Source organism: Streptomyces sp. NPDC004542 (assembly GCF_040610035.1).
Lineage (GTDB): Bacteria > Actinomycetota > Actinomycetes > Streptomycetales > Streptomycetaceae > Streptomyces.
Map to the genome: position 1 here is coordinate 1 of NZ_JBEXLP010000019.1, position 108761 is coordinate 108761.

Annotated in this window: 105 protein-coding genes, 5 pseudogenes and 1 riboswitch; of the genes and pseudogenes, 66 read left to right on the plus strand and 44 right to left on the minus strand. The window is 70.7% G+C overall.

Features of this window, described 5'->3' with window-relative positions; translation table 11 throughout:
- The first annotated feature begins 94 nt into the window (after nt 1–94).
- Nucleotides 95–391, plus strand: a complete 297-nt coding sequence (locus ABZX30_RS13630) for a helix-turn-helix transcriptional regulator (RefSeq protein WP_355932799.1) — start codon at nt 95–97, stop codon at nt 389–391.
- A gap of 1 nt (nt 392) precedes the next feature.
- The gene (locus tag ABZX30_RS13635) at nt 393–1706 is read left to right on the plus strand and encodes a tyrosine-type recombinase/integrase (RefSeq protein WP_355933023.1); all 1314 of its coding nucleotides are present in this window, start codon (nt 393–395) and stop codon (nt 1704–1706) included.
- A 61-nt stretch (nt 1707–1767) separates the two neighbouring features.
- Here ABZX30_RS13635 and ABZX30_RS13640 read toward each other — a convergent pair whose 3' ends face one another.
- The 3 genes from ABZX30_RS13640 to ABZX30_RS13650 form a co-directional block, all read right to left on the minus strand.
- Entirely contained in the window at nt 1768–2205 is a 438-nt protein-coding gene (locus ABZX30_RS13640; RefSeq protein WP_181800932.1) for a cytidine deaminase, read from the minus strand.
- 21 nt (nt 2206–2226) lie between these two features.
- Nucleotides 2227–3360, minus strand: a complete 1134-nt coding sequence (locus ABZX30_RS13645) for an IS630 family transposase (RefSeq protein ID WP_355932802.1) — start codon at nt 3358–3360, stop codon at nt 2227–2229.
- A 138-nt stretch (nt 3361–3498) separates the two neighbouring features.
- A complete protein-coding gene (locus ABZX30_RS13650) occupies nt 3499–3936 on the minus strand; it encodes a hypothetical protein (protein ID WP_003974483.1) in 438 nt (145 codons plus the stop codon).
- 485 nt (nt 3937–4421) lie between these two features.
- Between ABZX30_RS13650 and hemL the strand changes: the two genes are divergently transcribed.
- The 8 genes from hemL to ABZX30_RS13690 all read left to right on the plus strand — a co-directional run bounded on the left by hemL (nt 4422) and on the right by ABZX30_RS13690 (nt 12798).
- Nucleotides 4422–5741, plus strand: a complete 1320-nt coding sequence (hemL, locus tag ABZX30_RS13655; protein ID WP_355933026.1) for a glutamate-1-semialdehyde 2,1-aminomutase — start codon at nt 4422–4424, stop codon at nt 5739–5741.
- Nucleotides 5738–6442 (plus strand): histidine phosphatase family protein, encoded by a 705-nt coding sequence (locus ABZX30_RS13660; RefSeq protein ID WP_355932805.1) that lies wholly within the window; start codon nt 5738–5740, stop codon nt 6440–6442. Before hemL ends, ABZX30_RS13660 begins: the two co-directional genes overlap by 4 nt.
- A 187-nt stretch (nt 6443–6629) precedes the next feature.
- Complete coding sequence (locus ABZX30_RS13665) at nt 6630–7925, plus strand: hypothetical protein (protein ID WP_355932808.1); 1296 nt, start codon at nt 6630–6632, stop codon at nt 7923–7925.
- A 147-nt stretch (nt 7926–8072) separates the two neighbouring features.
- Nucleotides 8073–8660, plus strand: a complete 588-nt coding sequence (locus ABZX30_RS13670) for a TlpA disulfide reductase family protein (protein WP_355932811.1) — start codon at nt 8073–8075, stop codon at nt 8658–8660.
- A gap of 1 nt (nt 8661) precedes the next feature.
- The gene (locus ABZX30_RS13675) at nt 8662–9435 is read left to right on the plus strand and encodes a cytochrome c biogenesis protein CcdA (RefSeq protein ID WP_355932813.1); all 774 of its coding nucleotides are present in this window, start codon (nt 8662–8664) and stop codon (nt 9433–9435) included.
- Nucleotides 9436–9439: 4 nt separating this feature from the next.
- On the plus strand, nt 9440–11170 hold the full coding sequence (locus tag ABZX30_RS13680; protein WP_355932816.1) for a cytochrome c biogenesis protein ResB: 1731 nt from the start codon (nt 9440–9442) through the stop codon (nt 11168–11170).
- Nucleotides 11167–12246 carry a c-type cytochrome biogenesis protein CcsB gene (gene ccsB / locus ABZX30_RS13685; RefSeq protein WP_355932819.1) on the plus strand — a complete coding sequence of 360 codons (1080 nt, stop codon included), beginning with the start codon at nt 11167–11169 and terminating at the stop codon, nt 12244–12246. The genes ABZX30_RS13680 and ccsB overlap by 4 nt, the downstream gene beginning before the upstream one ends.
- A gap of 108 nt (nt 12247–12354) precedes the next feature.
- Nucleotides 12355–12798: an SRPBCC domain-containing protein gene (locus ABZX30_RS13690; protein WP_355932822.1), complete on the plus strand. Its 444-nt coding sequence runs from the start codon at nt 12355–12357 to the stop codon at nt 12796–12798.
- A 571-nt stretch (nt 12799–13369) separates the two neighbouring features.
- Here the strand turns inward: ABZX30_RS13690 and ABZX30_RS13695 are convergent.
- The 4 genes from ABZX30_RS13695 to ABZX30_RS13710 form a co-directional block, all read right to left on the minus strand.
- Complete coding sequence (locus tag ABZX30_RS13695; RefSeq protein WP_355932824.1) at nt 13370–13846, minus strand: nucleoside deaminase; 477 nt, start codon at nt 13844–13846, stop codon at nt 13370–13372.
- A 102-nt stretch (nt 13847–13948) separates the two neighbouring features.
- The gene (locus ABZX30_RS13700; protein WP_355932825.1) at nt 13949–14299 is read right to left on the minus strand and encodes a hypothetical protein; all 351 of its coding nucleotides are present in this window, start codon (nt 14297–14299) and stop codon (nt 13949–13951) included.
- Nucleotides 14296–14931 carry a DUF6232 family protein gene (locus ABZX30_RS13705; protein ID WP_355932828.1) on the minus strand — a complete coding sequence of 212 codons (636 nt, stop codon included), beginning with the start codon at nt 14929–14931 and terminating at the stop codon, nt 14296–14298. The genes ABZX30_RS13700 and ABZX30_RS13705 overlap by 4 nt, the downstream gene beginning before the upstream one ends.
- A 163-nt stretch (nt 14932–15094) precedes the next feature.
- Nucleotides 15095–15394: a PLD nuclease N-terminal domain-containing protein gene (locus ABZX30_RS13710; protein ID WP_355932829.1), complete on the minus strand. Its 300-nt coding sequence runs from the start codon at nt 15392–15394 to the stop codon at nt 15095–15097.
- Between the two features lie 74 nt (nt 15395–15468).
- On the opposite strand from ABZX30_RS13710, the gene ABZX30_RS13715 reads away from it, so the two are divergent.
- The 9 genes and pseudogenes from ABZX30_RS13715 (at nt 15469) to ABZX30_RS13755 (ending at nt 22401) form a co-directional block, all read left to right on the plus strand.
- Nucleotides 15469–16926: a menaquinone biosynthesis decarboxylase gene (locus ABZX30_RS13715; protein WP_355932831.1), complete on the plus strand. Its 1458-nt coding sequence runs from the start codon at nt 15469–15471 to the stop codon at nt 16924–16926.
- Between the two features lie 79 nt (nt 16927–17005).
- Nucleotides 17006–17908, plus strand: coding sequence for a menaquinone biosynthesis prenyltransferase MqnP (mqnP, locus tag ABZX30_RS13720; protein WP_355932834.1), 903 nt, complete (start codon nt 17006–17008; stop codon nt 17906–17908).
- Nucleotides 17909–18044: 136 nt separating this feature from the next.
- A complete protein-coding gene (locus ABZX30_RS13725; RefSeq protein WP_355932837.1) occupies nt 18045–18701 on the plus strand; it encodes a UbiX family flavin prenyltransferase in 657 nt (218 codons plus the stop codon).
- Nucleotides 18702–18785: 84 nt separating this feature from the next.
- A complete protein-coding gene (locus ABZX30_RS13730) occupies nt 18786–19241 on the plus strand; it encodes an Lrp/AsnC family transcriptional regulator (RefSeq protein ID WP_355932839.1) in 456 nt (151 codons plus the stop codon).
- A gap of 87 nt (nt 19242–19328) precedes the next feature.
- Nucleotides 19329–20492 (plus strand): aminofutalosine synthase MqnE, encoded by a 1164-nt coding sequence (gene mqnE, locus ABZX30_RS13735; protein WP_355932841.1) that lies wholly within the window; start codon nt 19329–19331, stop codon nt 20490–20492.
- A gap of 40 nt (nt 20493–20532) precedes the next feature.
- Nucleotides 20533–20689: pseudogene (locus ABZX30_RS13740) on the plus strand (uracil-DNA glycosylase); the annotation flags it as partial.
- A gap of 59 nt (nt 20690–20748) precedes the next feature.
- Nucleotides 20749–21273 carry a GNAT family N-acetyltransferase gene (locus ABZX30_RS13745; RefSeq protein ID WP_355932844.1) on the plus strand — a complete coding sequence of 175 codons (525 nt, stop codon included), beginning with the start codon at nt 20749–20751 and terminating at the stop codon, nt 21271–21273.
- Nucleotides 21274–21386: 113 nt separating this feature from the next.
- Entirely contained in the window at nt 21387–21689 is a 303-nt protein-coding gene (locus ABZX30_RS13750) for a DUF4229 domain-containing protein (RefSeq protein ID WP_355932846.1), read from the plus strand.
- A gap of 46 nt (nt 21690–21735) precedes the next feature.
- Nucleotides 21736–22401 carry a TetR/AcrR family transcriptional regulator gene (locus ABZX30_RS13755; protein ID WP_355932849.1) on the plus strand — a complete coding sequence of 222 codons (666 nt, stop codon included), beginning with the start codon at nt 21736–21738 and terminating at the stop codon, nt 22399–22401.
- On the opposite strand, the gene ABZX30_RS13760 is transcribed toward ABZX30_RS13755, so the two are convergent.
- Both ABZX30_RS13760 and ABZX30_RS13765 read right to left on the minus strand, forming a co-directional pair.
- Nucleotides 22383–23225, minus strand: coding sequence for a MaoC/PaaZ C-terminal domain-containing protein (locus ABZX30_RS13760; RefSeq protein ID WP_355932851.1), 843 nt, complete (start codon nt 23223–23225; stop codon nt 22383–22385). The two genes, ABZX30_RS13755 and ABZX30_RS13760, sit on opposite strands and share 19 nt — an antisense overlap.
- Nucleotides 23226–23227: 2 nt before the next feature.
- On the minus strand, nt 23228–24529 hold the full coding sequence (locus tag ABZX30_RS13765) for a 3-oxoacyl-ACP reductase (RefSeq protein WP_355932854.1): 1302 nt from the start codon (nt 24527–24529) through the stop codon (nt 23228–23230).
- Nucleotides 24530–24613: 84 nt separating this feature from the next.
- On the opposite strand from ABZX30_RS13765, the gene ABZX30_RS13770 reads away from it, so the two are divergent.
- From ABZX30_RS13770 to ABZX30_RS13785, 4 genes are all read left to right on the plus strand, one after another.
- Nucleotides 24614–25900, plus strand: a complete 1287-nt coding sequence (locus ABZX30_RS13770) for an acetyl-CoA C-acetyltransferase (protein WP_355932856.1) — start codon at nt 24614–24616, stop codon at nt 25898–25900.
- Nucleotides 25901–26106: 206 nt separating this feature from the next.
- Nucleotides 26107–28065, plus strand: coding sequence for a long-chain fatty acid--CoA ligase (locus ABZX30_RS13775; RefSeq protein ID WP_355932858.1), 1959 nt, complete (start codon nt 26107–26109; stop codon nt 28063–28065).
- A gap of 105 nt (nt 28066–28170) precedes the next feature.
- Complete coding sequence (locus ABZX30_RS13780; protein ID WP_355932860.1) at nt 28171–28590, plus strand: DUF1259 domain-containing protein; 420 nt, start codon at nt 28171–28173, stop codon at nt 28588–28590.
- Nucleotides 28590–29795 (plus strand): cytochrome P450, encoded by a 1206-nt coding sequence (locus ABZX30_RS13785; protein WP_355932863.1) that lies wholly within the window; start codon nt 28590–28592, stop codon nt 29793–29795. The genes ABZX30_RS13780 and ABZX30_RS13785 overlap by 1 nt, the downstream gene beginning before the upstream one ends.
- 48 nt (nt 29796–29843) lie before the next feature.
- Here the strand turns inward: ABZX30_RS13785 and ABZX30_RS13790 are convergent.
- The 3 genes and pseudogenes from ABZX30_RS13790 to ABZX30_RS13800 all read right to left on the minus strand — a co-directional run.
- Nucleotides 29844–30032, minus strand: a pseudogene (locus ABZX30_RS13790) (LysR family transcriptional regulator); the annotation flags it as partial.
- A gap of 33 nt (nt 30033–30065) precedes the next feature.
- Complete coding sequence (locus ABZX30_RS13795; RefSeq protein WP_355932865.1) at nt 30066–30380, minus strand: AzlD domain-containing protein; 315 nt, start codon at nt 30378–30380, stop codon at nt 30066–30068.
- Complete coding sequence (locus ABZX30_RS13800; protein WP_355932867.1) at nt 30377–31081, minus strand: AzlC family ABC transporter permease; 705 nt, start codon at nt 31079–31081, stop codon at nt 30377–30379. The genes ABZX30_RS13795 and ABZX30_RS13800 overlap by 4 nt, the downstream gene beginning before the upstream one ends.
- Before the next feature lie 68 nt (nt 31082–31149).
- On the opposite strand from ABZX30_RS13800, the gene ABZX30_RS13805 reads away from it, so the two are divergent.
- A complete protein-coding gene (locus ABZX30_RS13805) occupies nt 31150–31716 on the plus strand; it encodes an XRE family transcriptional regulator (RefSeq protein ID WP_355932869.1) in 567 nt (188 codons plus the stop codon).
- A 104-nt stretch (nt 31717–31820) separates the two neighbouring features.
- Here the strand turns inward: ABZX30_RS13805 and ABZX30_RS13810 are convergent, their stop codons facing one another.
- Entirely contained in the window at nt 31821–32024 is a 204-nt protein-coding gene (locus tag ABZX30_RS13810) for a cold-shock protein (protein WP_004984723.1), read from the minus strand.
- A gap of 287 nt (nt 32025–32311) precedes the next feature.
- Between ABZX30_RS13810 and ABZX30_RS13815 the strand changes: the two genes are divergently transcribed.
- Nucleotides 32312–33160 (plus strand): menaquinone biosynthesis protein, encoded by an 849-nt coding sequence (locus ABZX30_RS13815; RefSeq protein ID WP_355932871.1) that lies wholly within the window; start codon nt 32312–32314, stop codon nt 33158–33160.
- Between the two features lie 62 nt (nt 33161–33222).
- Nucleotides 33223–34953, plus strand: a complete 1731-nt coding sequence (locus ABZX30_RS13820; RefSeq protein WP_355932874.1) for a serine/threonine-protein kinase — start codon at nt 33223–33225, stop codon at nt 34951–34953.
- Here the strand turns inward: ABZX30_RS13820 and ABZX30_RS13825 are convergent.
- Both ABZX30_RS13825 and ABZX30_RS13830 read right to left on the minus strand, forming a co-directional pair.
- Entirely contained in the window at nt 34950–35429 is a 480-nt protein-coding gene (locus tag ABZX30_RS13825; RefSeq protein WP_355932877.1) for a hypothetical protein, read from the minus strand. The genes ABZX30_RS13820 and ABZX30_RS13825 overlap by 4 nt on opposite strands.
- Nucleotides 35430–35555: 126 nt before the next feature.
- Nucleotides 35556–40142, minus strand: a complete 4587-nt coding sequence (locus tag ABZX30_RS13830) for an FtsK/SpoIIIE domain-containing protein (protein WP_355932880.1) — start codon at nt 40140–40142, stop codon at nt 35556–35558.
- 191 nt (nt 40143–40333) lie between these two features.
- Here ABZX30_RS13830 and ABZX30_RS13835 point away from each other — a divergent pair, with 191 nt between their 5' ends.
- The gene (locus ABZX30_RS13835; protein WP_165955698.1) at nt 40334–40636 is read left to right on the plus strand and encodes a WXG100 family type VII secretion target; all 303 of its coding nucleotides are present in this window, start codon (nt 40334–40336) and stop codon (nt 40634–40636) included.
- Nucleotides 40637–40715: 79 nt separating this feature from the next.
- Here ABZX30_RS13835 and ABZX30_RS13840 read toward each other — a convergent pair whose 3' ends face one another.
- From ABZX30_RS13840 to ABZX30_RS13870, 7 genes are all read right to left on the minus strand, one after another.
- Nucleotides 40716–41234 (minus strand): hypothetical protein, encoded by a 519-nt coding sequence (locus ABZX30_RS13840; RefSeq protein ID WP_355932882.1) that lies wholly within the window; start codon nt 41232–41234, stop codon nt 40716–40718.
- 164 nt (nt 41235–41398) lie between these two features.
- Nucleotides 41399–41998, minus strand: a complete 600-nt coding sequence (locus ABZX30_RS13845; protein WP_355932885.1) for a hypothetical protein — start codon at nt 41996–41998, stop codon at nt 41399–41401.
- Nucleotides 41995–42435, minus strand: coding sequence for a hypothetical protein (locus ABZX30_RS13850; RefSeq protein ID WP_355932888.1), 441 nt, complete (start codon nt 42433–42435; stop codon nt 41995–41997). The genes ABZX30_RS13845 and ABZX30_RS13850 overlap by 4 nt, the downstream gene beginning before the upstream one ends.
- A gap of 181 nt (nt 42436–42616) precedes the next feature.
- Nucleotides 42617–43000: a hypothetical protein gene (locus ABZX30_RS13855; RefSeq protein WP_355932890.1), complete on the minus strand. Its 384-nt coding sequence runs from the start codon at nt 42998–43000 to the stop codon at nt 42617–42619.
- Nucleotides 43001–43053: 53 nt separating this feature from the next.
- Nucleotides 43054–44406, minus strand: a complete 1353-nt coding sequence (locus tag ABZX30_RS13860) for a hypothetical protein (protein WP_355932892.1) — start codon at nt 44404–44406, stop codon at nt 43054–43056.
- Nucleotides 44403–44711, minus strand: a complete 309-nt coding sequence (locus tag ABZX30_RS13865; RefSeq protein ID WP_355932895.1) for a hypothetical protein — start codon at nt 44709–44711, stop codon at nt 44403–44405. Before ABZX30_RS13865 ends, ABZX30_RS13860 begins: the two co-directional genes overlap by 4 nt.
- Nucleotides 44712–45007: 296 nt before the next feature.
- Nucleotides 45008–45478, minus strand: coding sequence for a hypothetical protein (locus ABZX30_RS13870; protein WP_355932897.1), 471 nt, complete (start codon nt 45476–45478; stop codon nt 45008–45010).
- 326 nt (nt 45479–45804) lie between these two features.
- Here ABZX30_RS13870 and ABZX30_RS13875 point away from each other — a divergent pair, with 326 nt between their 5' ends.
- Nucleotides 45805–46344, plus strand: a complete 540-nt coding sequence (locus tag ABZX30_RS13875) for a Uma2 family endonuclease (protein WP_355932899.1) — start codon at nt 45805–45807, stop codon at nt 46342–46344.
- Nucleotides 46345–46356: 12 nt separating this feature from the next.
- Here the strand turns inward: ABZX30_RS13875 and ABZX30_RS13880 are convergent, their stop codons facing one another.
- The 3 genes from ABZX30_RS13880 to ABZX30_RS13890 form a co-directional block, all read right to left on the minus strand.
- Complete coding sequence (locus ABZX30_RS13880; RefSeq protein ID WP_355932901.1) at nt 46357–47178, minus strand: hypothetical protein; 822 nt, start codon at nt 47176–47178, stop codon at nt 46357–46359.
- A 212-nt stretch (nt 47179–47390) separates the two neighbouring features.
- On the minus strand, nt 47391–48044 hold the full coding sequence (locus ABZX30_RS13885) for a hypothetical protein (protein ID WP_355932903.1): 654 nt from the start codon (nt 48042–48044) through the stop codon (nt 47391–47393).
- Between the two features lie 304 nt (nt 48045–48348).
- Entirely contained in the window at nt 48349–49317 is a 969-nt protein-coding gene (locus ABZX30_RS13890) for a hypothetical protein (protein WP_355932906.1), read from the minus strand.
- 285 nt (nt 49318–49602) lie between these two features.
- Between ABZX30_RS13890 and ABZX30_RS13895 the strand changes: the two genes are divergently transcribed.
- The 9 genes from ABZX30_RS13895 (at nt 49603) to ABZX30_RS13935 (ending at nt 56247) form a co-directional block, all read left to right on the plus strand.
- The gene (locus ABZX30_RS13895) at nt 49603–50343 is read left to right on the plus strand and encodes a hypothetical protein (RefSeq protein ID WP_355932909.1); all 741 of its coding nucleotides are present in this window, start codon (nt 49603–49605) and stop codon (nt 50341–50343) included.
- Between the two features lie 17 nt (nt 50344–50360).
- Complete coding sequence (locus ABZX30_RS13900) at nt 50361–51200, plus strand: hypothetical protein (RefSeq protein WP_355932911.1); 840 nt, start codon at nt 50361–50363, stop codon at nt 51198–51200.
- On the plus strand, nt 51197–52504 hold the full coding sequence (locus tag ABZX30_RS13905) for an ATPase, T2SS/T4P/T4SS family (protein WP_355932913.1): 1308 nt from the start codon (nt 51197–51199) through the stop codon (nt 52502–52504). The genes ABZX30_RS13900 and ABZX30_RS13905 overlap by 4 nt, the downstream gene beginning before the upstream one ends.
- A gap of 53 nt (nt 52505–52557) precedes the next feature.
- Nucleotides 52558–53565 carry a type II secretion system F family protein gene (locus ABZX30_RS13910; protein WP_355933028.1) on the plus strand — a complete coding sequence of 336 codons (1008 nt, stop codon included), beginning with the start codon at nt 52558–52560 and terminating at the stop codon, nt 53563–53565.
- Nucleotides 53562–54482, plus strand: coding sequence for a type II secretion system F family protein (locus ABZX30_RS13915; RefSeq protein WP_355932915.1), 921 nt, complete (start codon nt 53562–53564; stop codon nt 54480–54482). Before ABZX30_RS13910 ends, ABZX30_RS13915 begins: the two co-directional genes overlap by 4 nt.
- A 61-nt stretch (nt 54483–54543) precedes the next feature.
- Complete coding sequence (locus ABZX30_RS13920) at nt 54544–54795, plus strand: hypothetical protein (RefSeq protein ID WP_355933030.1); 252 nt, start codon at nt 54544–54546, stop codon at nt 54793–54795.
- 130 nt (nt 54796–54925) lie between these two features.
- On the plus strand, nt 54926–55306 hold the full coding sequence (locus ABZX30_RS13925) for a TadE family protein (RefSeq protein ID WP_355932916.1): 381 nt from the start codon (nt 54926–54928) through the stop codon (nt 55304–55306).
- Nucleotides 55307–55765 carry a TadE/TadG family type IV pilus assembly protein gene (locus ABZX30_RS13930; RefSeq protein WP_355932919.1) on the plus strand — a complete coding sequence of 153 codons (459 nt, stop codon included), beginning with the start codon at nt 55307–55309 and terminating at the stop codon, nt 55763–55765.
- Between the two features lie 20 nt (nt 55766–55785).
- Nucleotides 55786–56247: a pilus assembly protein TadG-related protein gene (locus tag ABZX30_RS13935; RefSeq protein WP_355933033.1), complete on the plus strand. Its 462-nt coding sequence runs from the start codon at nt 55786–55788 to the stop codon at nt 56245–56247.
- A 57-nt stretch (nt 56248–56304) separates the two neighbouring features.
- Here ABZX30_RS13935 and ABZX30_RS13940 read toward each other — a convergent pair whose 3' ends face one another.
- The gene (locus ABZX30_RS13940; RefSeq protein ID WP_355932922.1) at nt 56305–56487 is read right to left on the minus strand and encodes a DUF397 domain-containing protein; all 183 of its coding nucleotides are present in this window, start codon (nt 56485–56487) and stop codon (nt 56305–56307) included.
- A gap of 8 nt (nt 56488–56495) precedes the next feature.
- A complete protein-coding gene (locus ABZX30_RS13945) occupies nt 56496–57347 on the minus strand; it encodes a helix-turn-helix transcriptional regulator (RefSeq protein ID WP_355933035.1) in 852 nt (283 codons plus the stop codon).
- A 235-nt stretch (nt 57348–57582) separates the two neighbouring features.
- Between ABZX30_RS13945 and ABZX30_RS13950 the strand changes: the two genes are divergently transcribed.
- The 6 genes from ABZX30_RS13950 (at nt 57583) to ABZX30_RS13975 (ending at nt 64685) form a co-directional block, all read left to right on the plus strand.
- Entirely contained in the window at nt 57583–58002 is a 420-nt protein-coding gene (locus tag ABZX30_RS13950) for an ATP-binding protein (protein WP_355932923.1), read from the plus strand.
- A 284-nt stretch (nt 58003–58286) separates the two neighbouring features.
- Nucleotides 58287–61286, plus strand: coding sequence for a BTAD domain-containing putative transcriptional regulator (locus ABZX30_RS13955; RefSeq protein ID WP_355932925.1), 3000 nt, complete (start codon nt 58287–58289; stop codon nt 61284–61286).
- Between the two features lie 18 nt (nt 61287–61304).
- Nucleotides 61305–62039, plus strand: coding sequence for an A24 family peptidase (locus tag ABZX30_RS13960; protein ID WP_355932928.1), 735 nt, complete (start codon nt 61305–61307; stop codon nt 62037–62039).
- A 78-nt stretch (nt 62040–62117) separates the two neighbouring features.
- Complete coding sequence (gene mqnC, locus ABZX30_RS13965; RefSeq protein ID WP_355932930.1) at nt 62118–63317, plus strand: cyclic dehypoxanthinyl futalosine synthase; 1200 nt, start codon at nt 62118–62120, stop codon at nt 63315–63317.
- Nucleotides 63318–63324: 7 nt separating this feature from the next.
- Nucleotides 63325–63780, plus strand: a complete 456-nt coding sequence (locus ABZX30_RS13970) for a hypothetical protein (protein ID WP_355932933.1) — start codon at nt 63325–63327, stop codon at nt 63778–63780.
- Between the two features lie 209 nt (nt 63781–63989).
- On the plus strand, nt 63990–64685 hold the full coding sequence (locus ABZX30_RS13975) for a demethylmenaquinone methyltransferase (protein WP_355932936.1): 696 nt from the start codon (nt 63990–63992) through the stop codon (nt 64683–64685).
- Here the strand turns inward: ABZX30_RS13975 and ABZX30_RS13980 are convergent.
- Both ABZX30_RS13980 and ABZX30_RS13985 read right to left on the minus strand, forming a co-directional pair.
- The gene (locus ABZX30_RS13980) at nt 64672–64989 is read right to left on the minus strand and encodes a PASTA domain-containing protein (RefSeq protein ID WP_355932938.1); all 318 of its coding nucleotides are present in this window, start codon (nt 64987–64989) and stop codon (nt 64672–64674) included. The genes ABZX30_RS13975 and ABZX30_RS13980 overlap by 14 nt on opposite strands.
- A 155-nt stretch (nt 64990–65144) precedes the next feature.
- On the minus strand, nt 65145–65660 hold the full coding sequence (locus ABZX30_RS13985; protein ID WP_355932941.1) for a GNAT family N-acetyltransferase: 516 nt from the start codon (nt 65658–65660) through the stop codon (nt 65145–65147).
- Nucleotides 65661–65708: 48 nt separating this feature from the next.
- Here ABZX30_RS13985 and ABZX30_RS13990 point away from each other — a divergent pair, with 48 nt between their 5' ends.
- The gene (locus ABZX30_RS13990; protein WP_355932942.1) at nt 65709–67043 is read left to right on the plus strand and encodes a geranylgeranyl reductase family protein; all 1335 of its coding nucleotides are present in this window, start codon (nt 65709–65711) and stop codon (nt 67041–67043) included.
- 289 nt (nt 67044–67332) lie between these two features.
- Here ABZX30_RS13990 and ABZX30_RS13995 read toward each other — a convergent pair whose 3' ends face one another.
- On the minus strand, nt 67333–68154 hold the full coding sequence (locus tag ABZX30_RS13995) for a C40 family peptidase (protein ID WP_355932945.1): 822 nt from the start codon (nt 68152–68154) through the stop codon (nt 67333–67335).
- Nucleotides 68155–68916: 762 nt separating this feature from the next.
- Between ABZX30_RS13995 and ABZX30_RS14000 the strand changes: the two genes are divergently transcribed.
- From ABZX30_RS14000 to nuoN, 14 genes are read left to right on the plus strand one after another with little or no spacing between them, the layout of a single operon-like run.
- The gene (locus tag ABZX30_RS14000; RefSeq protein WP_007383963.1) at nt 68917–69276 is read left to right on the plus strand and encodes an NADH-quinone oxidoreductase subunit A; all 360 of its coding nucleotides are present in this window, start codon (nt 68917–68919) and stop codon (nt 69274–69276) included.
- Nucleotides 69277–69290: 14 nt separating this feature from the next.
- The gene (locus ABZX30_RS14005) at nt 69291–69845 is read left to right on the plus strand and encodes an NADH-quinone oxidoreductase subunit B (RefSeq protein WP_007383964.1); all 555 of its coding nucleotides are present in this window, start codon (nt 69291–69293) and stop codon (nt 69843–69845) included.
- Complete coding sequence (locus ABZX30_RS14010) at nt 69842–70606, plus strand: NADH-quinone oxidoreductase subunit C (protein ID WP_355932948.1); 765 nt, start codon at nt 69842–69844, stop codon at nt 70604–70606. The genes ABZX30_RS14005 and ABZX30_RS14010 overlap by 4 nt, the downstream gene beginning before the upstream one ends.
- Entirely contained in the window at nt 70603–71940 is a 1338-nt protein-coding gene (locus ABZX30_RS14015; protein ID WP_355932951.1) for an NADH-quinone oxidoreductase subunit D, read from the plus strand. Before ABZX30_RS14010 ends, ABZX30_RS14015 begins: the two co-directional genes overlap by 4 nt.
- Nucleotides 71937–72809, plus strand: coding sequence for an NADH-quinone oxidoreductase subunit NuoE (gene nuoE, locus ABZX30_RS14020; RefSeq protein WP_355932954.1), 873 nt, complete (start codon nt 71937–71939; stop codon nt 72807–72809). Before ABZX30_RS14015 ends, nuoE begins: the two co-directional genes overlap by 4 nt.
- The gene (nuoF, locus tag ABZX30_RS14025; RefSeq protein ID WP_355932956.1) at nt 72806–74155 is read left to right on the plus strand and encodes an NADH-quinone oxidoreductase subunit NuoF; all 1350 of its coding nucleotides are present in this window, start codon (nt 72806–72808) and stop codon (nt 74153–74155) included. The genes nuoE and nuoF overlap by 4 nt, the downstream gene beginning before the upstream one ends.
- Nucleotides 74152–76683 carry an NADH-quinone oxidoreductase subunit G gene (locus ABZX30_RS14030; RefSeq protein ID WP_355932959.1) on the plus strand — a complete coding sequence of 844 codons (2532 nt, stop codon included), beginning with the start codon at nt 74152–74154 and terminating at the stop codon, nt 76681–76683. The genes nuoF and ABZX30_RS14030 overlap by 4 nt, the downstream gene beginning before the upstream one ends.
- Nucleotides 76680–78044 carry an NADH-quinone oxidoreductase subunit NuoH gene (gene nuoH, locus ABZX30_RS14035; RefSeq protein ID WP_355932962.1) on the plus strand — a complete coding sequence of 455 codons (1365 nt, stop codon included), beginning with the start codon at nt 76680–76682 and terminating at the stop codon, nt 78042–78044. The genes ABZX30_RS14030 and nuoH overlap by 4 nt, the downstream gene beginning before the upstream one ends.
- Nucleotides 78037–78687, plus strand: coding sequence for an NADH-quinone oxidoreductase subunit NuoI (nuoI, locus tag ABZX30_RS14040; RefSeq protein ID WP_355932965.1), 651 nt, complete (start codon nt 78037–78039; stop codon nt 78685–78687). Before nuoH ends, nuoI begins: the two co-directional genes overlap by 8 nt.
- Nucleotides 78684–79526 (plus strand): NADH-quinone oxidoreductase subunit J, encoded by an 843-nt coding sequence (locus tag ABZX30_RS14045; RefSeq protein WP_355932967.1) that lies wholly within the window; start codon nt 78684–78686, stop codon nt 79524–79526. Before nuoI ends, ABZX30_RS14045 begins: the two co-directional genes overlap by 4 nt.
- Nucleotides 79523–79822 carry an NADH-quinone oxidoreductase subunit NuoK gene (nuoK, locus tag ABZX30_RS14050; protein ID WP_355932970.1) on the plus strand — a complete coding sequence of 100 codons (300 nt, stop codon included), beginning with the start codon at nt 79523–79525 and terminating at the stop codon, nt 79820–79822. Before ABZX30_RS14045 ends, nuoK begins: the two co-directional genes overlap by 4 nt.
- 15 nt (nt 79823–79837) lie before the next feature.
- Nucleotides 79838–81784 carry an NADH-quinone oxidoreductase subunit L gene (nuoL, locus tag ABZX30_RS14055; RefSeq protein WP_355932972.1) on the plus strand — a complete coding sequence of 649 codons (1947 nt, stop codon included), beginning with the start codon at nt 79838–79840 and terminating at the stop codon, nt 81782–81784.
- A 5-nt stretch (nt 81785–81789) separates the two neighbouring features.
- On the plus strand, nt 81790–83361 hold the full coding sequence (locus ABZX30_RS14060) for an NADH-quinone oxidoreductase subunit M (protein WP_355932975.1): 1572 nt from the start codon (nt 81790–81792) through the stop codon (nt 83359–83361).
- The gene (gene nuoN, locus ABZX30_RS14065) at nt 83358–85007 is read left to right on the plus strand and encodes an NADH-quinone oxidoreductase subunit NuoN (protein ID WP_355932977.1); all 1650 of its coding nucleotides are present in this window, start codon (nt 83358–83360) and stop codon (nt 85005–85007) included. Before ABZX30_RS14060 ends, nuoN begins: the two co-directional genes overlap by 4 nt.
- 74 nt (nt 85008–85081) lie before the next feature.
- On the opposite strand, the gene ABZX30_RS14070 is transcribed toward nuoN, so the two are convergent.
- Entirely contained in the window at nt 85082–85684 is a 603-nt protein-coding gene (locus ABZX30_RS14070; RefSeq protein WP_355932980.1) for a Uma2 family endonuclease, read from the minus strand.
- 200 nt (nt 85685–85884) lie between these two features.
- Between ABZX30_RS14070 and recQ the strand changes: the two genes are divergently transcribed.
- Complete coding sequence (gene recQ / locus ABZX30_RS14075; protein WP_355933037.1) at nt 85885–87897, plus strand: DNA helicase RecQ; 2013 nt, start codon at nt 85885–85887, stop codon at nt 87895–87897.
- Between the two features lie 13 nt (nt 87898–87910).
- Here recQ and ABZX30_RS14080 read toward each other — a convergent pair whose 3' ends face one another.
- From ABZX30_RS14080 to fahA, 8 genes and pseudogenes are all read right to left on the minus strand, one after another.
- Entirely contained in the window at nt 87911–90706 is a 2796-nt protein-coding gene (locus ABZX30_RS14080; RefSeq protein WP_355932982.1) for a fumarate reductase/succinate dehydrogenase flavoprotein subunit, read from the minus strand.
- 11 nt (nt 90707–90717) lie between these two features.
- Nucleotides 90718–91485 carry an ABC transporter ATP-binding protein gene (locus ABZX30_RS14085; RefSeq protein ID WP_355932985.1) on the minus strand — a complete coding sequence of 256 codons (768 nt, stop codon included), beginning with the start codon at nt 91483–91485 and terminating at the stop codon, nt 90718–90720.
- Entirely contained in the window at nt 91469–92347 is an 879-nt protein-coding gene (locus tag ABZX30_RS14090; RefSeq protein WP_355932988.1) for an ABC transporter permease, read from the minus strand. The genes ABZX30_RS14085 and ABZX30_RS14090 overlap by 17 nt, the downstream gene beginning before the upstream one ends.
- Nucleotides 92344–93687, minus strand: coding sequence for an ABC transporter substrate-binding protein (locus ABZX30_RS14095; RefSeq protein WP_355932991.1), 1344 nt, complete (start codon nt 93685–93687; stop codon nt 92344–92346). Before ABZX30_RS14095 ends, ABZX30_RS14090 begins: the two co-directional genes overlap by 4 nt.
- Before the next feature lie 27 nt (nt 93688–93714).
- On the minus strand, nt 93715–93942 hold the full coding sequence (locus ABZX30_RS14100) for a ferredoxin family protein (RefSeq protein WP_010986276.1): 228 nt from the start codon (nt 93940–93942) through the stop codon (nt 93715–93717).
- A gap of 42 nt (nt 93943–93984) precedes the next feature.
- Nucleotides 93985–94776: pseudogene (locus ABZX30_RS14105) on the minus strand (GntR family transcriptional regulator).
- Between the two features lie 154 nt (nt 94777–94930).
- Nucleotides 94931–95869: a M56 family metallopeptidase gene (locus tag ABZX30_RS14110; RefSeq protein ID WP_355932993.1), complete on the minus strand. Its 939-nt coding sequence runs from the start codon at nt 95867–95869 to the stop codon at nt 94931–94933.
- Nucleotides 95870–96141: 272 nt separating this feature from the next.
- Nucleotides 96142–97368 carry a fumarylacetoacetase gene (gene fahA, locus ABZX30_RS14115; protein WP_355932996.1) on the minus strand — a complete coding sequence of 409 codons (1227 nt, stop codon included), beginning with the start codon at nt 97366–97368 and terminating at the stop codon, nt 96142–96144.
- A 218-nt stretch (nt 97369–97586) separates the two neighbouring features.
- On the opposite strand from fahA, the gene ABZX30_RS14120 reads away from it, so the two are divergent.
- Nucleotides 97587–98429, plus strand: a complete 843-nt coding sequence (locus tag ABZX30_RS14120; RefSeq protein ID WP_355932998.1) for an HAD family hydrolase — start codon at nt 97587–97589, stop codon at nt 98427–98429.
- A gap of 73 nt (nt 98430–98502) precedes the next feature.
- Here the strand turns inward: ABZX30_RS14120 and ABZX30_RS14125 are convergent, their stop codons facing one another.
- On the minus strand, nt 98503–99003 hold the full coding sequence (locus ABZX30_RS14125) for a transglycosylase SLT domain-containing protein (RefSeq protein WP_355933001.1): 501 nt from the start codon (nt 99001–99003) through the stop codon (nt 98503–98505).
- Nucleotides 99004–99006: 3 nt separating this feature from the next.
- Nucleotides 99007–99191, minus strand: a riboswitch (cyclic di-AMP (ydaO/yuaA leader).
- Nucleotides 99192–99722: 531 nt separating this feature from the next.
- On the opposite strand from ABZX30_RS14125, the gene ABZX30_RS14130 reads away from it, so the two are divergent.
- From ABZX30_RS14130 to ABZX30_RS14150, 5 genes are all read left to right on the plus strand, one after another.
- Entirely contained in the window at nt 99723–100733 is a 1011-nt protein-coding gene (locus ABZX30_RS14130; protein ID WP_355933002.1) for a polyprenyl synthetase family protein, read from the plus strand.
- Nucleotides 100734–100993: 260 nt separating this feature from the next.
- On the plus strand, nt 100994–102211 hold the full coding sequence (locus tag ABZX30_RS14135; RefSeq protein WP_355933005.1) for a DUF2092 domain-containing protein: 1218 nt from the start codon (nt 100994–100996) through the stop codon (nt 102209–102211).
- A 71-nt stretch (nt 102212–102282) separates the two neighbouring features.
- The gene (locus ABZX30_RS14140; protein ID WP_355933007.1) at nt 102283–103257 is read left to right on the plus strand and encodes an ABC transporter ATP-binding protein; all 975 of its coding nucleotides are present in this window, start codon (nt 102283–102285) and stop codon (nt 103255–103257) included.
- Nucleotides 103244–104125 (plus strand): ABC transporter permease, encoded by an 882-nt coding sequence (locus ABZX30_RS14145; protein WP_355933010.1) that lies wholly within the window; start codon nt 103244–103246, stop codon nt 104123–104125. Before ABZX30_RS14140 ends, ABZX30_RS14145 begins: the two co-directional genes overlap by 14 nt.
- A 213-nt stretch (nt 104126–104338) precedes the next feature.
- Nucleotides 104339–105367 (plus strand): hypothetical protein, encoded by a 1029-nt coding sequence (locus tag ABZX30_RS14150; protein ID WP_355933013.1) that lies wholly within the window; start codon nt 104339–104341, stop codon nt 105365–105367.
- Between the two features lie 116 nt (nt 105368–105483).
- Here the strand turns inward: ABZX30_RS14150 and ABZX30_RS14155 are convergent.
- From ABZX30_RS14155 to ABZX30_RS14165, 3 genes and pseudogenes are all read right to left on the minus strand, one after another.
- Nucleotides 105484–105919 (minus strand): annotated as a pseudogene (locus tag ABZX30_RS14155) (VOC family protein); the annotation flags it as partial.
- A gap of 57 nt (nt 105920–105976) precedes the next feature.
- Nucleotides 105977–106975: an EamA family transporter RarD gene (gene rarD, locus ABZX30_RS14160; RefSeq protein ID WP_355933015.1), complete on the minus strand. Its 999-nt coding sequence runs from the start codon at nt 106973–106975 to the stop codon at nt 105977–105979.
- Between the two features lie 151 nt (nt 106976–107126).
- Nucleotides 107127–107981, minus strand: coding sequence for an SDR family oxidoreductase (locus ABZX30_RS14165; protein ID WP_355933018.1), 855 nt, complete (start codon nt 107979–107981; stop codon nt 107127–107129).
- Between the two features lie 95 nt (nt 107982–108076).
- On the opposite strand from ABZX30_RS14165, the gene ABZX30_RS14170 reads away from it, so the two are divergent.
- Complete coding sequence (locus ABZX30_RS14170) at nt 108077–108478, plus strand: helix-turn-helix domain-containing protein (RefSeq protein ID WP_355933020.1); 402 nt, start codon at nt 108077–108079, stop codon at nt 108476–108478.
- A 13-nt stretch (nt 108479–108491) separates the two neighbouring features.
- Here the strand turns inward: ABZX30_RS14170 and ABZX30_RS14175 are convergent.
- Nucleotides 108492–108761: pseudogene (locus tag ABZX30_RS14175) on the minus strand (2-oxoacid:ferredoxin oxidoreductase subunit beta); the annotation flags it as partial.

Consider the following 108761-nt stretch of genomic DNA (forward strand, 5'->3'; position numbering starts at 1 on the left):
CCAGCACGGCAGGACTCCCCGATCAGCCCCGATATGCCTGTGCCACACGTTCCAGCGACAACAAACGCGACACTACGTCACATACCGCCCTCTCATGGCAACTCGACCCGTTGAAATAGGCCCCGCCGGCCTCCACGCCGCCCGCGCCATAGAGCGAATACGCATCGCGCGCGGCCTGACCCAGCACCAGCTGGCTGTCCGATGCACCGCGCTGGGCCGCCCGATGTCCAACACAGCCCTCAGCCGCACCGAGCGCGCCCACCGCCGCTGTGACGTCGACGACCTCGTCGCGATCGCCGCCGCCCTCGGCGTCTCGCACGCAGTCCTGCTGCCTCTGGAGACCTCTCTGCTCCAGACCTGGGAGCGCATCCAGGGGGTCCTTCTTGGCTGACGTGTACGACCGCTGGCACAAGTCCCACCCCAAGCCCACCGAGGACGAGTGCGGTGAACACAAGAGCCGTACGCGGCAGATGGTCCCCACCGCCGATCACGGCGTCGGCAAGCGGTGGCAGGTCCGCTACCGCGATCTGGACGGCCGTCAGCGAAAGGAGAACTTCGACACCAAGGCCGAGGCGGACAACCGGGCCGCCGAGGTCGACGTCGAGATCCGGCGCGGCTCCTACGTCGTACCAGCCGAGACGAAGCAGACGCTCGGCGCCTACGCGCAGAAGTGGCTGGACGCGAACTCCGTCGGTCCGACGACAGCCCTCCGCTACGAGGCGACGGTCCGCAACCACATCGTCGAGCACCTCGGGCGACGCGAGCTGCGTTCCCTCAACCAGCCCTCGGTCATCCAGGGCTGGATCCGCAGGCTCCAGGACGCCCGCCTGGAGGTGTCGACGATCGAGGGCATTTTCGACATCCTCTCCAGCATCCTCGGCGCGGCCGTGGAGGATGGGCTGCTGCCGAAGAACCCCTGCAAGGCGAAGTCGGTCAAGCTGCCGACCGCGACCAAGAAGAAGATCATCCCTTGGCCGCTGGAGCGCGTCCGGGCAGTCCTCGCCGGTCTGCCCAAGCGCTTCCAGGCCGGAGGCAAGCTCGCGTTCGGCTGCGGGCTGCGTCAGGGCGAGGTGTTCGGCTTCGCCGTCGAGGACATCGACTTCAAGGGCGGCTGGATCCACGTCAACCGCCAGGTGCGGCTCGTCGGCACGAAGCCCGTCTTCGCCCTGCCCAAGGGGAACAAGATCCGGTCCGTGCCTCTATCGGCCCAGCTTGCCGCAGCCCTCAAGGCCCACATGAAGGAGTTCCCGCCGGTCGAAGTCGCCCTGCCCTGGGCCAAGCCGGACGGCGAGCCGAAGACCTTCCGTCTCCTCTTCGTCGACGAGAAGGGGCGGGCCTACAACCGCAGTGTCTTCAACATGGGGGACTGGAAGCGCGCTCTGGCTTCCGCCGGCGTGATCCCTCCCCGCGAGCGCGGGGCGAAGTACCTCCAGGCGGCTCCCGAAGACGGGATGCACGCTCTCCGGCACGCCTACGCCTCCGTGCTCCTGGACGCGGGGGAGAGCATCAAAGCGCTCTCCGAGTACCTCGGCCACTCGGACCCGGGCTTCACGCTGCGGACGTACACGCACCTGCTGCCGTCCAGCGAGATCCGCACCCGCAAGGCGATAGACGACGCCTTCGCCGAAGCCGCAGCAGCAGAGGCTCAGGGCGCATCAGTGCCCCCAGAGAAACCCATGTGCCCTCAATGTGCCCTGGCCGCCTGACGGCTTCCCTCGGGCACTAGTGCCGCAACAGGCAACGTTTGCCCTGTAACCGCCTGGGGCGTCAGTTCGTGCTGAGGGGTGCGCTCTCCTCAGCGTCGAGCTGGTGGTCCGCCCAGATGTAGCTTTCGGGAAGCAGGTCGGTGACGGGCACCATCCGGAGGCCGTCGCTTGTCCCGACGATGACCTTCAGGGCTGGGAAGTAGTCAAGTAGGACCTGGCGGCAGCGGCCGCATGGGGGCACGACGCCTCGGTCGCGGTCGCCCACGGCGACGATGGTGTCCAGGTCGTAGGTGCCCTGGGCGGCAGCAGCGCCGATGAGGACCAGCTCCGCGCAGGGGCCTCCGGTGAAGTGGTAGGCGTTCACCGCGGTGATGATCCGGCCGTCACGGGCGCGGGCCGCAGCCGCCATGGTGTGGTTGTCGCCCCGGCAGCGTGTGGCCGCGACGTGCGCTGCTGCCCGGATCAGCTCGTGGTCGACGCGGTCGGTCTGTGTGGTCATCTTCTCTGCTTTCATGCGGTTTCAGGCGACGTTGGCCCTGTCGACGACGGCGCGCAGGCGCCGGTCGTCGGCGTGGCGGTTTCGCCAGATGATGTAGCGGCGGATCATGCTGCCCTGCTCCTTGTGGCTGGCGTGGTCGGTGCCATCGAGGGTGAAGTAGCGCAGGGCCGTGAACTGGGCTTCTATGCGGTTGAGCCAGGAGCTGTTGGTCGGGGTGTAGGCGATCTCGACATTGTTCGCTGCCGCCCAGGTGCCGACCCGCTGGCACTTCTTCGTGGTCAGGTGCGGGGAGTAGTTGTCACAGACGATCGCGATCCGCACTTCTCGGGGGTAGAGGGTGCGGAGGTAGCGGCAGAACTCCAGGAACTGGGTGCGCTTCTTGACCGGCTTGATGTGGCCGTAGAGCTTGTCCTTGGCCAGGTCCAGGGCGGCGAACAGATGCCGCACTCCGCCGTAGCGGTTGTAGGTCGCCCGCCGCCTGCGGCGTGGTTCGCGGTCGGGCTCCTTGTGCTTGCCGGAACGTTCGGCCCACTGCCGGCCCGGGTGGGGCATCAGGTTGAGCGGCCCGAACTCGTCCATGCAGAAGACGACTTCGGGCTCGTCCGCCTCGGGTATGACCTCGCCGTCGGCGATCGCGTAGAGGTGCTCGACGCGGGCTTTCTTGGCCGCGTAGTCGGGGTCGCGGGAGGTCTTCCAGGTCTTTATGCGTTGAAAGGAGACGCCTTCCTCGCGGAGCAGGATGCGCAGGCCCTCGTGGCTGATGTCGTCGACCACCCCCTCGGCGACCAGGAAGTCCGCCAGCTTGGTCAGGCTCCACGTCGAAAAGGGCAGGTCGTGTTCGGTCGGCTTGGACTTCGCGATCTTCTTGATCTCGCGCCGCTCGGGCAGGGTGAATGTCTTGGGCCGGCCGCCCTTGTACTTCGGATACAGGGAATCGAAGCCGTCGGCGTTGAAGTTGTGGATCACATCCCGGACCCGGTCTGCGCTGGTGAACGTCACTTCGGCGATCTTCGCCACTGGCATGCCCTGGGCGGACAGCAGGACCATCTGGGCGCGCCGCCAGGTCACCACCGACCCGGTTCCGCGGCGGATGATCCGAAGCAGCCGCCTGCCTTCGTCATCGTCGACCTCGCGTACACGTACTCGTTCTGCCACCCGGACAGGGTGACGATCACGCGCCACCCGGCACAGCACCGGGACGGCGCGTCACATCACAACAGGGCAAACGTTGCCTGCTACGGCACTAGCGAGGGCGGGGTCCGAAACCCCACCCGAACCCCGCGAAACCCCAGCTCACGGCCACACAAGGCAATAAGGCTGATGCCCCGCCTCATGCAGCCGATGCGAGAAGTCCTGCCACTCGTGCAGCAGTTGGTACACGTTGAACGCGTCCCGGGGTCCGCCCCGGTCCGGCACCGTGGACCAGATGAACGCCGCCGCGCCGACCGCCTCCTCGCCGATGCCCCGCAGGGGGTCGACGACGGTCATCGGGAGTTTCACGACCGCGTAGTCGGGGTGCAGGACGACCAGTTCCAGGGGCGGCACCTTGTGCAGGGGGACACCCTCGATGCCGGTGAGGACCATCGCGGCCATCGTCTCCGGCTTGATCTTGGTGAACATCCCGTTCATGCCGAGCTCGTCGCCGCCGAGCTCCTCGGGGCGCATCGAGATCGGTACGCGGGCCGCGGTCGCGCCGTCCGGCGCGCCGAAGTATTTGTACGTCACCCCCACCCGACCACCATTCCCGCTGTCCGCCCTCAACCGGTCCACTCGACGATCAATACGTCGGTCGAGCCCGTCCGGCTCATCCGGTACGCCCTGTGCTTGACGTGCCTCGTCCGCTTCCTCCGCCTCGCGCCGGTGCCTTCCCCGCCGGGCACGTCGAGGACCAAGGTCATCAGTCCCCTCGCCCAGTCCGCCACCGCGATGCATATCTCCACCCGACTGCTTTTCTAGGACGCGTGGCGCCCGCCGCGCAACCCGATCATCGTGTCAGTGACCTCCCCCACGGCCGCCCGCCGAAACGTGCGGGGAAACAACAGTCGCAGGATCATGTACCAGTCTCGCAGATGGCAGCGGTTCGACCACGTGTTTGCCCTCGGCACCCCCCCGCTTTGTCGGGCCGGTTCCCGCGTCGGCCTACCCTGAGGAGGTCACCCTGTCCGAGAAGGTGGGAGAAGCCGCAGGTCATGAGTGAAGTCAACTCCTCGGGAGCGCTGCCGGCAGCGCCCTATCCCTACGAGGCGCCCGTCTCACAGGCACTGTTCGACCGTGCGGCCGCCGTCACGCCGGGCGGCGTGAACTCCCCGGTGCGCGCCTTCCGCGCCGTGGGCGGCACGCCCCGGTTCATGGTGTCCGGCAACGGCCCGTACCTGACCGACGCCGACGGCCGGGAGTACGTGGACCTGGTGTGCTCCTGGGGGCCGATGATCCTGGGGCACTCCCACCCCGAGGTGATCGCCGCCGTGCAGGAGGCCGTGGCGCGCGGCACGTCCTTCGGTACGCCCGGTGAGGGCGAGGTCGCCCTCGCGGAGGAGATCGTCGCCCGGGTCGAGCCCGTCGAGCAGGTGCGGCTGGTGTCCAGCGGGACCGAGGCCACCATGTCGGCGATCCGGCTCGCCCGCGGGTTCACGCAGCGGTCCAAGGTGATCAAGTTCGCCGGGTGCTACCACGGGCACGTCGACTCGCTGCTCGCCGCCGCGGGCTCCGGCGTCGCCACCTTCGCGCTGCCCGACACCCCCGGCGTCACCGGCGCCCAGGCCGGCGACACGATCGTGCTGCCGTACAACGACCTCGAGGCCGTGCACGCCGCCTTCCACGCCCACCCCGGCGAGATCGCCTGCGTGATCACGGAGGCCTCGCCCGGCAACATGGGCGTCGTACCGCCGCTGCCCGGCTTCAACCAGGGGCTGAAGGACGCCTGCGCGCAGAACGGGGCCCTCTACATCTCCGACGAGGTGATGACCGGCTTCCGCACCAGCCGCGCCGGGTGGTACGGCATCGACGGGGTCAGGCCGGACCTCATGACCTTGGGCAAGGTCATGGGCGGCGGCTTCCCGGCCGCGGCCTTCGGCGGCCGGGCCGACGTCATGGCGCACCTCGCGCCCGCCGGGCCCGTCTACCAGGCCGGCACCCTCTCCGGGAACCCGGTGGCCACCGCCGCGGGCCTCGCCCAGCTGCGGCTGCTCGACGACGCCGCGTACGACAAGGTCGACGCGGTCTCCGGGCAGATCCAGGGCCTGGTCACCGAGGCGCTCAGCAAGGAGGGCGTGGCGCACCGGCTGCAGAGCGCCTCCAACATGTTCTCCGTCTTCTTCACGGACCGTTCCGTGCGGAACTACGAGGACGCCAAGCGGCAGGACTCCTTCCGCTTCACTGCCTTCTTCCACTCGTTGCTGGCGAACGGCGTCTACCTGCCGCCGTCGTCCTTCGAGTCCTGGTTCGTCTCCACGGCCCATGACGAGCGGGCCGTCCAGAAGATCGCCGACGCCCTTCCGGCGGCGGCCCGAGCTGCGGCGGAGGCCACGGCAGCATGAGCGACAGCAGGGACAGCAGGGACGGCAAGGACATCACCGTCGTCCACCTCATGCGGCACGGCGAAGTCGAGAACCCGACCGGCGTCCTCTACGGGCGGCTGCCCGGCTACCGCCTCTCCGCGCTGGGCCGTCAGATGGCCGAGCGGGTCGCCGAGCACCTCGCCCCGCGCGACGTGACGTACGTCGTCGCCTCACCGCTGGAGCGGGCGCAGGAGACCGCGACCCCGATCGCCAAGGCGCACGGCCTGGACCTGGACACCGACGAGCGGCTCATCGAGGCCGAGAACGTCTTCCAGGGCAAGACCTTCGGCGTCGGGGACGGGGCGCTGCGCCGGCCGGAGAACTGGAAGCACCTGGTCAACCCGTTCAAGCCGTCCTGGGGGGAGCCGTACGTCGACCAGGTCGTGCGGATGATGGGCGCGCTGAACGCGGCGAAGGACCGGGCGCGCGGGCACGAGGCGGTGCTGGTGAGCCACCAGCTGCCGATCTGGATCGTGCGGTCGTACGTCGAGCGGCGGCGGCTGTGGCACGACCCGCGCAAGCGGCAGTGCACCCTCGCGTCCCTGACGACTTTCACCTACCAGGGGGACAGGGTCGTCTCCGTCGGCTACTCCGAGCCCGCCCGCGACCTCGTCCCGGCCCATCTGCTGGCCGGTGCGAAGCCGGTGAAGGGGCAGCAGGGGAAGGCGTTCGGGGCCTGAGGCGACCCCGCGGCGGCCCCGTGGCGGTCCTGAGGCGCCACTGAAGCCGTCCTGAGACGTTCGTCACAGGGGCTCGGAACCGTTTGTGGCATGTGTTGTGAATTATCTGAAAAACAGGGGAACCTCCCCGTTCGTCACGCCCTCTGAGTGGGTGACCACCAGCAGGACGTGACGAACAGGGGTTTCCATGCGCACCTTCTCCCGACGAGGGACACTCGGCCTCGGCACGGGAGTCGCGGCCGCCGCCTCCCTCGCGGGCTGCGGAACGCTCGACGCGTCAGACGGCGGCAGGCACGGTTCCGGTTCCGGTCCGGGCTCCGGCAAGGGGCGTTCCGGCGGTCACGGCGGTGGCGCCGGCGCCCGTCCCGCCCGCCCCCTCGGCGACGGCTCCACGTCCTTCACCGGCAAGCAGCCCCACCAGCCCGCCGGGCCCGAGCCGCTGCGGCCCGGTCAGGAGCCGCCGCAGTTCGTCGTCTTCTCCTGGGACGGGGCCGGCGAGGTCGGCAACGGGCTCTTCCCGCGCTTCCTGGACCTCGCCAAGGAGCACGGCGCGAGCATGACGTTCTTCCTCTCCGGGCTGTACCTGCTGCCCGAGTCGAAGAAGCGGCTGTACGAACCGCCGAACAACCCGCGCGGCGCCTCCGACATCGGCTACCTCACCGACGAGCACATCAAGGCGACGCTGGCCAACGTCCACCGCGCCTGGCTCGAGGGCCACGAGATCGGCACCCACTTCAACGGGCACTTCTGCTCCGGCCGCGGCACGGTCGGCAACTGGACCCCGCAGCAGTGGAAGAGCGAGATAAGGCAGGCGAAGTCCTTCGTGAAGGAGTGGCGGACCAACACCGGCTGGAAGGACCTGCCGGCGCTGCCGTTCGACTACGACAAGGAACTCGTCGGCGGCCGTACGCCCTGTCTGCTCGGCCAGGGCAACCTGCTGCCCACCGCCCGCGAGCTCGGGTGGCGCTACGACGCCTCCTCGCCGGGCGGCCGTCAGGTGTGGCCGGGCACGCGCATGGGGATCTGGGACCTGCCCTTGCAGCAGATACCTTTCCCCGGACACTCCTTCGAGGTCCTCTCGATGGACTACAACATCCTCGCCAACCAGTCCGTCAACTCCACCAAGGCCCCGTCCTACAACTACCCGGGCTGGCGGCACCAGGCCGCCCAGGCCTACATATCCGGCTTCAAGCGGGCGTATGAGACGAACCGGGCGCCCTTCTTCGTCGGCAACCACTTCGAGCAGTGGAACGGCGGCATCTACATGGACGCCGTCGAGGAGGCGTTCAAGCACATCGCCCGGGAGAAGGAGAAGGGCGCGGACGTGCGGCTGGTCTCCTTCAAGCAGTTCGTGGACTGGCTGGACGTGCAGCGGCCCGAGGTGCTCGCCGAGCTGCGTACGCTGGATGTCGGGCAGCGGCCGGCGGGCGGCTGGAAGGGCTTCCTGCCGGACACGAAGCCGGCCTCCTCGGACGCCGCCTGAGAGCCCTCCCGAAAGCCTCCCGGGGAGCCTGCCGGAAAGCCCTTCGGAAAGCCCCCCGGGAAGCCCCTGGAAGCCGCCTGAAATGCGGTTTTCCGCCCGCAAGGGGGGTGCCCGCCGGTCCTGGAACGGGCATGCGAAACTTTTCACATGACTTCCCGCAGTCGCCTCCTGCTCGCCGCCTCGGCCGCCGCGGCAGCCGTGACCCTGTCCGCGTGCGGTGCGGGCGGCGTGTCCGGCGGTGGCGGCAACACCAACTTCGTCACCGGCAACAACGGCATCGACACGGCCGCCAAGGGCCACCGGGACGCCGCGCCCGACCTGTCCGGCAAGACCATCGACGGCAAGACCCTCGATGTCGCCGACTACAAGGGCAAGGTGGTCGTCGTCAACATCTGGGGCTCCTGGTGCGGGCCGTGCCGCGCTGAGGGCAAGTACTTCGCCAAGGTCTCCAAGGAGTACCAGGACAAGGGCGTCCAGTTCGTCGGCATCAACACCCGGGACTCCAGCACCACCCCGGCGGTCGCCTTCGAGAAGGACCGGGGGATCACCTACCCGAGCCTGTACGACCCGACCGGCAAGCTGATGCTCCGCTTCAAGAAGGGCACGCTCAACCCGCAGCTGGTCCCCACCACGCTGATCCTCGACCGGGACGGGAAGATCGCCGCGCGGGCGCTCCAGGCGCTCAGCGAGGAGAGCCTGCTGAAGATGATCAAGCCGGTCCTCGCGGAGAAGTGACGTGAGTGCGTTCGTCACGCTCGCCGCGGAGACGGGCCGCAACGAGACCGTCCTGAACGGCGCCCTGCTGCTCGCCCTGCCCATCGCCGTGCTCGGCGGTCTCGTCTCCTTCTTCTCCCCGTGCGTCCTGCCCCTCGTCCCCGGCTACCTCTCCTATGTGACCGGCGTCACCGGCGCCGACCTGGGGGACACCCGCCGGGGCCGGATGGTGGCGGGCGCCTCACTGTTCGTGCTCGGCTTCACGGCGGTGTTCGTCTCCGGCGGGGCGCTGTTCGGTTTCTTCGGGTCCACGCTCCAGGAGTACAAGGACACCCTGACCAAGGTGCTCGGCGGGCTCATGATCCTGCTGGGCGTGTTCTTCATGGGGCTGATGCCCTGGCTGACCCAGCGTGAGTTCCGCTTCCACAAGCGGCCCGCCACCGGTCTGGTGGGCGCGCCCCTCCTCGGTGCCCTGTTCGGCATCGGCTGGACGCCCTGCCTCGGCCCGACCCTGGCCTCCGTCGTCGCCCTGTCGTCCCAGCAGGCGAGCGCCGGCCGCGGCGCCGTACTGACCGTCGCGTACTGTCTGGGACTCGGTGTGCCCTTCGTCCTCACCGCGGTCGCCTTCCGCAAGGCCCTCGGCGCGTTCGGCTGGGTCAAGCGCCACTATGTCTGGGTGATGCGCATCGGCGGCACGATGATGATCGTGACCGGTGTGCTGCTGCTGACCGGCGCGTGGGACCGTCTCGTGCAGGAGATGCAGACCTGGTCCGACGGCTTCACTGTGGGGATCTGACCCGATGAGCACGACTGAGAAGAACAGGCCCGACGACCTTCCGGGCGGCGGCACCGAGGACCAGGACCTGGGGGCGGCCGGCTCCCAGCTGTCCACCGCCCCGCAGGAGGAGGCGGTGAGCCTGCCCTCCCTCGGCGTCATCGGCTGGGTCCGCTGGTTCTGGCGCCAGCTGACCTCCATGCGGGTCGCGCTGCTGCTGCTCCTGCTGCTGTCGCTCGGCGCGATCCCCGGCTCGCTGATCCCGCAGACCGGCGCCGACATCAACAAGGTCGCCGACTTCCGCAAGTCCCACACGACCCTCGCGCCGGTCTACGACAAGCTCGGCCTCTTCCACGTCTACAGCTCGGTGTGGTTCTCCGCGATCTACATCCTGCTGTTCGTCTCCCTCATCGGCTGCATCGTCCCGCGCACCTGGCAGTTCGTCGGCCAGCTGCGCGGCCGCCCGCCCGCCGCGCCCAAGCGGCTGACCCGGCTGCCCGCCTACACCACCTGGCGCACCGGGGCCGACCCCGAGCAGGTCCGCGAGGCCGCGCTCGCCCTGCTGAAGAAGCGCCGCTTCCGCGCCCACGTCACCGGTGACGCCGTCGCCGCCGAGAAGGGTTACGTGCGCGAGCTGGGCAACCTGGTCTTCCACATCGCGCTGATCGTGCTGCTGGTCGCCTTCGCCTCGGGCCAGCTGTTCAAGTCGGACGGCACCAAGCTGGTCGTCGAGGGCGAGGGGTTCGCCAACTCGATCCTCCAGTACGACGACTTCAAGTCCGGCAGCCTCTTCAAGAGCGACGACCTGGTGCCCTTCAGCTTCGACCTGAAGGACTTCCAGGGCACCTACGAGCTCGACGGCCCCAACAAGGGCACCCCGCGCACCTTCCAGGCGAAGATCGATTACACCAGGGGCGCGTACGGCAAGAAGCGGCCGACGACCATCAAGGTCAACGAGCCGCTCAAGATCGACGATGCCAAGGTCTACCTCGTCAGCCACGGCTACGCACCCGTCATCACCGTCCGCGACGGCAAGGGCGAGGTCGTCTACCGCCAGGCCGTACCGCTGCTGCCGCTCGACGGGAACGTCAGCTCGCAGGGCGTCATCAAGGTCATGGACGGCTACCGCAACGCCCGGGGCGTCAGCGAGCAGCTCGGCGTGAAGGCCTTCTTCCTGCCGACCTACGGCGGGGGCGCCTCGGTGCTCTCCCAGTTCCCGGCCCTGCTGAACCCGGTGCTGAACCTGGAGCCGTACCACGGCGACCTCGGCGTCGACTCGGGCCTCCCGCAGAGCGTGTACCAGCTCGACAAGACCCACATGAAGGCGTTCGAGGACGCCAAGGGCGCGCAGCTGAGGGACAACCTCAGGCCCGGCCAGACCATGCAGCTGCCGAACGGCGCCGGCTCGATCACCTTCGAGAAGGACGTCAGGGAATGGGCCGGCTTCGAGATCGTCCAGGAGCCGGGCAGCGGCTGGGCGCTCGGCGGCGCGCTCGCCGCGATCTTCGGCCTCGCCGCCTCCCTGTTCATCCAGCGCCGCCGCGTCTGGGTGCGGGCCGTCCGCGGCGCCGACGGCGTCACGGTCGTCGAGATGGCCGGCCTCGGCCGCAGCGAGTCAGCCAAGGTGCCCGAGGAGCTCGGCGACCTCGCCGGGATCCTCTACGACCAGGCGCCGGGGGCACCCGGCCCCGACGACGACCCCGCAGAATCCCCCGACCCCGAAGTCGTACCTGCCGAAGGGGCTGAGAAGAAGTGAATCTCGCCACCGCCACCAACGAACACCTCGCGAGCCTCAGCAACACGCTGATCTACTCGTCGATGGCCGTCTACACCCTGGCCTTCTTCGCCTACATCGCCGAATGGCTCTTCGGCAGCCGCAGCAAGGTGGCCCGCACGGCCGCCGCGCTCACCGCGGACACCAGGGCCGCGACGGGGCCCGCCGTCACCGTGAAGCAGGCCGGCGGGACCGCCGTGCTGGAGCGGCCCAAGGTCGTCGTCCGGTCCGCGGCCGGCGCCCGGGACGTGCCGGACGGGCCCGGCGCCCACGGCGGTGACGAGCAGGGCGACCTCTACGGCCGGATCGCCGTCTCCCTCACCGTGCTCGCCTTCCTCGTGGAGCTGGCCGGTGTCGTCGCCCGCGCGGCCTCCGTGGAGCGGGCGCCATGGGGCAACATGTACGAGTTCAACATCACCTTCTCCACGGTCGCGGTCGGCGTGTACCTGGCGCTGCTGGCCCTGAAGAAGAACGTCCGCTGGCTCGGCCTGTTCCTGGTCACCACGGTCCTGCTCGACCTGGGCCTCGCGGTCACCGTCCTCTACACGGCGAGCGACCAGCTGGTCCCGGCCCTGCACTCGTACTGGCTGTACATCCACGTCTCCACCGCGATCTTCTGCGGCGCGGTGTTCTACGTCGGCGCGGTCGCCACGATCCTGTACCTGTTCAAGGACGCGTACGAGAACAAGCTGCAGACCGGCGGCAAGCCCGGGACCTTCGCCACCTCGGTGCTGGAGCGGCTGCCCGCCTCCGCCTCGCTCGACAAGTTCGCCTATCGCGTCAACGCGGCCGTCTTCCCGCTGTGGACGTTCACGATCATCGCGGGCGCGATCTGGGCCGGCGACGCCTGGGGCCGTTACTGGAACTGGGACCCCAAGGAGACCTGGTCCTTCATCACCTGGGTCGCCTACGCCTGCTACCTGCACGCCCGCGCCACGGCCGGCTGGAAGGGCCGCAAGGCCGCCTACCTGGCGCTGATCGCCTTCGGCTGCTGGCTGTTCAACTACTACGGCGTCAACATCTTCGTCACCGGCAAGCACTCCTACGCGGGCGTGTGACCGCTGACGGCGGGAGGCCGGTTCCTGTGACGCGGGTCATGGGGACCGGCCTTCGTTCGTCCGGGCAGGCGGGGTGCGCAACCCCGGGCCAAGGGTCAGGCTGGTGTCATGACCGGTTCCATCGAACAGGGCCCCAGCCAGACCCACGGGAACACGCACATCCTGCACTTCCTGGTGCGGCTTCCGCGGCCCGTGGAGAAGGTCTGGCCCGCCCTCGCCACGCCGGAGGGGCTGACGGACTGGTTCGGGGACGTCGACGTGCTGGTGCCCCGGCTCGGCGGGACCGTCGCGCTGCGCGGGCTGGGGGCCGGCGAGGTCACCGCGTGGGACGTGGAACGGGTCGCCGAGTACACCGTCGAGGGCGGCGGACGCCTCCGCTTCCATCTGGAGCGGGACGGGGAGCGGGGGGCCGTGCTGCGGTTCACCCATGAGTTCCGGGGCGAGGGGGAGGTCCGGGACGAGGGGGAGACGGGGCCGGACTGGCGGACTCGATTCGAACACCTGATCGAGAAGCTGGCGGAGGAGCGGGAGGACCCCCCGGGGCCCTCATGACGGAGGCAGGCACTCCTTCCCCGGTGGCTTCCCCCGCGGCCAGGCCGTCTTCACGAAACGCGAGCCGCCCTCGGGGACGAGCTCCACGATCGGCACCGCCTTGTCGTACGGATTGCCGTGCGCGTCCAGGCAGATCCAGTCGCGGGTTGCCGCCGGTCAACCGGTGCGTGGCGTGCGGGAGTCGGGGAGGCACCGGAAGCTCGTCGCAGACCGCGCCGACGACGTGCAGGGTGTCGTCGGGGCTGAGCGGCGGCAGCGACACCAGCAGCGCCCGGGAGGACGGCACGGCCGCGTCCGGGGTCCAGTCGCTGCGCCGGGCCACCTCGGGCAGACCGCGGCGGACGGCGTTGCGCAGTGCCTCCCGCCCGTCGCCGCGCCGGGCGCCGACGAACACCACCCGGTCGGCGAGAGCGAGCCCCGCCGGATCCGTGTCGAACAGGGCCCCACGCCCGTGCAGACGTCTGTGCACCACATTCCCCCTCGAACTTCACTGTAGGAAGGGGCAGTTGCTTCCGACCAGATCGCGTGGTGTCCGTTGGGTCATGAATCGGCCCGGACGGCCGGCCGGGGCTCAGGCGCCACCGCTGTCACCGGCGCCGTCATCGCCGATGTCCTCGTTCCACAGGGCCGGGTTCCGCTCGATGAAGCCGCGCATCAGCGCCGTGCACTCGGGGTCGTCGAGGAGGACCACCTCCACACCGTGCCGGGCGAGCCAGTCGTGCCCGCCGTGGAAGGTGACCGCCTCGCCCACCACCACCCGCGGGATGCCGAACTGCCGGACGAGACCGGAGCAGTACCAGCACGGCGAGAGCGTGGTCACCATCGTCGTGCCCCGGTACGTCCGCTGCCGTCCCGCCGCGCGGAAGGCCGCCGTCTCCGCGTGCGCCGAGGGGTCACCGTCCTGGACCCGGCGGTTGCGGCCGCGGCCGAGGAGGGTGCCGTCGGGGCCGTAGAGCGCGGCCCCGATCGGGATGCCGCCCTCGGCGAGCCCGGCGCGGGCCTCGGCGACGGCGGTGGCGAGCCAGGCGCGGGCCTGTTCCTGTTCCATGCCTCCACTGTCCTCCCACGACAGCCCCGGGGGGCGGGAACGCGGCCGCGCTCCTCCCGCCTGTCCGGTCGTCGCCGCACCGGACGGCGGTCGGTTCCCCTGTTACGAGCCCAGCAGCCCCAGGACCTTGTTGACCGCCTCGACGACCGGCTGGCCCACGGCCCCGACCGTCGCCGCGATGCCGGCGACGGCCATCAGCGCGGCGTGCCGTCGCTGTGCCGGTGCGGCGGGGTCGGCGGTGATCGCGGGCAGCGAGTCGTCGATCGCCTGGGCGCTGGCCGGGGCGACCTGCGTACGCAACTGGCTCACCAGCGCCACCAGTTCCCGGACCGCCGCCTCCAGCTCGGGGGCGACGGGAGCGGCGGGCGCCGACTGGTTCTTGATGATGCCGGTGTTGCCCTGCCCGCCGTGCATGGTCACGCTGTCGCCGAAGTAGTAGTTGTCGCCGCTCATGCGTGCCCCACTCCCACGTTGCCCGTACCGCCGTACATGTTCACGTTGTCTCCGAAGTAGTAGTTCCTGGGGTTGACCATGAGGCGGTCCACCCGGACGTGGAACTCGGTCTCGGGGTGCTCGATCGCGTGCACGATGGAGCCGACCAGCGCGTCCAGCTGACGCGGGTCGGGGCTCGTCACCATCGCGATGGACGGACCGGACGTCTCCACGGCCAGGACGTAATTCGTCGGCGCCGTCAGGACGGAGAACAGCTCGATCAGGCTGAAGACCAGCGCCGCCACCGCCCCCACCCACACGAACGTGACGATCCCACCGGCGGTGTCCCGGCTCAGGATGCCCGTGATGCCGCCGAGGATCGTCAGGGCGAGCGCCACCGACAGGATGATCCCCAGGCGCTTCAGGAAGAGCGCCGTGGCTTCCCGGCGCTTCGGCTTGAGCAGGAAGGTGTAGACCCGCGTCACGTTCTCCAGTGGATACGCCGCCCCGCCGACCCACAGCAGCCGCTTGCCGACCCGCAGGTCGATGTCGGTCACCGACCGCGGCGGCGCGATGGGCGGCGGTGGTACGTCGAACTGGCCCGGCGGTTGCGCGACCGGCGGTGGTGTGGCCGGCGGTTCCGTAGTGCTCATCCGTCCCCCTGAGGCTTGGCCGATGACACGGCCCATCACTGACTGGTGGTCATTAACCACTCCAAGTGGCCTTCGGTGCAAGCCGGTATCCGGGAGCAACGGTGAACTGAGCGTGGAGAGTTGAGCGCCCTCCGGGCGCGTGCGGCCGTCCCGCCCCACCCGGTCAGTCCCGCTTCGGGTCGTCCTTGTCCAGGGACTTCAGGAACTCGGGGTTGTCGTCGGGCGCGACCCAGCGGCCCCCGCGCCCGCCGACCGTACCCGGGCCGCCCGCCCGGGCGCCGCGGGTCCGGCCGGCGATCAGCCAGGCGACCGGGCCGACCAGCACCTCGCCGAAGAGCAGGATGACGATCACCCAGATCACCTTCGGCAGAGCGCGCACCTCCTCCTCGGGGGTGTTCAGACAGTCGACGAAGGCGTAGATCCACAGCGCCAGGACCAGCAGGAGCGGCAGATACCTGAGCATGGGTGTGCGATCTCCTCGAAGTGGGACGGCCCCGGTGACCGGGCCAGGGTAGCGGGTGGCAGATACTGGGACGCATGGCTTACGACGATCTTCGCTCCCTGCTCAGGGCCCTCGAGCGCGAGGGGGACCTCAAACGCGTCAAGGCCGAGGTCGACCCGTACCTGGAGGTCGGGGAGATCGTCGACCGGGTGCAGAAGTCCGGCGGTCCCGCCCTGCTCTTCGAGAACGTGAAGGGCTCCGCGATGCCGCTGGCGATGAACGTCTTCGGCACCGACCGCCGGCTGCTGAAGGCGCTCGGCCTGAAGTCGTACGGCGAGATCAGCGACAGGATCGGCGGGCTGCTGCGGCCCGAGCTGCCGCACGGCTTCGTCGGGGTGCGCGAGGCCTTCGGCAAGCTCGGCGCGATGACGCACGTACCGCCGAAGAAGGTGAAGCCGGACAACGCGCCCGTGCAGGAGGTGGTCCTGCACGGCGACGAGGTGGACCTCGGCCGGCTCCCCGCGCTCTTCACCTGGCCCAAGGACGGCGGCTCCTTCTTCAACCTCGGGCTCACCCACACCAAGGACCCCGAGACGGGCGTCCGCAACCTCGGCCTGTACCGCCTCCAGCGCCACGACAGGCGCACCATCGGCATGCACTGGCAGATCCACAAGGACAGCCGCAACCACTACCAGGTCGCGGCCCGCAGGGGCGAGCGCCTCCCGGTCGCGATCGCCTTCGGCTGCCCCCCCGCCGTCACCTACGCCTCCACCGCGCCCCTGCCCGGCGACATCGACGAGTACCTCTTCGCCGGGTTCCTGGCGGGCAGGCGGATCGAGATGGTCGACTGCCGGACGGTCCCGCTCCAGGTCCCGGCGAACGCCGAGGTCGTCCTGGAGGGCTGGCTGGAGCCGGGCGAGATGCTCCCCGAGGGCCCCTTCGGCGACCACACCGGCTTCTACACCCCGCAGGAGCCCTTCCCCGCGCTGAAGATCGACTGCGTGACGATGCGCCGCCGGCCCCTGCTCCAGTCCATCGTCGTGGGCAGGCCCCCGACCGAGGACGGTCCCCTGGGCCGCGCGACGGAACGCTTCTTCCTGCCCCTGCTGAAGATCATCGTCCCGGACATCGTGGACTACCACCTGCCCGAGGCCGGCGGCTTCCACAACTGCGCGATCGTCTCGATCGACAAGAAGTACCCCAAGCACGCGCAGAAGGTGATGCACGCGATCTGGGGTGCGCACATGATGTCGCTGACCAAGCTGATCGTGGTCGTCGACGCCGACTGCGACGTCCACGACCTCCACGAGGTCGCCTGGCGGGCCCTCGGCAACACCGACTACGCCCGCGACCTGACGGTCGTCGAGGGCCCCGTCGACCACCTCGACCACTCCTCCTACCAGCAGTTCTGGGGCGGCAAGGCGGGCATCGACGCGACGAAGAAGTGGCCCGAGGAGGGGTACACGCGCGACGGCGGGTGGCCGGACATGGTCCTGCCGGACCCGGAGACATCCGAACGGGTGACGCGACGCTGGAAGGAGTACGGGCTGTGACGGCTACGGACATGCTGGAAGCGGGCAGGGCGGAGACGGGGTTTCCCCGCCGACGCGGGGATGATCCGGAGTACGGCCTGTGAGCAGCGCGTCAGCCGCGATCCCCCAGCCGGGACGCACCAAGGCCTTCCTGCGCCTGGTGATGATCGAGCACTCGGTCTTCGCCCTGCCCTTCGCCTACATCGCCTCCCTCACCGCGATGTTCCAGTGGGACAGGAACATCCACTGGGGACGGCTGCTGCTGGTCACGGTCTGCATGGTCGGTCTGCGCACCTTCGCGATGGCCGTCAACCGGATCATCGACCGCGAGATCGACGCGCGGAACCCGCGCACGGCCCACCGCGAGCTGGTGACCGGCGCGGTGTCCGTCAGGCACGCCTGGACGGGCGCCCTGGTCGCCCTGGTCGTCTTCCTCGGCGCGGCGGCCCTGCTGAACCCCCTGTGCCTGGCCCTGGCCCCCATCGCCGTGATCCCGATGGTGGTCTACCCGTACGGCAAACGCTTCACGAACTTCCCCCAGGCCATCCTGGGCCTCGCCCAGGCGATGGGCCCGGTCGGCGGCTGGCTCGCGATCAGCGGCGAGTGGTCCTGGGAAGCGGTGATCCTGGGCGTGGCCGTCGGCGTCTGGATCGGTGGCTTCGACCTGATCTACGCCTGCCAGGACGTCGAGACCGACCGGGAGATCGGCGTGATGTCGGTCCCGGCCCGCTTCGGCGTCCCGGCCGCCGTGTGGGGTGCCCGCGCCTGCCACGCGGTGACGACGGCCCTGTTCGTCTGGTACGGCCTCGCCACCCACGCCGGCGTGTTCTTCTGGCTGGGCCTGCTGATCGTCGCGGGCGCCTTCGGGTACGAGCACCGGATCGTCCGCCCCCATGACCTCTCCCGGCTGAACCGGGCCTTCTTCCAGGTCAACGGCTTCATCGGGATCGCCCTGTTCGTGTGCGCCCTGCTCGATCTGCTGGTGCGTGGCCTGACCGTGTAGCCCGCTCGTAGCCCGTTCGGGTGAGGCCCGTCGCCCGGCGGGCCCGGCCGGGCGCACCGCGCAGCACCCGACCCGCCCTGAACACCGCTCGCCCCGCCGGTACGCTCAAGATGTGAACGCAGGAGAAACGCAGCGCGTGCCTTGGATCGTGGGGGTGTCCGGAGCGTCGGGGACCCCGTACGCGGCTGCCGTGCTGCGGGCGCTGCTGGCGGCGGGGGAACCGGTCGACCTCGTGGTGTCGAGGGCGTCACGCCTGACGCTGCTGGACGAGACGGGGATCTCGTTCCGGGACGCGCACTGGCGGGAGGACCTGCGCGAATGGCTGGCCAGGGGGGCCGACGGCAAGCCGGGCACCTTCGCGGTGGACGTCGAGGGCGTGCGGTACTGGAGCGCCGGGGACCTGGCGGCCGGGCCGTCCTCGGGGTCGTACCCGGTGAAGGGCATGCTGATCGTGCCCGCCTCCACCGCTTGTGTGGCGGGGGTCGCGCTCGGGCTGTCGAAGGACCTGTTGCAGCGGGCCGCGAGCGTCACGCTCAAGGAGCGCCGCAGGCTCGTCGTGGCCGTACGGGAGACCCCGTTGAACGGGCAGACCCTGCGTCACCTGGTCGCCCTGGACGACGCGGGAGCGACCGTGGTCCCCGCCTCGCCGGCCTTCTACGCGGGCGCCACCCACATCCAGGACCTGGTGGACTTCGTCGCCGGACGCGTTCTCGACGCGGCGGGCGTGGAGCACCGCCTCTACCGGCGCTGGCAGGGGGAGCTGGGCGGCGGCGACGCAACCCGCACGACATGAGCGCCGTCTGAGCAAGTCGAGTCACTGGCAGTACGCAGCACCTCTCATCACTCCGAGAACTTTTCACCGGAAGGCTTCGATCGCATGGACGCGGTGGACAGGCAGCTCATCCAGGCCCTGAGGGAGAACGGCCGGGCCTCGTACGCGGAGCTGGGGCGTCTCGTCGGCCTGTCGGGCCCCAGCGTCACCGACCGCATCAACCGGCTGGAGGCGGCCGGTGTCATCACCGGCTACCGGGCCACCGTGAACTCCGCCTCCCTCGGCCTCGGGGTCACCGCCCTGATCGGCATCTCGCTCTCCGACGCCGCCGACCACGAGGACGTGGCCGGCCGGCTGAAGGACCTGACGGAGATCGAGGACTGCTGGTTCATCGCGGGTGACGACTCCTTCATGCTCAAGGTGCGCTCCACGGACGTGGACGGGCTGGAGAAGACCATCCGGCGGCTCAGCGGGACGAAGGGCGTCTCGCGGACCCGTACCACGATCGTGCTGTCCACGAAGTGGGAGAACCGGGTGGGGGAGCTGCCGGAAGAGGTGTAGGCGCGCGGCGCGGTAGCCGTACGGGGGGTCACCCCGTCCGGAGGGCGGGGCGTAACGTTGGGCGAGTTGTCGGAGAAAGGTGTGGGCATGGACGTCGGGCTCAAGCGCGAGCTGGAGGAGAAGGTCCGTTCCGGTGAGCGGCTGACCCGCGAGGACGGCATCGCGCTGTACGAGTCGGACGACCTGGCCTGGCTGGGCGGGCTCGCCCACGAGGTGCGGACGCGGAAGAACGGCGACGTCGTCCACTTCAACGTCAACCGGCACCTCAACATGACCAACGTGTGCACCGCGTCCTGCGCCTACTGCTCCTTCCAGCGCAAGCCGGGCGAGAAGGACGCGTACACGATGCGCATCGAGGAGGCGGTGAAGCTCGCCAAGGCGATGGAGGGGGAGAACCTCACCGAGCTGCACATCGTCAACGGGCTGCACCCCAACCTCCCCTGGCGGTACTACCCGCGCTCCCTGCGCGAGCTGAAGGCCGCCCTGCCGAACGTCTCGCTCAAGGCCTTCACCGCCACCGAGATCCACCACTTCGAGACGATCTCCGGCCTCAGCGCGAGCGAGATCCTCGACGAGCTCATCGACGCGGGCCTGGAGTCCCTCACCGGCGGCGGCGCGGAGATCTTCGACTGGGAGGTCCGGCAGCACATCGTCGACCACCGCACCCACTGGGAGGACTGGTCGCGGATCCACCGCCTGGCGCACGAGAAGGGGCTCAAGACCCCGTGCACCATGCTGTACGGCCACATCGAGGAGCCCCGCCACCGGGTCGACCACGTCCTGCGCCTGCGGGAGCTGCAGGACGAGACGAACGGCTTCCAGGTCTTCATCCCGCTGCGCTACCAGCACGACTTCGTGGACATGAAGGACGGCAAGGTCCGCAACCGCCTCCAGGCACGGACCCAGATGGCGACCGGCGCCGAGGCCCTGAAGACCTTCGCCGTCTCCCGCCTGCTCTTCGACAACGTCCCGCACGTGAAGGTCTTCTGGGTGATGCACGGCGTGCAGACCGCCCAGCTGGCCCTCCAGCACGGCGCCGACGACATGGACGGCTCGGTCGTCGAGTACAAGATCACGCACGACGCGGACAACTACGGCACCCCGAACAAGCTGACCCGCGAGGACCTCCTCGAACTCATCCGGGACGCGGGCTTCCGCCCGGTGGAGCGCAACACCCGGTACGAGATCATCCGCGAGTACGACGGCCCGGACCCCGCGCGCCGGGAGTCCCCGCAGCCGATGCGCGTGTGACGTGACGTGACGGGCGGGGCCGGACGGGTACCCGTCCGGCATGGCCACCACGCAGGCCTCCGAGAAGGCCTGCACCGCAGCGCTCTTCGTACCGGACCGTGCGGCCGACCTGGACGGACTCCGTGCGGCCGCGGCCCACTGCCGGGGCTGCCCCCTGCACCGGAACGCCCACGCGGACCGTCTTCGGGGAGGGTGACGCGCAGCGCTCGGCTGATGGCTGTGCATCCCCGGCGGCGGTAAGGGATAACATCCGTTCGTGCCTCTTACCTTCACGCTCGATCCCGCCGTCACCCCCGCCCTCCGCGACGGCATCCTCGACCTGTGGACCGACGTCACCGACGCGGGCGGAGCCGTCGGCTTCGTGGCCCCCGTGACGCGCGACGAGATACGCCCCGAGCTGGTGAGGCACCTCACCGCGATGGCCGAGGGACGCCACCGGCTGCTGGTCGGGCACGACGAGTCGGGCGGGGTCGCCGCGACCGCCTTCTTCTCCTTCAACACGCACCGGCTGATGACGCACTGGGTGTGGCTGTACACGGTGATGGTCCACCCGAAGCACCAGGGCCAGGGCTACGGCCGCGCGCTGCTGGCCGCCGCCGAGGACGCCGCCCGCGGCTTCGAGGGCATCGACGCGATACGGCTCACCTGCCGGGGCGGACTCGGGCTGGAGCGGTTCTACGGCTCCTGCGGCTACCAGGAGGTCGGCCGGGTGCCCGGCGCGATCCGCGTCGCCCCGGACGACGACCGGGACGACATCATCATGCTCCTGCCGCTGCGGTGACGCGTCCCGCGGTACGCGCCCCGCGGTGATGCGTCCCACCCCCCGCCGGGATCCGTCGCCCGGCGTGCTTCACTGGACGGTGCCCCTTTTCGGAATCGGAAGACTGGATTGAGATGCTCCGCTACACGCTGATGCGCCTCGGAATCTTCGCGGGCTGCCTCGTGGTCGTCTGGGGCGCCGTCTACTCCGGCATCTTCCCGCGCGGCTTCGGCGACTCGAACTTCCTGTGGGTCCTGCTGCTCTCCCTGGTGCTCTCGGCGCCGATCAGCTGGGTGGTGCTGCGCAAGGAGCGGGACCGCGCCTCCGAGCAGATCGTGCGGCGGGTCGACCGTGCGAAGGCCGATCTCGAGGCCAACCGCAGCCAGGAGGACCTCGCCGACGACACCGCGCGGTCGCAGGGCCAGACCACCTCCTGAGCCGTGTCCGGGGGCACGGGCGGCGCCCCCCACTACTCTTGCCCCCATGGGTGCCGTGAAGACCAAGCGGATGCCGCGCGCGGTGCGGGAGCAGCAGATGCTCGACGCCGCCGTACGGACCTTCGGCCAGCGCGGGTACATGGCCGCGTCGATGGACGAGATCGCCGAACTGGCGGGCGTGTCCAAGCCGTTGGTGTACCTGTACCTGAACTCGAAGGAAGACCTCTTCACCGCCTGCATCCGCCGCGAGGCCAAGGCGCTGACGGACGCCGTGCGCGCAGGGGTCGGGCCCGGTCTGCCCGCCGACCGACAACTCTGGGACGGGCTGCTGGCGTTCTTCGCGCACACCGCCGAGCACCCGGACGGCTGGTCCGTGCTGCACCTCCAGGCCCGCACGCACGGCGAGCCCTTCGCCGCCGAGGTCAGGGCGATGCGCGAGGAGCTCGTCGCGTTCGTCACCGAGCTGATCGTCGTCGCCGCCCGGGAGGCCCACCGGGACCCCGACCTGCCCGAGCGGGAAGTCGCCGGCCACGCCGAGGCCCTGGTGGGCGCCGCCGAGTCCCTCGCCGCCTGGGCCAACGCGACCCCGGGGGTCACCGCCCGGCAGGCGGCCGCGACGCTGATGAACTTCGCGTGGGCGGGCCTGGCCAACCTGATGGACGGGCGGCCCTGGTGGCCGCCGGAGCCGACGGCTCAGGGCACCAGCGCGTAGACGTCCCCGGTCAGGTGCGTCCTGTCGCCGTCCCGCAGCTCGAACCGGCCGTCCCGGGCCGCGTACGTCACCGTCCCCGGCAGCAGCACCGGCGCCCGGAACTCCGCCCGCACCAGCACCGCGTCGGGTGTTCCGTGCGCGGCGAGACAGCGGGCCACGGTCCACATGCCGTGCGCGATGGCACGCGGGAAGCCGAAGAGGCGGGCGGTCAGCGGGCTGAGGTGGATCGGGTTGCGGTCGCCGGACACGGCGCCGTACCGCCGCCCCACGTCACCGGCCAGCTGCCACTCCTCGAGCCCGGGCAGCCGCCCCTGCTCCTGGCGTCCGCCGGGGGCCGGTACCGCCGGGCCGTTCGTGCGGTGCCGTGCCAGGTAGGTGCTCCGCGACTCCCACACCGCTTCCCCGTCCGCCCGCAGCTCGGTGACCACGACCGCCTCGGTGCCGCGCCGGTGCGGCACCAGCCCGTCGACGTGCACGGCGAGTTCGTACGTCCCACCGGCCGCCAGCGCGCCGCGCCGGGTCATCTCGATGGAGGTGTGGACGAGTCCGAGCAGCGGCAGCGGGAAGGCGCGCCCGCTCATCAGCCGCATGGCCAGCGGGAACCCCAGCACATGCGGGTACGTCACCGGCAGCGCGTCCTCGCCGGTCGGGAAGCCGCACACCCGCTCGTAGGCGGCCAGCCGCGCGAGGTCCACGCGCAGCCCGGGCACCACGAGCCGGTCGCGGGGGTGGTCCGCGTCCGGACGGGGGTGCTTGAAGGGGGAGAGGAGGGCGCCGCGCAGGAGGAGCGGCGGGAGGGCGGGCAGGCCGGCGAGCTCGGTCACGGCTACGCCCCCAGCAGGCTCTGGCCGCAGACCCGGACGACCTGTCCGTTGACCGCGCCGGAGGCCGGGTGGGCGAGCCAGGCGGTGGTCTCGGCGACGTCGACGGGCAGCCCGCCCTGGGCGAGGGAGTTCATCCGCCGTCCTGCCTCCCGGATGAACAGGGGGATCGAGGCGGTCATCCTGGTCTCGATGAATCCGGGGGCGACCGCGTTGACCGTGACCCCGTGCCCGCTCAGTGCCCGGGGCGCCAGGGACCGCACCAGCCCGACCACCCCCGCCTTGCTCGCCCCGTAGTTCGTCTGCCCCGCGTTCCCCGCCAGACCCGCGATCGACGCGGTGGCCACGATCCGCCCGCCGGGCCGCAGGGTCCCGTGCGCGAGCAGCGCGTCGGTCGTGCGCAGCACACTGGCGAGGTTGACCTCCAGCACGGAAGCCCAGCGCTCGGCCGGCATGTTGACCAGTCGGCGGTCCCGGGTGATGCCCGCGTTGTGGACCAGCACGTCGAGCCCGTCGGGCAGCGCCGCCGCGATCCGGTCACCGGCGTCGGCGGCGGTGATGTCGAGGATGAGGGCGGTGCCGCCGAGCCGTTCGGCGACCCGCCGGGCGTCCGCCTCGGCGGCCGGTACGTCCAGGACGACGACCCGGGCGCCGTCCCTCGCCAGGGTCTGCGCGACGGCCTCCCCGATCCCGCGTGCGGCGCCGGTGACCAGTGCGGTGCGCCCGGCGAGCGGCCGCTCCCAGTCGCCGGGGGCGGTGACCGTCGTCCCGTCCACGCCGATGACCTGGCCGCTGACGTAGGCGGACTTGGGGGAGAGCAGGAAGCGCAGGGTGGACTCGGCGGCCGCCGCGTCGGTGAGCCGGACCAGGTTGACGGTCCTGCCCCGCCCGATCTCCTTGCCCAGGGACCGGGTGAAGCCCTCCAGCGCCTGCTGGGCGGCGGCCTGGTGGTGGTCGGCCGGGTCGAGCGGGGCGCCCAGCACCACCACCCGTCCGCTCGCGGCGACCGACCGCACGACGGGGTGCAGGGCCGCGTGCACCTCGCCCAGCGTCCCGACGTCCCGCACGCCGGTGGCGTCGAGGACGACGGCGGCGGGCGCCTCGGAGCCCGCGTGGAGCCCCGTACGGGCCAGGACGGGGGCCAGGTCGAGGCCGGACGTGCCGGCGGTGAGGTGCAGCAGGGGGCCGGCCGGCGACGCGTCCGGCTCCGAGAAGCGGCGCAGCGGTGCCGGCTGCGGCAGCCCGAGCCGGCGGGTCAGGAAGCGGCCGGGCGCGGTGCCGGTGAAGCTCAGGTAGCGGTCGGCCATCTGACGACTCCCGGGGGCTCAATTGCTTACTCTGGAGTAAGGTTACCGGAGGTAAGCCTACGTCACGGTGAGAAGCAGGTCGAGATGAGCCCCCTTGAACCCCCTCGCGCCCGCCGGGTCGCGGTGATCGGCGGTACGCGCGTCCCCTTCGCTCGCGCCGACGGCCCGTACGCCACCGCCTCCAACCAGGAGATGCTCACGGCCGCACTGGACGGCCTGGTCGAGCGGCACGGCCTCCAGGCCCCCGGCGCGGTCGGCGAGGTCGTGGCCGGAGCGGTGCTCAAGCACAGCCGCGACTTCAACCTCACCCGCGAGACGGTCCTCGGCTCGAGGCTCGACGCAACGACCCCCGCCTACGACATCCAGCAGGCCTGCGGCACCGGCCTCCAGGCGATCATCGCCGCCGCCAACAAGATCGCCCTCGGCCAGACCGAGTCGGCGATCGCGGGCGGCGTCGACACCGCGAGCGACGCGCCCCTCGGCGTCAACGACGACCTGCGCCGCGTCCTGCTCGAGGCCCGCCGGGCCAGGTCCCTCGGCGCCCGTCTCAAGGCCCTCGCCAAGGTCCGCCCCGCCCATCTGGTCCCCGACATCCCCCGCAACGCCGAGCCGCGCACCGGTCTGTCGATGGGCGAGCACGCGGCGGTCACCGCCCGGGCCTGGGGCATCACCCGGGAGGCCCAGGACGAACTGGCGGCGGCCAGCCATCAGCGGCTGGCGGCGGCGTACGAACGCGGCTTCTTCCAGGACCTGGTGGTGCCCTTCCGCGGCCTGGCCCGGGACCAGAACCTCCGCCCGGGCTCCACGGTGGAGAAACTGGCCACGCTGAAGCCGGTGTTCGGCCTGAAGGACCCCGACCCGACCATGACCGCGGGCAATTCCACCCCGCTGACCGACGGCGCGGCCCTGGTCCTGCTGGCCTCCGAGGACTGGGCGGCGGAACGCGGCCTGGAGCCGCTGGCCTACCTCACGGTGTACGAGACGGCCGCGGTGGACTTCGTGCACGGCGATGTGGCCGACGGCGAGGACGGCCTGCTGATGGCTCCCGCGTACGCGGTCCCGCGCATGCTGGAACGGGCGGGTCTGACGATGGCCGACTTCGACCTGGTCGAGGTGCACGAGGCCTTCGCCTCCCAGGTCCTGGCCACCCTCGCGGCCTGGGAGAAGCGCGGCCTGGCCCCGGTGGACCGGGCCCGCCTGAACGTGGCGGGCTCCTCCCTCGCCACCGGCCACCCCTTCGCGGCCACCGGTGCCCGGATCGTCGCGACCCTGGCGAAGCTGCTGGCCGAGCGGGAGGGGCCGGCGCGCGGGCTGATCTCCGTCTGCGCGGCCGGCGGCCAGGGGGTGACGGCGGTCCTGGAACGAACGTGAGCCTCCGTCACGTAATCCACGAGATTGCACACGCCTGGCGCCGGACCATCCCCGAACGCGCACAGACCCACCACAGGAGCCTCGTACGATCACCTGCATAACCGCCGGTAACCCATCTCTGTGGCAGGCCGCCGGTGAACGCCTCGGTGCGCGAGGCGCGTATTCATGCAGCAAGCAGTTCGCGCTGCACGCCCGAGGAGCCGCCCGTGTCCACCCCGTACCCGAACGCCCCCGTCTCCTCCGCTGCCACGGCTTCCGTCGGCCCCTCCATCAACGCCACCGACTACGACGGCCGGCCGATCCTCGTCGAGCCCGAGACGCGGCGCCTGGACGGGGTGGTACGGGAGGCGTCCGTCCCGCCGTTCGCCCCGCCGGTCAACCGCGGGTCCCTGGCCGACCTGCCGTTCGAGAACGCGGAGGCCGACCCCGGCGCGGTGGTCCTCAGCCGCAAGACCGCCGACGGCGGCTGGCAGGACGTGACGGCCCACCAGTTCGCCGACCAGGTACTGGCGGTGGCCAAGGGGCTGATCGCCGAGGGCTTCGCGCCCGGCGACCGGATCGCCGTCATGGCCCGCACCACCTACGAGTGGACGCTGCTGGACTTCGCCGCCTGGGCGGCCGGACTGGTCACCGTCCCCGTCTACCCCACCTCCTCCGTCTTCCAGACCCGCTGGATCCTCCAGGACTCCGGCGCGGTCGCCCTGATCACCGAGACCACCCGCCAGGCCGCCGCGGTCGGCCCCGAACTCGGACACCTCCCCGACCTGCGCCACGTGTGGGTGATGGAGAAGGGCCACGTGGACCGCCTGGCCGAACTCGGCGCCCAGGGGTCGGACGCGGAGGTCGCCGTACGCCGGGGCATGCTCGTCCCCGACACGCTCGCCACCCTCATCTACACCTCGGGCACCACCGGCCGCCCCAAGGGCTGCGCCCTCTCGCACGGCAACTTCTTCGCCCAGGTCGACAACGCCATCGAGCTCCTCCACCCGGTCTTCAAGGCGCGGTCGGGCGAGGAGGCGTCGGTGCTGCTGTTCCTGCCGATGTCCCACGTCTTCGGCCGGATGGTGGCCATCGCGTGCGTCCGGGCCCGGGTCCGGCTCGGGCACGCCCCGAGCCTCAAGGCCGAGCACCTGCTCCCGGACCTGGCCGCGTTCCGGCCGACCTGCCTGCTGGCCATCCCCTACATGCTGGAGAAGGTCTTCAACTCCGCCCGCGCCAAGGCGGAGGCGGACGGACGGGTGTCCACCTTCGACCGCGCCGTCGCCACCGCCGTCCGCTACGGCGAGGCGCTCGAGGCCCGCCAGACCGGCACCGGCAACGGCCCCAGCCGCTCCCTGAGGACCGCCCGCACCTTCTACGACCCCCTGGTCTACCGCCGTATCCGCAACGCCATGGGCGGCAGGGTGCGGCAGGCGATCTGCGGCGGCTCCCCGCTCGGCCGCCGCCTCGCCGCCTTCTACGCGGGCGCGGGCATCGAGATCTACGAGGGCTACGGCCTCACGGAGACCACCGGGGCCTCCACGGCCACCCCGCCCCTCAAGCCCCGCCTCGGTACCGTCGGCTGGCCCCTGCCCGGCACGAAGGTCCGCATCGCGGCCGACGGGGAGATCCTGATCGCGGGCGAACACGTGCTCCGCGGCTACTGGGACCCCCAGGCGGGCGGAGTGGTCTCCGCCACCCGGGACGGCTGGCTCGCCACCGGTGACATCGGTGAGCTGGACGACGAGGGCTACCTCACCATCACCGGCCGCAAGAAGGAACTCCTCATCACGGCCGGCGGAAAGTCCGTCGCCCCCGCCCCCATGGAGAACTGGCTGCGCTCCCACCCCCTGATCTCCCAGTGCATGCTGGTCGGCGACGGCCGCCCCTACATCGGCGCCCTCTTCACCCTCGACCCCGACGGCATCACCCACTGGCGCCAGATGAACGGCAAGCACCCGGTGCCGCCGGAACTCCTCCTCGACGACGTGGAACTGACGGCCGTCCTGCAACGGGTGGTGGACGAGGCCAACAAGATGGTCTCCCGCCCCGAGTCCATCCGGCGGTTCACGGTCCTCCCCGTCGACTTCACCGAGGCGGCCGGTCACCTCACCCCCTCGATGAAACTCCGCCGCGAAGCGATCATGCGGGACTTCGCGAAGCAGGTGGACGGGCTGTACATCTGATCACCCGACCGCCCCAGCCCGCTTCACCCGCCTGGCCCACCGGCGGGTGCGGGTCACGGGTCCGTGCCTCCTGCCGTGTTTCCATCGCGCCAGGAGGCATATGACATGACTGACGACAGACAGCAGCAGCATCCGGAAGTCCCGTTCATCCCGTCCAGGCGCCGCATGCTGGCCACCGCGGCGCTCGCGCCCGTGCTGTCCGGGGCGGTGGCCCAGAACGCGTACGCGGTGGCCCGCACACCCGTCGAGCCCGTGATGACCCAGCCGGCCGACTGGACCGACGTCGGCCGGGCCGCGGTCAGCGGCGACCTCGCGCTGGTCGCCAGGGAGGTCCAGGACGTCCTCGCCGCCCTGCGCCGCGCCGGCGTCGAGCTCGTCGAACTCCACCACCACAACCTCGCCGACGAACCCCGTCTCTTCTTCGTCCACTTCTGGGCCATCGGCGACGCCGTCCAGCTGGCCAGGGCCCTGCGCCCCGCCCTGGAAGCCTCCGATGTCCTGCCGATGCCTGGAGCTGTTGCCTGATGACGACCGACGAAGAACCCCGCACCTGCCCCTTCGACTACAGCCACGCCCTCGACTTCGACCCCGAACTCGCCGCCCTGATGGAACGCGGGTCCCTCACCCGCATCCGCCTCCCCTACGGCGACGCCGACGCCTGGCTGGCCACCGACTTCCACTCGGTCCAGCAGATCACCGTCGACCGCCGCCTCAGCCGCGCGGGGATCATGGGCCACGACTACCCCCGGATGACCCCGGAGCCCATCGTGTCGCCCGAGTCCGTCAACGTCATGGACCCGCCGCAGAGCAGCCGCGTACGGAGCCTGGCGTCCCAGGCGTTCGCCCAGGAACGCGTCGACGGCATGCGGGAGCGGATCGTCCGGCTCGCCGACTCGCTGCTCGACGACATGGCGGAGGAGGGGCCGCCCACCGACCTCGTACGCCACCTGTCCGACCCGTTCCCCCAGCACACCATCCTGGACCTGCTCGGCATCCCCCGGGACGAATGGCCCCGGATGCGGGAACTCGTCCTCAAGCTCCTGGTCACCGGCCGGGACAACAAGGAAGCGGCCGCCCGGGTCAAGACCGACCTGACGTCCTACTTCCTCACCCTCGTCGAGCAGCGCCGCCGCACCCCCGGCAACGACATCATCAGCGCGATGATCGCCGCCCGGGACGGCGAGGACCAGCTCGACGACAGGGAAATGGCCGTCATGACCCTCACCCTGGTCCTCAGCGGCCAGGACACGGCCACCTGCCAGATCAGCAACATCGTGTACCTGCTGCTGACCCGGCCCGAACTGATGGACCACCTGAAGCGGCACCCCGAGACCCTGCCGGAGGTCATCCACGAACTGCTCCGGTACATCCCCTTCCGCAAGGGCGTGGGCATCCCGCGGATCGCCCTGGAGGACGTCGAGCTGGACGGCACGAAGATCCGGGCCGGCGACTTCGTCCACGTGTCCTACCTGACCGCGAACCGCGACCCCGCCCGCTACCCGGACCCCCACGCCATCGACTTCGGCCGCCCCCACGCCCCCCACATGACCTTCGGCTGGGGCGGCCACCGGTGCATCGGCGTGCCCCTGGCCCTGGCCGAGCTGGAGGTGGCCGTGGGGCGGTTGCTGGAGCGCTTCCCGCGGCTGCGGCTGGCGGTGCCGCCGGAGAAGATCCAGTGGGACGCGAAGACCATCCGCCGGTTCCCCGTGGAGCTGCCGGTGACTTGGTGAAGGGAGGGGAAGGCGAGCCGGGCGGTGGGGGAGCGGGCAGGGCCCGGCTCAGGCCGCCGGACCCAGCGCGTCCCAGCGGCGTACGGCCCAGCCGACGGGAAGGGGCCGCAGCCCGGGGAGGGGAACGAGCCGCAGCTCCCCCTCCCCGGGGACGGGCAGCCCGGGCACCGCGGGCACGACGGCCCGCCCGGCCCCCAGTTCGGCGAGGAGCAGGGCGGTGTCCCGGTCGGCGAGGCTGGGCTCAGGGGCGCGCCGCGCCGCACACCGTTCTCACCCCAGCCCCGCCGCCCGCAGCACCCCCGTCACCACGGCCGCTCCCAGCACCACCACCACGAACGGTGCCCGCCGCCAGGCCAGCACGCCCGCCGCCAGTACCCCGGCCGGCCGGGCCCAGCCCGCGAAGCCCCCGCCCTCGGTGAGGGCGCCCGTCGCCAGCAGGGCGACCAGGAGCACGACCGCCCCGGCGGAGGCCAGTTCCCGCACCCGCGCCGGTATCTCCACGCGCCCGTGCAGCACGGGTCCCACCAGCCGGAAGGCGTACGTGCCCACGGCGAGGGCCAGGATCATCGCGGCCGTCGCGTTCACCGGGTCACCTCCCGCCGGGCGGCGCGGTGCGGCAGCAGCCCGCACAGGGCCACCAGTACCGGTACGCCGGCCGGGACGGCGGGCGTCACCGCCAGGGCCAGGGCGGCGCCGAGCAGCGCGGAGCGCCGTACGGCCCGGTCCGCGCGCAGGGTGGGCAGGACCAGGGCCACGAGGACGGCGGGGAAGGCGGCGTCCAGGCCGTACCGGGCGGTGTCGCCGAGGGCGCTCCCGGCGAACGCGCCGGCCAGCACTCCGGTGTTCCAGGTGACGAACAGGCCGAGGCCAAAGACCCAGAACGCCGTGCGCCGCAGTTCCGGGTCGCGCTGGGCGAGGGCGAAGGCCACGGTCTCGTCGGTCACCAGGTGGGCGCCGGCGAGCCGGGCGAGCGGGCCCCGGCCGATGATCTCCGCGACCGCGAGACTGAAGGCGGCCGTACGGGTGTTGAGGAGCAGGCCGGTGGCCGCCGCGGCCAGCGGCCCGCCGCCGGCGAGCAGTACGCCGACCGCGCTGAACTGGGCCGATCCGGCGTACACCACCAGCGACATCACCACCGGTACCCACAGCGGCAGACCGCCGGCCACGGAGACCGCGCCGAAGGAGACGCCCACGACGCCGCTCGCCAGCCAGACCAGCGAGCTGTCGCGGACCAGGGCGGTGCGGGTGCGGTGAGCCGATGTCGGTGTTCGGAAAGGCGAACGCATGTTCTCTACAATGAACAGCAGCCATATCGTTCGTCAAGGCGAACGATCGTACCGATGGAGCGAACGCGATGCCCGACTCAGTCCCCGCCCGGCTCCCTCTCGACTGGATCGCCGCCTCCCTCCGGCGGGAACGCGGCCGCGCCGGGCTGTCCCTGACGGAGCTGGCCAAGCGGGCCGGGATCGCCAAGTCCACGCTGTCGCAGCTGGAAGGGGCGGGCGGGAATCCGAGCATGGAGACGATCTGGGCGCTGGCGGTGGCCCTCGGGGTGCCGTTCAGCGTGCTGGTGGAGCCGCCCGTGCCGGCGGTTCAGGTGATCAGGGCGGGCGAGGGTCCCGTCGTGCACTCCGAGCAGTCCAGCTATCTCGCCACCTTGCTTTCGGCGAGCCCGCCCGGCGCCCGGCGGGACATTTACTACGTATGGCTGGAGCCCGGCACCGTACGGGATTCCGAGCCGCACATTCCGGGGACCGTCGAGCACATCGTGGTCGGCGAGGGCCGCGTGAAGGCGGGTCCGCACGGGGAAGCCGTCGAACTCGGCCCGGGGGACTACGTGTCCTATCGCGGGGATGTGCCGCACACGTACGAGGCGCTCACGGAAGGAACGACGTTCGTACTGGTGATGCAGCACGTGTGAACCGGAAATGAACGATGAAAGCGGAGAAGCGGACTCGCGGAAAAGGCAGGAGCCCCGTCGCCGGACGGCGCGGGGCTCCTTGGGTACTGCTTATCTGACTGCGATCAGACAGGGGTGACGTTCTCCGCCTGCGGACCCTTCGGGCCCTGCGTGACGTCGAAGCTCACCTGCTGGTTCTCCTCGAGGGAGCGGAAGCCGGTGGCGTTGATCGCTGAGTAGTGAACGAAGACGTCGGGGCCGCCGCCTTCCTGGGCGATGAAGCCAAAGCCCTTTTCGGCGTTGAACCACTTAACGGTTCCGGTAGCCATAAGCCCTCCTTGGGCCCAAAGGGTCGCCCTGCTCCAGAACCTGCAAGTGTGAAAAGCAAGCGCCGCACAACTGCATACGTCTGAAAACGACTAGAGCCTGCGGTTACATGCTCCGCAGGCTCTGTACTGCAAGGGAAACCAAACTGCAACTTGCGGCGAGCCTAGCACGTGGGCGGCCCGAAGCAATAGAGGTCAAGATCACGTCACCCGGAAGTTTGACCACCGGTTGGGCCAGTTGACCGAGGGCCGGGCGCGGTGCCGTATCCCGCGGGGTCTAGTCTCGCGATGTGGACAATTCTCGCATCCGGCCGCGCGTCGGTCACATCCAGTTCCTGAACTGCCTGCCCCTGTACTGGGGGCTCGCGAGAACCGGCACCCTCCTCGACTTCGAGCTGACCAAGGACACCCCCGAGAAGCTCAGCGAGCGACTGGTCCGGGGGGACCTCGACATCGGGCCCGTCACCCTCGTGGAGTTCCTGCGCAACGCGGACGACCTGGTCGCCTTCCCCGACATCGCCGTCGGCTGCGACGGCCCGGTGATGTCCTGCGTGATCGTCTCGCAGGTCCCCCTCGAACAGCTGGACGGCGCCCGGGTCGCCCTCGGCTCGACCTCCCGCACCTCCGTCCGCCTGGCCCAGCTGCTGCTCGCCGAGCGCTACGGCGTCCGGCCCGACTACTACACCTGCCCGCCCGACCTCAGCCTGATGATGCAGGAGGCCGAGGCCGCCGTCCTCATCGGCGACGCGGCGCTGCGGGCCAACCTGCACGACGGGCCGCGCTACGGGCTCGACGTGCACGACCTGGGCGCGCTGTGGAAGGAGTGGACGGGACTGCCGTTCGTCTTCGCGGTGTGGGCCGCCCGGCGCGAGTACGCGGAGCGCGAGCCCGACATCACCCGCCAGGTGCACAAGGCGTTCCTCGCCTCCCGCAACCTCTCCCTGGAGGAGGTCGGCAAGGTCGCCGAGCAGGCGGCCCGCTGGGAGGCCTTCGACGAGCGGACCCTCGAGCAGTACTTCACCACCCTGGACTTCAGTTTCGGCGCGCCGCAGCTGAACGCGGTCGCGGAGTTCGCGCGCCGGGTGGGGCCGACGACCGGCTTCCCGGCGGACGTGAAGGTGGAACTGCTCCAGCCGTAATCACTACGCTGCTGCACGGCGTACGCCACGGGGGAGACCGGCGTACGGGGAGAGGGGACGCCATGCAGCCGCTCGCGGCCGACGAACCTGCCGTCATCGGGCCCTACCGGCTGCTCGGCCGGCTCGGCGCGGGCGGGATGGGACGGGTCTACCTGGGCCGCAGCGCCGGCGGCCGGACCGTCGCGGTCAAGATCGTGCACCCGCACTTCGCGCTGGACGAGGAGTTCCGCGCCCGGTTCCGGCGCGAGATCACCGCCGCCCGGCGGGTCGGCGGCGCCTGGACGGCGCCCGTCCTGGACGCCGACCCCGACGCCCCCGTGCCCTGGGTCGCCACGGCCTACGCGGCCGGGCCGACCCTCGCCGCGGCGGTGGAGGCCGACGGACCGCTGCCCACGTCCTCGGTACGAGCCCTGGGCGCCGGCCTCGCCGAGGCGCTGGCGGCCGTCCACGAACTCGGCCTGGTGCACCGGGACGTCAAGCCGTCCAACGTGCTGCTCACCCTCGACGGCCCCCTCCTGATCGACTTCGGGATCGCCCGCGCCACCGCCGGCACCGCGTCCCTGACCTCCTCCGGCGTCTCCGTCGGCTCGCCCGGCTACATGTCCCCCGAGCAGATCGTCGGCAAGGGCGTCACCGGCGCGGCGGACGTCTTCTCCCTCGGCGCGGTCCTGGCGTACGCGGCGACCGGCGAACCGCCCTTCCCCGGGGACTCCTCGGCCGCGCTGCTGTACAAGGTCGTCCACGAGGAGCCGGAGCTCGGCGCGCTCGGCGGAGACCTGCGGGAGGTCGCCGAGGCCTGCCTGGCCAAGGAACCCGGCCACCGCCCCACGCCCGGGGAGGTGGCCCGGCGGCTCGCTCCCGACGGCGCGGCCCGGCTGGTCGCCGGCGGCTGGCTGCCGGGCCCGCTGGTCGAACAGGTCAGCCGCAGCGCCGTACACCTGTTGAACCTGGAGGCCGCGGAGGCGGTGCCGTCCGGTCCGGTGGGGTTCAGCAGCCCTTCGGTGGGCGGGGCTTCGGGGATCGGGGCTTCGGGGAACGGGGCTTCGGTGGGCGGGGCCGCGCCCGGGCCCGGGGAGTTCGGGCCGGCGCCGGTGATGCCGGGGCCGGGGCCGGTCGCCATGCCCGGGCCCCGGGACGCGCCCCCGCACCCCTTCGAGCAGCGGCCCGGCAAGGTGTCCGTCACCATGGCGGCCACCTCCACCCCGGGCGAGCAGGGCCGCGGGCGCCGGGTCAGCTGCACCGTCGCGCTGGCCGTCGCGGGAGCGCTCGCGGGGGTGACCGTGGGGCTCGCCTTCCTGGTGCGGCCGATGACCGGCGGCGGCGACAACGACTCGGCCGGGGGCAGCGCATACTCGCCGGCACCCGCCGACACCGCCACCGGCACTGGCCCCGGCTCCGCGGGCGACTCCACGTCCAGTGCCACCGCCACCCCCGTCCGGCTCCCGGTCCCCGCCCGCTACCTCGGGACCTGGGAGGGCCAGGCCACCGCCCTCGACGGCAACCTGCCCGTCGGCACCTTCCGGCTCACCGTCCACCAGGCCACCGTGGGAAGGGAGCTGGGCCGGCTGACGCAGACCGACCAGCTCGGCGGCGTGTGCACCGACGTACTGACCCTGAAGAAGGTCACGCCGACCCGGATCCTCGCCACCTCGGTGGGCGCCAAGGGCAACCACGACGGCTGCAACCCCGCCGCCCACCAGGTGGAGTTGACGCCGGTCGGCGACGACCTGAAGTACACCTCGGACAGCTCGGCGGAGGGCAACCCGGTCTCGCGGATGTCGAAGGTCGGCTAGGGGATGTTTCCCCCAGCGGGCCGGGACGCGCGGTCGGCGCGCCGGACCAGCCGGACCAGGACGGTGATCAGCAGCGCGGCCGTCACCAGCGTGGCGAGCACGCCCACCGCCCAGATCCACGGATACCGCTCGTGCACCCAGCAGGCGTGGCCCCGGCTGTGGCACTCACTGTCCCAGTTCCGCCGGTGCTTGGGCCGGAAGGCGCCGGAGATCACGACGGTCAGCACCCAGCCCAGGGCGAACCCCGGCGCGCCGACGACCGCCCACCCCACCGAACACCCCTTGCTCCGCTTCCAGTTCATCCGGGACAGCGGCGCCATCAGCGCGGCGAGCGCGAGCGGGACCAGGGCGCCGACGGTGGCGGCGAAGGCATAGGCGCCACCCGGCCAGGCCGGAGCCAGGTCGCCCCACACCTCGTCGCCCCATGCGTGGTCGGCCAGGGCCACCGGCACGACGAGGGCCAGGGAGACGAACACGATCCCGGCGCAGCCCAGACAGGAGAAATCCTGCTTCTTCGCCGGTACCGCCGGCCGGCGCCCGTGCTCGTACCGCAGCGCGGCCGGTGCCGCCTTCCCCCGCTTCGGCTTGGCCGACCCCCCCGCTCACCCGGGGATCACGACCGTGCGCAGCTCCCCGTCGCCGAGGTGCAGCATGCCCTTGCCGGGCACCACCTGCCCGCCGACCAGGCTCCGGTTCAGCCGTACGCCGGCCAGGTCACCGCTGGAGGTGTCCTGCGGGGAGAGCAGGATGCCGCGGCGGCCCTTCTTGGCGTCGACCTGCCAGCCGGAGAAGCCGCTGCACACGTCCTCCTCGTCACCGGCGATGACGAGGGCGAGGCCGCGTTCGGCGCCCCGCGAGACGATCTTCTTCAGATGGCTCTCGGCGTCGCAGTCCTCGAGGATCTCGCCGTCGTCGACGAGCACGGCGATCGGCTCCTCGACCGACGCCGAGTCGATGACCTCCTCGAAGTCGTCCTCGTCGATGTCGTCGCCGGTGAAGACCTTCAGCACGCCCTCGGTGCCGTCCAGCCCGCGCAGCGGGGACTGACGGGGAGCCGCGACGACCAGCCGCACGCCCTGCGCGAGGAAGGACCGGGCGAAGTTCATCAGGACCGTCGAGCGGCCGGACTTGGCCGGGCCCGCGATCACGAAGGCCGGCACGCCCTCGGCCAGGTCCGGCCCGAACCCCACGATCTCGTCGCCGCCGATGCCCGCCAGCGCCCACAGCCGGGACCGCGAGGCCTCCGGGTCGCGCATTTCCCAGGCGTCCGGGAACGAGATCCGGCTGGGCAGGCTGTCGACCCGGAAGGGCCGCCGGGCGCGGGGCACGGACGCGTCCCGGGCCGCCGCCGCCTCGCCGATCGCGGCGACGGCCGCCGCCTGGCCCTGGCCGGAGGTGTCCTCCGTCAGCAGCGCGAACTGCGTCTCCGTACCGGACTCGTTGCGGAACGCACGGCCCGGCGGGATCTCCTCCGGGACCTTGCGGGCCGGGATGCCGAGCGTGGCGAAGTCGCTGCGGTCGGCGAGCCGGAGGCCGTACTTGTCCTCGGTGAGCGTCGCGATGCGGCCGACGAGGAGGGTCCGGTCACCGGTGAGTACCAGGTGCATGCCGACGCTCGCGCCCTCCCGCATCATCGTCGTCAGCTCGTCCGTCAGCGACCCGTGGTCGATCTCGCCCAGCGTGGGCACCCAGCCCTCCCACCGGTCGAGGAGCACGACGATGTGCGGCAGCCGCTGCTCCTCGGCCGCCGCCGCCCGCTGCTCACCGATGTCGGCATACCCCTTCTCCGCCAACAGGTCCTGGCGCCGCGAGAGTTCACCCTTGAGCCGGTTGACCAGGCGGATCACCCGCTCGGTCTGGTTGCGGCCGACGACCGCGCCGCAGTGCGGCAGCCGGGTCAGCGCGTTGAGCGCGCCGTTGCCGCAGTCGATGCCGTACAGGTGGACGTCGGCGCAGGAGTGGGTGCGGGCGAGGGAGCCCGCGATGGTCCGCAGCACCTGGGAGCGGCCGCTGCGGGGCGCGCCGCCGATCATGAGGTGGCCGAAGGTGGAGAAGTCGACCACGACCGGGCGGCGGGCCTGGTCGGCGGGCAGGTCCTCCACACCGTACGGGGCGGGCGGCAGCTTGCCCGGTCCCGCGGCCGCCGCGGCGGCTGGGACGGCCGGGGCCTCGATCTCGTCGAGCAGCAGCGTCTCGGAGAGCGCCGGCAGCCACGGGCTGTGCTGGGCGGGGATGCCGAGCGTCCGGTTGGCCTCGCGGACCGCGTCCACCAGCACCTTCAGATCGGTGATCTCCTCGTCCTCCCGTGCCTCGGCCTTCGGCTTGGCGAGGGCGGCCCGGCCCAGGTCCTCCCAGGTCAGCTCGCCGACCCAGGGCGCGAGGGCCGCCGGGTCCGCCGCGCCGGGACGGCGGCCACCGACGCGGCCCGACTGGAAGGGCACCAGGGAGGCGTGTCCGAGGCGTACGTAGGCCCGGCCCGGCGTGCTCTTGGAGATGTGGCCGGCCTCCGGCGAGTCGATGACGTCCGTCGACTCGCCGCCGTCCGTCACGCGCAGCGCGATCCGCAGGTTGGTGTTGGCCCGGATCTCCGGCGAGACGACACCGCTCGGCCGCTGGGTGGCCAGCAGCAGGTGGATGCCGAGCGAACGGCCCCGCTGGGCGATGTTGACCAGGCCGGTCACGAAGTCGGGCAGGTCGCGCACCATGGACGCGAACTCGTCGATGACGATGAGGAGCCGGGGCACCGGCGCGTGACTCGGATTCCTCCTCACCAGGTCCTGGTAGTCCTCGATGTCCTTGGCGTCGGCGGCGGCCAGGATGTGCTCGCGCCGCTTCAGCTCGGCTCCCAGCGACTCCAGGGCGCGTTCGACCAGGTGGGCGTCGAGATCGGTCACCATACCGACGGTGTGCGGCAGCTTCACACAGTCCTTGAACGCCGAACCGCCTTTGTAGTCGACGAGGACGAACGTCATGTTCTCCGGCGTGTTGACCACGGCCAGCGACGCCACGATCGTCTGCAGCAGCTCCGACTTGCCGGAACCGGTCGTACCGGCGATCAGACCGTGCGGGCCGTCGCGCCGCATGTCGATGCCGAAGGGACCGTCGTACGACTCACCGATCACCGCCGTCGTCGACTGCCCGCCCGTCCGCCAGCGCGCCACGATGGCATCGCTCGTCGGCGGCTCCAGCTGCAGCACGTCCAGCAGCCGGCTGGCACCCGGCAGCGCGGAGTCCTCGGTCTCGCCGCTGATGTCCCGCAGCGGCGACAGGGCACGGGCGAGGCGCAGGCACCAGCCGGGCGAGACGAAGTCGGGCCGTACGTCCGTCAGCCGCTCCGCCCCCGCCTCCTCGACGCGCAACCGCAACTCCTGCGCCTGCTGGGCCTGTTCGGTCTGCGGTTCGGTGTTCTGCCAGGCCTGGTGGAAGGAGGGGAAGCCCCCGGCGGCCTGCTGCCGCACCGGCTGCTGCCCGGCGGGGTCGTACTCCCGCGCCTTGGGCTCGGCGACCACGAACGCCTGGCACTCGCCCGGCAGGAACCGTTCCTCGGCGTCGAGGCAGACGGCGTACAGGGACACGGCGGGCCCCTCCCGCAGCAACCGCACCACGCCCGGCAGGGACCGCAGCCGCCGCGACCCGTCCCACACGACGACGATGTCCGGCTCGCTGAAGGAGGTGCCCTGGCCGCGGTTCTGCTCGGCGGCCTTCTTGCGGGCGTCGAGGATCTGCGTCAGCTCGCCGATACGCGCGCCGACGGTCTCGGCGTCGGTGCCGATGAGGACGTTCGCGTCCTGGCCACCGGCCGGCTTCGCGTGCGGCAGCCACCGCACCCAGTCCCAGCTGTCCTGCGCGGAGTTCTCGCTCAGTACGTAGAACTGCACGTCCATCGGGCTGTGCAGCGCCGCGGTCTGGGCGACGGCCCACCGCCCGAGCGCCCGCGCGGAGTCACCCGGCCCCGCCATGCCGATGACGCCCAGGGAGCGCAGGGACAGGGCGACGGGGGCGTCCTCGATGTACCAGGTGACCTGGCGCCGGTGGTCGTCCTGCTCGGGGTCGTCGAGCACGACCTCCGACGGCAGCCGCCCGGTGCCGACCCGGACGAGGAGATGGTCGCGGTCGGTGCGCCGGCGCTCCCACAGCCGGGTCCGGGGCCCGGTGCCGAGGGAGAGCACGGAGGCCGGGTCGGGCACGGCTCCCCGCCGGTCCTGCCGCTCGGCGGTCAGCGCGTCCCGCGCGTCCTTCTCGATCCGCTCCTTCTGCTCCTTGTACTCCTTGACCTGCTTCGCATGGGACTTGCGTCCGTGCTTCTTGTCCATGAAGTAGTTGGCGAAGAGCAGGACGGGACTGAGCCCCGCCATGATCAGGTAGTACCAGCGGTGGAAGATGAGCACCGACACGACCGACCCGACCAGCGGCGTCAGCGCCATCAGCCAGGGCAGCGGCCGGGCCTCGTACTCCCGTGGCGGCGTCGGCAGCCGGAACTTGGTCTGCCGCTCGGGCGGACGCAGCCGGGGCGGCCGGTTGTAGTCGAGCCCGATCCCGTCCTCGGACCACTTCAGGGCGGCGTTGGGCGGGGTGTAACGGGCCAGCTCCAGCAGGCTGTTGCCGACGGCTATCTGCCCGCCGAGGGGCCAGTCGTCCCCGTCGACCGCCCGACCGTCCAGCGTGACGGTCTCCTTGTCCTGATGGACGGCGACCCGGCAGCCGCCGTCGGTTGCAACTGACAACGTCAAGGCCCGCGCGTCGACTTCGGGATCGTCGATCCGCACGTACGCGGCCGCCCCACTGCCGATGTCGTACCGCCCGACACCCAGCCGGTGCACGAACCCGGCGGCGGGCCCGCCGGCCACCCGCAGCTCGACCAGCCCGGTGGGCTCGCCGGGCAGACACCCGGCGGGATCCTGCAGACTGACGACGGCCCCTTCACGCAGCGGCGAGCCGACCACGGTGGCGGCGGGATCGACCGCGTACCCGTCCACGTACACCTGAGGACCGCTGCCGCGCACGGCGCCCGACAGGCCCTGGCCGCCCTGCCCGCCCTGCCCGATGGGAATGACCTGCGCCCCGCCCTGCCCCACCTGCTTGGCGAGCTCCTGCGCGATGTCCCCCACGGTGGACTCGGGGTCGGCGTCGAGCACGACGTCGGCCGAGCCCCCGCCGAACGGGTCGACGACGGTCAGAGTCAGGCGCACGCTTGTCCTCCCCAGGGCCGCTGCGGCCGTCTTCAGTGCCGCCAGTGACGATATCCGCTCTTCCCGAAGGCAACGAACTCCGTTCCCGGATAGGGGATGTGACGCTTCGGGCCACCCCCGTAAGCTGCTGCCTCAAGAGTGACAGGGAGCCACGGGGGTTGGCCCTGCGGCGTTTTGAAGAGGAGCGGTTCATGGCCAAGGACCTTGACGTCACCTACCAGGACATGCGCGACGCGGCCAAGCACGTCGTCAAGGAGAAGGAAAAGCTCCACGAGAAGCTCGACGCCCTCCGCAAGTACATCGCCAACCTCGTCGAGTCCGGCTACGTCACCAAGAGCTCCTCGAAGGCCTTCGACGAGAACTTCGACGAGTTTGTCCGCGGCGCCAAGGACACGGTCGACGGCCTGGACGGCATGGGCGACTACCTGACCAACGCGGCCGACAAGTTCGAGCAGATCGACGACGAACTGGCGAAGGCGGCCCGGAGCAAGTAACCACCTTCGGCGGCCCGGTGCCTGCCCGTGCGCCGACGGAAGCCGGACGCACGGGCAGGCACCGGGCCGGCCGGCGTGGTCAGCTGTCGGGCAGGGGCTGCCGGATCAGGTACGTGTGCAGATCGCTGCGGGGTTCTTCGGTCTCGACGCGCAGCCACGACCCGTCACGGAAGCGGATCAGTACCGTCCTCGTCTCGAACTCACCGGAGAACGGGTCGACGAGGATCGCCTCCGTGGCGGGAAGACGGGCGACGACCTGCATGTGCTTATCGCGCCCCACGGTCACGCGCTGCGGCGGAGCCGCCAGGACGATCCCGTCCCGGGTGGCGAGGACCAGCCGCTGGTGGTGAGTGGAGTGGCTGTACCAGCGCAGCAGGAACTGACCGGCGCTGCCGTGCCAGTTCCCGTCGAAGACCCGGTCGAGGCCTTGCTCGGCGACGGAGGCGTCCCGACGCCTGTCATCCTCGTCCTTGCCCCGCAACCGAGCCTTCTCGCCCGTGGTGGCAAGGGCCCGTTTGACCGCTTCTTCCGCGTTGGACAGAAGGGTCAGCAGCATGAGCAACGGCATGAACAGCACGGCGAGAACCGCCCCGACCATGCCCAGCGGGCGTAGTCTCGCGGGGCGGAGTGGAGGGTTGCCTGCGGCCTCGAGCACGTCCGCGGGCGGCTGCGGGATCTTGCCGAGCGTGCACCATTCACCCGCTTCGGCTTGGACGCCGAGCCGTTGGGCAGTCCCACGTTGCTTGACCCTGGATGTCACCGTCAGGATTCACCGTCGCCGGCACCGAGCCGGAGGCTGCGGGCGAAGTCGTCGATGGCATCGAAGGACGCCTCAAGTAGGGCGGGGTCGTCGTAGTGGCCTTTGACGAGCAGGTCGATGTGGTGGACCGGGTCGTTCCAGGCATAGGCCACGGAGAGCAGCAGGCCACCGTCGGGGCCCGTCCAGCTACGCAGGCAGCGCAGGCCTTCACCGAAGTGCGGCGAGGCGAAGGGGACCGTTTCGACGCGCTGACTGGCGGCGGCCGTTCCTGGGTCCGGCTCAGCCAACATGCTCAAGTGCAGGTCGCTGTGCTCCTCGTTGCACGCGAACTGCTTGGTGAACAGCACCAAGGGTGCAGCTTGGGGCGGAATCGGACCGAAGAGGAAGGCTTGGTCCGCTTCGACGCTGTTGCGCAGCATCGCAGCCGACGCTTCGAGGAACTTCTTCATCCCGCGCTTCTCACGCCAGGTGAGCTTGCGCTGATGGAGCAGGGCACTCGCCTTGATTTGCAGGTCCAGCCACTGTGCGAACTCCGCCTTGTCACCGCCCAGCGGCATGTGAAACCACAGTGCGGGATCAGAGTCAGTCTCGACGGTCATCATGCGTAGCTCCAGCGGAACGTGGTCATTACGGCATCGAACAGATCGACCAGGGTTTCGGTGAACTCAATGCCCATGTCGACGGCGATCAATGCGCTGAAGGAGAACGTCAGCCACTTAGGGGGAAGGCTGTTGGGAATGGGCACGATGTACTGAACCCGCCATGACGGCATGTCAACCCCGTTGTCAGGCGCAGGAGGCAGCTTCTGCAGGGTTCGAACGGCTACCGTTCCGTCGAGTTCCCGTCTTGAGGCCCCCTCGGCATCATGGGCGAGATCGTTGAGAGGATCTTCGGAGCCGTTCCCCGCCGGTGCATCGATCGGCTCTGAGGCGATGAAGGAGGCAGGGATGATCACGCCGTGAATTCGCTCAACCGGAAGATATAGCGTAAGCCCATCGGACTTGCGTGCCTGCCGAACGGTTTCCTTCAGTTCCTTCATGAGCCGCAACCGGGCTTTGGGGAGATCATCCTTCGGGAACCCAGCAGGGAGCTGGGAAACGGACTTTGCCATGATCCGATTGATCGCCTCGTCAGTTCCGTCCCGGAGCGGAATAACGTCCCACCCCGGTGGCGGTACCACATTGAATCCCGTGGGGATGTGGAAGTTTTCTACGGAGTTCTCATGGGGTGACACTGCGGTTCCGAATCTTTTCTGTGACCCAAGTCGCGCCAACCAGCGCGGTGAACAGAGGAGCTCCGATGATGCCCGGCCAGAAAGAGCTGATAAGGCTGGGCAGCAGAATGGCCCAGCCCATGGCCAGATCACGTGTCAGCAGTGGCGGGCGCTTGCTGGGCGTGGGGTTCTTGAACAGGATCCAGAGGAGATGGAACAGGCAGCCCGACAGCAGGAGCCAGTAGAGCCAGAAGACAACTCGGCGACCTGAGTCGGGGGTCAGGAGCGCTATCACGATCAGTGGGATGACGGACAACAGGGCTCCGATGATGGTCACACGCACTCTGAAGTGCACCCCGGTGCCCAACTGCTCTTTTAGGGATTCAGCCATTTTCCTACAATTCCTGCCGAGCTTCTCGATGTATCAGCAGTGGACATCCGTGTTCACCAGTGCGTGTCCGGAGCGGGCATCCAGCCACTGCCCTTCCATGTGTTGTAGCCCTCGTTGTACGGTTTGTCCCCGGGGAGCAAGCCCTCCTCGGCCGCCCAACCGATGGAATCGCTCTGGCTCAGTGCCTTGTCGGCGACATCGACTCCCATGCCACCGTAGGCGGCAGCCATGGCTGTCGCGTAACCTGCGTGTCCGGCCTTGGAGGCTCCACCGGCCACGGCATCGGGGAACGCGCCCTTGTTCGCTCGGAGTTGTCCGAACAATCCGGCTGCCTCGTCGTCGCCGAGGTGAAGCCACTTGGACACCGTCGACACCTCGGCTGGCCCCTTGGCGACAAGGCCGGTGTCTCTGGAGATCTTCTTCAAGGTGTAATTCCGTAGGTCCGAGAAGAACTTTCTGGATGCATCGTCCTCGGCGTTCGCCATTGCTTTGCCCAGATCGTCCAGCATCCCCTTGTGCGACCTGAGGCCCGCTTTCAGCCCTGCCGTGCGGGTGGTCTGGGCAGCAGCACTCGTGACCTTGTTGGCACCCTTCAGTGCGGCGAGACCGCCGCGTCCGACACCCATCAGGAGTAGTCCGCCGACATCGAAGGCCAAATCAGTCCATGATGCGTCACCTGACGCGACCAGGACGGATCTCGTCAGGATAGTCAGAATGGCGATCCCGAGGACTAGGAGGTTCAGTACGGGAATCCAGATGGCAACTATTCCGGCGATGGTCGCGACCCAGCCCAGTCCATCAAGGAGAATCTTGATGCCTTTAGCATGGTCGTGGGCCCATCCCTTGATGTCGTCCCACCAACTGTCCTTGATGACGTCGCTCAGCTGGCCACCGATCTTGCGCGCGTAGTGCGCTGCGCGCTCATCACGATCTCCCGTGATGCGGTCCAGTCGGATGCGGAACTTCTCGAGTGGGTCGCCCTCGGTTCCGCTTTCCGCGGGGTGCGGGGTGCCGTTGTCGCCGGACTTCTTCTTGGCCTTGTCCGCCTCCAGTTCCTGCTGTTCTCTCTTGGCGTCGGCCAGTACTTTGTCAGCGTCGGACTGGAAGTCCTCAAGTTCGTTGGCCCAGTGGGTCAAATGGCCATGTACATGCTCGTAGCGTTCGGCCACCTCGCACAGGTGCTTCTCCAGGACATCCGACTCGTCACGCAGCTTCGTGGCGTACTTACCCTTGAGCTCATTGTCGCTCTTGATGCCGCGAAGCAATTTTGCCTGTACGCGCAGGTTTTCGGCGACCGAGATCATGTGTTTGACCTCATCGCGGATCTCTTCCGGGTCGCCCGGCACGGGATCGGAATCGGCGAGCGGTTGCCAGTCGCGGGGACGCGGCTTCGACGTTGCGCTCACTTCTTGTTCTTCCTTGCCTTCCGCAGCTCGTTCGCGAGCTGGGCATCCAGGCCCGTAAAGCCGTCGATCGTGGACTTGACCAGTTCTCCGACCGTTTTGATGCTCTCCAGCATCTTGGTCCGATAATCGTCCCAATTGTCGACGAAATCATCCATCTTGTCGGCAATTTCGCCACTGCCCCAGTGGGGGTGCATATCGTCTTTTCGGTGGTTGAGGTTCTTGAGTTCCTTCTGGATGCCTTTGAGTCGGGACTCCGTCTCGACGAGCAGTTCGACGTTGACGATGAGGTCCGAGTCATCTGCCATGGGACAGCTCAGCCTTCCTGTGCCGGACCTGGGTGGAACAGGGGGATGGCGGGCGAAGGGTGATTCATGGTGGGCTCCCCGTGTGACAAAAGGTCAACCAAGGGTGTTGACGGTAGCGGTGGTGTCACGGGTTTTGCCAGGCCGTACCTTCACTTTGGGGTGACAATTACCGCTACAAAATAGGGCGAAGCGGATGTGTGGTGTTTGTGACGGCGCCTCCTCGCGCAGGAGTCGGCACATCCTGATGAACCCGCGGGTCAGAATGTTGATCGTTCACCGAAGGCCAGGCTTGATCCTCAGGGCGAGCACGCCTTGTGGCCCCGTTCCGACTGGAGCTTTGTGGTCTGCCACACGCCCTTGTCGTTCAACTCCAAACGTGTGCTGTACAGCACGTAGGAGTCGGACGTCGCCGGTACCTTGTCGACCTTCTTGGTCTTGCGGTTCTTGTTGTACGCCTTGCTCTCGTCCGCGCAGTACGAGACACCGGCCGACTTGTCGTCGAACGCGCCGATCTTGGCGGCGTAGTAGCGAACCGATCCCGAGTAGGTGAAGCCTGCGTCCACGATCGACTTGACCCAGTCCTGGCTACCCGCCAGGGCGGTGTCGGCCTGGTAGAACGACAGGGCAGGGGACTTGGGGTCGTCCTGTGTGACCGCGTACGTCACCGCGGTCTGGGCCTTGCCGGCGTCCGCCAGGATCGCGTCCTTCGTGGAGTCGCCTGTCTTCCAGCCCTCGAAGGTCTCCGTGACATCACTCGGAAGTGTCATGTCGGGACGGTGAACGTCGGCTGCCGACGGATTCGGCGAAGTGGAGACCGCTGCGCCGCCGGTACCGGCATCGGTGATCCCGTCGTTGTCCGCGGACTTGCCGACGCCAGCCCCACCGCACGCCGTGAGCAGGAGAAACGCGGTTGCGGCAAGGGCGATAGCAACAGGCACGGCGCGGCGGTTCACAGTGGACTCCCCGTGAGACAACAGATCGGTCAAGAGGAATGACGCTACCGCGACAGGGAGTGAGGCCCGGCGCCGGAAACCGCGACTGCTTCTCTCAGGCCAGTCATAATGCCCGTAGGAGGTGAGTTCCCGTGTCCATCATGAGTGAGCTGATCGAGCGGGGCGGCATCCCCGAGGGTTACAAGGTCGAGGTCTTCGAGGGCAGGGTGATCATGACGCCGCAGAGCCCGGAGCAGGACTGGACCGTTTCCGATGTGAAGGACGCGGTGAAGGCTGCTGGAATCGCCCGGGAGCGGGTCTTCGGGGATGTGCTGATCACCTTTCCCGGGGAGAACGACGCGGCGCCGGACCTGACGATCGTGGACTTCGACGCCGAGCGGCGGAAGAACAGCTACTCCTGCCTCGACGTGCTGGCGGTGATCGAGGTCCCGTCCGAGCCGGAGGACGAGAAGGACTACGTGCGGAACGTCCAGAAGTACGGACGTTTCGGGATCGACTTCTACATGATCGCCGACCCGTTCCGGAAGACCGTCACGCTGATGTCGGAGCCGCATGCCTCCGGCTACGGACAGGTGGTCGAGATCCCCTACGGCGAGCCGGTCAGCTTCACCCTGGCCACCGGAGAACGGGTGAAGATCGACACCAGGACTTTTCCCACGCGTGATGCCACCGGAGGGTGATATCGGCCTGCGTCACCTGTTGACCGCCTGTACTTCCTGCACGGTGACGTCCTGCGTCGCCCCGAAGGTCCCGTCGGGCAGGTCGCCGCCTGTGCCGCCGGAGCCGGTCCAGCTGATCTGCCAGGTGACGGTGGCCCTCAGCTTGTACGTGCCGTCTCCGGAGGAGCGGAGGTACCTGATGCCACAGGGTGGGGTCCGGTCGGCGTCGCCCTTGGCGTAGGGCTGGCCGATGGAGCCGTCCGCGTTGATGGTGCACTCACCCGAGGCCGGGTACGTCTCGGCGTCGCCGGTGCCGGGCTCCAGCTTGAGGGCGACGGGCTTCGCGGTCGTCGTGGCCTCGATGTTGAGGCCGCCGGCGTTGAGGGAGGCGGTCACGGCGACCTTCTTGAACCTGGCCTTGTCGAGCCACGCCCAGGTGGCGAGGTTGACCTTGGTCACCTGCTCGGGCGCGAGGTCGACCTTGGTCGAGGGGAGCTGGATGGCGTTGTACGCGGCTTCGGCGAGGATCTTCGGAGTGACCGCTTGGGGGACGCCGGGGTCATCGTTGTTCTTCACCCAGAAGGGGAGCTCGCTGCATTCCATGCTCGCGGGATCGTCCATGCTATCCGGGTTCTGGACGGCGACCCACCAGTTGCCCTCGTCGGCCTTGTCCTCGTTGTAGTCCTTGTACTTGCCGTCCTTGTAGATGTCCCGGAACTGTCCTACGGCGGCCTTCGCGTAGTTGGCCTGCCCAGGCGTATTGATCGTCTCCTCGTACATCTTCTCGACGTACTGCTTGAACTCGCCTGCTGAGCGCGGTTCGTACCAGCACGCGGGCGGGGTCCAGTCCGTCACGGGCTGCACCGAGGGACCGCTGCTTCCGTGTCCGCGTACGGAACCTGAGTAAGTGACCTTGGAGACCAAGGTGCCCGCGTTGGAACTACCGATCTGTTTCGTGTGCCCCTGGGTGCCGTTGCTGGGCGGCCAGTCGGCGAGGGCCGTAGCGGAGGAGGTGAACAGAAGAGTGGCAGTGAGGAATCCTGCCGCGGCAAGCCTGCCGCCCCGCGTCACGGAGTACACGACTTGTGCCCCCTCTGGGAGGTGAGCTTCGTGGTCTGCCAGACGCCCTGCTTGTTCTTCTCCACGCGGGTTGAGTAGAGGACGTACGACTTGTTCGTCACCTCGGTCTTGTGGACCTTCTTGGACTTGCGGTCCTCGGCGTAGGCCTTGCCCTGGTCCTCGCAGTAGACGACACCCGCCGATGCGGAGTCGAAGACATCGATCTTGGCGTTGTAATAGCGGTTGGCGCCGGTGATCGTGTAGCCGTCCTTCGCGATGGACTGGACCCAGTCCTTGGCGTCTGCCAGGGCGGTCCCGCTGTAGTAGAAGCTCAGGGCCGGTTCATCGGCATCACCCTGCGTGATGGCGTAGTTGGTGGCGTCGATTCGCTGGGCCACGTCCCCGAGAATCGCGTCCTTCTTCGCGTCGCCCGTCTTCCAGCTCTCGAAGGTGTCGGTGAGGTCGCTCGGCAGCGAGATCTTCGGGCGGTCGACGGTGCCGTCGGCGCTCGGCGACGCCGAGGTCGTGCTGCCGCCCGTTCCGGCACCGGCGATCTTGTCGTTGCCCTTGGAACCTTCGTCCTTACCACCTCCGCAAGCTGTGAGCAGGACGGCTGCGGTTGCGGCGAGCGCGACAGCAACGGGCAAATGACGGCGCTTCACGTTGGGCTCCCCATGACATAAGGACCAGTCAAGAGCACAGACGCTATCGGTGGCGCCCGGAGTTCCGCCAGGAGGCCCTGGAGTCGTGGGTAAGGTGACCGCAACGGCGAAGCGCGGACGCGGTCACGGTTCGCTGCCGTGAACTACCTTGAGGACTTGCCGCTGCATATCGAAGGGCGGGAGAGGTTCGAAGGGCGGGAGAGAAGTGAGTCAGAGCGCGCCCAAGCAGGCCGCCGCAACCGTGGCGATTGCGGATCCGGTGAGGGGCCTTGGGGGCGGACGGGTTGGGTCACGTGGCTTCTCTTCAACGTGATCTGCGCTGCGGGGGCGGTGGGCTTGGCCTGGCTGAGCCCAGCAACCTCCGCAGCGTAGGCGACAGTTCCGGCACCCGTGCCCCGTCGGCCTGTGCTTCCATTACGGCCCTGACGTACGCCACCGCCTCGGCGCGTAGCCGCTGCTTCTCGCCGTACTGGCGGAGGCCGGCCAGCCAGATCAGGACCGCCAGGGGGATGAGGGCGAGGGCGCCGTAGCCGACGGGCTCGTCCGACATGGCCGCCCAGAGGGCGCCGACGACTCCTGCCAGTGCCAGCAGGCAGCCGGCCTCGTCATGCCAGCCGCCCTGGTCGGCGAGTGTCTCGTACTCGGTGACCGCGGGGGGTTTCGGGGGGACCGGGGGTGGGGTGTGCCCACCTTGGTCCGTTTCGCGTTCGTCCTCCCCCTGGTGCTCGTTCGGGGGAATCGCCTGACCGGCCGGTACTGCCTCGTACGAGGGAATCGGCGCCACCGTCTTCCTGCCCCCGTCCCCGCCCGGGCCGGAGTTGCGCCCCTCCAGCCATCCGGGGACGTGTTCCAGCGGCAGTCCGTGCGCCCGTGCCATGCCCAGCACCTCGCGGTAACCGGCGAGCGCCGGGTGGGTCAGCTCGCGCTTCCAGCGGACGCGCACTTGGACGAGGGTGGCTACGGCGACGGCGATCAACAGGATCGCGACGATGAGGGCCGCCTTCGCGGCCTGGGCGGGCAGGAAGGGGTAGGAGAGGGGCAGCATTACTCCCGCCGTGAGGGTCAGGCCGCCCAGCCAGGCCAGTGGGCCGCGCTGGGTTGCCTCCAGGGCGCGACGGCGTTCGGTGAGGAGCGCGGTCACCGTCGCGTCGTCCGTGTAGTCGACCCCCCGGCGTGTGCCGATCGCGCGGACCGCCGACAGGAGGCTGGGGTCGGCCGTCAAGGTCGCGCCGCTGAGGGGGAGTTGGGAGGGCGGGAGTGGTGTCCTCGTCACTGGAGGATCATGGCATGGCCCGTTCGCTGGCACACAGGGCTCGTGTCATCCATATCGGCTGTCCATCTGACCGGGCGGAAAAGGCAGTTGCGGAGTGAAACAACTGGTCGGATGAGGTCGAGGAGCGGGAACCCGCCTTGAGGGGCTTATGCCTGACTGATACGGTGCGATCGCTTGACACTGGCCCCGGCGCTGGGTATCCGGCAAAGATGACCCGGGGGGCGAAGTGTCTTTTCTTGCACGGCAATTGGCAGACATTTTCTTGGATGTACGGGGAGCGGTTGCGTGAAGATCCAAGAGCGTACGGGGGCGGGCGTCGGTCGTTCCGTCGCTCCGGCTCAGCCGTCGGTCGGGGACCGGCTTCCCACACCGCCACGTGAGCGCAAGCCCGCGCTGGCCGCGCTCGCGGTGCTGCTGATCCTGCTCGGTGCGCTGGGCGCCACCACGCTCGTGCTGCGTGCCGGTGACCGGATCGAGGTCGTCAAGGTGACGAAGGACATCCAGGCCGGTGAGTCCGTCAGCGACAGCAACACGACGTCCGTGATGGTCGCCGACGACAGCAGCATCCACTACGTCAAGTGGAACCAGCTCGGCACCCTGAAGACCCTCAAGGCCAAGAGCACGATCTACAAGGGCACCGTCGTCATCGGCGAGATGTTCGCGGAGGGCAGCTCGCTCCCGGCCGGCAAGGCCGCCGTCGGTGTGTCCCTCAAGGAGGGGCAGTACCCGGTGGACATCAAGTCCGGTGACACCGTCGCCGTCTACAACGTCGACACCACCGGCTCGAGTGCGGACAAGAGCAGCGGTTCCACGGCCGGCTCCTCCGGTGGCGGCCCGATCGTCGGTGACGCGAAGGTGTACAAGGTGTCCGACGACAGCGACGCCACCATCAGCACCGGCAACCTCTCCCTCACCCTCCTCGTCAACGAGTCCGACGCCGCCGCCGTGGCGCGTGCCGCGTCCGCCAAGGCGGTGGCCGTCGTGCGCGTCCCCGGCAACGGCACCGGCACCGGCACCGGCAACTAGAAGGCGGCACCGTACCCATGGCGCTCATCGCTCTCGCCGCCGACAAGGGTTCCCCCGGCGTCACCACCGTGGCCGTCGCCCTCGCGGCGGTCTGGCCGCGGCGGGTGCTGCTCGCCGAGGCCGACCCGGCCGGCGGTGACCTGGTGTACCGCAGTGCCGCCGCGCACGGCGGGCCGCTGAACCCGAACACCGGCATGCTGTCCATAGCCGCTACCGCGCGGCGCGGGCTCGTCCCGGATCAACTCTGGGACCACGTGCAGCCGTTGAGCGGCGGGCTGGAGGTTCTCGTCGGGCTCGGCATCGCCGAGCAGGCCGCCGGTCTGGCGGGCCTGTGGCCGACCCTCGGCCGTGCCTTCGCCTCCCTCGCCGACTCCCCGAACGCACCCGCCGACGTCATCGCCGACTGCGGACGCGTCAGCGGGGACACCCCGGCCGTGGAGCTGTTCCCGCACGCGGCCCTGGTGCTGCTGGTCTCGCGCACCGAGCCCGAGGCCCTCGCCCGCGTCCGGGACCGCGCCGCCGCCCTCTCCACCAAGCTGCACGGCGGCCCGCGCGGCGCCGCCGCCCTGGGCACCCCGCTGATCGGCGTGCTCCTGGTCGCCGACCCGAGCAGCTCCGGCAAGCTGGTCAACCAGGTCAACGACATGCTGGTGCACGCCCAGACCGGCGCCCGCGTCGTCGGCACGATCGCGGACGACCCGACGGGCGCCGACCAGCTGGCCGGCCGTAAGCGGGGCCGGCTGGACAAGTCGCTGCTCATCCGTTCGGCCCGCAAGGTCACCGCGGACCTCCACCAGCAGTACGGCGCCACCTGGACCGTACGGATACGAGAGCCCCACGCGGGAGCCGGGCGATGACCGCTGTCGACCACCAGTTGGTCAAGCGGTTCCGGCAGGACGCCGGTGACCGCATCGCCGAGCAGCGCCGTCAGGACCAGGCGGCCGGCGTCACGCCGATGTCCACCGAGGACGAACGGCAGTACGCCCGCGCGGTCATCGCCCAGATTCTGGAGGAGTACGCCCGCGCGGAGATCAACGCCGGCCGTACGCCCCTGGACGCCGAGACCGAGGAGCAGTACGCGGCCGCGGTGCACGCCGCGCTGTTCGGGGTCGGGCGGCTCCAGCCGCTGCTCGACGACCCCGAGGTCGAGAACATCGACATCAACGGGTGCGACCAGGTCTTCGTCGGCTACGCGGACGGGCGGGAAGTGAGGGGCGAGCCGGTCGCCGAGACCGACGAGGAGCTGATCGAGCTGATCCAGGTGCTCGGCGCCTACTCCGGTCTGTCCTCCCGCCCCTTCGACTCCGCCAACCCGCAGCTCGACCTGCGGCTGCCCGACGGCTCGCGCTTGTCGGCCGTGATGGACGTCGCCCGGCGGCCCGCGCTGTCCATCCGTCGCGCGCGCATGGGCAAGGTGTTCATCTCCGACCTGGTCGGCAACGGCACCGTGACGCCCGAGGTCGCGCACTTCATGGCCTGCGCGGTGCGCGCCCGCAAGAACATCATGATTGCCGGGGCGACGAACGCCGGCAAGACGACCTTGCTGCGCGCCCTCGCCAACGAGATCCCGCCGCACGAGCGGCTCATCACCGTGGAGCGGGCCCTCGAGCTCGGTCTCGACACCTTCTCCGACCTGCACCCCAACGTCGTCGCGTTCGAGGAGCGGCTGCCCAACTCCGAGGGACAGGGCGCCATTTCCATGGCGGAGCTCGTCCGCCGCAGCCTCCGTATGAACCCCTCCCGGGTCATCGTCGGTGAGGTCCTCGGCGACGAGATCGTCACCATGCTGAACGCGATGTCGCAGGGCAACGACGGATCCCTGTCGACGATCCACGCGAACAGCTCCAGCGAGGTGTTCAACCGTATCTCCACGTACGCGTTGCAGGCCTCCGAGCGGCTGCCCATCGAGGCCAGCCAGATGCTGATCGCGGGCGCGGTGAACTTCGTCGTCTTCATCCAGCGGCGCAACGACTACCAGACGGGCGGCCGCCTCCAGCGCATGGTCACCTCCGTCCGCGAGGTCAACGGCGTCGACGGCCGGGTGCTGTCCAGCGAGGTGTTCGCCGAGGCCCCCGACGGGCGGATCGTCCCGCACGCGCCCCTAGCCTGCCTGGAGGACCTGATGGCCCACGGCTACCGGCCCCACGGAAGCTGGGGGTGAACGCCATGACGAGCGAAATGACGAACGGCATCACGTACGGCACGACGAGCGGCATGACGTACGAAGCCCTCGGCTCGCTCGGCTCCCTGGGCGGCCTGTTCTCCACCACCGTCCTGTACTCGATCGGCGCCGGCGTCGCCGTCGGCGGCGGAATCGCCCTGCTCCTGGTCGCCATCCGTGGTCTGCCCGCCAAGCCGGAGCACGAGAAGCAGAAGGCCAACGAGCGGGCGGCGGAACTGATCCGGTTCGCCGGCCGGCGCGGCTCGCTCGCCGCGATCGTCGGGCTCGCCGTGCTGCTGCTGACCCGCTGGGCGGTGGCCGGGATCGCGGCCGGCGTCCTCGTCTTCTTCTGGGACCGGCTCTTCGGCGGCGCGGCGGAGGAACGGGCGGCCATGCGCCGCGTCGAGGCCCTCGCCTCCTGGACCGAGTCGCTGCGCGACACCATCGCCGGCGCGGTCGGTCTGGAGCAGGCCATCCCGGCCTCCGCGCGCGCCGCGGCCCCCGTACTGCGGCCCCATCTCGACGCGCTCGTCGACCGGTTGCGCGCCCGTACGCCCCTTCCCGAGGCGCTCCAGCACCTCGCCGACGAGATCGACGACGCCTCCGCGGACATCATCGTCGCCGCGCTCATCCTCAACGCCCGGCTGCGCGGCCCCGGTCTGCGCCAGGTGCTCGGCGCGCTGGCCAAGTCGGCGCGCGAGGAGGTCGACATGCGCCAGCGCGTGATGGCCCAGCGGGCCTCCACCCGGCGCTCGGTGCAGATCGTCGTCGCGGTCTCCATCGCGTTCGTCCTCGGCCTCGCCGTCTTCAACCGCGACTTCGTGGCCCCGTACGGCAGCCCGGTCGGACAGCTCGTCCTCGCCGTCGTCTGCGGCCTGTTCGCACTCGGCTTCTGGTGGCTGCGCAAGCTGTCCACGATCGAGACGCCGGAGCGCTTCCTGGTGCGCGACCAGTCCGGGGTGCAGTTCGTACGGCCCCGCACGCCCGCCCAGCAGGCGCCGCTACCGACGCAGACCCAGCCGTCCCAGCCGTCCCAGCCGGAGGAAGGTGCACGCCGGTGAACCTGACGATGCCGATCCTCGTCGGCGTGGTCCTGGGCCTGGGCGTCTACGCCCTCGTCCGCGCCCTGATGCCGACCAAGCGCAGCGCGGTCGCGCAGGTCGCGCGGATCGACGCGATGCGGGCGCGCGGAGCGGCGTACGAATCCGCCCGCCAGGCCAAGGACACCGGCCGCATCGGCTCGCTGCGGGCCGAAGTCGGGGCCCGGGTGTCCGAGTTCTACCTCCAGCAGGGCTGGGAGCAGCGCTCGCTGCGCGCCGACCTCGCCGTCCTGGACCGCAGCTGGGAGAACTTCCTGGCGACGAAGGTGCTGCTGGCCACCGCCGGGCTGTTCTTCGGCCCGTTCCTGTTCGCGGTGGTCTGGACGCTCGGTTTCAGCCGCAGCCCGGTCATCCCGGTCTGGCTGGCCCTGCTCTGCGCGGCCCTGTTCTTCTTCCTGCCCGACCTCGAGGTACGGCGGGACGCGGCCGACAAGCGGCGGGACCTGCGCCGGGTCATCGGCGCCTACCTGGACCTGGTCTCGATGAGCCTGGCCGGCGGCCGGGGTCTGCCCGAGGCACTGATGGCCGCGGCCGAGGTCTCCGACGGCTGGGCCAACCAGCGCATCCGCAATGCCCTCGCCGACGCCCGTATCACCGGTGTCAGCCAGTGGCGGGCGCTGGGCGCGCTCGGCGAGGAGCTGGGCGTGGAGGAGCTGAAGGACCTCTCCGCGTCGCTGGCCCTGGTGGCCGACGACGGCGCCAAGGTCCGCGAGTCCCTCGCCTCCCGCGCCGAGACCATGCGCCACCGCGAGCTGGCCGAGATCGAGGGCAGCGCGGGCGAGAAGTCACAGTCGATGCTCGTCGCCCAACTGCTGCTGTGCGCCGGGTTCCTGGTGTTCCTGATCTTCCCGGCGGCGATGCGGGTGTTCCAGGTGTGAGCCGATTCCCGAGCTTGTGCCAACTGCTGTTTCGAGAGGACGATTCATCATGAAGGAACTCATGGACGGACGGAACGTCAGCACCGGGATCCCGGCCGTGGACTTCCTGGTCACCTTCCTGCGGGCCCGCGTCGAGCGGGCCCGCTCCGGTGAACTCGACCGCGGTGCCTCCGCGGTGGAGTGGGTCATCATCTCCGCGGTCGTCGTGGCGATCGTCGGCGTGGTGGCCGCGATCATCAACGCCGCGCTGAGCGACGGCGCCAACAAGGTCGGGGACTGCATCAAGGGCGCCAGCGCCAGCAAGACCTGCTGATCCGCGATCCGCTGATCACGGGTACGACAAGACGGGGATGACGGGGTTGTTTGTGGGCGTGAGGGCGGGCGCGGGCGGATGGGCGCGCCGCCGGACTCAGGCCGCGCGCGGGCGGGCCGGGGACTCCGGCATGACCGCGATCGAGTTCGTACTGCTCACTCCCGTCCTCTTCTTCATGATCTTCGCGACGGTGCAGTTCGCGCTGTACTTCTTCGCCGACCACGTGGCCCAGGCGGCCGCCCAGGCCGGCGCCCGCAAGGCCCGCGCCACGGCTGACGAACAGCCCGGCGGGTGGCGGGGCGAGGCGCGGGACGTGGTCGACTCCTACATCCGCCAACTGGGCCCGCAGCTCGTGCTCTCCCCGAACGTGACGATGCTCCAGCCGGAGCAGCACACGGTCGGCGTGGAGATCACGGCACGGGTGCCGACGGTGTTCCCGGGGCTGGACCTGACGGTGCACGCGCAGTCGTCGGGGCCGGTGGAGCGGTTCGTGAAGGAGGGGGAGAACTAGATGGACCTCGCCTCCGTGCTCACCTCCGTGCTCGTCTCCGTGCGCGACCGCGTCACCGCCGACGCGGACAGGGACCGGGGCCTGTCGACCGTCGAGGTCGTCATCCTCGCCCCGGTGATGATCCTGTTCATCCTGGTCCTGGTCGCCTTCGGTCAACTGGTCGACGGCCGGGGCGCCCTGGACGGCGCCGCACGTGACGCGGCCCGCGCGGGCTCCATCCAGAAGGACCACGGCGCGGCGATGGCCGAGGCCCGCAAGGCGGCCGAGGCGGATCTGTCGGACGTGTGCTCCGGCCCGGTCTCCGTGGTCCAGACGAGCCAGGGCTTCGAACCCGACACCATCTTCACGGTCGAGGTCAGCTGCCAGGTGAGGGGCCTGGCGATGCTGGGCCTGGACGTCCCGACGCGGCTGTCGGCGAGCTTCAGCTCCCCGCTGGACCCGTTCCGGAGGACGGCGTGAGGGAGGACGGTGTGAGCAACGTGGGCAACACGGTACGAGCCTGGTGGCACTCCCGCCTGGCCCGGACGGACGACCGCGGCTCGGGCGCCGGCGCGGTGATCATCTTCGCCCTGGTCTTCCTCTCCCTCGCCGCGTTCGTGATCGACGGCGGCCTGTCCATCTCCAAGCGCGAACGCGCCGCCGACATCGCGGAACAGGCGGCCCGCTACGCCGCCCAGGACATCGACAAGGAAGCCCTCTACGACGACGAGGGCGGCGCCGCGCCGATCAAGTTCGACGAGTGCGACGCCCGGGTGAAGGCCTTCGCCCGCGAGATGGACATGAGCGGCGCGGACATCGCCGCGACGCACTGCGTGACCGCCGACGCGCAACAGGTCGAGGTCGAGGTGCAGTTGACGTACGAGCCGGTGTTCACCGGCATGTTCTACGGCGGGGACGTCGTGGTGCGCGGCCGGGCGACTGCGGAGAACGAGGTGGGCTGAGCCGGTGCCGGCCCCGCCCGCCGGTGTTCACGTGCGCGACGGCGTGACGGCCGCCCGTCACTTGTCGCGGAGGTGGCCTATGAGGGCGGCTATGGGGGGCCGGGAGGTCTTGAGGGCGGTCGCGGGCTCCTCGCTTTCACGGACGAGGAGGGAGTCGTGCAGGGCCGCGAGCTCAAGGCAGTTGTTGCCGTCGCCGCCGCCGGAGTAGGACGACTTCTGCCAGTGGACGGGGCTGGTCACAGTGCGCCTCACAGTTCCTTCGCCAGCTTGTGGATGAAGTCACGCGAACGGGCGGGGTCGAGTGACACGGCCTCCACCTTACGGAAAAGCGCCCGGAACGAGCTGAGTTGCGCTTCGGAATCGATCAGGGCGGTGCCGTGAGGCGCATCGCGCACGGCAGTGTCCAGCTGGGGCACAGCTCCGCCCACATACATCATGGTGCTCCAGGCTCCGCCGAAGCTGTCCAGGTCGAAGGGGATGACCCGGACGGTGATGTGATCCGCCTCAGAGAGCCGCAGCACATGGCTGAGCTGAGCGCGGGCGGCGGCACGGTCACCGACCCTGATGCGTAGCGCCGCCTCGTGGACCACGGCTTCGTACGGGATCACGTCGGAGCCCTCAAGGACCGTCTTACGTTGCATGCGATGCCGTACCCGCAGTTCCGTGTCCTCCCGCGGGAGTTCCGGGACTCGGTAGGAGAAGACGGCGCGGGCGTAGTCCTCGGTCTGGAAGAGACCAGGGACGTTCAGGAACTCGATGTCGTGCCGGTAGGTGGCGTGGTACTCCAACTCCGCGAGATCCAAGAACGATGTCGGCAGCAGACCCCGGAAATCCTCCCACCACCCGCGTGTGCGGTCAGTGGCCATCGCCACCAGCCCCGCGATCAACGCATCGTCCGTGCAGGAGTAATGGGCGGCAAGCCGACGTACCCGCTCCTCGCTCACTCCGGCCGTACCGAACTCGATCTGACTGATCTGCGCCGAGTCCGTTCCGAGCAGGGCGGCAGCCTCCCGCCCCTTGAGCCCGGCGGCCTCGCGGAGCTTTCGCAGCTCGGCGCCCAGGCGCTCCTGTCGTGCGGTGGGCTGCTGCCTACGCGGCATCGCTTCCTCCTCGCCCCGACTGCCGTGTGGCAGGGCCTCGTTCGAGGGGAAGATTACGCCAACGACTTGCACCGTCACAAATTGTGGCCATACCGTCGGTGACGCGACGCACACCCTGCGAAACCCCGGGGTACCGGAAGCGCACCGCTCCGTCATGCCGTGACGGCCGCGGCAATGCCACCGCCCGAGACGCGCAGTCCCCTCTCCACCCCTCACGCACCACCGGAGATCACGCATGCCCGAAACCGCTCCCGAGCCCTGGGAGTACACGCTCCACATCCCCCACGACGTCAGGGCGGTCACCGTCTGCCGCCGCACCCTCCGGCTGATCCTGACGATCCACGGCCTGATCCGCCTGACGGACGTCGCCGAACTCCTCGTGACGGAGCTGGTGGCCAACGCCGTACAGCACACGAAGGGACCGGCCGCCCTCCGGCTGGGCTGGAAGAACGGCGTACTGCGCATCGGCGCCTGGGACGCGGACCCCCGCCCGCCGGAACCCCCGCTCCGGCTGGCCGACTTGACGGAATCGGAAGCCGAGGAGGGCCGCGGCCTCGGGCTCGTGGGTGCCTGCGCCGACCTGTGGGGCTGGAACCCGCTGTCGAGGAACGGCCACGCGGGAAAGTACGTGTGGTGCGAGGTGGCGGCCACGTAAGAGCGTCGCGTCGAACGACCGTTCCTTGTGGGTGGTCAGGGTCAGGGTGCGGCGGGCCACGGTTGAATCTCGCCCGAGTTCGGGGTACCCGGCTGGGACCGAAGCCATCAGGGGCGTATGACAGCCACATTGGGCGCTTGCGGGGGATTGTGTGGGGACGGCCGGCCGGCTGGCCGCGTTCGTCCTCCGGGCTTCGCCGTGTCGGTGGGAGTCCTTAGGATCTCTGTAGGCTCGACCCACCCCCCAGACCGACTCCCTCCACCACACCACCCAGGACACCCGCCATGGCGCGACGCAGCACATCAGGCTCGACGGGAAGCCCGAGCGGAGGCCCGGCGAGTCCGCGGAACCGGACGCCGCAGCCGGTGCGTGTGCGGCGGCGCAGCGTCGGGGACTTCGTCAAGGCGTTCCTGGCGTTCGTCGCCCTGCTCGCGCTGGTCGTCGGCGTGCCCGGGGCGCTGGCCGTCACCGTGGGCTGGCCGCTGCCGCACGAGGCGCCGTCGCTCGACTGGCTCCAGCAGGAGATCACGGTCACGACGTTCCTCCATGTGCTCACGGTCATCGTCTGGCTGGCCTGGGCGCAGTTCACGGCCTGCGTGCTCGTCGAGGTCAAGGCCGCGCTCTCCGGTGTCGGTCTGCCCGGCCGGGTGCCCGGTGCCGGGCCCAGTCAGCTGCTGGCCCGTCAACTCGTCGCCGCCCTGCTGCTCGTGGGCGCGACGGCCGCGAGCCTGACGCCGGGGCTGTCGCAGCTCGGGCACAGCCTGGAGGGCAACCAGAAGGGGACGGTCGCCGCGGCCCAGCAGACGCCGGGGAGCCTGTTCACCCAGCCGCGGGAGCAGGCCGCGAGCGCGGCGGCCGCGGTCGCCGAACAGGCCTCGCACGCCGCCGCGCAGGCGGACGCGGGGGGCGGCGGCACCGCCAAGGAGGGCGGCACGAAGTACTACCGGATCCAGCCGCCGGAGGGTCGTCACCACGACTCCCTCTGGGAGATAGCCCAGCGGCACCTCGGCGACGGGCGCCGGTACAAGGAGATCTACGAGCTCAACAAGGACCGTGTCCAGCCCGACGGTTCGCGGCTGTCCGAGGCCAGCCTCATCCGGCCCGGCTGGATCATGGAGATGCCCGGCGACGCCCACGGCGGCGAACTCGTCGAGAACCCCGACGCCCATGTCTCCCACGAGGTGCGGCAGCAGATCCACGACTATGCCGGGACCGGGGACCACACCCGGGAGCAGGGGCAGCAGCACGCCGGCGGCGGTACCGGCGGTGGTACCGGCGCCTCCCACGTCTCCCTGCCCCAGCAGCGGCCCGCCCCGGACGGGGGGCAGGGGCAGCAGCACGCGGCGCCCGCCCCCACCGCCGACGGCTCCGGCGACTCAGGCGGTTCCGGCAGCGACTCCTTCGGCCTGCCCGAGGCCCTCCTCGCCGCCCCCCTCCTCGCCGCCGGCCTGCTCGGCGCCCTCGGCCGCCGGCGCCGGCAGGCGCTGTGGCAGTCGGCGCTCGGTGCCGTCGGCGGTCGGCGCGGCATGGAGCCGCCGACGCCGACCGGGGGCGCCCAGGACGTCCAGGACGCGCTGCTGGTCGGCGCCGACCCGGACGGCGTACGGCTGCTGGACCGGTCACTGCGCGGGCTCGCCGCCTCGCTCGCCGCGGAGTCCCGCGCGCTGCCCGTCGTCTACGCCGCCTGGCTGAGCAACGGCGACCTGCACCTCCAGCTCGCCCAGCCGGCCGGCAAGCCGCCGGCGCCGTGGAAGCCCGGGCAGGACCAGACGTTCTGGATGCTGGCCCGCACCGACGCCGAGCGGTACGAGGACGTCGACACCGCCGCGCCGTACCCGGGCCTCGTCAGCCTCGGCACCATGGACGACTCGAGGCTGCTGCTCAACCTGGAGGCCGTGCCCGGCATCGTCTCGCTGAGCGGCCGGGAGGCCGACCGGGCCGCCCTGTTCGCCTCCGTCGCCGCCGAACTCGCCACCAACGGCTGGTCGGACCGTATGACCATCACCCTCGTCGGTTTCGGCGAGGACCTCACCGCGCTCGCCCCCAACCGGCTGCGCCACCTCGACGGCATCGAGGCACTGATCGAGACCATGGAGGCCGAGACGCGGCAGCGCCGCGGCGCCCTGGGCGCCGCCGGGCACGACTCCGTGCTCACCGGCCGCACCGGCCCCGCCCAGCACACCCGTTGGGCCCCGCACCTCGTGCTGCTCGCCGCCCAGCCCGCCGCCGAGGACGCCGTCAGACTCGCCGAACTCGCCGCCGACGCCAGCCGTCTCGGCATCGGCTACCTGGTCGGCACCGAGACCGGCGACCTGCCCGGCGCCGCCTGGGAGATGGAGATCACCGCCCAGGGCAAGCTGCTCGCCCCGCTGCTCGGCCTCGAACTCGACGCCCAGTTGCTGCCCGCCGCCCAGCGGCAGGCGGTCGTCGAGCTGTTCGTCGAGGCCGACCCCGAGCGCGACCCGGACGGGCCGACCACCACCCCGCCGTTCCTCGTCGACATCAGCGAGCAGGGGCGGCCGGCGGTGTACGCGCGTCTGGTCGGGGCGTACGAGATCATCGGCCTCGACACCCCGGACGGCGACCGCAGCGCGCTGCTGCACGAGGCGCTCGCCCTGCTGCTCCTGCACCGTGAGGGCGTCCACCCGCGCGTGCTGGCCTCCGCGTTGTGGCCGCGCGGCGTCACGGACGACGTGCGGGAGGCGCTCATGGAGCGGCTGCGCGCCTGGCTCGGCACCGACCCGGACGGCAGCCCCCGGCTCAGCGCCGACGAGACCGGACGGCTCACGCTCGCCAAGTCGGTCGTCTCCGACCTGGACGTGCTGCGTTCCCTCTACCACGAGGCCACGCAGGGCAAGGGCGTCGACAGCCGGGCGGTGCGCGGACGGCTGCTCACCGACGCGCTGGTGCTGGTCCGCGGACCGCTGCTCGCCGACCGGCCCGAGGGCCGCTACCGCTGGCTCACCCACGAGATCATCGACGCCCGGCTCCCGCTGCTGGTGGCCGACATCGGCCTCGCGCTGTCCGCCTTCCACCTGGAGAAGGACCGCGCGGAGAAGGCCATCGAGGCGCTGAACGCGGCGCTCAGGACCGCCCCGGACGACGAACGCCTGTGGAACGAGCTCCTGCGGGCCACCCACGCCACCGGCGACCCGGCCCGGCTGCGTTCCCTCGCCGCCGGCCTCCTCGGCCGCAGCGGGGCCCGCGGCCTGCCGCCGCGCACCGAGGCGCTCCTCGACGAGCTCCTCCCGACGTGGCGCGACGGCGCCGCCGCGGCCGGATAGGACCGGGGACGCCTGCGGATGAGTGACGCCCTGCTGGTCGCCGTCGCCGCGCTGTGGGGCGCGGCGGCGGGCACCCTGCTGCCCCGGGCCGCCTACCGCTTCTCCGTCCCGCCGGAGGAGGAGTGGCGGAAGAGCTGTCCGGGCGGCCACCCGGTCGGGGGCTGGACCGGGCGGGCGCGGTGCGCGCGGTGCACCTGGCCCGAGTCGGCGTACGGCCCGGGCGCCGCCCCCCTCGCCACCGTCACCGCCCTCGTCTGCGCCGCCCTCGCCGCCGCCACCGGCACCCGGCCCGAACTCGGCGTCTGGCTGCTGCTCGCGCCCCTCGCGGTGCTGCTGGCGGTGGTCGACCTGCGGGTGCACCGGCTGCCGGACGCGGTGACACTGCCGCTCGCGGGAGCCGCCCTCGGGCTGCTCGGGGTGGTCGCCCTGGTCCCCGAACACGCCGGGGACTGGCTCACCGCCCTGCTGGGCGCTCTCGCCCTCGGCGCCGGCTACTTCGTGCTGTGGCTCGTCAACCCCGGGGCCATGGGCTTCGGTGACGTGAAGCTGGCCCTCGGGATGGGCGCCGTGCTCGGCTGGTACGGCTGGCCGCCGGTCATGCTGGGCACCTTCGCGGGATTCCTGTTCGGGGCGCTGTACGCCGGTGCGCTCGTCGTCGCGCGGCGGGCGGGCCGCAAGACGATGATCCCGTTCGGTCCGTTCCTGATCGCGGGCGCCTTCGCGGGGGTCCTGATCGGCGCGTACACGGCCTGACGTCGGCCGGGCGAAGGCCCTGACGTAGGCTGGATCGGTCTGTCCACGACCCTTGTGAACCGTGCGAAAGGGACCCCGGTGACCGAGAAGGCCGACCTTCAGTCCGTCCTCGACCGTGCCGCCGCCGGTGGGCGGATCACCCCCGAGGAGGCGCTCGCCCTCTACCGCGACGCCCCGCTGCACGCGCTGGGCGCCGCCGCCGACGCCGTACGCCGCCACAAGTACGCCGGTACCGAGCACATCGCGACGTACATCATCGAGCGGAACATCAACTACACGAACGTGTGCGTCACGGCGTGCAAGTTCTGTGCCTTCTACGCGGCCCCCAAGGACACCGAGAAGGGCTGGACCCGCGACCTCGACGACATCCTGCGCCGCTGCGCGGAGACCGTGGAGCTGGGCGGCACGCAGATCATGTTCCAGGGCGGCCACCACCCGGACTACGGCGTCGAGTACTACGAGAAGCACTTCCGGGCCATCAAGGAGGCGTTCCCGCAGCTGGTGATCCACTCGCTGGGCGCCTCCGAGGTCGAGCACATGGCCCGGATCAGCGGCGTCACGGTCGAGGAGGCCATCACCCGCATCCACGAGGCGGGGCTGGACTCCTTCGCCGGCGCCGGCGCGGAACTCCTGCCCGAGCGGCCCCGCAAGGCGATCGCCCCGCTGAAGGAGAGCGGCGAGCGCTGGCTGGAGATCATGGAGGCCGCGCACAAGCTGGGCGTGGAGTCCACCTCGACCATGCTGATGGGCACCGGCGAGACCAACGCCGAGCGGATCGAGCACCTGCGGATGATCCGGGACGTCCAGGACCGCACGGGCGGCTTCCGGGCGTTCATCCCGTACACCTACCAGCCCGAGAACAACCACCTCAAGGGCCGCACCCAGGCGACCCTCTTCGAGTACCTGCGGATGATCGCGATCGCCCGCCTCTTCCTCGACAACGTCCAGCACATCCAGGGCTCCTGGCTGACCACCGGCAAGGAGGTCGGCCAGTTGTCGCTGCACTACGGCGCGGACGACCTCGGCTCGATCATGCTGGAGGAGAACGTGGTCTCCTCGGCCGGCGCCAAGCACCGCTCCAACCGCCTCGAGATCATCGACCTCATCAGGAAGGCGGGCCGGGTCCCGGCGCAGCGCTCGACGACGTACGAGCACCTCGTCGTCCACGACGACCCGGCGAACGACCCCGTCGACGAGCGGGTGATGTCGCACATCTCGTCCACGGCCATCGCGGGCGGCACCGCGCACCCCGAGCTGAAGCTGCTCGCGTCCAACTGATCCACCGGTGCTGACGATTCACGCGGCGGACGAGGTCCGCCCCACCTGGGACGCCACGGACCCGGTCGAGGACGGAGCCGTGGCGGTCGAGGGCACGCGGATCGCCGCCGTGGGCACACTGGCGGAGCTCCAGGAGCGGTTCCCGGGCGCCCGGGTGCGCAGCTGGCCCGGCGTGCTCGGCCCCGCGCGCCTGCACGAAGGGCCGCTCCCCGACGCCCCGAGCCCGCGCGAACGCGTCCACGCCGTACTGAAGCTCGGCGCCGCCGCCGTCCTGGAGGCGTACGTCGACTCGCCCGGGCTCCGGGCGGCCGCCGCTCGCAACGACGTGCTCGTCCTCCCCGGGCCCGGGCCCCACCCCCTCCGGCTCGTCGAGGCCGGCCGCGCCGATCTCGCCGTCCTCGACGACCGCGGCGCGTGCATCGCGACGGTGTGCGCCGGACGGCTCGTACACCGGCGCCGCTAGGGCCTGTCCGACCATTCCCGTCTGCCGCGCGACGCCGTGCACGCTCCCCCAGAGGGGGTGCCCCCACTCGCCGCACCGGGCACACCCCCAGGTACATCCAGGCGACGACGGGAATGGTCCGACAGGCCCTGGCCGGCGGGCGCCTTCCGGACGCTCCCGAAGGAGAAGCCGAGGCTGCTGCCGTGAGGGCGTGCTGCAAGAATGGCGAGGTGACCCGCGCTTCCCTGAACAAGCAGCCGCACGAAGTCGCCTCGATGTTCGACGACGTGGCGGAACGGTACGACCTGACGAACGACGTGCTGTCACTCGGCCAGGACCGGGTGTGGCGCAAGGAGGTCGCGAAGGCGGTCGACGCGCGCCCCGCGCAGAAGGTCCTGGACCTGGCCGCGGGGACGGCCACCTCGTCGCTTCCGTTCGCGCGGACGGGCGCCTACGTCGTCCCCTGCGACTTCTCCCTGGGCATGCTCCAGGTCGGCAAGAGGCGCAACGCCTGGCTGCCCTTCACGGCCGGCGACGCCACGCGGCTGCCGTTCAGGGACGACACCTTCGACGCCGTCACCATCTCCTTCGGCCTGCGCAACGTGCAGGACACGGACGCGGCGCTGCGCGAGATGTACCGGGTGACCAGGCCCGGCGGGCGGGTGGTGATCTGCGAGTTCTCGCACCCCACCTGGGCGCCCTTCCGCACCGTCTACACCGAGTACCTGATGCGGGCCCTGCCGCCGGTCGCCCGGGCGGTCTCCTCCAACCCCGACGCCTACGTCTACCTCGCCGAGTCCATCCGCGCCTGGCCAGACCAGCCCGCGCTGGGCGAGCGGCTGCGCGAGGCGGGCTGGTCCCGGGTGGCCTGGCGGAACCTCACGGGCGGCGTGGTCGCCCTGCACCGGGGTTTCAAGGCGAGCTGAACCCGACGACGGCGTACGGATCGCCCGGCTCGTCCAGTTCGCGTTGCAGCCCGCCCCTGGGCGGCCTCGGGATGCGGGGCTCGCGCACGCCCCCGCCGCCCTCTCCCTCACCGAAGTCGAACCACACGTACACCATGGAGTCCGGGGGCACCTCGGCCCCGGGCTGCGGGTACTGGCGCACGACGTGGTCGACGACGGTGTGGAGGAAGTCCGGCCGGTCCGGGGCATTGAGGAACAGGCCCCAGGCCCGGGCGGTCTCGCGCGCGTCGACGGCCATCAGACCGACGAGACGAGGTACGCGCACTTCGGGTGTTTTGGGTGTTATACGCACAGATGTCACCCCCAGCGGTACTGGAAGGGTAACCCCGCGTACGCGGCAGCCGGAAGCTTCAGGTGTCTTTCTGTGACAGTCGGCTACTCTGTGTAATGAATTATTGGCTGTTCATCGGTCGATCGCGGTCATTTCCGGCTCAGGCTGAGCCGGTAGCAGAGCGCCGGCACGTTCAGCCTCGGGTGCGTGAAGGTCTCGGCGGGTTCCATGCCCAGGCGCCGGGCCACCGCGACGGAACGCTCGTTGTCGGGCCGGATCACGGCCACCACCTCCGGCACGCCCGCCGCCCGCACCCGGTCGAGCGTCTCGCGCGCCGCCGCGGTGACGTACCCCTTGCCCCAGTGCTCCCGCCCGATCCGCCAGCCGATCTCCGTCTCGCCCTTCGGCCCCCACTCCTGCGGCCACGGCTGGGCGCCCGTGAAGCCGATGACCTCGTCCGCCGCGCCGAGCACGGACCACAGGCAGAAGCCCCGCTCGGCGTCGTGCCGGCGCTGGCGGGCGGTGAGCTCCTCGTAGAACGACAGGGCCGCCGACGTGCCGCCGAAGAACTCCATGACCTCGGGATCGTCGAAGGCCCGGTGCCAGGCGAACGCGTCCTCGTGGGTGGGGACGCGCAGTCGTACCGCGGGGAGAGGTCGGTTCACGGAGGCAGCCCTTCAGCCGGGTGATCGATGCTGCTGAATAGACTGCCCATGTCCAGTGCCCTTCGGCACGCACATTACGAACCCTGGGGAGATCCCGCCGTGACCGAGCCCCTCTCCGACAACACCGCCGATGTGATCGTCGTGGGCGCGGGGCCAGCCGGCTCCACCACCGCGTACCACCTCGCCAGGGCCGGACTCGACGTGCTCCTGCTGGAGAAGACCGAGTTCCCGAGGGAGAAGGTCTGCGGCGACGGACTCACCCCGCGCGCCGTGAAGCAGCTCGTCGCGATGGGCATCGACATCTCCGAAGAGGCCGGCTGGCTGCGCAACAAGGGCCTCAGGATCATCGGCGGCGGCGTCCGCCTCCAGCTCGACTGGCCCGACCTCGCCTCCTTCCCCGACTACGGGCTGGTCCGCAAGCGCGACGACTTCGACGAACAGCTCGCCCGGCAGGCCCAGAAGGCGGGGGCGCGGCTCTACGAGCGCTGCAACGTCTCCGGCCCCGTCGTCGACGACCGCACCGGCCGCATCACCGGTGTCACCGCCAAGCTGGGCGAGGAGAAGCGCGAGGTCACCTTCCACGCGCCGCTCGTCGTCGCCGCCGACGGCAACTCCACCCGGCTGTCCCTCGCGATGGGCCTGCACCGCCGCGAGGACCGCCCGATGGGCGTCGCGGTCCGCACCTACTTCACCTCCCCGCGCCACGAGGACGACTACCTGGAGTCCTGGCTGGAGCTCTGGGACCGCCGCGGGCCCCAGGACCGCCTGCTGCCCGGCTACGGCTGGATCTTCGGCATGGGCGACGGGACGAGCAACGTCGGCCTCGGCGTGCTCAACACCTCCGACTCCTTCAAGGAGCTGGACTGGCGCGAGGTCCTGAAGGCCTGGTGCGCCTCCATGCCCCAGGACTGGGGCTACACGCCGGAGAACATGACCGGCCCGATCCGCGGCGCCGCCCTCCCGATGGCCTTCAACCGCCAGCCGCACTACACCAAGGGCCTGCTGCTGGTCGGTGACGCGGGCGGACTGGTCAACCCCTTCAACGGCGAGGGCATCGCCTACGCCATGGAGTCCGGCCAGCTCGCCGCCGACGTCATCGTCCAGGCGCACGCGCGGGCCACGCCCGGCGGGCGCGAACTGGCCCTCCAGCGCTACCCGCGCGTCCTCAAGGACACCTACGGCGGCTACTACACGCTGGGCCGCGCCTTCGTGAAGCTCATCGGCAACCCGAAGGTCATGCAGATCGCCGCCCAGCGCGGCCTGACCCACCCGCTGCTGATGAAGTTCACCCTGAAGCTCCTGGCCAACCTCACCGACCCGACCGGCGGCGACGCGATGGACCGGATCATCAACGGGCTGAGCCGGGTGGCACCGAAGGCCTGATCGCCTTCCAGGCGGTCTTCCGGGGGTCTTCCCGTCCCCGTCCCCTCCCGGGGGCTTTCCGGACCGCCTCCATGCCGTCCCCGGGCCGTTCTCCAGGCCCGGTGGGCGGCCCCGGCGTCCGGCGGCCCGGCCGGCCGGGCCTGACCGCTCGAGGGGCTGCTCGGCGCCGGACTGACGGTGTATCCGACATGTCGGACACCGTCATGGCCGGCCCGGCCGAACGGGACACGCCGAAGGGCCGCTGCCCCCCGAGTGGCTGCGGCCCTTCACGCGTCGGAGTGAGGTGCGGTCAGAGCACCCGCACGGCGCCGGTCGGCGGGTCGTAGGAGAGCGGGTGCTCCCCGACGCCGCTGGAGGGGTTCTGCGCGCCGACGAACATGCCGTCACCCACGTACACCGCGACGTGGTAGGCGCTGCCCGCGCCGCCCCAGTACAGGATGTCGCCGGGCTGGAGGTTGCTCAGCGACACCTGGGTGCCCGCGGTCGACTGGTCCTGCGAGACGCGCGGAAGGCTGATGCCCACCTGCTTGAAGGCGGTCTGCACCAGGCCGGAGCAGTCGTAGGCGGACGGGCCGGTGGCACCGGAGACGTACGCCTTGCCGATCTGCGCCTTGACGAACGCGACGACGGCGGCGGCCGAACCCGTGGCCGTGGACGTGCTCGTGGAGGTGCTGGTGTGCACCGTGGCGGAGGCGGAGGCGGAGAGGGTGGTCCGCTCGGAGGTGCGCGAGGCGCGGGCGGCGGCCGCCTTGCGGGCCGCCTCCTGCGCGGCCTTCTTCCTGGCCGCCGCCTTCTGCTTCGCCTCAGCGAGGTCCGACTTGGCCTGCTTGGCGGCCTTTGCGGCGGCCGCGTCACGCTCGGCCTGCAGTTCGTAGTTCGCGGCGGCCTGCTGGGTGGCGTCCGCGGACCGGGCGACCTGGGTGGCCACGTCGGCCGTCAGGGTGGGCAGTTCGAGGGTCTGCGTCACCGGCTCGGCGGCGTTCGCCGCGCCGGACGCCCCGGCGACTGCCAGGGTGCTGAGGACGCCACCGGCCACTCCGGCCCGCATCGCGATTTTCGACGCGCTGCGGCGGGGCTTCCGGTGGCTGCGTATGTGAGCGGTGTGGGACATGGGAACAAGCGGTACCAGGGGCTCCTTCATATCTTCAAGAAACGTGTGCTGCGCCACATTTACTCAATCGGGCCCCTGAAACCCCCTCGTGTCATTCTTTATTGACGCCGTAACGGACATTACGGGCGTCGGTGATCAAGCCGTTGATCATGGGTTTTCATGATTACGTCCGAATTGCCCTCTGCCTACCATCGGTCGCGTTCCGTGGCCAAGCCCGGTTCTCAGACTCCTCTCATGAATGTGGCGGAGGTCACGGAACGGTCACCGGTGGGGCCGCGTCCCGCGCGCGGATCACGGCCCGGTCACGGCCCGGTCACGTCACGGACTTCGTGAACGCGTGCACGCGTCCACATCCCGCACCGCGCCTCCTTCTGATGTGTGAACGCGGGCCTCTATCAGGACCCGGCGCCCCGTGCCAATTTGCATGCAAGGGAACTCTCTTGATAGTGAGACGCACCCTCCGGCCTGCGATGACGAGCGAAAATGTCACCTCTGGTGATCACTCGGACGCTTCCGGTGCGAAGATCACTGCTCATCCGACTTCATGATCGTTCGTCAGGTGGTGGAGATCACAAAGCTTGTGCAATACGCCGTGTCGCAGATCACAGAGCGGCGGGCATAAGATGCGAGGCAGTCGGGCTTGTGACCTGCTTCACATGTTCTCGATCTTCGCCCAGGACGAGCGGGGTTCGTGGGACCGGTGAGGCGGATGGTCCGACGCAACCGCCAGCAGTCAGTGCCGACTGAGAGGAGCGAGGAGCGGTGAACGCGTATGCGCCCATCCTCGTACTGGGAGCCCTCGGGGCAGGCTTTGCGATCTTCTCCGTGGTCATGGCCACGCTGATCGGTCCGAAGCGGTACAACCGCGCCAAACTCGAAGCCTACGAGTGCGGTATCGAGCCGACCCCCACGCCGGCCGGCGGCGGGCGCTTCCCCATCAAGTACTACCTGACGGCGATGCTCTTCATCGTCTTCGACATCGAGATCGTCTTCCTCTACCCCTGGGCCGTCACCTTCGACGCCCTGGGTGTTTTCGGGCTCGTGGAGATGCTGCTCTTCGTGCTCACCGTCTTCGTCGCCTACGCGTACGTGTGGCGGCGCGGCGGCCTGGAATGGGACTGAGGGGCCTTTAGGACATGGGACTCGAAGAAAAGCTGCCGAGCGGTTTCCTGCTCACCACCGTCGAGCAGGCCGCGGGCTGGGTGCGCAAGGCGTCCGTCTTCCCCGCCACGTTCGGCCTCGCCTGCTGCGCCATCGAGATGATGACCACCGGAGCCGGCCGCTACGACCTGGCGCGCTTCGGCATGGAGGTCTTCCGGGGCTCACCGCGCCAGGCGGACCTGATGATCGTCGCGGGCCGGGTCAGCCAGAAGATGGCGCCGGTGCTCAGGCAGGTCTACGACCAGATGCCCAACCCCAAGTGGGTGATCTCCATGGGCGTCTGCGCCTCCTCCGGCGGCATGTTCAACAACTACGCGATCGTCCAGGGCGTCGACCACATCGTCCCGGTGGACATCTATCTGCCCGGCTGCCCGCCCCGCCCCGAGATGCTGATGGACGCGATCCTCAAGCTCCACCAGAAGATCCAGTCCTCCAAGCTCGGCGTGAACGCCGAGGAAGCGGCCCGCGAGGCGGAGGAGGCGGCCCTCAAGGCCCTGCCCACGATCGAGATGAAGGGGCTGCTGCGGTGAGCGACGCGAACGGCACCGGCGCCGTGAACGGGTCCGCGAACGGGGTCAACCCCGAGACGGACCTCCAGGCCGCCAACCTCCCCGGCCGGCGCGGCCAGGGCGGCGAGGAGATCCGCGTCCAGCGCGGCATGTTCGGCGCCAACAACGGTGGCGACACCTCCGGTTACGGCGGCCTGGTCCGCTCGATCCGGCTCCCGGGACCGGCCACCCGGCCCTACGGCGGCTGGTTCGACGAGGTCGCCGACGAACTCGAGGGCGCGCTGGAGGAACAGGGCCTGCTGCCCGGCAACGCGATCGAGAAGACGGTCGTGGACCGCGGTGAGCTCACCTTCCACATCGAGCGCGAGCACCTGCCGCGCGTCGCGAGGACCCTGCGCGACGACCCGGCCCTGCGCTTCGAGCTGTGCACCGGCGTCAGCGGCGTCCACTACCCGCACGACAAGGGCCGGGAACTGCACGCCGTCTACCACCTGCGTTCGATCACCCACAACCGGCTGATCCGCCTCGAGGTGAGCGCCCCCGACGGCGACCCGCGCATCCCGTCGCTCGTCCCCGTGTACCCGACCAACGACTGGCACGAGCGCGAGACGTACGACTTCTTCGGGATCGTCTTCGACGGCCACCCGGCCCTGACCCGGATCATGATGCCGGACGACTGGCAGGGCCACCCGCAGCGCAAGGACTACCCCCTCGGCGGCATCCCCGTCGAGTACAAGGGCGCCCAGATCCCGGCTCCGGACCAGCGGAGGTCGTACTCGTGAGCACGCAGTCAGCAGCCGCGTCCGCCGCGTCGGCACGTGAGACCACCGAGGGCACCGTCTACACGGTCACCGGTGGCGACTGGGACGAGGTCGTCCAGTCCGCGGCCCGCGCCGACGACGAGCGCATCGTCGTCAACATGGGTCCCCAGCACCCCTCCACCCACGGGGTGCTCCGCCTGATCCTGGAGATCGAGGGCGAGACGGTCACCGAGGCCCGCTGCGGCATCGGCTACCTCCACACCGGCATCGAGAAGAACCTCGAGTTCCGCACGTGGACGCAGGGCACCACGTTCGTGACGCGCATGGACTACCTGACGTCCTTCTTCAACGAGACCGCCTACTGCCTCGCCGTCGAGAAACTCCTCGGCATCGAGGACCAGGTCACCGAGCGGGCCGAGATCATCCGGGTGCTCCTGATGGAGCTGAACCGGTTGTCCTCCCACCTGGTGTGCATCGCCACCGGCGGCATGGAACTCGGCGCCACCACGATCATGATCTACGGATTCCGTGATCGTGAAATGATTCTCGACATCTACGAGCTCATCACGGGCCTCAGGATGAACCACGCGTACATCCGCCCCGGCGGACTCGCGCAGGACCTGCCGCCCGGCGCGGTGGACCACATCCGCGAGTTCGTGAAGAAGATGAAGAAGAACCTCCCGGAGTACGACAAGCTCGCCACCGGGAACCCCATCTTCAAGGCCCGCATGCAGGACATCGGCTACCTCGACCTGTCCGGCTGCATGGCCCTCGGCGCCACCGGCCCGATCCTGCGCGCCGCCGGACTGCCGCACGACCTGCGCAAGACACAGCCGTACTGCGGCTACGAGACGTACGACTTCGAGGTCCCGACCGCGGACTCCTGCGACGCCTACGGCCGCTTCCTGATCCGCCTGGAGGAGATGCGCCAGTCGCTCAGGATCATCGAGCAGTGCCTGGACCGGCTGCAGCCGGGCCCGGTCATGGTCGCCGACAAGAAGATCGCCTGGCCCGCCCAGCTCGCGCTGGGACCGGACGGCCTCGGCAACTCCCTCGACCACATCAAGAAGATCATGGGTACCTCCATGGAGGCCCTGATCCACCACTTCAAGCTGGTCACGGAGGGCTTCCGCGTCCCGCCGGGACAGGCGTACGCGGCGGTCGAGTCACCCAAGGGCGAGCTCGGGGTGCACGCGGTGTCCGACGGCGGCACCCGCCCCTACCGGGTCCACTTCCGCGACCCGTCCTTCACCAACCTGCAGGCCATGGCGGCGATGTGCGAGGGCGGCCAGGTCGCCGACGTCATCGTCGCCGTCGCGTCCATCGACCCCGTGATGGGAGGCGTCGACCGGTGACCACCTCTTCTTCGGAGCGGGGCGTCAGCCTCGGCATGCCCGAGCTGCCGGCGCCCGGCTACCCGGACGATGTCCGGGCCCGGCTGGAGGCGGACGCGCGCGAGATCATCGCCCGCTACCCCGACTCCCGATCGGCCCTGCTGCCGCTGCTGCACCTGGTGCAGTCGGAGGAGGGCCACGTCACGCGCACCGGGATGCGGTTCTGCGCGGACATGCTGGAGCTGACCACGGCGGAAGTCACCGCGGTCGCCACCTTCTACACCATGTACCGGCGGGGGCCGTCCGGTGACTACCAGGTCGGTGTCTGCACCAACACCCTGTGCGCGGTCATGGGCGGCGACGCGATCTTCGAGGAGCTCCAGGAGCACCTGGGCGTCCCGAACGGCGGGACCACCGACGACGGCAAGATCACGCTGGAGCACATCGAGTGCAACGCGGCCTGCGACTACGCGCCGGTCGTGATGGTGAACTGGGAGTTCTTCGACAACCAGACCCCGGCCAGCGCCACCCGCCTGGTCGACGACCTGCGCGCGGGACGGCCCGTCGAGCCCACCCGCGGGGCCCGCCTGTGCACCTTCAAGGAGACCGCCCGGATCCTGGCCGGCTTCCCCGACGAGCGGCCAGGGGCCGTCGAGGAGAGCGGCGGCGCGGGACCCGCTTCGCTGGTGGGCCTCCGCCTGGCGAGGGGAGAGGCCGCACCCGCGCGGGTGGTGCATCCGCGGGACGGCGGACCGCACGACGAACCGCAGGACCGGGCGGCGAACGAGCCGTCGCCGGCCGAACACCTCAGTTCGCACGACGCGCCGCAGGAGACATCGGCCTCAGACCCCTCCCACCCGGCAGGGCCTACCGCCGAGGAGGGTGAGTGATGAGCGTGGCCGCCGAACTCAAGGACACCAGCCCGGAGAAGCTGCTCGCACCCGTGCTGTCGGCATTCTGGGACGAGGACAGGTCCTGGACGCTGGACGTCTACCGGAGGCACGAGGGGTACGAGGGGCTCCGCAAGGCCCTCGCCATGTCACCGGACGACCTGATCGCGTACGTCAAGGAGTCCGGTCTGCGCGGACGGGGCGGCGCGGGGTTCCCGACGGGAATGAAGTGGCAGTTCATTCCGCAGGGAGATGGAAAACCGCACTATCTGGTTGTCAACGCCGACGAGTCGGAGCCCGGGACCTGCAAGGACATCCCGCTCCTGTTCGCCAATCCGCACAGCCTCATCGAGGGCATCGTCATCGCGTGTTACGCCATCAGGTCGTCGCATGCCTTCATCTATCTGCGGGGCGAGGTCGTCCCCGTCCTGCGGCGGTTGCACGAGGCCGTGCGCGAGGCCTACGCGGCGGGCTACCTCGGCGAGAACATCCTGGGCAGCGGACTCGACCTCCAGCTCACCGTGCACGCCGGTGCCGGCGCGTACATCTGCGGTGAGGAGACCGCACTGCTCGACTCGCTCGAAGGCCGCCGTGGTCAACCGCGGCTGCGTCCCCCCTTCCCTGCCGTCGAGGGCCTCTACGCGTGCCCCACTGTGGTGAACAACGTCGAGTCGATCGCGTCGGTTCCCGCCATCCTGAACAACGGCAAGGAATGGTTCAGGTCGATGGGCAGCGAGAAGTCCCCGGGCTTCACGCTCTACTCGCTCAGCGGCCACGTCGCCAGCCCCGGCCAGTACGAGGCCCCGCTCGGCATCACACTCCGTCAGCTCCTCGACATGAGCGGCGGGATGCGCCCCGGGCACCGGCTGAAGTTCTGGACTCCCGGCGGCTCCTCGACGCCGATGTTCACCGACGAGCACCTCGACGTCCCGCTCGACTACGAAGGAGTGGGCGCCGCGGGATCCATGCTCGGCACCAAGGCACTGCAGTGCTTCGACGAGACCACCTGCGTCGTGCGGGCCGTGACCCGCTGGACCGAGTTCTACGCCCACGAGTCCTGCGGCAAGTGCACGCCCTGCCGCGAGGGAACGTACTGGCTGGTGCAGTTGCTGCGGGACATCGAGGCCGGCAAGGGCGTCACGTCCGACCTCGACAAGCTCGCCGACATCGCCGACAACATCAACGGCAAGTCCTTCTGCGCCCTCGGCGACGGCGCCGCCTCGCCGATCTTCTCCTCGCTCAAGTACTTCCGCGAGGAGTACGAGCAGCACATCACGGGCCGGGGCTGTCCCTTCGACCCGGCCAAGTCGACGGCCTGGGCGGACCGCCCGGAGGTGAACGCATGACCGTGACCACCAGTTCTCCCACGGGCGGGGGACAGGCGGCGGTCCCGCCGGAAGACCTCGTCACGCTGACGATCGACGGCATCGAGATCAGCGTCCCCAAGGGCACCCTGGTCATCCGGGCCGCCGAACAGCTCGGCATCGAGATCCCCCGCTTCTGCGACCACCCCCTGCTCGACCCGGCCGGCGCCTGCCGCCAGTGCATCGTCGAGGTCGAGGGCCAGCGCAAGCCGATGGCGTCCTGCACGATCACGTGCACCGACGGGATGGTGGTGAAGACCCACCTCACCTCACCCGTCGCCGAGAAGGCCCAGCACGGTGTGATGGAGCTGCTGCTCATCAACCACCCGCTGGACTGCCCGGTCTGCGACAAGGGCGGCGAGTGCCCGCTGCAGAACCAGGCCATGTCGCACGGCAACGCCGAGTCCCGCTTCGGCGGCAGGAAGCGGACCTACGAGAAGCCGGTCCCGATCTCCACACAGGTACTGCTCGACCGCGAGCGGTGCGTGCTGTGCGCCCGCTGCACCCGGTTCTCCCACCAGGTCGCGGGCGACCCGATGATCGAGCTGATCGAGCGGGGCGCGCTCCAGCAGGTCGGCACCGGCGAGGGCGACCCGTTCGAGTCGTACTTCTCCGGCAACACCATCCAGATCTGCCCGGTCGGCGCGCTCACCTCGGCGGCCTACCGCTTCCGCTCCCGCCCGTTCGACCTGATCTCGTCGCCGTCGGTCTGCGAGCACTGCTCGGGCGGCTGCGCGACCCGTACCGACCACCGGCGCGGCAAGGTCATGCGGCGGCTCGCCGCCGACGACCCCGAGGTCAACGAGGAGTGGATCTGCGACAAGGGACGCTTCGCGTTCCGGTACGCGCAGGTCAAGGACCGGCTCGACACGCCGCTGGTGCGAAACGCCGAGGGCGAGCTGGCACCGGCCTCCTGGCCGGAGGCGCTGCAGATCGCCGCCCAGGGCCTGCTGGCCTCGCGCGGCCGGACCGGTGTCCTCACCGGCGGACGCCTCACCGTCGAGGACGCCTACGCGTACAGCAAGTTCGCCCGCGTGGCCCTCGGCACCAACGACATCGACTTCCGCGCGCGCGTGCACAGCGGCGAGGAGGCCGACTTCCTGGCGGCCCGGGTGGCGGGGCGCGGCCATGACCTCTGGGGGTCCCCCCGGACGGAGTCCGGGGGAGGTACGGGCGTGACCTACGCCTCCCTCGAGAAGGCGCCCGCCGTCCTGCTGGTCGGGTTCGAGTCCGAGGAGGAGGCGCCCGGCGTCTTCCTGCGGCTGCGCAAGGCCTGGCGCAAGCGCAAGCAGAAGGTGTTCTCGCTGGCCACGCACGCCACGCGCGGCCTGGAGAAGGCGGGTGGCACCCTGCTGCCGGCCGCTCCCGGCACCGAGCCCGAGTGGCTGGACGCCCTCGCCGGCGGTGTCGGCCTCGAGGACGCCGGGATGCTGGCCGGCGAGGCGCTGCGCACCGAGGGCGCGGTGATCGTCGTCGGTGAGCGGCTGGCCTCGGTCGCCGGTGGCCTCACCGCCGCCGTACGCGCCGCGTCCGCGACCGGAGCGCGGCTGGTGTGGATCCCGCGGCGGGCGGGGGAGCGCGGCGCGATCGAGGCGGGTGCGCTGCCGTCGCTGCTGCCGGGCGGGCGTCCGGCTACCGACCCGCGCGCGCGTGAGGAGGTCGCCGCCGTCTGGGGGCTGGCCGAACTCCCGCACCGCTACGGCCGCGACACCGCCCAGATCATCGAGGCCGCCGCCGGCGGTGAACTCCAGGCCCTGCTGGTCGCCGGTGTGGAGGTCGCCGACCTGCCGGATCCGGCGCGTGCGCGTGAGGCGCTGCAGGAGGCCGGTTTCGTGGTGTCGCTGGAGCTGCGGCCCAGCGAGGTCACCGCGCACGCCGACGTCGTCCTGCCGGTCGCCGCGGTCGCCGAGAAGGCGGGCGCCTTCCTCAACTGGGAGGGCAGGGTCCGCTCCTTCGAGGCCGCGCTCAAGCCGGACCAGATGACCCGTCGCCTGGCACCGTCCGACGCGCGGGTGCTGCAGATGCTGGCCGACGCCATGGACGTCCACCTCGGCCTGCCGGACCTGCGGACCACGCGCGCGGAACTGGACCGGCTCGGCGCCTGGGACGGACCGCGGGCCTCCGCGCCGCTGGGAACGGCGGGTGTGCTGCCGCGTCCCGCCGCCGGGGAGGCCGTGCTCGCCGGGCACCGGCTGCTGCTCGACCAGGGCGTGCTCCAGGAGGGCGACGAGGCGCTCGCCGGAACCCGGCACGCGGCACGCGCGCGCCTGTCCGCCGCGACGGCCGCCGAGGCGGGCGTCAAGGACGGCGACGCCCTCGCGGTGACCGGCCCCGCCGGGACCGTGGAACTCCCGCTCCAGGTCACCGAGATGCCCGACCGGGTGGTCTGGCTCCCGCTGAACTCCGTCGGCGGCGGCGTCGCCTCCGACACCGGGGCACAGCCCGGCACCCTCGTCCGCATCGGCCCGGCGGCACTCGCCGAACAGGCCCCCAAGGAGGTGGAGGCATGAGCCCGTACCTCGCCGCTGAAGACCTCTCGATGTTCGGCCGCGACCCCTGGTGGCTGGTCGTCGTCAAGGCCGTCTTCTGCTTCGCCTTCCTGATGGTGACCGTGCTGTTCTCCATCGTGTGGGAGCGCAAGGTCGTCGCCTGGATGCAGCTGCGCATCGGCCCCAACCGGCACGGCCCCTGGGGCATGCTCCAGTCGCTCGCCGACGGCATCAAGCTGATGCTGAAGGAAGACGTCATCGTCAAGCGCGCGGACAAGGTGGTGTACGTCCTCGCGCCGATCGTCGCGGCCATCCCGGCCTTCATGGCGATCGCGGTGATCCCCTTCGGACCGGCCGGCAACGAGATCTCGATCTTCGGGCACCGCACCACGATGCAGCTCACCGACCTGCCGATCGCGATGCTCTACATCCTCGCGGTCGCCTCGGTCGGCATCTACGGCATCGTGCTGGCGGGCTGGAGTTCCGGCTCCACCTATCCGCTCCTCGGCGGCCTGCGCTCCTGCGCGCAGATGATCTCCTACGAGATCGCCATGGGCGCGGCGTTCGCCTCGGTGTTCCTCTACTCGGGTTCGATGTCGACGTCGACGATCGTCGAACAGCAGCACGACCGCTGGTACGTCCTGCTGCTGCCGGTCTCCTTCATCATCTACATCGTCACCATGGTGGGCGAGACCAACCGCGCCCCCTTCGACATGCCGGAGTCCGAGGGCGACCTGGTCGGCGGCTTCAACACCGAGTACTCGTCGATCAAGTTCGCGATGTTCATGCTCGCCGAGTACGTCAACATGGTGACGGTCTCGGCCGTGTCGACCACCCTGTTCCTCGGCGGCTGGCGCGCCCCCTGGCCGGTCAGCACCTTCTGGGAGGGCGCGAACCACGGCTGGTGGCCGATGCTCTGGTTCGTGATCAAGGTCCAGCTGCTGCTGTTCTTCTTCATCTGGCTGCGCGGCACGCTCCCGCGCGTCCGCTACGACCAGCTGATGAAGCTCGGCTGGAAGGTGCTCATCCCGGTCTCCGTGACGTGGCTGATGCTCGTCGCGACCGTGCGGACCCTCAGGAACGAGAACTACGACTTCGCCGACATCGCCCTCTACGTCGGCGGCGCCGTCCTGGCCCTGCTCCTGCTGTCCTTCGTCGCCGACATCTTCCGCGACAAGGCCAAGGCGGCCGAACCGTCCGCCCCCCAGCCGGCCGCGTTCGACCCGATGGCCGGCGGATTCCCCGTGCCGCCGCTGCCCGGGCAGGAGCTGCCGCCGGTGCCCCGGCGCCGCTCGCGCCGCGAGGGGGAGCTGGTTGTCAGTGGTGGGCCGGACACTGTCAGTGACGGATCTACGGATGGAAAGGAGGCGTCCGATGGCTGAGGAGCCCCAGGAGGCCGGGCAGACGAAGCCCGGCTTCCAGAACCCGGTGGCCGGCTTCGGCGTGACCTTCAAGGCCATGTTCAAGAAGCGGCTGACCGAGCAGTACCCGGAGCAGAAGAAGACCACGGCCCCGCGGTTCCACGGACGGCACCAGCTCAACCGCCATCCGGACGGCCTGGAGAAGTGCGTCGGCTGCGAACTGTGCGCCTGGGCCTGCCCCGCCGACGCCATCTACGTCGAGGGCGCCGACAACACCGACGAGGAACGCTACTCGCCGGGCGAGCGGTACGGCCGCGTCTACCAGATCAACTACGCCCGCTGCATCCTGTGCGGCCTGTGCATCGAGGCGTGCCCCACGCGCGCGCTGACGATGACCAACGAGTTCGAGCTGGCCGACAGCAGCCGCGCCAACCTCATCTACACCAAGGAGCAACTGCTCGCCGGACTCGAGGAGGGCATGGTCGACTCCCCGCACGCCATCTACCCGGGCATGGACGAGCAGGACTACTACCGGGGCCTGGTCACCGAGGCCGCGCCCGGGACCGTACGGCAGGTGGCCCGCTCCAAGGGCGAGGTGCCGCAGGAGGCCGCCTCGGCCTTCGGCGCGGACGAACCCGCCTCGGGGAAGGTGACCGGCCGATGACCGCGCAGCTCGCCGCCTACTCCACCTCCACCGGAGAGGCCTTCCAGTTCTGGGTCCTCGGCACCGTCGCCGTGCTCGGCGCCCTGTGCACCGTCTTCATGAAGAAGTCCGTGCACAGCGCGCTCTGTCTCGCCGGCACCATGATCGTCCTGGCGGTGTTCTACCTCGCCAACGGCGCCTACTTCCTGGGGATCGTCCAGATCGTCGTCTACACCGGCGCGATCATGATGCTGTTCCTGTTCGTGGTGATGCTCGTCGGCGTCACGGCCGCGGACTCGCTGAAGGAGACCATCAAGGGCCAGCGCTGGCTGGCCCTGCTGTGCGGGGTCGGCTTCGGTGTCCTGCTGCTCGCGGGCATCGGGAACGCCTCCCTGAAGGAGTTCGACGGCACCGGCCAGGCGAACGCGCACGGCAACGTGCAGGGCCTGGCGTCCCTCATCTTCACCACGTACGTGTTCGCCTTCGAAATCACCGGCGCCCTGCTCATCACGGCAGCCGTCGGGGCCATGGTGCTCACCCACCGCGAGCGGACCGAACGCGCCAAGACGCAGCGCGAGCTGTCGGAACAGCGCGTCCGCCAGGGCACGCACGTGCCGCCGCTGCCGGCGCCCGGCGTGTACGCCCGGCACAACGCCGTCGACATCGCGGGCCTGCTGCCCGACGGCACCCCGTCCGAGCTCACGGTCAGCAAGACGCTGCGCGCGCGCGGCCAGATCCGTGACGTGTCGACGGAGGCCCTCAACGACCTGCGGGCCCTGGAACAGCGCGCGGAGGAGCGCCTGGAGCGCACGCCGATCGAGCCGGCGAACTTCAAGCGGGCCGAGGAGGCGTCGAAGTGAACCCCGTCAACTACCTGTATCTCGCGGCACTGCTGTTCACGATCGGCGCGACCGGCGTCCTCGTCCGGCGCAACGCGATCGTCGTGTTCATGTGCATCGAGCTGATGCTCAACGCCTGCAATCTCGCGTTCGTCGTCTTCTCCCGGATGCACGGCAACCTCGACGGCCAGATCATCGCCTTCTTCACGATGGTCGTGGCCGCCGCCGAGGTCGTCGTCGGTCTGGCGATCATCGTGTCGCTGTTCCGCACCCGCCACTCGGCCTCGGTCGACGACGCCAGCCTGATGAAGCTGTAAGGGGTCGGGAGAATCGTGGAGAACCTGATCGCGCTGCTGATCGCGGCGCCCCTGCTCGGAGCGGCCGTCCTGCTGGTCGGCGGCCGGCGGCTGGACGCCGTCGGCCACTGGATCGGCACGCTCCTGTCGGCCGTCTCCTTCGTGTTCGGCCTGATCCTCTTCGCCGACCTGCTCGGCAAGGACGCCGAACACCGCACCCTGATCCAGCACCTGTACACGTGGATCTCGGTCGGGAACTTCCAGGCGGACGTCACCTTCCGCCTGGACCAGCTGTCGATGACGTTCGTCCTGCTGATCACCGGCGTCGGCTCGCTGATCCACCTGTACTCCGTCGGGTACATGGAGCACGACGAGCGCCGCCGCCGCTTCTTCGGCTACCTGAACCTGTTCCTCGCGGCGATGCTCCTGCTGGTCCTCGCCGACAACTACCTGCTGCTGTACGTCGGCTGGGAGGGCGTCGGTCTCGCCTCCTACCTGCTGATCGGCTTCTGGCAGCACAAGCCCAGCGCGGCGACCGCGGCGAAGAAGGCCTTCCTGGTCAACCGCGTCGGCGACATGGGCCTGTCGATCGCGATCATGCTGATGTTCACGACCTTCGGGTCCTTCGCCTTCGGCCCGGTCTTCAGCCACGTCGGCGGCGCCTCCGAGGGCAGGCTCACCGCCATCGGCCTGATGCTCCTGCTCGCCGCCTGCGGCAAGTCCGCCCAGGTGCCGCTGCAGTCCTGGCTCGGGGACGCGATGGAGGGCCCGACCCCGGTCTCCGCCCTCATCCACGCCGCGACGATGGTGACCGCGGGCGTCTACCTGATCGTCCGCTCCGCGGCCATCTTCAACGCCGCGCCCGACGCGCAGCTCGTGGTGACCGTGGTCGGCGCGGTCACGCTCCTGTTCGGTGCGATCGTCGGTTGCGCGAAGGACGACATCAAGAAGGCGCTGGCCGGCTCGACCATGTCGCAGATCGGCTACATGGTGCTGGCGGCGGGTCTCGGCCCCATCGGCTACGTCTTCGCGATCATGCACCTGGTGACGCACGGCTTCTTCAAGGCCGGTCTGTTCCTCGGCGCCGGTTCGGTCATGCACGGCATGAACGACGAGGTCGACATGCGCAAGTACGGCGGCCTGCGCACGTACATGCCGGTCACCTTCGTCACCTTCGGGCTCGGCTACCTCGCCATCATCGGCTTCCCGTTCCTGTCGGGCTTCTACTCCAAGGACGCCATCATCGAGGCGGCCTTCGCCAAGGGCGGCACCCAGGGGTGGATCCTCGGCGGCGTGGCCCTGCTGGGCGCGGCCATCACCGCGTTCTACATGACCCGCGTGATGCTGATGACGTTCTTCGGGGAGGAGCGCTGGCGCGACCAGCCCACTCGTTCTCCCGAGGCACCGAGCGCCGAGCCCGCGGCCGAACACCACGGTGAGCACGCCGAGCCGCACCCGCACGAGTCGCCCAAGGTCATGACGATCCCGATGATCGTGCTGGCCGTCGGGTCGGTCTTCGGCGGCTTCTTCTTCCACCTCGGCGACCGCTTCCTGCACTGGCTGGAGCCGGTCACCGGGCACAGCGAGGGCAACTCGCCGGTCAGTGCCTGGACGGTCACCGGCGCCACCATGGTGTGCCTCGTCATCGGCGTGGGCATCGCCTGGGCCCAGTACGGGCGCAAGCCCGTCCCGGCCGTCGCCCCGCGCGGGTCGCTGCTCACCCGCGCCGCCCGGCGCGACCTGCTCCAGGACGACTTCAACCACGTGGTCCTGGTGCGCGGCGGCGAGCACCTCACGCGCTCCCTGGTGTACGTCGACCACACCCTGGTCGACGGGGTCGTCAACGGCACCGCGGCCTCCTTCGGGGGCCTGTCCGGACGGCTGCGCCGGCTGCAGAACGGCTTCGCGCGCTCCTACGCGGTCTCGATGTTCGGCGGCGCGGCACTCCTGGTCGCCGCGACCCTGCTGATGAGGGCGGTCTGATACCGATGTCCTTTCCTCTGCTGACAGCGACGGCGGCGCTCCCGGCCGTCGGTGCGGTCGCCACGGCCGCCGTACCGGCCGCGCGGCGTACCGCCGCCAAGTGGCTCGCGCTGCTGTTCTCGCTCGCCACGCTCGCCCTGGCGGTCGTCGTCCTGGTCCGCTTCGACCCGGGCGGCCCCCGCTTCCAGCTCACCGAGTCCCACGCCTGGATCGCGGACTTCGGGGTCAGGTACGAGCTCGGCGTCGACGGCATCGCGGTGGCGCTCGTCGCGCTGACCGCCCTGCTGATCCCGTTCATCGTCCTCGCGGGGTGGCACGACGCCGACCCGCTGGAGACCGGCAGCCGCCGCTGGCGGCCCACCCAGGGCTTCTTCGCGCTGATCCTGGCCGTCGAGGCGATGGTGATCATCTCCTTCGAGGCCACCGACGTCTTCGTCTTCTACATCTTCTTCGAAGCCATGCTGATCCCGATGTACTTCCTCATCGGCGGCTTCGGGGACCATGCCCACGAGCACGGGGAGGAGGCGGCGTCGACCCAGCGGTCCTACGCGGCGGTGAAGTTCCTGCTCTACAACCTGGTCGGCGGTCTGATCATGCTGGCCGCGGTGATCGGCCTGTACGTGGTCGCCGGGAGCTTCTCGCTCACGGAGATCGCCCAGGCCCGGGCGGGCGGTTCGCTGCACATGGCGACGAGCACCGAGCGCTGGCTGTTCCTGGGCTTCTTCTTCGCCTTCGCGGTGAAGGCGCCGCTGTGGCCGCTGCACACCTGGCTGCCCAACGCCATGGGGGAGGCCACCGCCCCGGTCGCCGTGCTCATCACGGCGGTCGTCGACAAGGTGGGCACCTTCGCGATGCTCCGCTTCTGCCTCCAGCTGTTCCCGGAGGCGAGCAAGTGGGCGACACCCGTCATCCTCGTACTGGCGCTGATCAGCATCGTCTACGGGGCGCTGCTGGCGGTCGGCCAGCGGGACATCAAGCGGCTGGTGGCCTACGCCTCGATCTCGCACTTCGGCTTCATCATCATGGGCATCTTCGCGATGACCAGCCAGGGCCAGTCCGGGGCGACGCTGTACATGGTCAACCACGGCATCTCCACGGCCGTGCTGATGCTGGTCGCGGGCTTCCTGATCTCCCGGCGCGGTTCGCGGCTCATCGCGGACTACGGCGGGGTGCAGAAGGTCGCCCCGGTGCTCGCCGGCACGTTCCTGATCGGCGGCCTGGCCACCCTGTCGCTGCCGGGGCTCGCGCCCTTCGTGAGTGAGTTCCTGGTGCTGGTCGGCACGTTCACGCGCTATCCGGTGATCGGGATCATCGCCACCTTCGGCATCGTCCTCGCCGCGCTCTACACGCTCGTCCTCTACCAGCGGACGATGACGGGCCCGGTGAAACCGCAGGTCTCCGCGATGCCCGACCTCCGCGTGCGTGAGCTGGTGGTCGTGGCCCCGCTGATCGTGCTGCTGATCTTCCTGGGCGTCTACCCGAAGCCCGTCACGGACATCGTCAACCCGGCGGTCAAGCAGACCATGTCCGACGTACACAAGAAGGACCCCAAGCCCGAGGTGGAGGCGGCCAAGTGAGCGCAGCAGCCGTCCACAGCCTGTGGACAACCGCGGCCGACCCGATCTCGAAGATCGACGCGCCGAAGATCGAATACGGACAGCTGTCACCGACCCTGATCGTCGTCGGCGCGGCGCTCATCGGGGTGCTGATCGAGGCGTTCGTCCCCCGCAAGTCCCGTTACTACGCACAGGTGTTCGTGTCAGCGGTCGCACTGGCCGCCGCCTTCGCCGCGGTCGTCGCCCTCGCGGCCGACGGCTACGGCACCACCAAGGCGCACATCGCGGCCATGGGCGCGATCGCGGTCGACGGACCGTCGCTGTTCCTGCAGGGCACGATCCTGCTGGCCGGCCTGGTCGGCCTGTTCACCTTCGCCGAACGGCGGCTCGACCCGGCGGCGCACGGCAACCGGGTGGACTCCTTCGCGGCGCAGGCCGCCTCCGTGCCGGGCAGTGACAGCGAGAAGGCCGCCGTCAAGGCCGGTTTCACCACCACCGAGGTCTTCCCGCTGCTGCTCTTCGCGGTCGCCGGGATGCTGGTGTTCCCCTCGGCCAACGACCTGCTGACGCTCTTCGTGGCCCTGGAGGTCTTCTCGCTGCCGCTGTACCTGATGTGCGCGCTCGCCCGCCGCAAGCGGCTGATGTCGCAGGAGGCGGCCGTCAAGTACTTCCTGCTCGGCGCGTTCGCCTCGGCGTTCACGCTGTTCGGCATCGCGCTGCTGTACGGCTACGCGGGCTCGGTGTCCTACGCGACGATCGCGCAGGTCGTCGACGGCACGGTCACCGGCGTCGACCCGGCGCTCGCCAACACCATGGGCAACGACGCGCTGCTGCTGATCGGCGCCGCGATGGTGGTGATGGGCCTGCTCTTCAAGGTCGGCGCGATCCCCTTCCACATGTGGACGCCGGACGTCTACCAGGGCGCCCCGACCCCGGTGACCGGCTTCATGGCGGCGGCGACCAAGGTGGCGGCCTTCGGCGCGCTGCTCCGGCTGCTGTACGTCGTGCTGCCCGGCATGCGCTGGGACTGGCGGCCGGTCATGTGGGCCGTCGCGATCATCACCATGCTGGGCGGCGCGATCGTCGCCATCACCCAGACCGACATCAAACGGCTGCTGGCGTACTCGTCCATCGCGCACGCCGGATTCATCCTCGCGGGTGTCATCGCGACCTCGAAGGACGGCGTCTCGTCCGTCCTGTTCTACCTGGCCGCGTACTCGTTCGTGACGATCGGCGCGTTCGCCGTGGTGACCCTGGTGCGCGATGCCGGCGGCGAGGCGACGCACCTGTCCAAGTGGGCGGGGCTCGGCCGCCGGTCACCGCTGGTGGCCGCCGTGTTCGCGGTGTTCCTGCTGGCCTTCGCGGGCATTCCGCTGACCTCCGGGTTCGCCGGGAAGTTCGCCGTGTTCAAGGCGGCGGCGGAGGGCGGGGCGGCCCCGCTGGTCGTGGTCGGTGTGATCTCCTCGGCCATCGCGGCGTTCTTCTACATCCGGGTGATCGTGCTGATGTTCTTCAGCGAGCCCAGCCCCGAGGGCCCGACCGTCGCCGTACCGTCCCCGCTGACCATGGCGGCGATCGGCGTGGGCGTGGCGGTCACGCTGGTGCTCGGTGTGGCGCCGCAGTACTTCCTGGACCTGGCGAGCCAGGCGGGGGTGTTCGTGCGCTGAGCCGCCGGTCCTGTCACGTACGACGGCCCGGTACCCGCGTCGGGGTACCGGGCCGTCGTCTGCGCCGGCCGGCGCTACTGCTGCGGGGTGCGGCGCGTCCTGATCCCGGTGAGGTCCAGGTCCACGGGGAAGGGGAAGTCCGTCTTCAGCCGCTGGCGGAAGATGCCGGTGCTGGCGTACGTGCCGGTGGTGGGCTCCAGCTCGAAGGTGTGCACCGTGGCGCGGCCGTTCTCGTTCTCGACCCGCCAGTAGTGCGGGATCCTCGCTCGGGCGTACTTCAGCGGCTTGGTCTCGCGGTCGCGCGAGACGGAGTCCTCGGAGACGACCTCGATGGCGAGGAGGACGGCCTCTGCGGGGAACCGGGTCTGCCCCCCGTCCTCCACGACGTCTTCGCGTACGACCACCACATCCGGCTCGGGGCGGTTCTGGCGGTCGATGTCGATGGTGAACTCGCGGAACACCTCAAGATCAGCGGGGGCCAAGGACTGAAGCTGCCAATTGAAGAAGTCGACAGCGCGTGTGTGAAAGATGGTCTGCGGACTCACGAAGACCAGGCTCCCGTCGATCAATTCCGTGTGCGGAGGAAGATTCGGAAGCCGGTCCAGGTCGTCGGCGGTCCAGCCGCCCTCCGGCGGCATCGGCCAGCTGGACGCGGACGCCTTCGGTGCGACGCTCATCAGTGCTCCCATGGGACGGAGTCTCGCCGGTGCGTTCAGACTATCGGGCGGAAACGGGCAAGTCTCCCGCGAACGTGTGAACGACGATCGTGTCCTTGACGTGCGGCGCCTCGGGCGACCTGTGGACAACTCCGCTCCTGTCGGTGCGGAGCCCTATCGTGGACGCAGTGGTCGTAAGACGACGTACGGGGGACACGACGATGCGCGGGACGGGCGGGATCGGCGAGATGCCAGGGACGACGGACAGCGAGACGCTGGCCACGCTGCACCGGGTCTTCGGATACGAGGCCTTCCGCGGCGAGCAGGAAGCGGTCATCGAGCACGTGGTGGCGGGCGGTGACGCCGTCGTCCTGATGCCGACCGGCGGCGGCAAATCACTGTGCTACCAGATCCCGGCCCTGGTCAGACCGGGTACGGGCATCGTGGTCTCGCCGCTCATCGCGCTCATGCAGGACCAGGTGGACGCGCTGCGCGCGCTCGGTGTGAACGCCGGGTTCGTCAACTCCACGCAGGACTTCGACGAGCGGCGCGTGGTCGAGGCGGAGTTCCTGGCCGGCGAGCTGGACCTGCTGTACCTGGCGCCGGAGCGGCTGCGCCTGGAATCCACGCTCGACCTGCTCTCGCGGGGCAAGATCTCGGTCTTCGCCATCGACGAGGCGCACTGCGTCTCCCAGTGGGGCCACGACTTCCGGCCCGACTACCTGGCCCTCTCCCTCCTGGGCGAGCGCTGGCCGGACGTCCCGCGGATCGCGCTGACGGCGACGGCCACCCACGCCACCCACCAGGAGATCACCCAGCGGCTGAACATGCCGGCGGCCCGGCACTTCGTGGCGAGCTTCGACCGGCCCAACATCCAGTACCGGATCGTGCCGAAGGCGGACCCGAAGAAGCAGCTGCTCGCCTTCCTGCGCGAGGAGCACGCGGGTGACGCGGGCATCGTGTACTGCCTCTCGCGGAACTCGGTGGAGAAGACCGCGGAGTTCCTCACCCACAACGGCATCGAGGCGGTGCCCTACCACGCGGGCCTGGACGCGGGCACGCGCGCCGCGCACCAGTCCCGGTTCCTGCGCGAGGACGGCCTGGTCGTGGTCGCCACCATCGCGTTCGGGATGGGCATCGACAAGCCGGACGTGCGCTTCGTCGCCCACCTCGACCTGCCCAAGTCGATCGAGGGCTACTACCAGGAGACCGGCCGGGCTGGACGGGACGGCCTGCCGTCGACGGCCTGGATGGCCTACGGCCTCAACGACGTCATACAGCAGCGCAAGCTGATCCAGTCCGGCGAGGGCGACGAGGCGTTCCGCCGCCGGGCCGCCGCCCACCTGGACTCGATGCTCGCCTTGTGCGAGACGGTCCGGTGCCGCCGAGGCCAGCTGCTCGCCTACTTCGGCCAGGACCCCGACCCGGCGGGCTGCGGAAACTGCGACACCTGCCTCACGCCTCCGGAGACCTGGGACGGCACGGTCGCCGCGCAGAAGGTGCTGTCCACGGTGGTGCGGCTGCAGCGGGAGCGCGGACAGAAGTTCGGCGCGGTGCAGATCGTGGACATCCTGCTCGGCAAGCGCACCGGCAAGGTCATCCAGTTCGACCACGACCAGCTGTCCGTCTTCGGCATCGGCGAGGACCTGGCCGAGGGCGAGTGGCGGGGCGTCATCCGGCAGCTGCTGGCACAGGGGCTGCTCGCGGTCGAGGGGGAGTACGGCACGCTGGTGCTCACCGAGGCGAGCGGGGCGGTGCTGCGGCGGGAGCGGGAGGTGCCGCTGCGCAAGGAACCGAAGAAGCCGGTGACCTCCCGGTCGGCGTCGGCCTCCGGTTCCCCGGGCTCCTCCGGCCGGGGCGACCGCAAGGCCAGGACGGCCACGGCCGAGCTGCCAGAGGAGCTGCTGCCCGCCTTCGAGGCCCTGCGCGCCTGGCGTGCCGAGCAGGCGCGCGAACAGGGTGTTCCGGCGTACGTCATCTTCCACGACGCCACACTGCGGGAGATCGTCACGGTCTGGCCGGCCTCGGTGGCTCAGCTGGGCACCGTCGGCGGAGTGGGCGAGAAGAAGCTGGCGACGTACGGAGAGGGCGTCCTCGAAGTGCTGTCCTCCCTGGCCGCTCCGGGCGAGGGCGGCCCGGCCGAGGGCGGCCCGGCCTCCGGCGCCCCCGCTCCGGCCGCCACGGACGACGACTGGCCGTCGCCGGACGAGGAGCCGGAGCCCGACTGGATATAGCCGCGGCGGCGCGTCACAGCGCCCGCGCCGCGTACGCCCTGACGTCCGCGTCCGCGTCCGACGTGACCGTGGCGAGGGCCGCCCGGGCCTCCCCCGTGCCGTTGTGCCGGGTCAGGGCGAGCACCGCCGCCTTGCGCACGTCGGCATTGGGGTCGGCGAGCGCCTTGGCCAGGGCCGGGACCGACACACCGGAGCCGGCGGAGCCGAGGGCGGTCGCCGCGCCCGCCCGGACCTGCCACGCCGGGTCGGCCAGCGCGGCCGCGGCCCGGGCGGCGAGCGGGGCCGGGCAGCCGACGGTGGCCAGCGCGCCGAGCGCGGCGCCGCGCACCAGGGGATCGGGATCCTCGGTGAGCCGGTCCAGGGCACCGGTGAGCAGCTCCAGGGCGCTCGCGGTCTGGTTCGCCGGGCTGACGGTGGCCAGTGCCCTGGCCACGGTGACCCGGACCTCCCGCGACGGGTCGGCCGCCGCACCGGCCAGCGGTTCGACGGCGTCGACCGAGACGAGCGCCCGCACGGCTTCGATACGGACGGCGATGTCGGGATCGTCCAGCGACCCGGCGAACAGGCCGGCGTCACCCAGGCGCAGGGCGCGCAGCACGTCGAGGGCGGCGGCGCGGACCACGGGGTCGGGCTCGGCGACCGCGGTGGTCAGGGCGGCACCCAGGGCGGGTCCGGGCGGGAGGGTCTCGACGAGCTCGCGCAGGGAGGCCGCGGCGGTGGCACGCACGTCCGCGTCGGGGTCGGTGAGGGCACCCGCCAGGGCCTGCCCGGTGCCGGGCGGCACCGTCTCGGTGAGGACCGAGACCGCCGTCCGCCGCACGGCAGGGTCGCGGTCGGCCAGGTAGGGCTCGACCGCGGCGAGTTCCGGCTGCTCCTCGGCCAGCTCCAGCAGTTCCAGGAGCCGGGGCGAGGCGGTCTCGCCCGCACCGCGGTCCACCGGCCCGGCGGCGGGCGCGGAGGCCGGCCCCGTGGCGACCGGGGCCACGTCCCGGGACCCGGCCGTCGCCACGTCCTCGGCACGGACCTCACCGAGGTGCCGGGGAGAGCCGCCGACCGGAGTGAACTCGTCGACCGGAACCAGATAGGGAGCCACGGGACGGGCCGTGAACTCCATCGCACCGGAGGGGGACTTGTGCAGATCGAGATGGTGGAACCAGGAGGCGTCGTCGCGCTCCGGATGGTCGAGACGGTCGTGGTAGAGCCCCCAGCGGGACTCCGTGCGGGCCAGGGAGGCGCGCGCGGCCATCTCCGCGCAGTCGCGGATGAAGGTGACCTCCGCGCACCGCATCAGCTCGTGCGGGGTACGGGCACCCATCGCGGCGATGTCCGCGCGCATCCGCTCGAAGGCCTCCAGGGCCAGCGACAGCCGGGCGCCCGACTTCGGCGGGGCCACGTAGTCGTTCACGAAGCGGCGCAGCTTGTACTCGACCTGGGGCTGCGGCGGGCCGGCCGGGTTGCGCAGCGGGCGGTAGACCAGCTCGTGCGCCTCCCGCAACTGGTCCTGCGGAAGCTCCCCCTCGTACGCGCGGTACCGGGAGGCGTCCGCGCCGGCCAGGTCGCCGAAGACGAAGGCGCCGATCATGTAGTTGTGCGGCACGCACGCCAGGTCGCCGGCGGCGTACAGCCGCGGGACGGTGGTCCGGGCGTGGTCGTCGACCCGCACGCCGGAGGCCGAGTGGCCGCCGCACAGCCCGATCTCGGAGATGTGCATCTCGATGTCGTGCGTGCGGTAGTCGTGGCCGCGCCCGGCGTGGAAGGTGCCACGGGTCGGGCGCTCCGTGGAGTGCAGGATCGACTCCAGGGCCGAGACCGACTCCTCCGGCAGGTGACTCAGCTTCAGGTACACGGGCCCCCGGTCGCTGGCCACCTCGGCCGCGAACTCGGCCATCATCTGGCCGGACCAGTAGTCGGAGTCGACGAAGCGTTCGCCGTGCCGGTTGACCTGGTAGCCACCGAAGGGGTTGGCGACGTAGGCGCAGGCGGGGCCGTTGTAGTCCTTGATCAGCGGGTTGATCTGGAAGCACTCGATGCCGGTGAGTTCGGCGCCCGCGTGGTAGGCCATCGCGTAGCCGTCGCCCGCGTTGGTGGGGTTCTCGTACGTGCCGTACAGGTAGCCGGAGGCGGGCAGGCCGAGGCGGCCGCAGGCGCCGGTCGCGAGGATCACCGCGCCCGCGCGGACGGTGACGAACGCACCGGTGCGGGTGTGGAAGCCGGCCGCGCCCACGGCACGTCCCCGGGCGGTCAGCACGCGCACCGGCATCACCCGGTTCTCGATCCGGATCCGCTCCCGCATCTCGCGCCGCCGCAACTGCCGGTACAGGACCTTCTTGACGTCCTTGCCCTCCGGCATGGGCAGCACGTACGAGCCCGAGCGGTGGACCTGGCGGACGGCGTACTCGCCGTGCTCGTCCTTCTCGAACTTCACCCCGTAGGACTCCAGGCGCTGCACCATCGCGAAACCGCGGGTGGCGGTCTGGCGGACCGTGGACTGGTCGACGATGCCGTCGTTGGCGCGGGTGATCTCGGCGACGTAGTCGTCGGGCTCGGCGCGGCCGGGGATGACCGCGTTGTTGACGCCGTCCATGCCCATGGCGAGCGCCCCGGAGTGCCGGACGTGCGCCTTCTCCAGCAGCAGGACGTTCGCGCCGTGCTCGGCGGCGGTCAGCGCGGCCATCGTGCCGGCGGTGCCGCCGCCGATGACGAGGACGTCGCAGGTGAGTTCCTCGGCGTCGGCGAGGGCGGGGATCTCCAGGGGAGGGTCCGTGGGGGTGTCCGTACGGATGTCCGTGCGGGTGTCCGGGGTGTCCACCGGGATGCCTTTCAGATGCTCAGTGAGGTCAGGACGTCGCGCCGCAGTGCCACGCGCGCGGGATCGTCGTGCGCCGTACGGTCGCGGGGGCGCGGTACGTCGCGTACGGCGGTCAGCCGGCCGGAGCTCAGCAGGGCCACGCGGTCGCCGAGGAACAGCGCCTCGTCCACGTCGTGGGTGACGAAGACGACGGTTGCTCCGGTGCCGCCCAGCACGTCCACGAGCAGGTCCTGCATGCCGGCGCGGGTCTGGGCGTCGAGCGCGCCGAAGGGTTCGTCCATGAGGACGGCACGCGGGCCGGCGGCCAGGGCGCGGGCGAGCTGCGCGCGCTGGCGCTGGCCGCCGGAGACGCGGTGCGGCAACTGCCTTGACTGCTCGGCGAGTCCGACGCGCGCCAGCCAGGACTCCGCCCGGGCGCGGCGCTCGGCCCGGGGCAGCCCTTTGACGGCGAGCGGGAGTTCGACGTTCGCGCGCAGGGTGCGCCAGGGCAGGAGGGCGTCCTCCTGGAAGACCAGGGCGCGGTCGGCGCCGGGGCCCGTCAGGGGGCGGCCGTCCTGGACGATCTCCCCGGCGAGGGGTGACAGCAGCCCGGCCAGCGTGCGCAGCAGTGTCGACTTGCCGCAGCCGGACGGGCCGACGACGGTGAGGATGCCGCCGGGGGAGACGTCCAGGTCCACCTGGTGCAGCACGGGGGTGCCCGGCCGTCCGAGAGTGGCGCCGCGCAGGGCGAGTCGCGTGCCGGTGCGGGACGGTGAACGGACGTCAGACGAACTGGTCATGGGGGACGCCCTCCTCGGTCCTGGGGCTGATCGGAGCAGGTGGTGTGGCGCCGCGCACCCGCCGCGGAGCGCGTACGCCGGGGACGTACGACGGGCGTGGCAGCCAGCGGGTCAGCCGGCGGCCCAGCAGTTCGACGAGGGTGGAGGTGACCCAGCCGAGCACGCCGATGGTGACCATGCCGACGAACACGCCCGGGTAGTCGACGACCGTGTAGTCCTGCCAGGTGCGGTAACCGACGCCGTACTGGCCGGAGATCATCTCGGCGGAGATCACGCAGATCCACGAGACGCCGATACCGACGGAGAGGCCGCCGAAGATGCCGGGCAGCGCTCCCGGCAGGACGACCGAGCCGAGGATCCGCCACCGGCCGCCGCCCATGGTGCGTACCGCCTCCTCCCACACGGGGGTCAGTGCGCGGACCGCGTGCCGGGTGGAGACCAGCACGGGGAAGAAGGCGGCGGTGCAGGTGATGAAGACGATGCCCTGCTCGTTGGAGGGGAACAGCAGGATCGCCACCGGGACGAGCGCGATCGCCGGGACCGGGCGGACCACCTCCAGGATCGGGCCGAGCAGGTCCTGGGCGAGGCGCGAGCGGGCCACGAGCACGCCCGTCGCCACGCCCAGGACGGCCGCCAGCGCGAAGCCGAGCAGGATCCGGGTGAGGCTGTCGGTGAGATCCGTCCAGTAGTCACCGCCCACGGCCCGGTCGGCGAAGGCGTGGGCCACGTCGGTGACCGTGGGGAACTGCGAGAAACGCAGCCACAGGTCGATGTCCAGGCCGGTCAGCAGCTGCCAGAGACCGAGGGCGGCGGCCAGGGACGCCGCCCGCAGCGCGTACCGCGCGAGCGGGCGCCGGCTCACGAGGCCCGTCCGAGCGCGTCGGCGTACGAGACCGTACGGGCACCCGCGTGCGCGGCGACGTAGGCCTGGGCGGTCGCCGGGGCGACGAACGGGAGCAGTTCGTCGCCGTCGGCCACCCATACCGCCTTGTCGGCGAACCACTCGGTGCCGGTGGTGGCGTCGGGGACGTACGCGGCACGGACATCGGACTCGTGCCCGGCCACGTAGGCGAGCAGTGCCTTCGGGGACTCGAAGGCCGTGGTCTTCCCGGAGCCCTTCGTCCGCACCTCGCTCGCGGCCGGTGCCGGGGTCGCGGCGAGCCGCTCGGCGTAGGAGGAGCCGAGGGCCTTTCGCACGTACCGGTCGTCGACGAACGCGTCGACGTCGACGTCCCCGACCAGCTTCGCGGATTTCAGGACGGCCACGTCCTGCTCGAGCGCGGAGACGAGCCGGGGTTTGACGGCGGGGTCGAAGGTGGCGATGCCATGGGCGCCGTTGTAGAGGTAGACGACCTCGGCGGGCAGGCCGGTGGCCTTGGCGACCTTCTCGGCGGCGGCCACCGGGTGGGTGTCCAGGTAGTCCGTCGCCTCGGCCTGGGCCTTGAGGAAGGCCTCCAGGACGGCGGGGCGCTCCTTGGTGAAGTCCTCGCGGGCGGTGACGCCGTGGAAGGTGGCGAGGTTCAGCTGGGCGCCGTCGTACAGGGCCTTCGCCTTGCCCTGGTAGGCGAGCAGGCCGGGCCAGGCCACGAACTGGGACAGCGCGTCGACACTGCCCGCCGACAGGGCCGAGGCGCCTACCGCCGGTTGCTGGTTGAGCTTCGAGACGCCCTTGTCCGGGTCGATGCCGGCCCGCTGCAGGGCCCGTACGAGGGTGCCGTCGGCGGCCGAGCCGACGCTCGTGGAGACCTTCTTGCCCTTCAGGTCCTTCAGGGAGGTGAGCTTCGAGTCCGGCGCGGTGACGACGGTGTTGAGGCCGCCACGGAGGTTGTAGCCGGTGACGGACACCAGGTGGGTGGGGCGGCCGAGCTGCTTGCCGCGGGCTGCGTTCAGCAGCAGCGGGAAGTCGCCCATCGAACCGATGTCGATCTTCCCGGCGGTCATCTGGGCGGTGATGGGGGCGCCGGTGGCGTAGTCCTGCCAGTCGACCTTGTAGGTGTGGCCGTCGTGGAGGGCGTCGAGCTGCCGCTCGAAGTAGCCGAGGGAGCGCAGCAGGGTGCCCGCGGTGACCGTGTTGATGGTCTTGGACTGGTAGCCGACGGTGACGGTGACCGTGGAGCCGTCACCTGCCCGGGCGGCACCGCCGCAGGCCGAGAGGGGAAGCAGCAGGGATGCCGTGGACAGGGCGACGATCGTGCGTTTCATGGGGCGCTTCATGGGAGTTCGGGCCTTTCACCGGAGCAGGTAGGGCATGTTGACCGTGACGGCTCCGGTGGGACAGCGGGCCGCGCACGGGCCGCAGTACCAGCACTCGTCGACATGCATGTACGCCTTGCCGTTGCTCTCGTCGATGGCGAGGGAGTCCAGCGGGCACATGTCCACGCAGAGCGTGCAGCCGTCGATGCACTTCGACTCGTCGATGGTCACGGGCACGTCGGCCCGCTGGGGCGCCAAGGGCATGGCTGTCTCCAGGAAGGTCGCGCTCTTGGGAAGCGGGGTGGGTCAGAGGGAGCGGTGCAGGAGACCGCCCATGGTGATGCGGTCGCCGCGGAACCGGATGAACTCCAGGTCGACCGGGCGGCCGTCCGCGAGGTGGGTGAGCCGTTCCAGCATCAGCACGGCCGCGCCGCGCGGGGCCTCGAGGACGGTGGCGGAGTGGGTGTCCGCGTTCACCGCCTCCAGCGTGATCTCGGCGTGGCCGAGGCGCTGGCCGGTGACGGCTTACAGGAGGCGGAAGACGTCGGTGTTCTCCAGGTCGGAGTCGAGCAGGGCGGTGCCGATGTCGAGCGGGACGTAGGTGAGGTCGAGGGAGAGGGGGAGGCCGTTCAGGCGGCGCAGGCGTTCGATGTAGAGGACGTCGGTGCCGGCGGGGACGCGAAGGCGTTCGGCGACCGGGGAGGGGGCGGGGGCGGGGCCCATGGTGCGGACCTCGTTGGTGACGCGGCCGTGTTCGCGGAGGGTCTCCGCGAGGCCCATCAGGCGGTCGAGCCCGTGCGGGTACTTCCGGGCGACGACCACCGTGCCCACGCCCGGGAGGCGGTCCACCAGTCCCTCGGCGCGCAGCAGGTCGAGGGCCTGGCGCACGGTGTTGCGGGAGGCGCGGTAGTCGTCGGCGAGGGTCGACTCGTGGGGGAGCGTGCCGTCGGGGTGGGCGCCGGTGAGGATCTGGTGGCGGAGGAGATCGGCGAGTTGCCTGGCCTGGTCCGCACGCAGCCGGCGACGCGTGCGGTGGGCGGCGACGGTGGTCGCGGCGCCTTGACCGGCATGGTCGCGGATGCGATCGGTGGGTGGCATGCCGTGAACCATAGCGAGACGGTAGGGAAAGTCGTGTTGCCGGAGTGTTGCGCCATCTGACGCGCCGCCGATTACCTCGCTGAGCTGGTGCTTCGCTGGAAGCCGGGGGCGGATCCGCCACTCACCGCGCGACCGTCGGCCCCCGGCACGGCGGTCACGACAACGCCGACAGGCCCGGGGCGAAGGTGATCAGCAGCGGCAGCAGCGGTACCAGCGCCGCCACCGTCGTGGTCAGCGCGCGCTGTCGGCGCAGCAGCCGCGGCGGGGGTTCCAGGAGGCGGTCGACGCGTTCGCCGAGGAGGCGGCGGCTGGAGGCGCAGGAGAGGACACCGCGGTGCTGGTTCAGCTCGATCAGGGCGAGGGCGGTGGTGAGGTGACCGCAGCGGCGGGACGCCGTGTCGTCGGCGGCCAGTTCGACCAGGCGGTGGGTCTGGTCGCAGAAGTGGGCGAAGAGGGGAACGCGGGGGAAGCCGGTGGCGAGGGCGGTGGACAGGTGCAGCAGCCAGTCGTGGTGGGCACGGGCGTGGCCGCGCTCGTGGGTGAGGACGGCGTCCAGCTGGTGGTCGGTGAGACGCTGGAGGGCGCCGGTGGTGACGACCAGCTGGGACGGGTGCCCCGGCATCCACCAGGCGTCGGGGTACTCGTCCTCGAGCACCAGCATCGGCCCCCGCGCGGCGGGCAGGCCGGCGGGCAGCTCGGGCGCACGTTCACGCAGGTGGGCCCGGGTCTGGCCGCGCAGACGGCGGGCCTCGAAGAGTTCGCGGGCGAGCATCGCCGTGGTCCACGCGGCCCCGCAGGCGAGCAGCGCGGTGAGTGTGACGGCCCAGACCGGTGCGGCGGAGAGGTCGTACGCGGCGGTCACGGCGGGCGGCGCGGGGGCGAAGACACGGTCCCGGACGGTGTGGAAGACGCCGGCGGCGCCCAGCACGAGCGCGGTCAGGCAGCACAGCAGCACGGTGGCGACCAGGCACTGCCACACCCACAACGCGACCACGGGATCCCGCTCGGGCCACTCGGCCCGGGTCAGCGCGCGCGGCACCGGCACCGCGGCCGTCAGGGCGACGACGCTCAGCAGGAGCAGGCAGACGGTCATGCCGGGGGCTCCGGTTCATGGTCGGAGGCAGGGCGGACCGGGGGATGGTCCGGGTGGCGGTTCGAGTGGTGCACGCTGTCAGCGTCAGTATGACGCCGACGGGGCCCGGAGTCAGTCGCCGGCGCCGAACACGACCCGCTTCCGCGTCACTTCGCCCCCTGCTCCCGCAACTCCCGCCGCGCCCCCCCACCCCGTCCTCCGTCGCGCCCCGAACCCGGGCCGTCAGCCGTACGACCCGGTGACGTCACCGCGGCCGCCGCCGCCCGGCGAGATCAGTCGGTACGCCGACTGCTCGCCACCACGCGGCCGCTGACCTCCCCCAGCCCCACCCGGGCCCCGTCCGCCCCCGGCGCCCACGCCGACAGGGTCACCACGTCCCCGTCCTCCAGGTACGTCCGCTTGCCGTCCGGTAGTTCGAGCGGGTCACGCCCGTTCCAGGTCAGCTCCAGCAGCGAGCCCCGCTGCCGCTCCTCGGGCCCGCTCACGGTCCCCGACCCGTACAGGTCGCCGGTGCGCAGCGAGGCCCCGTTCACGGTCATGTGGGCCAGTTGCTGCGCCGCCGTCCAGTACATGGTGTGGAAGGGCGGCTCGGACACCGTGTGGCCGTTGACCGCGATGGAGATCCGCAGGTCGTAGCCGCAGGGCTCCTCGTCGGAGTCGTCCAGGTACGGCAGCGGCGGGTGGGTCCGCTCGGGCGGCGCCACCCGCGCGTCCTCCAGGGCCTCCAGCGGGGTGATCCACGCCGACACCGACGTGGCGAACGACTTGCCGAGGAACGGGCCGAGGGGCACGTACTCCCAGGCCTGGATGTCGCGCGCCGACCAGTCGTTCAGCAGGCACAGCCCGAAGACGTGCTCCCGGAAGTCGCCCAGCGCGACCGGCCTGCCCCGCTTTGAGGGGACACCGACGACGAAGCCGACCTCGGCCTCGATGTCCAGCCGGACGGAGGGGCCGAAGACGGGGGCCGGGTCGGCGGGACCCTTCCGCTGGCCGGACGGCCGTACGACGTCCGTGCCCGACACCACGACCGTCCCGGAGCGGCCGTGGTAACCGATCGGCAGGTGCTTCCAGTTGGGGGTCAGCGGGTTCTCGGCGTCGGGGCGGAAGATGTGGCCCGCGTTCCGGGCGTGGTGCTCGGAGGAGTAGAAGTCGACGTAGTCGGCGACCTCGAAGGGCAGGTGCAGGGTCACCGAGGACAAGGGGTAGAACAGTCGTTCGATCGTCTCCCGGTGCGCGGGCACCGTCACCCAGGCCGTCAGGGCCCGCCGCACGTCCGACCAGGCCGTGCGGCCGGCGGCGAGCAGCGGGTTGAGGGTCGGGTGCGCGAGCAGGGAGGTGTAGGGCGAACCGATCGCCCGCGCCGCCGCGCCCGCGTCGAGCACGTGGTCGCCGAGCCGCACGCCGACGCGCCGCTCGGTCGAGCCGGCGGGGGAGAAGACGCCGTAGGGGAGGTTGTGAGGGCCGAAGGGGTCGCCCTCGGGGACGTCGAAGGGGGGCATGGGGTGCTGCCTCGCTCTCATCCGGTGCCGTCACTGCAGGCCGTTGCCTGTGGTCGCGCCACACGTTACGGGTGAGTTGCATGTCCTGGGCAGCGTGCCGGGCAGTGTCTGAAGGGTTCGCAATGCCTGGATGGGCCTTGTGGGGGTGGCGTCGCGGGCACCGTTCGGGGCCGGGAACAGCGGTGAGTCAGGGGGCGGGGGGTCCGTATTCTCTGATCATGGCCGCACCCCCCGCATATTCCGCCCCCCGCTCCTCTCCGGTCTCCCCGGCTCGTTCACTCGTCGCGACCGATCTCGACGGAACGCTCCTGCGTGGCGACGACACCCTGTCCGACCGCTCGCTCGCCGCCCTCGCCCGGGCCGAGAGGGCGGGGGCCCGGCACCTCGTGGTGACCGGTCGCCCGGCGCCGCGGGTGCGGCCGCTGCTCGACGACCTCGGCTGCACGGGGCTCGCGGTGTGCGGACAGGGTGCGCAGGTGTACGACGCCGGCGCCCACCGCCTGCTGTGGTCGGTCACCCTGGACCGGGAACTCGCGGAGACCGCGCTCGGCAAGATCGAGGCAGAGGTGGGGGAGGTGTACGCGGCCGTCGACCAGGACGGGGTGGACGGGCTCACGCTCATCGAACCCGGCTATCGGATGCCGCACCCGACCCTGCCCGCCGTACGGGTCCGGCGGCGCGACGACCTGTGGCGCGAGCCGATCAGCAAGGTCCTGGTGCGCCATCACGCCCTGTCGGACGACGAGTTGGCCGCCACGGCCCGCGCGGCCGTGGGGTCGCTGGCGACGGTCACCATGTCGGGGCCGGGAACCGTCGAGCTCCAGCCGTGCGGTGTCACCAAGGCGACCGGGCTGGCGCTGGCCGCCGACCACCTCGGGCTGGGCGCCGAACGGGCCATCGCCTTCGGGGACATGCCCAACGACATCCCGATGTTCGACTGGGCCGCCCACGGTGTGGCGATGGCCAACGCCCATCCCGAACTGAAGGCGGTGGCCGACGAGATCACCCTGTCGAACGAGGACGACGGCATCGCCGTCGTCCTCGAAAGACTTTTCCCCTGAGCGGGTGAGCGGGTGAGCGGGTAAGCGGGTGAGCGGGTGCGCGGGTGCGCGGGTGCTCGGGTGAGCGGATCGGTCAGTACGCGCCGAACACGTTGTCGATCGAGCCGTACCGGTGGGCGGCGTAGTTGCAGGCGGCCGTGATGTTCGCGACCGGGTCGTAGATGTTCCACGAGGTGCCGGCCACGTGGTAGGCGTTGAACGTGGGGTCGATGACCTGCAGCAGGCCCTTGGACGGGATACCGGCGGCCGCGTTGGAGTCCCAGAGGTTGATGGCCATCGGGTTGCCCGACGACTCGCGCATCACGTTGCGGTAGATGCCGTTGTAGGAGCCCGGGATGCCCTTCTGCGCCATGATCGCGAGCGACTCGCGGATCCAGCCGTCGAGGTTGTTCGAGTACGCGACCGTGCTGGTGGCGGCGGTGGCGGCCGTGGGGGCGCTCGTGGTGGTGGCCGCGGAGGCGCTGGTCGCACCCATCAGCGGGAGGGCGAGCACGGCGGCGCCGGTGCCGGCGACGGCGATCCTGCGGGCGATGCGGGTGAAGGGGGTACGGCGGAGCCGAGCGGCAGCAGACATGGGGAAGTTCCTCTCCGTCGCCTGCGAGGTGAGCTGTCGGGTTCGGGCTGGGAGGTGCCCGGCCGCGCCGCCCGAAGGCGGTGCGGCTTCACCCCGAGCCGGTCCGGGACGACGGGTGTCGTCCGGGCCGGCGGCAAACCTGGGTCCCCCGCTCCTGCCGTCGCGAATGAGTTCGTCGATGGGGTGTGACGGGCGGCGGCAGGATGAGGCGTTCCGCCCGACGGCCGGGAACGTATGCGAGAGCACATGTCCGGAACAAGCGCCGGATTCACACAAAGTCCTAGTTGACCTTGTTCTATGGCGTATGAGGTGCTTGATCCTTTGCAGCTGCCAAGCCTCAACTGGCCAATGGCGGCAGGTGGGATACGGGTGCCGGGCGGCGGGGTGCCCCGATCGGTCGACGTGACCCAATTCACGGAATAGCAATAACGGCAAATGGGACATGAGGGGCGCCGCTAGGGAGAGCGCGTCCGGCGCGGGAGTGGAAGGTGAGCTGCTCCAAGCGGCGCAATCACTTCGTACTTCCGGGTAAGTCGATAAATATCTGTTCTTATCGCCTGATCGGAAACATAACGGGCGTGATCCGATAGCGCCCGGCCTGTAACAGTGGGCGCCCTCGGTGATCGAAAGCTGACCGGATACGCTGACTTGAGTGAGGGCGGCGACCTATCGACAAACCGTGTAATCGCCAGCAGGCACCAGCAGACAGGAGACCCCTCGTGACCGTCGTCGGGCCGTTCGGGCTTAGCGTGCGGGACCAGGCTCTGGAAGCCGATGTCCAGGCCGGATTGGCGGCTGTCGAGGAGGGACTGCTCGAAGCCACCAAGAGTGAGGTCCCCTTCATCACCGAAGCCGCCCAGCACCTCGTGCGCGCGGGCGGCAAGCGGTTCAGGCCGCTGCTCGTGATGCTCGCGGCGCAGTTCGGGGACCCGTACGCGCCGGGAATCGTGCCCTCGGCCGTCGTCGTCGAACTCACCCACCTCGCGACCCTGTACCACGACGACGTCATGGACGAGGCCGCGGTGCGCCGCGGCGTGGACAGTGCGAACACCCGCTGGGGCAACTCTGTCGCCGTCCTCACCGGCGACTTCCTCTTCGCCCGCGCCTCCCAGATCCTCGCCGACCTCGGCCCCGAGGCGGTACGGGTCCAGGCGGTGGCGTTCGAGCGGCTGGTCACCGGGCAGATCCTGGAGACGGCGGGGCCGCAGGACGGCCGCGACCCGGTCGATCACTACCTGGACGTCCTCGGCGGCAAGACCGGGTCGCTGGTGGCGGTCTCCTGCCGCTTCGGCGCCATGATGTCCGGGGCCGACGAGACGGTCGTGGACGTCCTGACCCAGTACGGCGAGCGGCTCGGCGTCGCCTTCCAGCTCGCCGACGACGTGCTGGACATCGCCTCCGACTCCCACGAGTCCGGCAAGACCCCGGGCACCGACCTGCGCGAGGGCATCCCCACCCTGCCCGTGCTGCGCCTCAGGGAGCGGGCGGCCCGGCTCGGGCTGGCCGAGGACGTCGCCCTGTGCGACCTGCTCGACTCCGACCTGACCGACGACGCCCGGCACGCCGAGGCGCTGGCCGCGCTGCGCGCCCACCCGGCACTGGAGCAGGCCCGCCGGGACACCGTGCGCTACGCGGAGGAGGCGCGGGCCGCGCTGGCCCCGCTGCGGGAGTGCGACGCCAAGGCGGCACTCGTGCAGCTGTGCGATGCGGTGGTGCACCGGGCCGGGTAGGCGCGGCGTGCTGGTGCAGCCGTCCGCCGGGGTCTGCCGCCTCCGGGTCCGACCCCTACGGGTCGAGGGGGCATCCGGCTTCCCCGTGTCATACCGCAGTCGTACATCGAGGTGCCTCCCGGGTCTGACGCTTCCTCACGGCCGATTTGGTGAGATGGAAACCACGGAAATCACCACTCCTCACCGATTCGGGTGAGAATGGCGGCTCAGGGTTGACGAGGGTGAGGACAGCCGCCGCCGACGACGGAGGTAAGGCACACATGGCACCGTACGGATCCGACGACACCACGTCCGACGACAGGGCCGGCAACGACACGTCGACCGGGCGCCGCAAGGCGGCCCGGTACGTCGTCCCGGTCGCGGTGGTGGGGGTGGCGGCGGCGACCATCGGGCTGGTCCCGGCGCTCGCCGACTCCGGTGACCCCGACCTGCCCAAGATCAGCGCACAGCAGCTCATAGACAAGATCGCCGCTTCGGACGTGCAGCAGCTGTCCGGCACGGTGCGGTTCAGCACCGACCTCGGCCTGCCGGACCTCGGGGGTCTGGAGGGCAGCCTGCTGTCGGGGGCGAACCGGGGCGGCGACGGCTCGTCGGCGGACCCGGCGTCCAAGTTCACCGAACTGCTCTCGGGCAGTCACACGCTGCGCGTGGCGGCCGACGGGCCGGAGCGCCAGAAGGTCTCGCTGATCGAGAGCGCGGCTGAGTACAGCCTCATCCACGACGGCAAGGACGTCTGGGGCTACGACAGCAGGTCCAACGAGGTGTACCACGGCACCGCGGACCAGCACGGCAAGCAGCAGCGGGAGAAGACCCCCGCCACGAAGACCCCCGCCACCCCGAAGGACCTCGCCGACGAGGCACTGAAGTCCGTCGACGACACCACGTCCGTGACCGTCGACGGGACCGTCCAGGTCGCGGGCCGGGACGCCTACAAACTGCTCATCAAACCGAAGCAGTCCGGCACCACGGTGGGCGCCGTCAGCATCGCCGTGGACGCGAAGACGGGCATGCCGCTGAAGTTCACCCTGACCCCGGCGAGCGGCGGCGCCGCCGTCGTGGACGCGGGCTTCACCCAGGTCAGCTTCGCCAGGCCGGCCGCCTCGACCTTCCGCTTCACCCCGCCGAAGGGCGCGAAGGTCACCGAGGGGAACGACGCGGCCGAGGCACCCGGCGAGCGCGCCCCGAAGCCCGAGGGGGACCTCGCCGAGGGCCGCGGCGGCTTCGACGTCCTCGGCCAGGGCTGGAACTCGATCGCCACCTTCGACTCCGGCGCCGCGGGCGGCCTGCCGTCCGGCAAGGGCGGCGGTGACCTGGGCGGCTTCCTCGGCTCACTCGGCGACAAGGTGACCGGCGGGTTCGGCAAGGGCACGGTGTTCTCCACCCGCCTGGTCAACGCCCTGATCACGGACGACGGCAAGGTCTACGTCGGCACCGTGACCAAGAACGCGCTGGTGAAGGCGGCCGACGCGGCACGGTAGACCGACGCGCCACGGCCACGGTACGACGTGTACCCGCGTACGCACGTACACACCACGAAGCAGGGGAGCCGATGGACGAACCGTCCGCCACGAAGCCGGCCGCGCGGGACGCGGGTGACAGCGTCATCCACACCCGCGCGCTCACCAAGCGCTACCGCGGCGGACAGCTCGCCGTCGACGGTCTGGACCTGACCGTCCCGCGGGGCAGCGTCTTCGGCTTCCTCGGTCCGAACGGCTCCGGGAAGACCACCACCATCCGCATGCTGATGGGCCTGATCGAGCCGACCTCCGGCGCGGCGCGCGTCCTGGGGCAGCCCATGCCCCGGGCCGCGCGCACCGTACTCCCGCAGGTCGGCGCCCTCATCGAAGGGCCCGCCCTGTACGGCTTCCTCTCCGGCCGCGACAACCTGCTCCGGTACGACGCCGCCGACCCGACCGCCGACCCGCGCACCCGGACCGCACGCGTCGCGGCGGCACTGGACCGGGTGGGCCTGACGGCCGCCGGGGGCAAGAAGGCGAAGGCGTACTCCCTGGGCATGAAACAGCGCCTCGGCCTGGCCGCCGCGCTGCTCCAGCCGCGCAGGCTGCTCGTCCTGGACGAGCCGACCAACGGGCTCGACCCGCAGGGCATGCGGGAGATCCGCGCCCTGGTGCGGGAGCTGGCCTCGGACGGCACGACCGTGTTCCTCTCCTCCCACCTCCTCGACGAGATCGAGCAGGTGTGCACCCACGCGGCGGTGATGGCCCAGGGCCGTCTGATCACCCAGGGCCCGGTGGCCGACCTGGCGGCCGGGGCGCGCGGGCGGCTCGTCGTCAGCACGCCGGATCCGGGTGACGCGGCCCGGGTGCTGAAGGAACAGGGGGTCGGGGACGTCGTCGTCGCCGGGGACCGGGTGAGCGGCGAGCCGCCCGACCGGGACCTCGCCGAACTGAACGCGGCGCTGGTGACGGCCGGGGTGCGGGTGCGCGGCTTCGGAGTGGAGCGGGCCTCGCTGGAGGACGCGTTCGTGGCGCTGACCGGGGAGGGCTTCGATGTCGCAGGCTGAGGCAGTGGCCGTACGGCGTCCCACCCCGCTGTGGACCCTCGGCCTGCTGCGCAACGAACTGGCCGTCACCTTCCGGCGCTGGCGCACGCTCGCGCTGCTCGGTGTGCTCGCCGCGGTGCCGGTGCTGGTCGGGGTCTCCGTGAAGATCGAGACGCGGGGCGGCTCGTCGGGGGGCGGCCGGGGCGGCGGGGGCGAGGGCCCGGCGTTCATCGCGCAGATCACCGACAACGGCCTGTTCCTGGTGTTCACGGCGCTGGCGGCGACGCTCCCGTTCTTCCTGCCGATGGCGATCGGCGTGGTGGCGGGCGACGCCATCGCCGGCGAGGCCAATGGCGGAACCCTGCGCTACCTCCTGGTGGCCCCGGCCGGCCGGACCCGCCTGCTGCTCACCAAGTACACGACGGTCATCGCCTTCTGCCTGGTCGCCACCTTCGTGGTCGCCCTGTCCGCCCTCCTGACCGGCGCGCTGCTCTTCCCGCTGGGCGACCTGACGACCATCTCGGGCACGCGGATCGGCTTCGCCGACGGCCTGGGCCGCGCCCTGCTGATCGCGCTGGTCGTCGCCGCGTCACTGGTCGGGATCGCGGCGCTCGGCCTGTTCGTCTCCACGCTGACGAACAGCGGGATCGCGGCGATGGCGACCACGGTCGGCCTGCTCATCACCGTCCAGATCCTCGACCAGATCCCTCAACTGCACGCGTTGCAGCCGTACTTCTTCTCCCACTACTGGCTGTCCTTCGCCGATCTGATGCGCGACCCGGTCTACTGGGACGACCTGGTGAAGAACCTCGGTCTCCAGGCCCTGTACGCGGCGGTGTTCGGCTCGGCGGCCTGGGCACGGTTCACGACGAAGGACATCACCGCCTAGAGGCGGTGCACCGGTTCCGGTACGGGAAGCGGGCGAGCGGGGTCTCGCGGGTGAAGAACGTCTTGGCCCGGGCCACCTGCCTCGGTGTCCAGTCCCGGTCGGCTGGTGCGAGGCTGTGACGTCGTGGTGACGCGGAAACGGAGGCACAGCGGCCACACTCGAGGGCAGGGACGCGTACAACCGGATCGCGAGGCCGGGGGAGTGAGGAAACCGATGGCTCGACTGAGCTTCGAGAAGAAGCGGGACCTGTGGGACGAGCCGCACCCGGCGGCCCCGGTCGAGGTACGCGTCTCCGGGTCGGGCAGCGCCTCCGTCGGCGGGGTGGCGGTCATGGCGGCCCCCGGCCAGGAGATCCAGCAGGCCGTCCTGAACCACCTCCAGCGCCTCGCGATCAGCCTCGGCCGCCCCGTGCACGCCATGGTCCACGACGAGCGCGTCGGCTGCGTCGTCCCCCTCGAGGTGGATGTGAACGGCGCCAGCCGCTTCACGGGCGAGCCCCGACTGCACGGGGGGACCACCGCCCCGCAGCCGGCAGGTCCCACCGCCCCGCAGCCGCCAGGTCCCGCCGCTCCGCAGCCGGCACGGGCCGTCACCCCGGCCGCCACCTCCGAGCCGCCCCGCCGCGACACGCCCCCGCCCGAGCCGGTCCCGCTCTCCGTGCCGCCGACGCCGGACCCCGCCTCCGGACCCGACACCCGGCACCACACGCCGGCCCGAGGCTTCGACGCGGTCGCCGAAGCGGTCCTCGGCGACGGCCCGGTGACCGCCACCGCGGAGGGCGCCGCGCTCCTCACCGAACCGATGACGCGGATCAACGAGGCGGTCAAGGAGGGCCGGATCGGGACCGCGGCGGAACTCGCCGAGCGCACCGTCGTCCGGGCGGCGGACCTGCTGGGCGCCGGGCACCCTGAGGTGCTCCGCCTGCGCGAACTGAGCGCCTACATCGCCTACCTCGCCGACGACCCGCTCCGCGCCTTCCACCTCTCCCTCGACCTGGCCCGGCTCCACCAGCGCGCCCGCAACGCGGAGGCCGCCTACGGCAACCTCCAGAGCGCGGCCACCGCCTGGCGTGCGGTGCGCGACCCCGAGCACGGGCTGAGTCTGGGGCGGGACCTGATCGAGCTGTGGACCGAGCTGGCCGCCGCGCCGGGTCCGGCGGCCGACGACCGGGAGCGGCTGGAGTCCGCCCGCGCCCGCATGGTCCGGCTGACGGACCGTGCCGCCAGGGCGGCCGGCGCCTGACGGGTCAATACAGCTAGGGCCTGTCTGACCTTCCCGTCTGCCGCGCGACGCCATGCACGCTCCCCCAGAGGGGGTGCCCCCACGCGCCGCACCGGGCACACACCCAGGTACATCCAGTGCACGCAGAACTCGTTCCCCTCGGGGTCCGCCCACCCACTCCCCGGCGGGCTCCGCCACCCGCCGCAGCACCCGGGCGCCCAGCGCCCGAAGCCGCTCGACCTCGGCGTCGCGCCGGCCCCCACCCGGGTGCAGGTCGAGGTGCAGCCGGTTCCTGCCGGTCTTCGCCTCCGGCACGCGCTGGAACAGCAGCCGCCGCCCGAGCCCGGTGCCGCGCTCCTCGTCGTACGGGTCGTCAGGGTGCCGTACGGCGATCAGGTCCCGGAAGGCCGGGCGGCCGTGGTACTGCACGGTGGCCTCGCCCGGCAGCGCGCCGAGTTCCAGCAGCCGCTCCACGAACGCGCTGTCGTCCTCGGCCGCGTAGTGCAGCGCGGCGGCCCAGAAAGCGGCCTGCGCGTGCGGGTCGACGGCGTCGACGACGAGTTCGAAGTGCAGGGGGAGCGGGTGCGGGCGGCTGCGTCATGGCGCCCACTCATAGCCGACCCGGACCGGTCAGGAGGCCGGTTCCGGTTCCTGGCCGGAAGCCACGCCCTCCGGTCGTCTTACGAGGGCGTCCACCGGGGCGGCGGTCGCGGCGGCAGCGACGGCCAGGGTCCGGGCCGTGCGGCGCGCGGTGCGCAGCGCGTTCCAGGTGAGCAGGACCAGGGCCAGCCAGACGAGCGCGAAGCCGGCCCAGCGCTCGGGCGGCATGGCCTCGTGGAAGTAGAGGATGCCGCACAGGAACTGGAAGACGGGCGCCAGGTACTGCAGCAGGCCCAGCGTGGACAGCGGCACCCGGATCGCGGCCGCCCCGAAGCAGACCAGCGGCAGTGCGGTGACGACGCCGGTCGAGGCGAGCAGCGCGGCGTGCCCGGCGCCCTCGCTCGCGAAACTGGAGTCACCGTGCGCGGTCAGCCACAGCAGATAGCCGAGCGCGGGCAGGAACTGGATCGCGGTCTCCGCGGCCAGCGACTCGACACCGCCGAGGTTGACCTTCTTCTTCACCAGCCCGTAGGTGGCGAAGGAGAAGGCGAGGCACAGGGAGATCCACGGCGGCCGCCCGTACTCGACGGTGAGGACGACCACGGCCGCGAGGCCGACACCGACCGCCAGCCACTGCACGGGCCGCAGCCGCTCCTTCAGCAGCAGCACGCCCATCGCTATGGTGACCAGCGGGTTGATGAAGTAGCCCAGCGAGGCCTCGACCACGTGCCCGCTGTTCACGGCCCAGATGTACACACCCCAGTTGACGGTGATCACCGCGGCCGCGACCGCGATCAGCCCGAGCCGCCCAGGTTGCCGCGACAGCTCACCGGCCCAGGCCCAGCGCCGTACGAACAGCAGCGCGGCGCCGACGAAGACGAGGGACCACACCATCCGGTGGGCGAGGATCTCCGCCGCGCCGGCGGGCTTCAGCAGCGGCCAGAACAGGGGTACGAGACCCCACATCCCGTACGCCGCGAAGCCGTTCAGCAGACCCGCCCGCCGCTCAGCCTTCGACTCCCCGCCCACGGGCCCCTCCTGCTCACTCCGTACGTCCGGTCCGCCTGGACGAAGGTAACGCCGAGCGCCCCCGCCTGTCATGCCCGTATCGGCATACGGTCATGACAAGGCGGGGGTCGAAGGCCCGGGGGGGAAGGCTCCAGAGCCCGGGTGGGGGAGGTCAGCCCTTGAGTGCGGCGCTGATCGCTTCGGCGAGCGGGGTGGTCGGACGGCCGGCCAGGCGGGAGAGGTCGCCGGTGGAGACGACCAGTTCGCCCTTCTCGATGGACGCGTCCACGCCCGCCAGGACCGCGGCGAGCGGCCCCGGCAGGCCGGCGCCCGCCAGGATGCCCTCGTAGGCCTCGACGGAGACGGGGCGGTAGGCGATCTCCCCGCCGGTCTGCCGGCTCAGCTCGGCCGCGTACTCGGCGAAGCCCCACGCCTCGTCGCCGCCCAGCTCGTACGTCTTGTTCTCGTGCCCCTCGCCGGTCAGCACCGCGACCGCGGCGGCCGCGTAGTCGGCGCGGGAGGCGGAGGAGAGCCGGCCGTCACCCGCAGCCTGCACGACCGCGCCGTGCTCCAGCACCGGGGCGAGGTTCTCCGTGTAGTTCTCGTGGTACCAGCCGTTGCGCAGCAGCGTGTACGGCAGACCGGAGGCCAGCAGCGCCTGCTCGGTGCCGCGGTGGTCGTCCGCGAGCGCGGCGGTCAGCGTGGCCGGGGCGCTGGTGTAGGCGAGGAGCGCGACACCGGCCGCCTTGGCCGCGTCGATGACGATCCGGTGCTGCTGGACGCGGCCCTTGTCGAACTCGCTGCCCGAGATCAGCAGCACCTTGTCGCCGGCGGCGAAGAGGCCGTCGAAGGTCTCCGGGGCGTTGTAGTCGGCGACCGCGATCCGCACACCGCGCTCCGCGAAGTCCGCGGCCTTCTCCGGGGTGCGGACGACCGCGGTGATCTGCTCGGCCGGGACCTTCTCCAGCAGCTGCTCGACGACGTGGCGGCCGAGGTGTCCGGTGGCTCCGGTGACAACGATGCTCATGATGCGGCGATCTCCTTGTGGGGTGCGTCTGTGACACTCACCCTAGGAGCAGCGCTAACTTCTGGAAAGTACCCACTTTGAAGTAAGGTACTTGCATGGCAGTAAGTGAGAAGGGCTCGGCAGGGGAGGCGATGTGCCCCTACCGCCTCGTCCTGGAACACATCACCAGCCGCTGGGGCGTCCTGGTCCTCGTCGCGCTCCTGGAGCGTTCGTACCGCTTCAGTGAGCTGCGCCGCGAGGTCGGCCGGATCGGCCGGGACGTCAGCGAGAAGATGCTCACCCAGACCCTGCAGACCCTGGAGCGCGACGGCCTGGTCCACCGGGACGCCAAACCGGTGATCCCGCCACGCGTCGATTACTCCCTGACCGCGCTGGGCCGCGAGGCGGCGGAGCAGGTGCGGGGGCTCGCCGAGTGGACAAAGCAGCGGATGGCCGACGTGGAGCGGGCCCGCACCGCGTACGACGAGGCCCGGGCGGCGCAGGCCCGGGCCTCCTGAGGAACCGCAGCCGTCAGCCGACGACGGTCCAGGTGTCGCCGCCGGCCAGCAGGGCGGCGAGGTCGCCCGTGCCCTTCTGTGCGGTCGCGGTGTCGAGCTGGTGGGCCATCTGGTCGTCGTAGACGGGGCGTTGTACGGACCGGATGACGCCGATGGGGGTGTGGTGCAGGGTGTCGGGGTCGGCGAGGCGGGAGAGGGCGAAGGCGGTGGTCGGGGAGGGGGTGTGGGCGTCGTGGACGAGGATGTCGGCCTCGTTGTCGGGGGTGACGGTGACGACGTCGAG

Bases quoted from the DNA above. Each gene is read 5' to 3' on its own strand.
- ABZX30_RS13630 (WP_355932799.1), top strand. From the start codon at position 95: ATGGCAACTCGACCCGTTGAAATAGGCCCCGCCGGCCTCCACGCCGCC.
- ABZX30_RS13640 (WP_181800932.1), bottom strand. From the start codon at position 2,205: ATGACCACACAGACCGACCGCGTCGACCACGAGCTGATCCGGGCAGCA.
- ABZX30_RS13660 (WP_355932805.1), top strand. From the start codon at position 5,738: ATGAGCGACAGCAGGGACAGCAGGGACGGCAAGGACATCACCGTCGTC.
- ABZX30_RS13665 (WP_355932808.1), top strand. From the start codon at position 6,630: ATGCGCACCTTCTCCCGACGAGGGACACTCGGCCTCGGCACGGGAGTC.
- ABZX30_RS13670 (WP_355932811.1), top strand. From the start codon at position 8,073: ATGACTTCCCGCAGTCGCCTCCTGCTCGCCGCCTCGGCCGCCGCGGCA.
- ABZX30_RS13680 (WP_355932816.1), top strand. From the start codon at position 9,440: ATGAGCACGACTGAGAAGAACAGGCCCGACGACCTTCCGGGCGGCGGC.
- ABZX30_RS13690 (WP_355932822.1), top strand. From the start codon at position 12,355: ATGACCGGTTCCATCGAACAGGGCCCCAGCCAGACCCACGGGAACACG.
- ABZX30_RS13695 (WP_355932824.1), bottom strand. From the start codon at position 13,846: ATGGAACAGGAACAGGCCCGCGCCTGGCTCGCCACCGCCGTCGCCGAG.
- ABZX30_RS13700 (WP_355932825.1), bottom strand. From the start codon at position 14,299: ATGAGCGGCGACAACTACTACTTCGGCGACAGCGTGACCATGCACGGC.
- ABZX30_RS13705 (WP_355932828.1), bottom strand. From the start codon at position 14,931: ATGAGCACTACGGAACCGCCGGCCACACCACCGCCGGTCGCGCAACCG.
- ABZX30_RS13710 (WP_355932829.1), bottom strand. From the start codon at position 15,394: ATGCTCAGGTATCTGCCGCTCCTGCTGGTCCTGGCGCTGTGGATCTAC.
- ABZX30_RS13715 (WP_355932831.1), top strand. From the start codon at position 15,469: ATGGCTTACGACGATCTTCGCTCCCTGCTCAGGGCCCTCGAGCGCGAG.
- ABZX30_RS13730 (WP_355932839.1), top strand. From the start codon at position 18,786: ATGGACGCGGTGGACAGGCAGCTCATCCAGGCCCTGAGGGAGAACGGC.
- mqnE (WP_355932841.1), top strand. From the start codon at position 19,329: ATGGACGTCGGGCTCAAGCGCGAGCTGGAGGAGAAGGTCCGTTCCGGT.
- ABZX30_RS13750 (WP_355932846.1), top strand. From the start codon at position 21,387: ATGCTCCGCTACACGCTGATGCGCCTCGGAATCTTCGCGGGCTGCCTC.
- ABZX30_RS13755 (WP_355932849.1), top strand. From the start codon at position 21,736: ATGGGTGCCGTGAAGACCAAGCGGATGCCGCGCGCGGTGCGGGAGCAG.
- ABZX30_RS13765 (WP_355932854.1), bottom strand. From the start codon at position 24,529: ATGGCCGACCGCTACCTGAGCTTCACCGGCACCGCGCCCGGCCGCTTC.
- ABZX30_RS13770 (WP_355932856.1), top strand. From the start codon at position 24,614: ATGAGCCCCCTTGAACCCCCTCGCGCCCGCCGGGTCGCGGTGATCGGC.
- ABZX30_RS13780 (WP_355932860.1), top strand. From the start codon at position 28,171: ATGACTGACGACAGACAGCAGCAGCATCCGGAAGTCCCGTTCATCCCG.
- ABZX30_RS13785 (WP_355932863.1), top strand. From the start codon at position 28,590: ATGACGACCGACGAAGAACCCCGCACCTGCCCCTTCGACTACAGCCAC.
- ABZX30_RS13800 (WP_355932867.1), bottom strand. From the start codon at position 31,081: ATGCGTTCGCCTTTCCGAACACCGACATCGGCTCACCGCACCCGCACC.
- ABZX30_RS13805 (WP_355932869.1), top strand. From the start codon at position 31,150: ATGCCCGACTCAGTCCCCGCCCGGCTCCCTCTCGACTGGATCGCCGCC.
- ABZX30_RS13810 (WP_004984723.1), bottom strand. From the start codon at position 32,024: ATGGCTACCGGAACCGTTAAGTGGTTCAACGCCGAAAAGGGCTTTGGC.
- ABZX30_RS13820 (WP_355932874.1), top strand. From the start codon at position 33,223: ATGCAGCCGCTCGCGGCCGACGAACCTGCCGTCATCGGGCCCTACCGG.
- ABZX30_RS13835 (WP_165955698.1), top strand. From the start codon at position 40,334: ATGGCCAAGGACCTTGACGTCACCTACCAGGACATGCGCGACGCGGCC.
- ABZX30_RS13840 (WP_355932882.1), bottom strand. From the start codon at position 41,234: ATGGTCGGGGCGGTTCTCGCCGTGCTGTTCATGCCGTTGCTCATGCTG.
- ABZX30_RS13845 (WP_355932885.1), bottom strand. From the start codon at position 41,998: ATGATGACCGTCGAGACTGACTCTGATCCCGCACTGTGGTTTCACATG.
- ABZX30_RS13850 (WP_355932888.1), bottom strand. From the start codon at position 42,435: ATGAAGGAACTGAAGGAAACCGTTCGGCAGGCACGCAAGTCCGATGGG.
- ABZX30_RS13855 (WP_355932890.1), bottom strand. From the start codon at position 43,000: ATGGCTGAATCCCTAAAAGAGCAGTTGGGCACCGGGGTGCACTTCAGA.
- ABZX30_RS13865 (WP_355932895.1), bottom strand. From the start codon at position 44,711: ATGGCAGATGACTCGGACCTCATCGTCAACGTCGAACTGCTCGTCGAG.
- ABZX30_RS13870 (WP_355932897.1), bottom strand. From the start codon at position 45,478: ATGACACTTCCGAGTGATGTCACGGAGACCTTCGAGGGCTGGAAGACA.
- ABZX30_RS13875 (WP_355932899.1), top strand. From the start codon at position 45,805: ATGAGTGAGCTGATCGAGCGGGGCGGCATCCCCGAGGGTTACAAGGTC.
- ABZX30_RS13900 (WP_355932911.1), top strand. From the start codon at position 50,361: ATGGCGCTCATCGCTCTCGCCGCCGACAAGGGTTCCCCCGGCGTCACC.
- ABZX30_RS13905 (WP_355932913.1), top strand. From the start codon at position 51,197: ATGACCGCTGTCGACCACCAGTTGGTCAAGCGGTTCCGGCAGGACGCC.
- ABZX30_RS13910 (WP_355933028.1), top strand. From the start codon at position 52,558: ATGACGTACGAAGCCCTCGGCTCGCTCGGCTCCCTGGGCGGCCTGTTC.
- ABZX30_RS13920 (WP_355933030.1), top strand. From the start codon at position 54,544: ATGGACGGACGGAACGTCAGCACCGGGATCCCGGCCGTGGACTTCCTG.
- ABZX30_RS13925 (WP_355932916.1), top strand. From the start codon at position 54,926: ATGACCGCGATCGAGTTCGTACTGCTCACTCCCGTCCTCTTCTTCATG.
- ABZX30_RS13930 (WP_355932919.1), top strand. From the start codon at position 55,307: ATGGACCTCGCCTCCGTGCTCACCTCCGTGCTCGTCTCCGTGCGCGAC.
- ABZX30_RS13945 (WP_355933035.1), bottom strand. From the start codon at position 57,347: ATGCCGCGTAGGCAGCAGCCCACCGCACGACAGGAGCGCCTGGGCGCC.
- ABZX30_RS13950 (WP_355932923.1), top strand. From the start codon at position 57,583: ATGCCCGAAACCGCTCCCGAGCCCTGGGAGTACACGCTCCACATCCCC.
- ABZX30_RS13955 (WP_355932925.1), top strand. From the start codon at position 58,287: ATGGCGCGACGCAGCACATCAGGCTCGACGGGAAGCCCGAGCGGAGGC.
- ABZX30_RS13960 (WP_355932928.1), top strand. From the start codon at position 61,305: ATGAGTGACGCCCTGCTGGTCGCCGTCGCCGCGCTGTGGGGCGCGGCG.
- ABZX30_RS13990 (WP_355932942.1), top strand. From the start codon at position 65,709: ATGTCCAGTGCCCTTCGGCACGCACATTACGAACCCTGGGGAGATCCC.
- ABZX30_RS13995 (WP_355932945.1), bottom strand. From the start codon at position 68,154: ATGTCCCACACCGCTCACATACGCAGCCACCGGAAGCCCCGCCGCAGC.
- ABZX30_RS14005 (WP_007383964.1), top strand. From the start codon at position 69,291: ATGGGACTCGAAGAAAAGCTGCCGAGCGGTTTCCTGCTCACCACCGTC.
- ABZX30_RS14030 (WP_355932959.1), top strand. From the start codon at position 74,152: ATGACCGTGACCACCAGTTCTCCCACGGGCGGGGGACAGGCGGCGGTC.
- nuoH (WP_355932962.1), top strand. From the start codon at position 76,680: ATGAGCCCGTACCTCGCCGCTGAAGACCTCTCGATGTTCGGCCGCGAC.
- nuoI (WP_355932965.1), top strand. From the start codon at position 78,037: ATGGCTGAGGAGCCCCAGGAGGCCGGGCAGACGAAGCCCGGCTTCCAG.
- ABZX30_RS14045 (WP_355932967.1), top strand. From the start codon at position 78,684: ATGACCGCGCAGCTCGCCGCCTACTCCACCTCCACCGGAGAGGCCTTC.
- ABZX30_RS14060 (WP_355932975.1), top strand. From the start codon at position 81,790: ATGTCCTTTCCTCTGCTGACAGCGACGGCGGCGCTCCCGGCCGTCGGT.
- ABZX30_RS14070 (WP_355932980.1), bottom strand. From the start codon at position 85,684: ATGAGCGTCGCACCGAAGGCGTCCGCGTCCAGCTGGCCGATGCCGCCG.
- recQ (WP_355933037.1), top strand. From the start codon at position 85,885: ATGCGCGGGACGGGCGGGATCGGCGAGATGCCAGGGACGACGGACAGC.
- ABZX30_RS14085 (WP_355932985.1), bottom strand. From the start codon at position 91,485: ATGACCAGTTCGTCTGACGTCCGTTCACCGTCCCGCACCGGCACGCGA.
- ABZX30_RS14095 (WP_355932991.1), bottom strand. From the start codon at position 93,687: ATGAAACGCACGATCGTCGCCCTGTCCACGGCATCCCTGCTGCTTCCC.
- ABZX30_RS14100 (WP_010986276.1), bottom strand. From the start codon at position 93,942: ATGCCCTTGGCGCCCCAGCGGGCCGACGTGCCCGTGACCATCGACGAG.
- ABZX30_RS14110 (WP_355932993.1), bottom strand. From the start codon at position 95,869: ATGACCGTCTGCCTGCTCCTGCTGAGCGTCGTCGCCCTGACGGCCGCG.
- fahA (WP_355932996.1), bottom strand. From the start codon at position 97,368: ATGCCCCCCTTCGACGTCCCCGAGGGCGACCCCTTCGGCCCTCACAAC.
- ABZX30_RS14120 (WP_355932998.1), top strand. From the start codon at position 97,587: ATGGCCGCACCCCCCGCATATTCCGCCCCCCGCTCCTCTCCGGTCTCC.
- ABZX30_RS14125 (WP_355933001.1), bottom strand. From the start codon at position 99,003: ATGTCTGCTGCCGCTCGGCTCCGCCGTACCCCCTTCACCCGCATCGCC.
- ABZX30_RS14135 (WP_355933005.1), top strand. From the start codon at position 100,994: ATGGCACCGTACGGATCCGACGACACCACGTCCGACGACAGGGCCGGC.
- ABZX30_RS14140 (WP_355933007.1), top strand. From the start codon at position 102,283: ATGGACGAACCGTCCGCCACGAAGCCGGCCGCGCGGGACGCGGGTGAC.
- ABZX30_RS14145 (WP_355933010.1), top strand. From the start codon at position 103,244: ATGTCGCAGGCTGAGGCAGTGGCCGTACGGCGTCCCACCCCGCTGTGG.
- ABZX30_RS14150 (WP_355933013.1), top strand. From the start codon at position 104,339: ATGGCTCGACTGAGCTTCGAGAAGAAGCGGGACCTGTGGGACGAGCCG.
- ABZX30_RS14165 (WP_355933018.1), bottom strand. From the start codon at position 107,981: ATGAGCATCGTTGTCACCGGAGCCACCGGACACCTCGGCCGCCACGTC.
- ABZX30_RS14170 (WP_355933020.1), top strand. From the start codon at position 108,077: ATGGCAGTAAGTGAGAAGGGCTCGGCAGGGGAGGCGATGTGCCCCTAC.